We start from the raw sequence: 115343 nt of genomic DNA, 5'->3' as shown, positions 1-115343 counted from the left end.
TCAATGGCGCCCAGGGCCTGGAGGTCACCGACTTCATGCGGCTGTCTATCGCCGCCCAGGCCAGCCTGCCGATCCTGAACCTGACGCCCACGCTGTACGAGGGCTGGGACGAAATCATCGTGTATCCGGCCGGATTCCGCATCCCGCGCAAGCAGATGGACGAGGACGGCGTGATGCACGAATACCTGGAGGATGCCGCCGGCGAGGCCTGGGACGGCGGCCCGCTGGTGCTGTCCTGGGAGGACACGCAACTGTCCGAAGGCGGCTTCAACGTGGTGATCCACGAGTTCGCGCACAAGCTCGACCTGCAATCCGGCTTTGCCGACGGCATGCCGTCGCTGGCGGCGCACGGCGATCTCAAGCCGCGCGACTGGCGCCGCGTCCTGGACGACAGCCTGGACCGCTTCATCGCCGCGGTGGACGCGGTGGAGGCCGCCATTCCGCACGACGTGGATCCGGAAAGCGCCGAGGCCGACGCCTGGTACGGCCGCTTGCCGCTCGACCCTTACGCCGCCACCGACGAGGCCGAGTTCTTCGCCGTCAGTTCCGAGCACTTCTTCGTCGATCCCCACCCGATGGCCGAGGCGCTGCCGGAATGGTTCGGCCTGCTGCGCGCCTATTACCGCCAGGACCCCCTGGCGCGCTACGCATGAAACGGCTGCTGATCGTGTGGCACTCCCGCACCGGCGCGGCCCGCCAGATGGCCGAGGCCGCCGCCCGGGGCGCGGCCGCGGCGGCGGCGCTGCTGGAACAGCCGGACGAACTGGCGGTGACGCTGCGCCGCGCCGCGGATGCCGGGGTGGACGAGGTGCTAGCCAGCGACGGCTTGCTGTTCTGCGCGCCGGAGAACCTGGCCAGCCTGAGCGGCGAAATGAAGGCATTCTTCGACCGCTGCTACTACGGCGCGCTGGACCGCATCGCCGGCCGCCCCTACGCCTGCCTGGTCAGCGCCGGCAGCGATGGCGCCGGCGCGGCGCGCCAGGTGGAGCGCATCTGCACCGGCTGGCGCCTGCGGGCCGTGGCTCCGCCGCTGATCGTCAATCTGGGCGCACAGACGCCGCAACAGATCGCCGCCCCCAAGACCGTCGCGCCGGCCGAGCTGGCGCGCTGCGAAGAAGCCGGCGGCCTGCTCGCGGGCCTGCTGCTGACGGCGGGGTGACGCCACGCGAGGCGTCCAGGAATAAAAAAAGCCCTCCGGCCTGCCGGAGGGCTTTTCATCGTGCGTCCGCGCCGATCAGGCGATGGCGGCGGTGACGACGATCTCGACCTTGAAGTCGGGGTTGGCCAGGCGGGCCTCGACGGTGGCGCGCGGGGGCGAGTTGCCGTCGGCGACCCAGGCGTCCCAGGCCTTGTTCATGCCGTCGAATTCCTTCATGTTGGCCACGTAGATCTGGGCCATCAGGATCTTGGTCTTGTCGGTGCCGGCTTCGGCCAGCAGGCGATCGATGGTGGCGAGCACTTGCTCGGTCTGGCCGGTGATGTCCAGCGTGGAATCGTCCGGCACCTGGCCCGCCAGGTACGCGACGCCGTTGTAGACGGCCATGTCCGACAGGCGCTTGGCGACGTGGAAGCGCTTGATGCTGCTCATGAATATTCCCCTAATGACGAGTTGCGGGTTGAACAATGCGAAGAATGGCGAACTTTACCCTGCCCGGGCCGGGCCCCGCTAGGCGGGCGGCAGCTGGAACACCTGGCGCAGATAGGCCAGGTAGGCCGGATCGTCGCACATGGTCTTCTCGGGCGCGTCGGACACCTTGGCCACCGGCTGGCCGTTGCAGCGGACCATCTTCATGACGATCTGCAGCGGTTCGTGGCCCAGGTCGTTGGTCAGGTTGGTGCCGATGCCGAACGAGACCTTGCAGCGCCCGGCGAACTGGCGCGCCAGTTCGATGGCGCGCGGGAAGGTCAGCGAATCCGAGAACACCAGCGTCTTGGCGCGCGGGTCGACGCGGTTCTTGCGGTAGTGCTCGAGCAGCCGCTCGCCCCAGACGAAGGGATCGCCCGAGTCGTGCCGCGCGCCGTCGAACAGCTTGCAGAAATACATGTCGAAGTCGCGCAGGAAGGCGTCCATGCCATAGACGTCCGACAGCGCGATGCCGAGGTCGCCGCGGTATTCCTTGGCCCACACCTCCAGCGCGAACACCTGCGAATCGCGCAGCCGCGGACCCAGCGCCTGGCAGGCCTGCAGGTATTCGTGGCCCATGGTGCCCAGCGGCAGCACCTCGTGCTGCTTGGCCAGCAGCACGTTGCTGGTGCCGGCGAAGTGCGGACCCATCTGAGCCTTCATGGTCGAGACGATCTCTTCGTGCCAGACCTTGGAGAAACGGCGCCGGGTGCCGTATTCGGCCACGCGGAAATCGGCCAGCGCCGGGTCGTCCAGCACCAGGTGCATCTTGGATTGCAGGCGCTTGCGGCCCTCGGCCCAGTCCGGGTTCTTGCGCGTGTTGCGGAAGTAGACCTCGTTGACGATGGCCAGCACCGGGATCTCGAAGAGGATGGTGTGCAGCCAGGGGCCCTTGACCTCGATGCTGATCTCGCCCGGCCCCTCGCCCTCTTCGATGCTGATGCAGCGCTCGGGCAGATGGAACAGTTCGAGGAAATCGACGAAGTCGCTTTTGATGAAACGCAAGCCACCCAGATATTTAAGTTCGTCCTCGGTGAAGCGCAGCTGGCACAGCTGGTGCACTTCTTCGCGGATTTCATCCAGGTAGGGACGCAGGTTGACCCCGCGCGTGCGGCACTTGTAACGGTACTCGACCTGGGCAGCGGGAAACTGATGCAGCACCACCTGCATCATGCTGAATTTGTACAGGTCGGTGTCGAGCAGCGAGGTGATTATCATGATTACGCGTATCGTTTCGCGACACCATAGCACAGCGGGACCCCGCAATACCCCAATGCGCCACGATGTCAACACGGGTATTGGCGGCGGTTTGGCGCCGCATTGGGTAAAATCCGCCCAACAAGACACAAATGCCGCCTGCCCGGAGTTCCTGAGAATGACCCACGTAGTCACCGAAAACTGTATCAAGTGCAAGTACACCGATTGCGTCGACGTATGCCCGGTGGACTGTTTTCGTGAGGGTCCGAACTTCCTGGTGATCGACCCCGACGAGTGCATCGACTGTGCCGTGTGCATCCCCGAATGCCCGGCCAACGCCATCTACGCCGAGGAAGACGTGCCGCAGGACCAGCTCAACTTCATCGCCCTGAACGCCGAGCTCTCGCCCGAGTTCGCCAGCATCAGCCGCGCCAAGAAGCCGCTGCCCGACGCCGACGAATGGAACGGCAAGCAGGACAAGCTGCAATACCTGGAAAAATAATCCGCGAGCGCGGGGCCGCCCAGGCCTCGCGACGCGCGATGCCCCGATGACCGACGATTCCAAATACACGCGCCAGACCGTTACCCACGTCCATACCTGGGTGCCCGACAAGCTGTTCTCGGTGCGCGTCACGCGCGACGACGCGTATGCCTTCCAGCCGGGCCAGTTCGCCCGGGTCGGTCTGCCCGGCGCCGAGGATCCCGCCGGCCCGCCCACCCTGTGGCGCGCCTACTCGATGGTGTCGGCCCCGCACCAGCCCTGGCTGGAGTTCTATTCCATCGTGGTGCCCGAGGGCCTGTTCAGCCCGCGCATGGCGCGGCTGCAGCCGGGCGACGCGCTCTATGTCGAAAAAGCGCCCTACGGCTTCCTGACGCTGGAGCGCTTCGCGCCCGGCGGCGACCTCTGGCTGCTGGCCTCCGGCACCGGCCTGTCGGCCTACCTGTCGATCCTGCGCGATCCGGCCGTCTGGCGCGCCTATCGCCGCATCGTGCTGGTGCACGGCGTGCGCACCGCGGCGGAGCTGGCCTACCGCGAGGAAATCGAAGGCTGGCGCAATGATCCGTCCCTGAGCGAGCTGTTCGCGGCCGAACCGGACAAGCTGATCTACCTGCCCATCGCCACCCGAGAGGCGCTGCCCGGCATGCCGCAGGCGCGCCTGACCACCCTGATCGCCGACGGCGGACTGGAACGCCTGGCGGGCCTGCCGCTGGACCCGGAGCAAGCGAAGATCATGCTTTGCGGCAATCCGGACATGCTGGCCGATGCCCGCAAGTTGCTGGGCGAACGCGGCTTCAAGCCGGGCCGCCGCGGCATCCCCGGCAACCTCGCGGTGGAAAACTACTGGTGAGTCCCCGCCCCAGTCGGATCGGCCCCTGGCCCGTCCGGCCTAGGACGGAAATCCCCCTTTTTATGCCGCCGGCGCCCCTGGATTCCGCCCTAAACTGGTGCGCAAGGGATGACGGGTCGCATTTTCGCAACACAAAATCCGGTTTTCGGGCGCTTTCGTCAGACAAATTGGAAATACCGTTACTCCCCGGCGCAATAATCGGGGCACACGCACGACCCAGAAGGACTTCCCCAAATGCTGTACCAATTGCACGAAATGCAGCGCGCCTTCCTGACTCCGTTCGCTGCTTTCACGGATGCCGGTTCCCAGCTGTTCTCCAGCCCCTATAGCCCCCTCGCCTACACTCCGATCTCGCGCCAGATGGCCGCGGGATACGAGCTGATGACGCGCATCGGCAAGGAATACCAGAAACCCGCCTGGAACCTGCCGGCCACGGACATCAACGGCAAGTCGGTGCGGGTCACCGAATCGGTCGTGCTGGACAAGCCCTTCTGCCGCCTGGTGCACTTCCACCGCGACGTGCGCCAGACCCCGCAGGACGATCCCAAGGTGCTGCTGGTGGCGCCGCTGTCCGGCCACCACGCCACGCTGCTGCGCGACACCGTGCGCGCCCTGCTGCCCGGCCATGACGTCTACGTCACCGACTGGATCGACGCGCGCATGGTGCCGCTGTCGGCCGGCCCGTTCCACCTGAACGACTACGTGCGCTACGTGCAGGATTTCATCCGCCACCTGGGGCCGGACGTGCACGTGATCTCGGTCTGCCAGCCCACGGTGCCGGTGCTGGCCGCCGTGTCGCTGATGGCCTCGGCCAACGATCCCTGCCAGCCGCGCAGCATGGTCATGATGGGCGGCCCGATCGATCCGCGCCAGTCGCCCACGCAAGTGAACCGCCTGGCCACCACCAAGCCCTATTCGTGGTTCGAGAACCAGGTCATCCACCCGGTGCCGCCGCGCTATCCGGGGTCGGGCCGCAAGGTCTACCCGGGCTTCCTGCAGCACGCCGGCTTCATGGCCATGAATCCCGACCGCCACATGAAGTCGCACTACGACTTCTACCTGGACCTGCTGCGCGGCGACGACAGCGACGCCGAGGCCCACCGCCGCTTCTACGACGAATACAACGCCGTGCTGGACATGCCGGCCGAGTTTTACCTGGACACCATCCGCATGGTGTTCCAGGAATTCGCGCTGCCCAACGGCACCTGGGAAGTCGACGGCCAGCTGGTGCGCCCGGCCGACATCAAGAAGGTGGCGCTGTTCACCATCGAAGGCGAGCTGGACGACATTTCCGGCCAGGGCCAGACGCGCGCGGCCATCAAGCTGTGCAAGAACATCCCGGCCGACCGCAAGATGCACTACACCGCTCCTAACTGCGGCCACTACGGGATTTTCTCGGGCCGCCGCTGGCGCGAAATGATCTGTCCTAAAATCGCGGAATTCATCCGGCAGTCGGCCTAGGGCGATCCGTCCTTGCCGAACCGTAGTCCACGGGGCCTGAAGGGCCCCGTTTGTTTTAATGCCCGACGGGCATTGCCTGTTTTCCCGCCCGCGCGGCCACGCCCGGTTTCGCGCCCGCGCGGCGCCTTACGCTTTTCACTGTTCGCCATGTCCTGTCGTTCACTCGCCGACCGCGTCGACGCCCTGCTGCCCCAGACGCAATGCACCAAGTGCGGCTATGACGGCTGCCGGCCCTATGCCGACGCCATCGCCGCCGGCGATGCGCCCATCAACCGCTGCCCGCCGGGCGGCGACGAAGGCATCGCCGCGCTCGCCGCCCTGCTGCAGACGTCCGCGCTGCCGCTCGACCTGAGCCGCGGCGAGCCCGGCCCGCTGCTGGTGGCGCGCATCGACGAGGCGCACTGCATCGGCTGTACGCTGTGCATCCAGGCCTGCCCGGTCGACGCCATCGTCGGCGCCAACAAGCACATGCACACCGTGCTGGCCGACTGGTGCACCGGTTGCGACCTGTGCGTGGCGCCCTGTCCGGTGGACTGCATCCAGATGGTGCCCGCCGGCCGCGCCTGGAGCGCCGAGGACGCCGCCGCCGGCCGCCAGCGCCATCGCCGCCACCAGGCGCGCATGGAGCGCCTGGCCGCCGACAACGCGCGCCTGATGGCGCCCGAACCCGCGGCGGCGGCCACGCCCGCCGCCCCCGCCACCGACGACGCGCAGCAGGACGACCGCAAGCGCGCCGCCATCGAATCCGCGCTGGCCCGCGCCCGCGCCCGCCGCAACACCCCGCGCCCATGAACGCCGCCAAACGCCGAGAGATCTTCGCCCGCCTGCAGGCTGCCAATCCGCATCCGACCACCGAGCTCGAATACGACACGCCGTTCCAGCTGCTGATCGCGGTGCTGCTGTCGGCCCAGGCCACCGACAAGTCGGTCAACATCGCCACCCGCAAGTTCTTTCCCGCCTACGGCACGCCGCAGGCGCTGCTGGCGCTGGGCGAGGAAGGCCTGTCCGACTACATCAAGACCATCGGCCTGTATCGCACCAAGGCCAAGAACGCGATCGCCACCTGCCGCCTGCTGATCGAGCAGCACGGCGGCGAAGTGCCGCAGACGCGCGAGGCGCTGGAAGCACTGCCGGGCGTCGGCCGCAAGACCGCCAATGTGGTGCTGAACACCGCCTTCGGCCAGCCCACCATGGCGGTCGACACGCATATCTTCCGCGTCTCCAACCGCACCGGCATCGCGCCGGGCAAGAACGTGCTGGAAGTCGAGCTCAAGCTCGAGAAATTCGTGCCGCGCGAATATATGCAGGACGCGCACCACTGGCTGATTCTGCAGGGCCGCTACGTGTGCGTGGCGCGCAAACCGAAATGCCCGCAATGCGGTATTTCCGACCTGTGCGAATACAAGGACAAGACGCCGGCCTGAAGCGGCTGGCGCGCTGCGCGATATCCGCGCGGCAAGACATCGCGCATCGGCGAAAACCGGGTTTTCCCCGATGCGCGCGGCGATGACGAATTGATGACGATCAATACGAATTTGCTGCAATGCATTGCGAGGTCGCATCGGGTTTTCACCCAATGCCAATGCGAATTGTCCACGATCCGACAATTCACCTTTCCGCACCGCAAAACCTATGACAAACCCTCATGGAATTTTGATTCAGAGGTGCGCATACTCGCCGGCAACTCTTATAGAAAACCGTGGCGTTTCCATGATTTTCTTTACCCCGCGGGGGCTCAGCGCATAACGCCGGGCAGGGTCCATATAAATACAACGCCGGTGCAGCGGACATGGACGACACGATCCTGGAGACAAAAGGCCTCACCAAGGAATTCCGCGGTTTTGTCGCGGTCAATGGGGTCGATTTGCGTATCAAGCGGGGCGAGATTCATGCCTTGATCGGGCCGAACGGCGCGGGCAAGACGACATGCTTCAACCTGCTGACCAAGTTTCTCTCCCCCACCTCGGGGAGCATCAAGTTCAACGGCATCGACATCACCGGCGAGCGCCCGGCGCAGATCGCGCGGCGCGGCGTGATCCGTTCGTTCCAGATCTCGGCGGTGTTTCCTCACCTGACCGTGCTTGAGAACGTGCGCATCGGCCTGCAGCGCAAGACCGGGCTGTCGTTCCACTTCTGGCGCAGCGACAAGCGCCTGGCCGCGCTCGACGAGCCGGCCCGCGCGCTGCTGGAACAGGTCGACCTGGGCGCGTTCGCCGACGAGACCACCGTGAACCTGCCGTACGGCCGCAAGCGCGCGCTCGAGATCGCCACCACGCTGGCGATGGAGCCCGAGCTGATGCTGCTGGACGAGCCGACGCAGGGCATGGGCCACGAAGACGTGGACCGCGTCACGCAGCTGATCAAGCGCGTCAGCGCCGGCCGCACCATCCTGATGGTCGAACACAACATGAACGTCGTGTCCTCTATCGCCAACACCATCACCGTGCTCGCGCGCGGCGCCGTGCTGGCGGAGGGTTCCTACGCCGAAGTGTCCCGCCATCCCGCCGTGATGCAGGCCTACATGGGCACCACCGACGGCGAACTGCAAGGAGCACACGCATGAGCACCCCGGCACTGGAAATCTCGGGCCTGCAGGCCTGGTACGGGGAATCGCATATCCTGCATGGCGTGGATATGCGCGTGGGGCAAGGCGAGGTCGTCACGCTGCTGGGCCGCAACGGCGCCGGCCGCACCACCACGCTGCGCGCCATCCTCGGCCTGACCGGCTCGCGCAAGGGCTCGGTGCGCATCCATGGCACCGAGGCCATCGACCTGCCCACCTACAAGATCGCCCACCTGGGCGTGGGCTACTGCCCCGAGGAACGCGGCATCTTCGCCAGCCTGTCGTGCGAAGAGAACCTGCTGCTGCCCCCCGTGGTCGGCTCGCTCGGCGGCGGCATGTCGCTGGCCGAGATCTACGACATGTTCCCCAACCTGCTCGAACGCCGGCATTCGCCCGGCACGCGCCTGTCGGGCGGCGAGCAGCAGATGCTGGCGGTGGCGCGCATCCTGCGCACCGGCGCCAACCTGCTGCTGCTGGACGAAATCTCGGAGGGCCTTGCGCCCGTCATCGTGCAGGCGCTGGCCCGCATGATCACCGCGCTCAAGCAGCGCGGCTACACCATCGTCATGGTGGAACAGAATTTCCGCTTCGCCGCGCCGCTGGCCGATCGCTTCTACGTCATGGAGCATGGCCAGATCGTCGAGCACTTCGAAGCGTCGGAACTTTCAGAAAAACAGGACACGCTCAACGAACTGCTGGGCGTCTAAGACAACCTGTCACCCGCCGGTTTCCCGGCATCCCATATACCAAAGGGAAGAGGAGTCATCCCATGAAGCTGCACACCATCACTGCTGCACTGGCCATGGCGGGCCTGGGATTTGCCGGGGCACCCGCCCTGGCGCAAGGCATCTCCGACGATGTCATCCGCATCGGCTTCATCACCGACATGTCGGGCGTGTATTCCGACATCGACGGCAAGGCCGGCCTGGAAGCGATCCGCATGGCGATCGAGGACTTCGGCGGCAACGTCAACGGCAAGAAGATCGAAGTGCTGTCGGCCGACCACCAGAACAAGGCCGACGTGGCCTCGGCGCGCGCCCGTGAATGGTTCGACCAGCAGAAGGTCGATGTCATCATCGGCGGCACCAACTCGGCCACCAGCCTGGCGATGGCCGCCGTCGCGGCGGAAAAGAAGAAGCCCTTCATCGCCATCGGCGCGGGCGCTTCCGACCTGACCAACGCCCAATGTTCGCCCTACACCGTGCACTACGCCTACGACACCGTGGCGCTGGCGCGCGGCACCGGTTCGGCGGTGGTGAAGGACGGCGGCAAGAGCTGGTTCTTCCTGACGGCCGACTACGCCTTCGGCCACGCGCTCGAGCGCGACACGATGGCGGTGGTCAAGGCCGCCGGCGGCGAGGTCAAGGGCCAGGTGCGCGCACCGCTGGGCGCCTCCGACTTCTCCTCGTTCCTGCTGCAGGCGCAGTCGTCCAAGGCGCAGATCCTGGGCCTGGCCAACGCGGGCGGCGACACCATCAACTCGATCAAGGCCGCCAATGAATTCGGCGTCACCAAGACGATGAAGATGGCCGGCCTGCTGGTGTTCATCAACGACGTGCACTCGCTCGGCCTGGAAGCCACCCAGGGCATGTACCTGACCGATGGCTGGTACTGGGATCAATCCGACGCCTCGCGCGCCTGGGCCAAGAAGTTCGAGGCCAAGGTCGGCCGCAAGCCCTCCATGCTGCAGGCCGGTGACTACTCGTCGGTCACGTTCTACCTGAACGGCGTGAAGGCCACCGGCACCGACGACGCCGACACGCTCATGAAGTGGATGAAGTCGAACAAGATCAACGACTTCTTCACCCAGGGCGGCTACGTGCGCGAAGACGGCCGCATGATCCATGACATGTACCTGATGCAGGTGAAGACGCCGGCCGAATCGAAGGGCCCGTGGGACTACTACAAGGTCGTCGCCACGCTGCCGGGCGACGAGGTCTACACCAAGCTGTCCGAGTCGACCTGCAAGCTGGTCAAGAAGTAATTCCCGTCGATGCGACCCCTTGATGCGATCTGGCCCGCGCGGCCAGGTCGCATCTTGAATTTGCCCGCTTCCCTTCGTACGCGCAGGATTTTCACAAGATGACTGATATTTTCGGCATCCCCATACAGGCCTTGTTCGGCCAGTTGCTGCTGGGACTGGTCAACGGTTCGTTCTATGCCATGCTGTCGCTCGGCCTGGCGGTTATCTTCGGACTGCTGAACGTCATCAACTTCGCGCACGGCGCGCTTTACATGCTGGGCGCCTTCGTCGCCTGGATGGGGCTGTCGTACCTGGGGTTGAATTACTGGGTCATGCTGATCCTGGCGCCGCTGGTCGTCGGGCTGTTCGGCATCCTCATTGAAAAGTTGCTGCTCAAACACCTGTACAAGCTCGATCACCTCTACGGCCTGCTGCTGACCTTCGGGCTGACGCTGCTGATCGAAGGCCTGTTCCGCAGCTTCTACGGCGTGTCGGGCCAGCCCTATCCCACGCCCGAGGCGCTGCGCGGCGCCACCAACCTGGGCTTCATGGTGCTGCCGAACTACCGCGGCTGGGTGGTGGCGGCGTCGGTGGTGGTGTGCCTGGCGACCTGGTTCGTGATCGAGCGCACCCGCCTGGGCGCGCTGCTGCGCGCCGGCACCGAGAACCCGCGGCTGGTCGAGGCCTTCGGCGTCAACGTGCCACGCATGATCACGCTGACCTACGGCTTCGGCGTGGCGCTGGCCGGCTTTGCCGGCGTGCTGGCCGCGCCGGTGCTGCAGATCTCGCCGCTGATGGGCTCCAACCTCATCATCGTGGTGTTCGCGGTGGTCGTGATCGGCGGCATGGGGTCCATCATGGGCGCCATCGTCACCGGATTGGGCCTGGGCGTGATCGAGGGCCTGACCAAGGTGTTCTGGCCCGAGGCGTCCAGCACGGTCGTCTTCATCATCATGGCCATTGTCCTGTTGCTCCGCCCGGCCGGGCTGTTCGGAAAAGAGAAATGAATCGTCAATTCCTGGGCTATGCGGTCCTGGCCGTCGTGGTGGCCATTCTTCCCTTCGTCGGGGTGTATCCGATCTTCGCCATGAAGATCATGTGCTACGCCCTGTTCGCCTGCGCCTTCAACCTGCTGCTGGGCTTCACCGGCCTGCTGTCGTTCGGCCACGCCGCCTTCCTGGGCAGCGCCGCCTACGCGGCCGGCCATGCGCTCAAGGTGTGGGGCGTGCCGACCGAGATCGGCCTGCTGTTCGGCGTCGCGGTGGCCGCGCTGCTGGGCCTGGCGATGGGCGCGCTGGCGATCCGCCGCAGCGGTATCTACTTCGCCATGATCACGCTGGCGCTGGCGCAGATGGTGTTCTTCTTCTTCCTGCAGGCCAAGTTCACCGGCGGCGAAGACGGCCTGCAGAGCGTGCCGCGCGGCACGCTGCTGGGCATCATCGACCTGTCCAAGGACCTGAACCTGTACTACCTGGTGATGGGCGTGTTCATCATCGGCTACTTCATCATCTGGCGCACGGTGCATTCGCCGTTCGGCCAGGTGCTGCAGGCGCTGCGCGAGAACGAGCCGCGCGCGATATCGCTGGGCTATGACGTCGACCGTTTCAAGCTGCTGGCCTTCGTGCTGTCGGCCGCCATCGCCGGCCTGGCGGGCGCCACCAAGACGCTGGTGTTCGTGTCGGCCACGCTGTCGGACGCCACCTGGCAGATGTCGGGCCTGGTGATCCTGATGACGCTGATCGGCGGGCTCGGCACGCTGACCGGGCCGATCCTCGGCGCGTTCATCGTGGTGCTGCTCGAAAACAAGGTCGGCGACTTCGGCCAGATGATGGCCAGCCTGACCGGTGTCGACTGGTTCCTGCGCCTGGGCGAATCGGTCACCATCGTGATCGGCCTGATCTTCGTGATCTGCGTGCTGGCGTTCCGCCGCGGCATCGTGGGCGAGATCGGCGCGCTGATCGAGAAGCGGCGCGCGGCGCGCGCGTAATGCGCGCGGCCGCCGGCCGCATCGCCTGCCTGACCCTCGGGGCCGCTGAACGCGGCCCCGATTGCATGGGGCCTTTACAATGACCGGCACGCAATCAGAAAGGTGCTCCATCATGCGCATGAAGCCTTTGCTCGCGGGCGCCCTGGCGCTGTCCGCCGCCCTGCTCGCGCCGGCCGCGGCCCACGCCGCCAAGCCGGTCTGCGAAGTCGACCGCCCGGTCCGCTTCAGCGGCCTGAACTGGGAATCCAATCTGGTGCTGGCCGGCATCGAGCGCTACGTGATGGAGCACGGCTACGGCTGCAAGACCAGCGTCGAGATCGGCGAGACGCTGCCCATGCTGGCCGCGCTGCAGCGCGGCGATGTCGACGTCACGCCAGAAGTGTGGCCGGGGCAGATCGAAGTGGCCTGGAAGAAGGCGCTGGCCAGCGGCCGCGTGCAGGGCCTGGGCCATGTCTACGACGCCGGCGAAGGCTGGTACGTGCCGCGCTATACCGTGCAGCGCCATCCCGACCTGAAGTCGGCGGCGGACCTCGCGCGCTTCAAGCAGGTCTTCGCCGACCCCGAGGATCCGGGCCGCGGCCGCATCTACGGCTGCCCCGCGGGCTGGGCCTGCGGCACGCTGAACGACAACCTGCTGCGCGCGCTGGGCCTGGACCGCGACTACAGCCTGTTCGCGCCCGGTTCCGGCGCGGCGCAGAAGGCCGCCATCCTGTCGGCCTACAAGCGCAAGCGCGACATCGTCTTCTACTACTGGACGCCCACCGCGCTGGTCGGCGCGCTCGACCTGGTCAAGCTGGAACTGCCGGCCTTCGACCAGACCGCCTATACCTGCCTGACCGATCCCAAGTGCGCCAAACCGGTGGCCACCGAATTCAAGCCCAACCCCGTGGTCACCGGCGTCAACAGCGCCTTCGCCAAGGAGGCGCCGCAGCTGGCCGCGTTCCTGGCCAAGCTCACCATTCCTGGCGACGCCATCGACGCCACGCTGGGCTGGCTGGAGACCGAGGGCAAGGAGCCCGAGGAGGCGGCGCGCTACTTCCTCAAGCAATACGGCCCGGTCTGGCGGCAATGGATGCCGGCCGATGCGGCCGAACGGGTGCAGGCGGCGCTCGACAAGGAGTGAGACGGTCCGCGCCTCATGTATCCTGACGTTTCGGCGCCATTGTCGCGCCACCCGATACCCCCGAAGGAAACCCATCATGGACGCCTTGTTCTGGCACAACGGTCACTGGACCCCTGAAAACCCCAAACTGCTCGGCCCCGCCGATCACGCCTTCTGGATGGCCAGCATGGTCTTCGACGGCGCGCGCGCGTTCCGCGGCCTGACGCCCGACCTCGACCTGCACTGCCAGCGCGTGGTGCGCTCGGCCGAAAAGATGCTGATGAAGCCGCAGATCTCGTGGCAGGAAATCCAGTCGCTGTGCCTGCAGGCCGTGGCCAAGTTCCCCGAAGGCAGCGAGCTCTACATCAAGCCGATGTTCTTCTGCGCCGACGGCTTCCTGCTGCCCGACGCCGACAAGACCCAGTTCGTGCTGCACGTCTTCAAGGTGCCGATGCCGGGCGAACAGGGCTTTGCCGCCTGCTTCTCCAGCTTCGCGCGCTCGTGGCCCAACATGGCGCCGACCGACGCCAAGGCTTCGTGCCTGTACCCCAACGGCCAGCGCGCCATCCGCGAGGCGATGGACAAGGGCTTCGACAACGCCATCATGCTGGACGGCGCCGGCAACGTCGCCGAGTTCGCCTCCAGCAATCTGTGGATCGCCAAGGACGGCGTGGTCTCGACCCCGGTGGACAACGGCACCTTCCTGAACGGCATCACGCGCCGCCGCGTGCTGGCGCTGCTCAAGGCCGACGGCGTCGAGGTGCAGGAGCGCAGCCTGACGCGCGCCGACATCGAGGCCGCCGACGAAGTGTTCTCGTCCGGCAACTACGGCAAGGTGGTGCACGTGAACCGCGTCGAAGACCGCAAGCTGGAATATGGTCCGCTGGCGCGCCGCGCCCACAAGCTGTACATGGACTACGCCGAAAGCACCCGCAAGCAATAAGCCCACCGGCCGCGGCGCGGCGGACCGCGCCGCCCGCCCCGGGTGGCGCCGCATGACAAGGAAGATCCCGCATGCAATCCCGACGCGAGTTCCTGCGCGGCGGCGCCGCGATCGCCGGCGCCGGCAGCGCCCTGGCGCTGCTGCCCGCCTCCATCCGCCGCGCGCTGGCGATTCCCGCCAACCGCCGCAAGGGCACGATCGAAGACGTCGAGCACATCGTCATCTTCATGCAGGAAAACCGTTCGTTCGACCACTACTTCGGCGGCCTCGCCGGGGTGCGCGGCTTCGGCGACCGCTTTCCGATCCCGGCGCCCGCCAGTCCCGACTTCGAGCGCCGCACGGTCTGGGCGCAATACAACGGCCGTCCCGACGACGGCGCGCCGCGCAGCGTGCTGCCGTTCCGTCTCGACACCCGCGAGGCCTATGAGGCCATGCGCGTGGCCAGCACGCCGCACACCTGGTCCAACGCCCAGGACGCCTGGGATGCCGGCCGCATGGGCCAGTGGCCGGCCGCCAAGAAGAACCATTCAATGGCGTACTACACCGAAGCGGACATGCCGTTCCAGTACGCCATGGCGCGCGCCTTCACCGTGTGCGACGCCTATCACTGTTCGTTCACCGGCGGCACCAACACCAACCGCCTGTTCGTCTGGAGCGGCACCAACGACGGCCTGGGCCGCGGCCACGGCCCGGCGCTGGGCAACACCTACAACAAGCTGGGCGGCGGCGATCCGGCCGGCGCCTACACCTGGACCACCTATCCCGAGCGCCTGGAGCGCGCCGGCATCCGCTGGCGCATCTACCAGGACATGGCGGACAACTACTCGCTCAACCCGACCGCCGGCTTCAAGGCCTACCGCGACGCATTCCACGGCCTGCCCGGCTCGCTGGCCGCGCTCAAGGACAAGGCGCTGACCACCCGCGGCCTGGACCTGCTGCGCCAGGACGTGCTGGACGGCACGCTGCCGCAGGTGTCGTGGATGTGCGCCACCAAGGCCGGCTCCGAGCATCCCAGCCCCTCCAGCCCGGCGCAGGGCGCGGACTACACGGCAAAGGTGCTGGACGCGCTGACCGCCAATCCCGAGGTCTGGAGCAAGACCGTCCTGTTGCTGATGTTCGACGAAAACGACGGCTTCTTCGACCACATGCCGCCGCCCGCCCCGCCTTCGCGCGGCCGCGACGGCCAGTTGGCTGGCGCGTCGACGGTGGACACCGCCGGCGAATACCACGAGATCGTCACCGGCACCGAAAAGGACGATACGGCCGCCCACCTGCACGGCGTCTACGGCCTCGGCCCGCGCGTGCCGATGTACGTGCTGTCGCCCTGGACCAAGGGCGGCTGGGTCAACTCGGAAGTGTTCGACCACACCTCGGTGCTGCGCTTCGTCGAGCGCCGCTTCGGCGTCGCCGAACCCAACATCTCGCCGTGGCGCCGCGCGGTCTGCGGCGACCTGACCTCGATCTTCGATTTCGCCACGCCCGACGAGGCCAACCTGACGCGCGGCCTGCCGGCCACCGCCGCGCGCGCGGCGCAGGCCGCCGCCCTGCCCGGCACCATCACGCCGCCCGCGCCCGAGCGGCCCGCGCTGGCGCGTCAGCAGGCCGGCATCCGGCCGTCGCGGGCGCTGCCGTACGCGCTGTCGGCGCAGGCCCGCGCCGGCAAGGACAGCATCACGCTGCGCATGGACAACAGCGGCGCCGCCGGCGCCGTGCTGCATGTGTACGACCGCCTGCGCCTGGAGGACGGCCCGCGCCGCTACACCCTCGAGGCCGGCAGGCATCTGGAAGCCAGCTGGCCCGTGGCGGGCAACGACGGCCGCTACGATCTGTGGCTGCTCGGCCCCAATGGCTTTCATCGCCACGTCGCGGGCCGGCTGCACGCGGACACCGAGCCGCTGTCGGTCGAGGCCATCTGCGATCCCGCCGGGCCGACCTTGCGCCTGAAGCTGCACAACCCGGGCACGCTGCCGCGCGGCTTCCAGGTCGAAGCCAACGCCTACGGCTACGCCGGCCACCATGAACCGGCGCTGGAACCCGGCGTCGGCGCCACCCTGGCCTGGGACCTGGCCGCCAGCGGCGGCTGGTACGACTTCAGCGTGCGCGCCGACGACGCGCCCGGCTTCATCCGCCGTATGGCTGGACGCCTCGAGACCGGCGCCCCCTCCACCTCCGACCCCGCGATGGGCCAGGAACTGATTCTGCATTGGACGCTGCCGGCATGAAACCGCCCGCCCCTTACGAAAACGCCGTGACCTTCCAGTTCGGCGATTCGCCCGAACTGGCCGACGAACTGCTGGCATTGGTGCTGTCCGGCGCCAAGACCGCCACCTGCGGCGCGCTGCGCGACTTCGACGAGAAGGAACCGGTGCCCGAGCCGGGCCGGCGCGACGTGGTGCTGGACGGCCGCGGCCGTCCGGCCTGCGCCATCGAGACGCTCAGTATCGTGATCCAGCGCTTCGACGAGGTGGACGAAGCCTTCGCCCTGGCCGAGGGCGAAGGGCCCTACGACGTCTGGCGCGCCGAACACATCGCCTATTTCGACCGCAATGGCGGCTACGCGCCGGACCTGCTGCTGGTGTGCGAACGCTTCCGCGTGGTCGAAGTATTTGAACGCGAGGCGGACTGACGCGTCCGCCTCGCCTTGGGCATCAGGCCTCGGCCTGCTCCGCGCCCTTGCCCAGGCCGAGATAGCTCTCGATCACCTTGGGATCGCCGGCCAGCTCGCGCGCCGGGCCGTGCAGGATGACTTCGCCGGTTTCGAGCACGTAGCAGTAGTCGGCCACCTGCAGCGCCGCGCGCGCGTTCTGCTCCACCAGCAGGATCGCCACGCCGGTCTCGCGCAGGCGCGCGATGATGTGGAAGATCTCGCGCACGATGCGCGGCGCCAGGCCCAGGCTGGGCTCGTCCAGCATCAGCAGCGCCGGCTTGGCCATCAGCGCGCGGCCGACCGCCAGCATCTGGCGCTCGCCGCCCGACAGCGTGCCGGCCTGCTGGGCGCGGCGTTCGCGCAGGCGCGGGAACAGGTCGAAGACTTCGTTGAGCGTGTCGCGCCAGCCGCTTTCGCGGGCGCGGTAGCGGCGAAAACCGCCCAGCAGCAGGTTGTCTTCGACCGACATGCTGCCGAACAGCTCGCGCCGCTCGGGCACCAGCGACATGCCGGCGGCGACGCGGCGCTCGACCGGCCAGCTCGACACGTCGGTGCCGGCGTATTGCACCGTGCCGGCCGCGTGGCCGGTCTGGGGCAAGGCGCCCATCATGGCGTTCAGCATGGTGGACTTGCCGGCGCCGTTGGCGCCGATCACGGTGACGATGCTGCCGGCCGGGACCGTCAGCGTGGCGCCGGCCAGCGCACCGACCTTGCCGTAGCGGGCCGACAGGTTGCTGACTTCGAGAACGGGTTTGGACGTCGTCATTGCACGCCTCCCGCGGACACCGGCTTGGCCTGGTCGGCTTCGGGCAGGTCGTCGTCGATGCCGCCCAGGTAGGCTTCCAGCACCGCCGGGTTCTGTTGCACCTCGGCCGGCACGCCTTCGGCCAGCTTGGTGCCGAAATCCATCACCACCAGGTGGTTGGTCAGGCGCATCACAAAATCCATGTCGTGTTCCACCAGCAGAATGCTCATGCCCTCGGCGCGCAACTGTTCCAGCACGCGCGCCAGGTCCTGCTTTTCCTTGTAGCGCAGGCCGGCGGCCGGCTCGTCCAGCAACAGCAGCACCGGATCGCTGGCCAGGGCCCGCGCGATTTCCAGGATGCGTTGCTGGCCCAGCGCCAGATTGCCCGCCTGCTCGTAGAGATATTCGCCCAGGCCGACGCGCTTGATCTGCTCGGCGGCCTCGTGCAGCAGCTGCGCCTCGCGTGCGCGGTCGGTGTGCAGGGCGCCGGCCCACACGCCCACGTCGGAGCGCAGGTGCGCGCCCAGCGCGACGTTCTCCAGCACCGTCATGCCCGGCAGCAGCTGCACGTGCTGGAAGGTGCGGCCCACGCCCAGCTTGGCGATCTCGCGCGCCGAGCGGCTGTCGATGCGCTCGCTCATGAACGTGACCTGGCCGCGCGTCACCGGCAGCACGCCGCTGATCAGGTTGAAGGTGGTGCTCTTGCCGGCGCCGTTGGGGCCGATCAGGCCCATGATCTCGCCGGAGCGGACCTTGAAGCTGATGTCGTTGACGGCGACCAGGCCGCCGAATTCCTTGCGGATGGCGTCCACTTCCAGCACCACCTGCCCGGCCTGCGGCCGCGCGCGCAGCGGCAGCGCCGGCGCCGGCTTGGGCGGGGCCAGGTTGCGGCGCGAGCCGTCGGCGCCGGTGATGCTGCCCCACCAGCCCGCCAGGATCGGCCAGAGGCCGTTGCGGGCGTATTGCAGCATCAGGATCAGCAGCACGCCGAAGACGATCATCTCGAAGTTGGCGTTGGTGTCCAGCAGCTTGGGCAGCAGGTTCTGCAGCTGGTCCTTCAGCACCAGGATGACGCTGGAGCCGAGCAGCGCGCCCCAGACGTAGCCTGCGCCGCCGACCACGGCCATGAACAGGTACTCGATGCCGTAGTTGATGCCGAACGGGCTGGGGCTGACGGCGCGCTGCATGTGCGCGTAGAGCCAGCCCGAGACGCAGGCCAGCAGCGCGGCCCAGACGAAGATCACGACCTTGTAGGCGGCCGTGTTCACGCCCATCGACTCGGCCATGCCGGCGCCGCTCTTGAGCGCGCGGATGGCGCGGCCGGGACGCGAGTTCAGCAGGTTGCGGGTCGCCCACAGCGCCAGCAGCACGAACACCCAGATCAGGTAGTAGATGTGGCGGCCGCTGGCCAGCGACATGCCGAAGATGCTGATGGGCTCGATGCCGGCGATGCCGTCATGCTTGCCCAGCCAGTCGAGGTTGCCGAACAGGAAGTACAGCGACAGGCCCCAGGCGATGGTGCCCAGCGGCAGGTAGTGGCCCGACAGGCGCAGCGTGATCGCGCCCAGCAGGTACGCCACCACGGCGGTCAGGATCAGGCCGGCGGGCAGCGCCAGCCAGGGTGACACGTCGTATTGCGTGGTCAGGTAGGCGGTGGTGTACGCGCCCAGGCCGACGAACGCGGCCTGGCCGAACGAGGTCAGGCCGCCGACGCCGGTCAGCAGCACCAGCCCCAGCACCACCAGGCTGGCCAGCCCGATGTAGTTCAATTGCGTCACCCAGAACTCGGGCGTGACCGGCAGCAGCGGCAGCCCCGCCAGGACGACGATGAAGACGGCAAGCAGAATGCGGTTCATGGCGTTTATTCCTCTTCGTCCACGTGATGGGTGCTGAACGAACGCCAGACCAGAACCGGGATAATCAAGGTGAAGACGATCACTTCCTTGTAGGCGCTGGCCCAGAAGGACGAGAACGATTCCAGCACGCCCACCAGCAGCGAGCCGGCGGCCGCCACGGGGTAGCTGGCCAGGCCGCCGATGATGGCGCCGACGAAGCCTTTCAGGCCGATCAGGAAGCCCGTGTCGTAGTAGACCGTGGTGATGGGCGCGATCAGCATGCCGGACATGGCGCCGATGGCGGTGGCCAGCGTGAAGGTCAGGCTGCCCGACATGGTGGTGCTGATGCCCACCAGGCGAGCGCCGCGGCGGTTGACGGCGGTGGCGCGCAGCGCGCGGCCGTACAGCGTCTTGCCGAAGAACAGCCACAGCGCGATGATCAGCAGCGCGCAGGTCGCGACCACGAACAGGCTCTGCGCCGACCAGGTGGTGAAGCCCAGGTCGACCTGGCCGCTCACGAACGCGGGCGTGCGCCAGCCTTCGGCGCCGAAGAACACCAGGGCCAGGCCGGTCAGCGCGAAGTGCACCGCCACCGAGACAATCAGCAGCACCAGCACGGTGGCCTCGGCCAGCGGCTGGTAGACGATGCGATAGACCATCGGGCCCATCGGGATCACCAGCAGCAGCGTCAACAGCATGTTGAGCCACAGGGAATTGCCGGCGGCGGTATAGGTGACCGTCAGCCACAGCAGCGCGAGCGGCAGGACGAGACAGGTCACCAGGGCCTTGGGCAGGCCTGCCGCGCTGCGGGTCCGCAGCGCGCGCAGCAGTTCAAGCGCCAGGCACACGGCGCCCAGCAGCGGTAAGAGATAGGCGGTGCCGGGCACCTTGCCGTCCACCAGCATCGCGAGCGTCAGGGCGCCGAACGCCACAAACTCGCCCTGGGGAATGAAAATGACGCGCGTAACGGCGAACACCAGCACCAGCGCCATGCCCAGCAGGGCATAGATGGCGCCGTTGACGATACCGTCTTGCAGCAGAATCAGCGCAATTGAGGAATCCATCTAACAACCTTATTGATTCTTGGTGTTCCGACCCCGCCCGGAACACTGATACGACACACCGGCCGGAGAGGCCGGTGCGAAGCATTGCTCGGGCACCACAAGAGGCGCCCGTGGATCGGGCAATCCAGGGGGATTACAGGCCGGGCTGGTAGACCCACTTGCCGCCTTCCACCTTGACGATGACGCGCGAACGCTCGTCAAAGCCGGCGTGGTCGGTCGGCGACATGTTGAACACGCCTTGCGACGCGGGCAGGTCCTTGATGTTTTCCAGGGCGTCGCGCATGGCGGCGCGGAACTCCGGCGTGCCCGGCTTGGCGCCGGTCTTCAGGGCCACGGGCAGCGCGGCCACGACCAGCTGGCCGGCATCCCACATGTGGCCGCCGAAGGTGTTGGTCGAACCAGCGCCGTTGGCCTTCTCGTAGGTCTCGACGTAGGCCAGGGCCGACTTCTTGACCGGGTTGCTGTCGGGCAGCTGGGCCGCGACCAGCAGCGGGCCGGCCGGCAGGTACATGCCGTCGCAGTCCTTGCCGCAGACGCGCAGCACGTCGTTGTTGGCGGCGCCGTGGGTCTGGTAGATGGTGCCGCCGTAGTTGCGGGCCTTCAGTTCCTTTTGCGGCAGCGCGGACGGGGTGCCGGCGCCGGCGATCAGGATGGCGTCGGGCTTGGCGCCGATCAGCTTGAGCACCTGGCCGGTGACGCTGGTGTCGGTGCGGCTGTATTTCTCGATGGAGACGATCTCGATGCCCTTGGCCTTGGCGGCCTTCTGCATCACATCCAGCCAGCCGTCGCCGTAGGCGTCGGCAAAGCCGATGAAGCCCAGCGTCTTGACCTTGGACTTGGCCATGGCGTCGGCCAGCGCGCCGGCCATCAGGGCGTCGTTCTGCGGGGTCTTGAAGACCCAGCGGCGCTTGTCGTCCACGGGTTCGACGATCTTGGCGCTGGCGGCCACGCTGATCATCGGCACCTTGGCTTCGGCGGCCACGTCCACCATGGCCAGCGAGCCCGGCGTGACCGACGTGCCGATCAGCACGTCGACCTTGTCGTCGGACGCCAGCTTGCGCGAGTTCTTGACGGCTTGGGTCGTGTCGGTGGCGTCGTCCAGGACGATCCACTCGATCTTCTGGCCGGCCACTTCCTTGGGCAGCAGCGCGACGGTGTTGCGCTCGGGGATGCCCAGCGACGCGGCGGGGCCGGTGCTGGACACCGTCACACCCACCTTGACCTGGGCGCTGGCCAGCAGCGGCAGGGTCAGGGCAACGGCGGCGGCGGCCGCGGACAAGCCGAAGTGCTTGCGCATGTTTTGTCTCCTGTGGTGGCTCTTTTTTTGCCCCGGACGAGGCGGAAGCGAGCCTAGTTAAAGTTATACAGAAAAAAATATTATAGGGTTAAAACAGTATCAGATGACCTCGCGCAACTACGGTAAATCCCTGACGTGCTACAGAAACCACAACTCAGCAAACGCATTCGTTAATGGCGAACTTGTACTTGAAAGCCTCGCGGGCGTCAGTTGGGGGATTCCCTTGGACCACGACCGCCCGCGCGGCGTTCAGCGGCCGCGCATCGGCCACACCCGCTCGACCCGCGTCGCCACCCACGCCGCCAGGGCCGCCTTGATCAGATCGCCCGGCACGAACACCGCCACCGCCAGCGCGGCCTTGGCCAGCCCCATCTTGGTGACCGTCGCCAGCCAGGGCACGCCGAAGGCGTAGACCACGGCGATGCCGCCGATGACGCAGGCGATGGCGCAGCCCGCCAGCTGGCCGCCGAAGCCCGTCGCCCTGCCCGCCAGGCGCCGCGCCAGCCAGCCAGTCACGAACGCGCCCGCCACCAGCCCGACCAGGAAACCGCCGGTCGGCCCGAAGAACGCCCCCAGGCCGCCGCGCCCGCCCGGCAGCACCGGCAGGCCGATGGCCGCCAGCGCCAGGTACAGCAGGCAGGCCAGCGCGCCGCGCCCCGGCCCCAGCATGGCGCCGGCCAGCATGGCGCCCAGCGTCTGCAGCGTGATCGGCACGGGAATGCCCGGCAGCGGGATCGGCGGAATCAGGCTCAGCACCACGATCAGCGCGGCGAACAGCGCCACCAGCACAGTGTTGTTGGATTTCATTGCAATGCCCTTTCTATCTAGCGGGACGGGGGAATCAGGAAGGCAGTCGGAACGTCACAGGCTGCGGGCGTCGATGGCCTCGGCCACTTCCTGCGCCCGCTTCAGCGTCAGCACCACCAGCGGCACGATCAGCGCCACCGGGTTGGCGCCCAGCCCGCGGGCCGCCTGGGCCTCGCGGATCTCGTGGAAATTGCGCCATATCTCGGGCACGAAGCGCAAGGCCAGCGCCAACGCCAGCGAGACCTTGCCCGCGTCCAGCAGGCCGATGCGCTGCAGCGGCATCAGCACCCGCTCGCACACGGCGATCAGATCCGAGCTGCGGGTCGACAGCGTCACCGCCAGCGCCAGCCCGACCATCGCGGCGATGCGCAGGAGTACGGCCAGCGCCTCGCGCCAGCCCTGGAACCAGGCCGTGAACGCGCCGACGGCCAGCAACACCCAGACCAGGCCGCGCACCTGGCGCCAGACGCCGCCGGGCGTGGCGCCGGCGCACCACAGCAGCAGGCCGGCGACCGCGCAGGCGCCCGCCAGGAGGGCGGGATCGCGCACCAGGAACAGCCCGGCGCCGGCCGCGGCCAGCGCCAGCAGCTTCAGGCCGGCGGGCAGCCGGTGCAGCGGCGAGTCGCCAGGGATATATAAGGGCTCGATCACGCGCAGTGATTCCGGTACCAGCGCAGCGCGGCGGCCGGCTGGTCGTCGGCGGCAATGGCGCCGTCCTGGATCACCAGCACCCGCTCGAAGTCTTCCAGCAGCGCCAGGTCGTGGCTGACCACGATGGCGTCCTGCGGCATGGCGGCGATGGCGTCGCGCACCCGGTTGCGGTTGCGCAGGTCCAGCTGGGTGGTGGGTTCGTCGAACACCACCAGCCCCGGCCGCATCACCAGCACCGCCGCCAGCGCCACCAGCTGGCGCTCGCCGCCGGACAGGGTGTGGCTGGTGCGGTCCGCCAGGTGGGCCACGCCCAGGTCGGCCAGCGCGGCCTCGATGCGGGCCTCGCGTTGCGCGCGCTCGGGTTCCAGGTGTTTCAGGCCGAACGCCAGGTCCTCGCGCACGATCGGGAAGACGATCTGGTTCTCGGGGTTCTGGAACACGAAGCCGACCTGGCGGCGCACCGCCTTCAATTCATGCCGGGTATCCAGGCCGCCCACGCGCACGCTGCCGGAGGTCGGCAGCACCAGGCCGTTGACCAGCCGCGCCAGCGTGCTCTTGCCGGCGCCGTTGGGGCCGACGATGCCGACCCGGCGCCCGGCCAGCGCCACGCTCACCCCGCGCAACACTGTGGTCTGGGGCGTCGATACAATCGCCTGGTCAAACTCGATTAACATGGGGCGGGATTATGCCCGAACCATTTCGGGCATCGGGACTCCAAGAGCTGATATGGATAAAGTACGCAAAACCGACGCCGAATGGCGGGCCCAGCTGTCCCCGGAAGAATACGTCGTCACCCGCCAAAAGGGTACCGAACGCGCGTTCACCGGGCGCTACTGGAATACCTTCACCCCGGGCATCTACCGCTGCGTGGGCTGTGGCACGGCGCTATTCGCGTCGGACACCAAGTTCGACGCCGGCTGTGGCTGGCCCAGCTATTTCCAGGCGCTCGACCCGGAACTGGTGCGCGAGGAACGCGACACCACCCACGGCATGGTGCGCACCGAGGTGCTGTGCAACGTCTGTGACGCGCACCTGGGCCACGTCTTCCCGGACGGCCCCGAGCCCACCGGCCTGCGCTATTGCATCAACTCCCTGTCGATGACGTTCGAACCCATAGAAGAATGAAGAAGTTCCTGTTCGACCTCTTTCCGCTGTTCCTGTTCTTCCTGGCCTACCGGTTCACCGACATCTTCGTGGCCACCGGCGTGGCCATGGCGGCGGCGGTGCTGCAGATCGTCTGGCTCAAGGTCACCGGCCGGCCGACCGAAGCCATGCACTGGATCAACCTGACCGTGATCCTGGTGTTCGGCGGCGCCACCATCTGGCTGCACAGCGACGTCTTCATCAAATGGAAGCCCACGGTGCTGTACTGGCTGTTCGGCGGCGCGCTGGTGTTCGCCCGCCTGCTGTTCGGCCGCAACCTGATCCGCCGCCTGATGGAAAAGCAGATCCAGCTGCCGGACGCGGCCTGGGACAAGCTCAACCTGATCTGGGCCGGCTTCTTCCTGTTCGCTGGCGCCATCAATCTCTATGTGGCGTTTTCGGGGCACTTCACCGAATCCCAGTGGGTCAGCTTCAAGGCCTTCGGCCTGATGGGCCTGATGATCGTCTTCGTCATCGGCCAGTCGCTCTGGCTGGGCAAGCACATCCAGGCCGAGGACGGCCCGGGCGCGCCGCCCAAGCCCTGACACCCTGCTGCCGGGCGTGAACGCCCGGCTCCCTCCCCTCATGGCGCGCCCCGCGCGCCGGAACTTTACGATCGACGCCATGTCTGAGACCACCGACCGCATCGCCCTGATCCGCGAGCGCCTGGCCGTCCTGGAACCGGTTTCCCTGGACATCCTTGACGACTCGCATTTGCATGCCGGTCACGAAGGCAGTAAAAACGGCGCCGGCCATTATCGCGTGCATATCGTGGCATCCTGTTTTGCAGGACTGACCGCCGTGGCGCGACATCGGCTGGTGTATCATCATTTGCAAGATTTGATCCCCTATCCGATTCATGCGCTTGCGCTAGACGCCCAGGCTCCCAAATAGAAAGTAAAAGGATATTCATGAAACGCATCGTCATGCTGGCCGCCGCCTGCGTCATCGCCGTGCCCGCTTTTGCCCAGAACGTCGCCACCGTCAACGGCAAGGCCATTCCGCAGAAGAGCCTGGATCAATTCGTCAAGCTGCTGGTCAGCCAGGGCGCCACCGATTCGCCCCAGCTGCGTGAACAGGTCAAGCAGGAAATGATCAACCGCCAGGTCTTCGTGCAAGCCGCCGAATCCGGCGGCATCGCCAAGCAGGCCGACGTCCAGACGGAAATCGAACTGGCCCGCCAAGGCATCCTGGTCCGCGCCCTGATGGCCGACTACCTGGCCAAGCACCCGGTGTCGGACGCCAAGGTCACGGCCGAGTACGACAAGATCAAGAAAGAACAGGCCGGCAAGATGGAATACAAGGTCCGTCACATCCTGGTCGAAGACGAAAAGACCGCCAACGACCTGCTGGCCCAGCTGAAGAGCAACAAGGGCAAGTTCGACGACCTGGCCAAGAAGAACTCGAAGGACCCCGGCAGCGCCGAAAAGGGTGGCGACCTGGGTTGGGCTCCCCCGACCAACTACGTCCAGCCTTTCGCCCAGGCCGTGACCCAGCTCAAGAAGGGCCAACTGGTCGACAAGCCGGTCCAGACCCAGTTCGGCTGGCACATCATCATGGTCGACGACACCCGCCCGGTGGAATTCCCGCCGCTGGATCAGGTCCGTCCGCAACTGGAAGAAATGCTGCGCCAGCAAACCCTGGCCGACTACCAGAAGGAACTGCGCGAAAAGGCCAAGATCCAGTAAATCTGGCGTCTTCCCGCGAGAACCGCCCGCCCTGCGCGGGCGGTTTTTTTTTGTCCGCGCGAAACGCCGGGAGAAGATGACGACGGTCGCGCCGGCAAGAAAAACAGGCCGCGCGCCAGAAGGCGGGCGGCCTGTTCGACAGGGCCGGGCGACGGGCCGACGGCGCGGCCTCGACGCGATCAGGACAGGCCCAGCAGTTCCTTCAGTGCGTCCTCGTCCAGCACCGTGACGCCCAGTTCCTGGGCCTTGGTCAGCTTGCTGCCGGCGTCTTCGCCGGCCACCAGGTAGGCGGTCTTCTTGGACACCGAGCCGCTGACCTTGCCGCCCGCGGCCTGGATGCGCATGGAGGCTTCCTCGCGCGTCCAGTTGGGCAGCGTGCCGGTCAGCACGAAGGTCTTGCCGGCCAGCGTGGTGTCCTCGGGCACGGTCTCGGCCACCGGGTGCACGCCTTGCGCCTTGAGCTGGTCGATCACCTCGCGGTTGTGCTGCTCGGCGAAGAAACGGCGGATCGAGCCCGCCACCACCGGCCCCACGTCCGGCACCGAGGACAGCGCGTCCTCGTCGGCGTCCATGATGGCCTCGATGCTGCCGAAATGCCGGGCGACGTCGCGCGCCGTGGTCTCGCCCACGTGGCGGATGCCCAGCGCGAACAGCAGGCGTCCCAGCGCCGGGGCGCGCGCCTTGTCGATGGCCTCGACCAGATTGTCGGCCGATTTCTGGCCCATGCGGTCCAGCCCCACCAGCTCGAGCGGACGCAGGCTGAACAGGTCGGCCAGCGATTTGACGCGGCCGCTGTCCACCAGTTGCTCCACCAGCTTCTCGCCCAGGCCCTCGATGTCGAGCGCCTTGCGGCTGGCGGCGTGCCACAGCGTCTGCTTGCGCTGCGCGGCGCAGAACAGGCCACCGGTGCAGCGGGCGATGGTTTCGTCTTCCAGGCGCTCGATCGCCGAGCCGCAGACCGGACAGGCCTTGGGCATGACGAATTCACGCGCGTCGGCGGGACGCTGCTCGAGCACCGCGCCCACCACTTCGGGGATCACGTCGCCGGCGCGCCGCACGATGACCGTGTCGCCGATGCGCACATCCTTGCGGCGGATCTCGTCCTCGTTGTGCAGCGTGGCATTGGTGACGGTCACGCCGCCCACGAACACCGGCTTGAGCCGGGCCACCGGCGTGATCGCGCCGGTACGGCCGACCTGCACCTCGATGTCCAGCAGCGTGGTGGTGGCCTCTTCGGCCGGGAACTTGTGCGCCAGCGCGAAACGCGGCGCCCGCGCCACGAAGCCCAGCAGCTTCTGCGCCGGCAGCGAGTCCACCTTGTAGACCACGCCATCGATGTCGTAGGGCAATTCGGGGCGCAAGGCGCCGACCTTGGCGTAGAAGGCCATCAGGCCCTCGGCGCCGGTGGCGCGATGGTTGTGCTTGACGTTGACCGGCAGGCCCAGCGCGGCCAGCCAGTCGAGCATGGCGCCGTGCGATTTTTCGGGCAGGGTCGCGGCGGCGTCGGTCGCGCCGGCCGGCGCCTCGTCGAACAATCCGCTCTGGCTGCCCGGCAGGCCCTGCACTTCCCCCCACCCATAGGCGAAAAAGCGCAGCGGCCGCTTGGCGGTGATGCGCGGGTCGAGCTGGCGCAGGCTGCCGGCGGCGGCGTTGCGCGGATTGACGAAGACCTTCTCGCCACGCTTGGCCTGGGCGGCGTTGAGCTTCTCGAAATCGGCGCGGTTCATCAGCACTTCGCCGCGCACCTCCAGCACCTTGGGCGCCGGGCCGGTCAGCTGCAGCGGGATCGCCTTGATCGTGCGGATGTTGGACGTGACGTCCTCACCCGTCTGGCCATCGCCGCGAGTGGCGGCCTGGACCAGCCGGCCGTCTTCGTAGCGCAGGCTGATCGCCAGGCCGTCGAGCTTCAGTTCACAGAAATATTCGGCCTGCTGCGCCGGGCCCAGCAGGCCCGCGCCGCGCAGCGTGTCGGTGACGCGGCGGTCGAACGCCACCACGTCTTCCTCGTCGAAGGCGTTGCCCAGCGACAGCATCGGCACCGCATGGCGCACGCTGCCGAAGGCCGATACCGGCGCCGCCCCCACCCGCTGGGTCGGGGATTCCGGCGTGACCAGTTCAGGGTGGGCGGCTTCCAGATCCTGCAGCTCGCGCATCATCCGGTCGTACTCGGCATCCGAGATCGACGGGTCGTCGTAGACGTAATAGCGGACGTTGTGCTGCTCGATTTCCGCGCGCAGGCGCGCCGCGGTTTCCGCCGCGGGGGTCCCTCCGGCCTTGCTCATTATGCAAACACCCGCTGGGCGCGCTCGCTGCCGGCGGGCAGGCCAGCCTGCTCGAGCTGGCCGAACAGCACCTGCAACCGTTCGTCGATGACGCTTTCCGAGCCGTCGGCCAGGGGCTTGCCCTGGTCATCGACCAGATCGGCGCGCAGACGCGCGGCGAGCTCGCGGCCCACGTCGACCATGCGGCCGAAGGCGCGGCTGTCGGCGGGGCTGCAGGGCACGTCGAGCAACAGGTACAGGCGCTCGATGCCGCCCATGCCGGCGTCGAAGGCGGCGCCGTCGGCGCGCGCCAGGGTGAAACGGGCCACGCCGTTCTCGGCCGGCCAGGCCAGGCGGTTGCCGTCGGCGACGAAGCCGGCGTCGCGGGCGACGCTCAGGACCTCGGCGGCCGGCTGGGCGGCGCCCAGCAGCAGCGTCAGGCCGACCTGGGTGTCCAGCGCGGCGCAAGTGTCGTCCAGGCGCGCGGCCTGTTCCAGCACGGCCTGCTGGTCGGGGCCTTCGATGGTGGCGTCGAAGCGTTCGGCCATGTCCTGGGCGCGGGCCCAGGCCTGCGACCATTCGATGGCGGTCAGCGGGCCGCTGCGGTTGGCCAGCAGCACGGCCAGCTGCATCGAGGCATACGATTCGCCGGTGTGCACGCGCGCGCGGTGGCGGCGTTGATCGGTTTCGGCGAACACGCGCATGGGCTTGCGGCCCACCTGGCGCAGACTCTGCATGTAGGGCAGCAGGTCGGCGCCGCGCACCGGCTCGGCGAAGTTGATCTCGATGACCACCTCGCAGGCGGGATCGGGTTCCTCGGCGTCGTCGGCATCGCTGCCCGGATCGACCGGCTTGGGCTGCTCGGGGTGCGCCTTGGGCGCGTCGCCCATGCCCGGCTCGCGGCGCACGGGCGCGCCGCCCGCGGCGGCGGCCGTTGCGGCACCCGCGCCCAGCAGCGGATCCTGCTCGGAGGTGGGGAAATGGCTTTGCATCTTGCGGCGGACGCGGCGGTCCTGCCACCAGTTGAAGCCCAGCACCAGCAGTATCAGCAAGACGCCCAGGGCAATCAGCCCGATCTGCAAATCACTCATGTGTAAATCCCGCGCCATGAAGCCGGCGCCATTCTGAATATTGGTTTATGCCGCTTCGGAGGCCATCATCTGGACGGCCGAATCTATGTCTACCGCAACGATACGCGAAACCCCCTGCTCTTGCATGGTGACGCCGATCAGTTGCTTGGCCATCTGCATCGCGATCTTGTTGTGCGAGATGAACAGGAACTGGGTCTGCTCGCTCATGTTGGCGACCAGGTTGGCGTAGCGTTCGGTATTGGCGTCGTCCAGCGGCGCGTCCACCTCGTCCAGCAGGCAGAACGGCGCGGGGTTCAGCTTGAACAGCGCGAACACCAGCGCGGTGGCGGTCAGCGCCTTTTCACCGCCCGACAGCAGGTGGATGGTGCTGTTGCGCTTGCCCGGCGGCTGCGCCATGACCTGCACGCCGGCGTCGAGGATTTCCTCGCCGGTCATGGTCAGCTTGGCCTCGCCGCCGCCGAACAGCTTCGGGAACAGCTCGCCAAAGTGGCCGTTGACGACGTTGAAGGTCTCTTGCAGCAGGTCGCGGGTTTCGCGGTCGATCTTGCGGATCGCGTCTTCCAGGGTCTCGATGGCGGTCATCAGGTCCTGGTGCTGGTCGTCGAGGAAGCCCTTGCGCTCGCGCGAGGTGTTCAGTTCGTCCAGCGCGGCCAGGTTGACCGAGCCGAGCGATTCGATCTGGCGCGAGATGCGCGTGACTTCCGATTGCAGCCAGCTGGCGCGGCGCCATTCGTCGGGCTGGTTGGCCAGGTCCTGGGCCAGGGCCTCGCGGTCGACCTCGCGGGCGTTGAGCTGCTCGGTGAACTGCTCTTCGGCCAGGCGCGCGGCCTGTTCCTGCAACTGCAATTCGGTAATGCGGGCGCGGCGCGGCTCGAGCGTGCGCTCCTGCTGCATGCGGTCTTCGTCGGCGCCGCGCAGCAGGGCCGCCAGGTTTTCCATTTCCTGGCGCGCGCGCGACAGCGCCTCTTCGCGCTCGGCGCGCAATTCCAGGGCGTCCTGCAGGCCGGCCTGGGAGGCCGAGGCGTCCAGGTCGACCAGGTCGGCCAGCAACTGTTCGAGTTCGACCTCGCCGCGCTGGCTCTGGTCGGCCGCCAGCTGGCGGTTGCGCTGCAGGTCGGTGATGCGGACCTGGATGCCGCGCTCGGCGAATTCGGCTTCCTGGGCGGCGCGTTCGAGCTCGCGCAGGCGGGTGCGGGCGGCCTCGGCCTGGGCGGCCAGGGTCTCGCCGTCCATTTCCGCGTCGGCGAAGCGCGACTGGTGCTCGGCCAGTTCCTCGTCGAGCGCCTCGAAGCGGGCTTCGGCCTCTTCGCGGGTGGCGCGCAGGTCTTCTTCATGCGCCGAGATCTCTTCGAGGTCCTGGCGCAGGCGCGAGGCGTGCTGGCCGGACTGCTCGGCCTGCTGCTGCAGGCGCGAGTGCTCCAGCTGGATGTCGTGCACCCGGCGGGTGACTTCGGCGACCCGCTGGCGGGCCGGCGCGATGGCCTGGCTGACCTGCTGCCAGGCGACCTCGGCGCGGGCGACGGCGGCGCGGGCCTGGTCGGTGATGAGCTGCTGGGCCTTGATCTCGCGCTGCAGGTTTTCGATTTCCTGCTGGCGCGCCAGCAGGCCGGCCTGCTCGGAATCCGGGGCATAGAAGCGCACGCTGTGCGCATCGACCAGATGGCCCGCCTTGACCACGCAGGCGGCGCCGGCCGGCAGCGTGGCGCGGGTGGCCAGGGCCTGGGCCAGATCGGTGGCGGTGTAGATGCCGCCCAGCCAGTCATTGAGCAGCGTGCGCAGGTCCGGATCGGTGATGCGCAGCAGGCTGGCCAGCGGCGTCAGGCCGGCGGGCGCGGCCGGCGCGGGAGCCGCGGCCGGCAATTGATAGAAGGCCAGGCGGGCCGGCGGCGCGTCCTCGGAGAAGGCGCGGGCCCAATCCAGGCTGCGCACCTCGAGGGACGCCATGCGCTCGCGCAGGGCGGCTTCCAGGGCGGTCTCCCAGCCCGGTTCGATATGCAGTTTCTGCCACAGGCGCGACAACCCGGCCAGCTCGTGCTTGGCCAGCCACGGCTCCAGCGCGCCCTGTTTCTGCACGTCTTCCTGCAGCTTCACCAGCGCCGACAGGCGGGCTTCCAGGCGCGCCAGGTTCTGCGCGTCGGTCTGGGCGGCGGCCTGGGCGCGGCTGCGCTCGGCGTCGGCGTCGGGGATCTGGCCTTCGAGGGTGGCCAGCGCTTCCTGGGCCTCCTCGAGCTGGTCTTCGCCGGCGACGCGGTCGCCGGCCAGTTGCTCCAGGCGCACCGGATCGGGGCTGTGCAATTCGCGCAGTTCCTGCTGCAGGCGCTCGCGGCGCTGCTCCAGGGTCTGCATCTGGCGGTCGGCGTCGCGCTGGGTCTGCGCCACCAGGGCCAGGTTCTGCTCCACCCGCGCCAGCGAGGCGCGCATCTCGTCGCGGCCGGAAGCGGCCTCGCGCACGCGCTGCTCGACCGCCGGCAACGCCGCCTGGGCGTCCTCGGCGGCGGCGCGCGCCTCTTCGGTGCGGGCGGCGCCGGCGGCCAGGTCTTCCTCGGCCTGCGCGATCTGCTCGGTGCAGTGCTCGCGCTGGCTGGTCCATTCGGCGATCTGCTGCTGCAGCTGGTCGCGGCGGGCCTGCAGGCGATTGCGGGAATCCACCACGTGGCGGATTTCCGCCTCCAGGCGGCTGACCTGGGCGTTGGCCTCGTACAGGGCGCCCTGGGAGGTGTGAACCGCGTCGCTGGCGGCGTAGTGGGCCTGGCGCCGGGATTCGAGCGCGGCCTCGCCGGCCCGCAGGCCGGCGATGGCGGCTTCCAGCTCGTTCTGGGCCTGGGCCATTTCCTGGGACTTCCTGGCGCGCTCTTCGCGCGCGCCGGTTTCCTTCAGGAACCACAGCGCGTGCTGTTTCTTTTCGCCGTCGGCCTGCAGCTCGCGGTAGCGGGTGGCGACCTCGGCCTGGGCCTCCAGCTTTTCCAGCTGGCTGTTCAGTTCGCGCAGGATGTCTTCGACGCGGGTCAGGTTCTCGCGCGTGTCGGACAGGCGGTTTTCGGTCTCGCGGCGGCGCTCTTTGTAGCGCGACACGCCGGCGGCCTCTTCCAGGAACACCCGCAATTCCTCGGGGCGTGCCTCGATCAGGCGGTTGATCATGCCCTGGCCGATGATGGCGTAGCCGCGCGCGCCCAGGCCGGTGCCCAGGAAGATGTCATGGATGTCGCGGCGCCGGACCTGCTGGTTATTGACGAAATAGCTGCTGGTGCCGTCGCGCGTCAGCACGCGGCGCACCGCGATCTCGGCGTAGGTGCTCCATTGCCCGGCGGCGCGGCCCTCGCTGTTGTCGAACACCATTTCGACCGACGCGCGGGCCGCCGGCTTGCGGTTGCCCGAGCCGTTGAAGATGACGTCCTGCATGGACTCGCCGCGCAGCTCCGAGGCCTTGGCCTCGCCGAGCACCCAGCGCACCGCGTCGATGATGTTCGATTTGCCGCAGCCATTGGGACCCACCACGCCCACCAGCTGGCTGGGCACGGGAATCACGGTGGGATCGACGAAGGACTTGAAGCCGGCGAGTTTGAGCTGAGTAAGACGCACAGTACGATGACGACGGGGTGGGTTGAACGAAAGGCGTTAACGGACCTGCCGCACAGATTGCAAACCGGCCCGTGTAGGGCCGGCTTGCGTATGGGTCGTATGATACCGCAGGCAGTCTGTCCCCAAACGTGAGCAAAGGTCAAGCCGGGGACTGCCCGCCCCCTTGGCGGCCGCGCGACTGACCCACCGCAACCCGCGGGCAAACGCTGAATAGCCCTCCCCCCGTCACGGGCTATACTCGCTGACACTTTTTCGCAAGACGCATAATTTTCACGCAGACCGACCGGGCTCAGGTCAAAGTACGGGGACATTCTTGAAACGAGGTTTCTATCTGGTCATGGCCGCGCAGGCCTTCTCGTCATTGGCGGACAACGCGCTATTCATTGCCGCGATCGCCCTGATACAGGAACTGCACGGCCCCGACTGGCTGGCCCCGATCATGAAATGGTCCTTCGCGCTGGCCTACGTGGTGCTGGCGGCCTTCGTCGGCGCCATCGCCGACTCCTACCCCAAGGGCCGCGTGATGTTCTCGACCAACGCCCTGAAAGTGGCCGGCTGTCTGCTGATGTTCTCGTACGCCAGCATCGGCGTGGCGCCTGAATACCAGACCTACCTGGTCTGCGCCGCCTACGGCGTGGTGGGCATCGGCGCCGCCGCCTACTCCCCCGCCAAGTACGGCATCGTCACCGAAATGCTGCCCCCCAGCATGCTGGTCAAGGGCAACAGCTGGATCGAGGGCCTGACCGTCTTCTCCATCATCCTGGGCACGGTGCTCGGCGGCCTGCTGATCTCGACCACGGTCTCCACGGCGCTGCTGCAACATTCCTTCATCGGCAAGCTGGTGCACACCCCGGCCGAGGCGGCCATCCTGGTGATCGCCTTCGTCTACCTGCTGGCGGCGCTGTGCAACCTGCTGATCCCGCACACCCACGTGCGCTATCCGCCGCAGCAGAAGAACCCGATCAAGCTGATGGGCACCTTCCGGGGCTACGTCCGCGTTCTCTGGAAAGACAAGCTGGGCCAGATCTCGCTGGCCGTCACCACCCTGTTCTGGGGCGCCGGCGCCACGCTGCAGCTGATCGTCATCGAATGGGGCCGCAGCCACCTGGGCTACCAACTGGACAAGGCCTCCATGCTGATGGGCGTGGCCGCCCTGGGCACGGTGGTGGGTTCGATCCTGGCCGGCCGCATTCCGCTGCGCCGCGCGCTGTCGGTGCTGCCGGTGGGCGCGGCCATGGGCCTGGTGGTGCTGCTGATGCCGCTGGTCTACTCGCCCTGGAGCGTCTACCTGCTGCTGTTGCTGACCGGCGGGCTGGCGGGCTTTTTCGTGGTGCCGATGAACGCCCTGCTGCAGCATCGCGGCCACGTGCTGCTGTCGGCGGGCCACTCGATCGCGGTGCAGAACTTCAACGAGCAGCTCAACATCCTGCTGATGGTGGCCGTGTACACGCTGCTGCTGTGGCTGCAGCTGCCCATCAACGTCATCATCGTGATCTTCGGCACCGTCGTCGCCGTGCTGATGGTGGTGTTCATGCGCTGGAGCAAACGCAACCTGACGGACAACCCTGAACTGCACGACCAGATCGGCCAGGAAGGCCACGGCCACGCGCTCGACTCGCACTCGCATTCGCGCCAGTAAAAAGCCGGCCGCCGCCCGCGCGGCCCGCCCCGTCCCCCGGCAGCGCCCGGGGCCGACAACGCCCCGGCGGCGCTAGACCAGCCGGGCCGCCAGCTTCAGGTCCTGCCAGGCCCGCGCCTTCTCGGCCGGGCTGCGCAGCAGGTAGGCCGGGTGATAGCTCACGATCACCGGGATCTCGCGCCCCTCATCCGTTTTCATCTGGTGCACGCGGCCGCGCAGGCTGCCGATGGTGGCATCCGTGCCCAGCAGCGTCTGGGCGGCGAAGCGGCCCAGCACCAGGATGCGCTCGGGCTTGAGCAGCGCGATCTGGCGCATCAGGTAGGGGCTGCAGGCGGCGATTTCCTCGGGCTTGGGATTGCGGTTGCCCGGCGGACGGCACTTGATCACGTTGGCGATGAAGACGTCGCGCTCGCGGCTCATGCCGACGGCGGACAGCATGGCGTCCAGCAATTGCCCGGAGCGGCCGACAAAGGGCTGGCCCTGCCGGTCTTCCTGCTCGCCCGGGGCCTCGCCCACCACCAGCCAGCGCGTGGGCTGGCCGCCATGGCCGAACACCGCGTGGCGCCGGCCGCCGCACAGGCCACAGGCGGTGCAGGCCAGCACCTGTTCGCGCAATTCATCCAGATTGGCATTCTTGACCGCTTCGGCGACCGGAATGACCGCCGGAGCGGCCTCCTCGACCGCCGCCTTGGGCGCCGGCTTGGGAGGCGGGCCATTGCGCAGGCCCGGTCCCGGGCCGGCCGCCCGGGCAACGGGCGTCTGGACTTGCGGCTGCGCCGCCGCGGGCGGCGGCGCGGCAACGTCGCGCACCGGCGCAGCGGCAGCGCCGGCCGGCTCGACGACTGGGGAATCCGTTTTGGAAACAACGACTTGCGGCGCGGGCACGGCCACCGGCTGCGGCGCCGGCCGCAGCCACAGGCGTTCCATGCCCAGCTCGCGCAGCCACAGGCGCTGCAGCGGATTCACGCGCGGCGCGGGCGAGGCCGGCACGGTATTGGGCGCCGTCACGCCGACGCTCCCACGGACGCCGCGGCGACAGGCGCGTCCAGGCGCTTCTGCATCACCAGCGCATCCTCGCGCCCGCCCTTCTCGGCCGGGTAATAACCGCGCCGCAGGCCGATCTGCAGGTAGCCGCGGGCCTTGTAGAACTCGACGGCCGACACATTGGACGGACGCACTTCCAGCAGCACGCCCTCGAGACCGCGTTCGCGCGCCTGCTGCTCGCACCAGTCGAGCAGCACGCTGCCCAGCCCCTGCCGATGCAGGTCGCGGGCCACGGCAATCACCAGCAGGTGAGCCACGTCGGGGGCGAACATCAGGATGCAGAAGCCCGCCACCCGGCCCTCACGCCGCAGCGTCCAGGCGCCATAGCCGGCCGCCAGCGCGTCGGTGAAATTGCCGCGGGTCCAGGGAAAGGCCTGGACGTTGGCCTCCAGGGCCACGACCTCGTCCAGGTCCGAGTCGGTCAGCGGCTGCGGGCAGACCGGCGCCAGCGTCGACTGCGCCTTGGGATTGCCGCCCTCGCCGCGCAGGCGTTCGGCGGTGGTGAAGGCGACCTTGTCGCGCACGTACAGCGGCGCGGCCAGCTCCGGCGGCACGGTTTCCCCGCGCTGCCAGGCCTGGCTCGCCAGGCGCGCCACGCTGGCGGCCTCGGGCCGCCGCGCCTCGGCGGCGCGGCGCCAGCCCGCGGGAATGGTCATCTCGGCGGCGTAGGCGTCCCAGGCGTCACCCGCCAGCAGCGCCTGCAGCGGCCGCCCGGCGGCGCGCGACCAGGCCGGCAGGTGGTGCGCCGTCCAGGGCGCCACTTCGGCGGCCGCGATCAGCAGCGGCGCCTGCAGGGTGTCCCAGACGGGCTCGCCCGTCGGGCCGGCGCCCTGGCGGTAGACCGCCAGATAGACTTCGTTCATGCGGGCGTCCAGCGCCACCACGATGGCGTCGTCCGGCCCGCCGCCCGCCTGGGCGGCCACGGCCTGATGCGAGACCACCGGCAATACCGGGATGCCCAGGCCCATGGCCATGCCCTGGGCCACGCCGCAGGCCACGCGCAGCCCGGTGAAGCCGCCCGGCCCCTGGCCGAACGCCACCGCCTGCAGGGCGCCAGGCGCCAGGCCGGCCTCGGCCAGCAGTTCATTGGCCATCGGCAAGAGGCGTTCCGCGTGCTCCTGGGAGCCCTCGTGTTCGCGGACGGCGACCTCCAGCCGCCCGTCGGAGACGCGCAAAAGGGCCACGCCGCACCGCGACGAAGAGGTTTCCAGAGCCAGCAGGTTTAGTTCCATAGATGCAGATTGTACGAAATACCGGGGGATTCCCCCCGTATGTAAGGGGGATTTCAACCATGGTTCGCAATGTGTAATATCTTGTGAACGCCCACTAGCCGCTGGTTCTTGTCACTGTTACATTTCCGGCCATGAACACGCAAAACACCACCCCCACCCGAAAAATCCTCGTCGTCGACGATGATCCGCGCTTGCGCGATTTGCTGCGTCGGTATCTGTCCGAGCAGGGATTCAACGTTTTCGTTGCCGAAGACGCCAAAGAGATGGGCAAACTCTGGCAACGCGAGCACTTCGACCTGCTCGTGCTGGATCTGATGCTGCCCGGCGAAGATGGCCTGTCCATCTGCCGCCGGCTGCGCGGTGGCCACGACAATACTCCCATCATCATGCTGACGGCCAAGGCGGAAGAAATCGACCGCATCGTCGGCCTGGAGATGGGCGCGGACGACTACCTGTCCAAACCGTTCAATCCCCGTGAGCTGCTGGCCCGGATCAACGCGATCCTGCGCCGCCGCGGCACCGAGGAACATCCCGGCGCCCCCAGCCAGGAAAACGAATCCATCGCCTTCGGCCCCTACGTGCTGAACCTGTCGACCCGCACGCTCACGCGCAACGGCGAACAGGTGCCCATCACGACCGGCGAATTCTCGGTGCTCAAGGTGTTTGCCCGCCACCCGAAGATTCCGCTGTCGCGCGACAAGCTCATGGAACTGGCCCGCGGCCGCGAATACGAAGCCTTCGACCGCAGCCTCGACGTGCAGATCTCGCGCCTGCGCAAGCTGATCGAGCCGAATCCGTCCAAGCCCGTATTCATCCAGACCGTCTGGGGTCTCGGATACGTGTTTGTGCCGGACGGTGGTAGTTGATCGATACGCCCGCCCCGGGCAGGAGCGCAGCCTCGTGCCCCGCTTGCGCAAAACCTTCAGGAACCTGACTTCACGTCTGCGGCTTGGCTTGTTCGGCCGCACGTTCCTGCTGCTGGCCGCCTTGATGCTGGTCAGTCTTGGGGCGTGGCTACAAGTCTTCTTCAGCATGGAGCTGGGACCGCGCGCCAATCAGATGGCGCAGCGGGTGATCACGGCCGTCAATATCACGCGCACCGCGCTGATCTATTCCCATAACGGCGAACGCAGCAAGCTCCTGCTCGACCTGGCCACCAATGAAGGCATCCAGGTCTATCCGCGCGAGGTCACCGACTTCGCCGAAGCCCTTCCCGACGACGATTACTGGCAGCGCGTGGCGCAGCATATCCGCACGCGCTTCGGCCCGGAAACCCAGATCGCCTGGGGCGTGAACCAGGTGCCCGGGTTCTGGGTCAGCTTCCAGATCGAAAAGGATCTTTACTGGCTGGTGTTCGAGCGCGAGCAGATCGGGCTGACCGGCGGCATCGAATGGCTGGGATGGGGCGCCACGGCGCTACTGCTGTCCCTGGTGGGCGCGGCGGTCAGCGTCGGCTTCGTCAACCGGCCGCTGTCGCGGCTGGCGCGCGCGGCCCAGGTGCTGTCGCGCGGCGAGACCCCGGCGCCCCTGCCCGAGCAGGGCCCGCTGGAGATCCGCGACCTGAACGCCTCGTTCAACCGCATGGCCAAGGACTTGCGGCAGGCCGAGGCCGACCGCGAGCTGATGCTGGCGGGCATTTCCCATGACCTGCGAACGCCGCTGGCGCGCATGCGCCTGGAAATCGAACTGAGCGGCGTGTCGGAAGACGCGCGCCAGGCGATCGACGAGGACCTCGGCCAGATCGACCACAGCATCGGCCAGCTGATGGAGTACGCCCGTCCCGCCGGCACCCTGCCGCAACTGGCCACCGACATTTCCGCCGTGCTGGCCGAGCTGTACGAGCGCGAGCGCAGCCACACCTCGTCGCTGGGCGGCGAGCTGGACGCCACGCTCGAACCCGGCCTGCGCGCCCGCATCACCGCGCTGGACCTGAAGCGCATCGTCAGCAACCTGATCGAGAACGCGCGCCGCTATGGCCGCTCGACCGACGGCATGGCCCATCTGGTCATGACACTGCAAGCTGAGGGCGGCATGATCGTGATCGAGGTATCCGACCGCGGTCCCGGCATCGCCCCCGAGGACGTCGACCGCCTGTTGCGTCCCTTCTCGCGCGGCGAAGCCGCCCGCACCGGCGTCAGCGGCGCCGGCCTGGGCCTGGCGATCGTCGAACGCCTGCTCAAGCACGTCGGCGGCGCCCTGCGCATGCTGCCGCGCGAGGGCGGCGGACTGACCGCCCGCATAGAGTTGCCCAAAGCGAAGTTTAGGAATTATCAATTAGACAACGATAATCCATAGCGTAGAATTTATGGTTTGAGGCACCGCCTTAATTCCACCAACAACTACTGGGAGTAAACATGAAAACTGTTGGCGACAAACTCGAGCCCTTCAAGGTTACCGGCGTCAAGCCCGGCTTCAACCAGCACGAAGAAAACGGCGTCTCGGCTTTCGAAGACATCACCGAAAGCTCGTTCCCCGGCAAGTGGAAGGTGATCTACTTCTACCCGAAGGACTTCACGTTCGTGTGCCCGACCGAAATCGTCGGCTTCAACAAGCTGGCCAAGGATTTCGAAGACCGCGACGCCGTCCTGCTGGGTGGCTCGAGCGACAACGAATTCGTCAAGCTGGCCTGGCGCCGTGAGCACCCGGACCTGAACAAGCTGGGTCACTACCAGTTCGGCGACACCACCGGCGCCCTGATCGACCAGCTGGGCGTGCGTGAAAAGGGCGCTGGCGTTGCCCTGCGCGCCACCTTCATCGTCGACCCGGACAACACGATCCAGCACGTTTCGGTGAACAACCTGAACGTCGGCCGTAACCCGGAAGAAGTCCTGCGTCTGCTCGACGGTCTGCAGACCGACGAGCTGTGCCCGTGCAACCGTACGGTTGGCGGCGCCACGCTGTAATTTCCAGCCCGGCCGGGGACCTGTCCGCAGGTCCTTCGCCGGGCTTTAACTGCGCTAGATTATAGGTAAAAACTATGGAATTTCTGACGACCATTAAGGAACAGCTGCCGGATTGGGCCAAGGACATCCGCCTGAATCTGGACGCCGTGATCGCCCGCTCGACCCTGGCCCCGGAAGACGCCGTCGGCGCCGCCCTGTCGGCCGCCTACGCCGCGCGCAGCCCGGTGCTGGTCGAAGCCTTCAAGAGCGGCCTGTCGGAAGCCGACGCCAATGCCGCGCTGACCGCCTCGGCGCTGATGGGCATGAACAACACCTGGTACCCGTATGTCGAGATGACCGGCGACGCCCAGCTCAAGAGCCTGCCGGCCCAGCTGCGCATGAACGCCTACGCCACTCATGGCGGCGTCGACAAGAAGCGCTTCGAGCTGTTCGCGCTGGTGGCTTCGATCATCGGCAAGTGCCACTTCTGCGTCGCCTCGCACTACGAGAACCTGAAGAAGGACGGCCTGTCGACGGAACAGCTGCGCGATGCCGGCCGCATCGCCTCCGTGGTCAATGCCGCCGCCCTGGCGCTGGCCGCCCAGGGCAAGTAAGCCCCGGCTGACGAAAAAAAACCCGCCTGCGCGAGCAGGCGGGTTTTTTATTGGACGCGCGGCGCCGCGGCGCTTACTTGTCCTGGGCGGTCTTGACCTTCACCATCGGCAGGCCGTTGGCGACCCAGGCCTCGATCCCGCCGCGGTACCAGTAGGCCGGCCAGCCCAGCGTGCCGGCGCGCAGCGCGGCGTTGTAGGACGAGCGGTCGTTCATGCTGGCGCCCACGAACACCAGGGGAACGTTGTGTTCCTTTTCGGTGCCCGTCTTCTTGTGCAGCCAGCCGTCGAAGGCGTTCTGCATCTGGTCCGCGACGCTGCCGTCCGAGCCCGCGTCGATCAGCGGGAAGGCATCGGGCAGCGTCTCGTTCGAGCCGCTGGTGTCGATCACCAGCAGGTTCTTTTCGTTCTTGTACAGGGCCACCAGGTCGCGCGTCGTGATGACCTTGGCGCGCGGGTGGCTGCTCGGCGTCGGGCCCTTGTAGGGCGACGAGAACAGCAAGGTGGTCGGCGGCACGCCGAGGTCGCGCAGTTCGTCGAAGCCGCCGCTGGGCGCGGCGCCGCCGGATTGCTGACGCGGCTGTTGCTGCGGTTGCTGCTGCGGCTGTTGCTGTTGGGGCGCGGCCGCGCCGCCCTGCTTGGGTTCGCCGCCGACCGTGCCCATCTCGATGTCGGACACCATCACCGCGATATTCTCGATCAGCTCGTAGCACATGGTGATCGTGCCTTCGCGCGGGCTGTACCAGGCGTTGAGCTTGCCGCAATCCTTGAACACCACATTGACCGGCCGCGGCAGGACGTAGGTCTTGCCCAGTTCCTTGATGTTGTTGCCGATCGGCTGGGACAGGTTGATGGCGAACAGGTTGCCGACGCGGCGCGACGACGGCTCGAACACCACGTTGACCGGCGCGCCGGGCGCGTTGGCCGGCTGCTCGCCGTCCGGCGTCCAGGCGCCGACGCGGGTGTGGGGCGCCAGGATCCTGCGCCAGGCGCGGTTCTGCTTGGAGTACTCATCCGCGCAGCGCGCCTTGGTCCGGTCCTCGAAGCCGACCTGCTGGACCAGGGATTCGAACACGCCGGGGTTGCCGCCGTACATGATGCACAGCATGTTGCGGAAGCGCTTGAGGTCGCCGGTGTGCTCGTCCTGCCAGGGCGAGTTGCCCGCGCCCTTGGCTTCGGCCAGCTTGCCGCTGTAGTACCACTGCAGCGCGGCGTAGGTCGCGCCGCCGTTGACCATGGCGTTGGCTTCCTTGTCCTTGGACGGGTACATGGTCGGCTCGACGATCTGCAGCGCCGAATAGATGTCGACCGCGTCTTCCTCGGCGCCGGTCGACGGCAATTCGAGTTCGCCGATCAGGGCATGGCCGAACTCGTGCAGGAAGATGCTGCGCATGATACCGGCATAGACCGACACCATGCGCACGGTATCGCCACCGAAGGTCGGCAGCGGTCCGGAACCCGGCACGCCGCTGTTCGAGCCGGATTGCGGCTGTTGCTGGGGCGCGCGCGGCGGCTGCTGCTGGGGCGCCCCGCCCTGTTGCGGCGCGCCGCCGGCAGGCTTGTTGGAATTCAGGCTCGAATTGATGGTGAAGTCGGCGATCCCGAAGGTGCCGACGTCATACGCCATGATGCCCAGTTCGGAGCCCAGCGCCGGCTCGTCTTCGATGTCGCCGATCTTCTGGCCGTTGACGATGAAGCGCGCCGCGCCCGGGACTTCGACGACCTTGATGCGGTCGGAGCCGTCCAGCTTGGCCACGTTGGGCACGTTGGCGATATCGCGGCGCTTGTCGCCGTTCAGACAGAACAGGATGGTCTGCTTGGCGGCCGTGAGTTCGAGCAGGCAAAGGGCCTTGCGCGCGCGATTGTTCAGCACCAGGCCGATCGAGGCCTTGGGGTTGGTCGAGTTCAGGACCACGTTGACGTCGGTGATGCGGCCGCTTTCCGGCGCCTCGCCCACGTTGAGATACAGCGTCTGTTCGCTGCCGGCGGCCGCCCGGTTGCGCAAGGTGAACCAGCCATCCTCGACGCCCGCGGTCCAGCCCTGCAGCATCTGGGATCGGACAGCCCCGGAAAGCGGGCCGAGCTGCTGCTCGAATTCTGCATGTGCAGGCGAACCAAAGGCGACCAGGGCCAAAAACAAGGCAGCGCCACGTACATGCATTTCTAGTGTCCCTATTATCCAGACGTTAAGTAGCGGCAGAGTATTCCAGTTCAAATGCACCCGCAAGACGAAAGCAGGCGGCGTTTCCGGCGCCGACGGCCGAAATCACGCGCAATCCCGCCAAACCGCAGCAAGGGCGCGGCTCGCGGCTTTTTTTGCGTTTTGTTAATTTATTATGGACATGTATCCGCACGAATATCCGTGCGAATAAAACAACGCATGCGCGCAAAAACAATGGCGCGGAGAAATCCGCGCCATGCGTTCAAAAACGGGTTGGCCTGGCGGCAGTCAGGTCCGCGCCAGCAATGCCACCACGGTCGCCGCGATGCCTTCCTTGCGCCCCAGGTAACCCAGGCCTTCGTTGGTCTTGGCCTTGATGTTGACCTCGGTTTCGGCCAGGCCGGTGTCGGCCGCGATGTTCCTGACCATGGCCGGCGCATGCGGGCCGATCTTGGGCGCCTGCGCATGCAGGGTCGCGTCGATGTTCACCGGCGTCCAGCCGGCCTGGCGCACCCGCGCCATGGCCTCGCGCAAGAGCACGCGGCTGTCCGCGCCCTTGAAGGCCGGATCGGTGTCGGGGAAATGGCGGCCGATGTCGCCGAGGCCGGCCGCGCCCAGCAGGGCGTCGGTGATCGCGTGCAGCAGCACATCGGCGTCGGAATGACCCAGCAGGCCGTGGCTGTGGGGAATGGTCACGCCGCCGATGATCAGCGGCCGGCCCTCGACCAGCGCATGCACGTCAAAACCCTGTCCAACGCGGAAAGGAATACTCATAGCCATTTTTCCATCAGTTCGAAATCGTCCGGCCAGGTCACTTTGAAATTGCGCATCGCGCCGGGCACCAGCAGCGGCGCGTAGCCGGCGGCCTCGATCGCCGAGGCCTCGTCGGTCACCGCCACGCCGTTCACCGCGGCGGCCGTCAGCGCGTCGCGCAGGGCGCCGGCGCGGAACATCTGCGGCGTCTGCGCCAGCCACAGGCCGTTGCGGTCGAGCGTGCGCTCGACCCGCTCGTGGCCACCCTTGACGGTGTCGGCCACCGGCAGCGCCAGCAGGCCGCCGACCGGATCCGCCAGGCAGGCGTCGATCAGGCGCGCCAGCGCCGCGGCCGGCAGGCCGGGGCGGGCCGCGTCGTGCACCAGCACCCAGGTATCGTCGGAGACGCCGCTGTCGGCCAGCGCCCCCGCCACGGTATCGGCGCGGGTGGCGCCGCCGCAGGCGCGCCAGACGGTGCGGGGCAGGCCGGCCACGGCCTGGTCGACCCAGCCGTCGCCCGGCGTCACCGCCACCCGCACCTGCGACACGCGGTCGTCGGCGAGCAAAGCGGCCACCGCGTGGCGCAGCATGGGCTGTCCGGCCAACGGACGGTATTGTTTGGGCACGCTCTCGGCGCCGGGGCGGCTGGCGCGGGCGCCGACGCCGGCGGCGGGAACGATGGCAATGATTGAGTCAGACATGGTTCGGTGATTTTATAATCTTCCGCTTGATGCCTGCTCCCAGCCTGATGCCCGCTCCCACCTCCTCCGCCACGGCAGCGCCGCCCGTTCCCGCGACCGCCCCCACCCTTGCCGCGCTCAAAGCCGGCGCGCGCTATGCGCAGCCTCGCCCGCCGGGCTCCGGCGACGCCTGGCTGCTGGCCGACCTGGCCCGGCAGGCGGCCGCGCCGCTGGTGGTGCTGACCGCCGAGCCGCTCGAAGCCCAGCGCCTGGCCGAGGAAATCGCGCTGTTCGCGCCCGGCCTGCGCGTGCGCCAGCTGCCCGACTGGGAAACGCTGCCGTACGACGCCTTCTCGCCGCACCAGGATCTGATCTCCGAGCGCCTGCACACCCTGCATTCGCTGATGATGAAGACGGTGGACGTGCTGACGGTGCCGGTCACCACCGCGCTGTACCGGCTGGCGCCGCCCTCCTTCCTGGCGGCCTACACCTTCTCCTTCAAGCAGAAGGACAAGCTCAACGAGGCGGCGCTGCGCGCGCAGCTGACGCTGGCGAACTACAACCACGTCACCCAGGTCACCGCGCCCGGCGAGTTCTGTCTGCGCGGCGGCCTGATCGACCTGTTCCCGATGGGATCGGCGCTGCCCTACCGGCTGGACCTGTTCGATGACGAGATCGAGACCATCCGCAGCTTCGACGTCGACACCCAGCGCAGCCTGTATCCGGTGCGCGAGGTGCAGCTGCTGCCGGGCCGCGAGTTTCCGATGGACGAGGACTCGCGCAACCGCTTCCGCGCGCGCTTCCGCGAAGAGTTCGAAGGCGATCCCTCGCGCGCCCTGCCCTACAAGGACATCGGCAACGGCATCCCCTTCGCCGGGGTCGAGTACTACCTGCCGCTGTTCTTCGACGAAACCGCGACGCTGTTCGACTACCTGGCGGAAGGCACCATCACCGTCACCGTCGGCGACATCGACGACGCCATGATGCGTTTCAGCCAGGACACCGGCAGCCGCTACGGCTTCCTCAAGAGCGACCGCGAGCGCCCGGTGCTGCCGCCGTCCGCGCTGTTCCTGGACGAACAGGCGCTGTACGCCCGCCTGAAGGATTTCCGCCGCCTGGCGCTGGCCGCCGGCCAGCCGCACCCCGACTTTCGCGCCGCGCCCGACGTCAGCGTGGCGCGCCGCGCCGAGGACCCGATCGCCAAGCTGCGCACGCATGTCGGCAAGCCGCAAGGCCGCGTGCTGCTGTGCGCCGACTCGGCCGGCCGCCGCGAGACGCTGGTGCAGATGCTCAACGAGTTCGGCGTCACGCCCGACGCGCAGCCGGACAGCATCGAGGCTTTCCTGGCCTCCGACGCCCACTTCGGCATCGTCGCCGCGCCGCTGGCCACCGGCTTCGAACTGCCGCAGGCCAACCTGGCGTTCCTGACCGAGAACGACCTCTATCCGGGGCTGACCAGCACCGGCCGGCGCGGCAAGCGCGACCAGGAGCGCGCCAGCAACGTCGAAGCGATGGTGCGCGACCTGTCCGAACTGCGCGCCGGCGACCCCGTGGTGCACGCGCAGCACGGCATCGGCCGCTACCACGGCCTGGTCAACATGGACATGGGCGAAGGCGAGATGGAGTTCCTGCATCTCGAATACGCCAACGGCAGCACGCTGTATGTGCCGGTATCGCAACTGCACGTGATCGCCCGCTACAGCGGCGCCGATCCGGAAGCCGCGCCGCTGCACCAGCTGGGCTCTGGCCAGTGGGACAAGGCGCGCCGCAAGGCCGCCAGGCAGGTGCGCGACACCGCCGCCGAACTGCTGGCGCTGTATGCGCAGCGCGCCGCGCGCGAGGGCTTCGCCTTCAACCTGCCGCTCAACGACTACCAGGCCTTCGCCGAAGGCTTCGGCTTCGAGGAGACCGCCGACCAGGCCGCCGCCATCGAGGCCGTGATCGCCGACATGACCTCGGGCCGCCCGATGGACCGCCTGGTGTGCGGCGACGTCGGTTTCGGCAAGACCGAGGTGGCGCTGCGCGCCGCGTTCCTGGCCGTGGCCAACGGCAAGCAGGTCGCCCTGCTCTGCCCTACCACGCTGCTGGCCGAACAGCATGCGCAGACCTTCTCCGACCGCTTCGCCGACTGGCCGGTGCGGGTGGTGGAGCTGTCGCGCTTCCGCTCGGCCAAGGAAGTGTCCGCGGCCATCGAGGGCATCAACGACGGCCGCGTCGACATCGTCATCGGCACCCACAAGATCCTGTCCAAGGACGTGAAGTTCAAGCGCCTCGGGCTGGTCATCATCGACGAGGAACACCGCTTCGGCGTGCGCCAGAAGGAGGCGCTCAAGGCGCTGCGCGCCGAGGTCGACGTGCTGACGCTGACGGCCACGCCGATCCCGCGCACGCTCGGCATGTCGCTGGAAGGCATCCGCGATTTCTCGGTCATCGCCACGGCGCCGCAAAAGCGGCTGGCCATCAAGACCTTCGTGCGGCGCGAAGACGGCAGCACGCTGCGCGAAGCGCTGCTGCGCGAGCTCAAGCGCGGCGGCCAATGCTACTTCCTGCACAACGAGGTCGAGACCATCCACAACCGCCGCGCCCGCCTCGAAGAGCTGGTGCCCGAGGCCCGCATCGCGGTGGCCCACGGCCAGATGCCCGAGCGCGAGCTGGAACAGGTGATGAAGGGCTTCTACCAGCAGCGCTACAACGTGCTGCTGTGCACCACCATCATCGAGACCGGTATCGACGTGCCCAGCGCCAATACCATCGTGATCCACCGCGCCGACCGTTTCGGCCTGGCGCAGCTGCACCAGCTGCGCGGCCGCGTCGGCCGTTCGCACCACCAGGCCTACGCCTACCTGCTGACGCCGGGCGAGGACGCCATCACCAGCAACGCCAAGAAGCGGCTGGAGGCGATCCAGGCCATGGAGGAACTGGGCTCGGGCTTCTACCTGGCCATGCACGACCTGGAGATCCGCGGCACCGGCGAGGTGCTGGGCGACTCGCAGTCCGGCAACATCCAGGAAGTGGGCTTCTCGATGTACAACGAGATGCTGAACGAGGCGGTGCGCGCCCTGCGCGCCGGCGAGGAGCCGGACCTGGACGCGCCCTTCAACCTCGCCTGCGAGGTCAACCTGCATGCGCCGGCGCTGCTGCCGTCCGACTACTGCGCCGACGTGCACGCGCGCCTGAGCGTCTACAAGCGCCTGGCCCACGCCGCCGATGAAGACGACCTGATCCAGATCCAGGAAGAACTGATCGACCGCTTCGGCAAGCTGCCCGAAGCGGCGCAGACGCTGCTGACCACGCACCGCCTGCGCCTGGCCGCGCAACCGCTGGGCATCGTCAAGATCGACGCCAGCGAAACCCAGGCGCTGCTGCAGTTCGGCCCCAAGACCAGCGTCGATCCGGCGAAAATCATCGAGCTGGTGCAGCGACAACGCCACATCAAACTCGCCGGACAGGATAAATTGCGGGTTGAGATCAAGGCCGCGCAGATCCCGGCCCGCGCCGACGCCGTGCGCGCCGTGCTGCGCGCCTTGAAGTAACCCGCCCCGACCTTCGCATTTTTATGACTATCCATCACCTCGTCGTTCAATCCCCCGGCCTGACGGTCGAACACGCCGAACAGATCGCCGCCCTGGCGCAGGCGCAGGGCGTGGCCCGCATCAGCGCCACCGCGGCCCGCCTGCTCGACGTGCAGCACGATGACGCGACCCGCGCCCAGGTGGTGTCGTGGGCCGAGCGCCACGGCGTCGATACCGCCTTCGTGCCGGCCGGCCTGAAGCTGTCGCACTGCAAGGTGCTGGCGATGGACATGGACTCGACGCTCATCAACATCGAGTGCATCGACGAGATCGCCGGCGTGGCGGGCGTCAAGGACAAGGTCTCGGAGATCACCGAGGCGGCGATGCGCGGCGAGATCAAGGACTTCTCCGACAGCCTGCGCCGCCGCGTCGCGCTGCTCAAGGACGTGCCGGCCGAGGCCCTGGAGCAGGTCTACACCGAGAAGCTGCGCCTGAACCCGGGCGCCGAGCGCCTGATCACCACCGCCCAGGCGGCCGGCATCAAGGTGCTGCTGGTGTCGGGCGGCTTCACTTTCTTCACCGACCGCCTGCGCGAGCGCCTGCGGCTGGACAGCGCCCACGCCAATACGCTGGAGATCGACAACGGCGTGCTGACGGGCCGCGTGCTCGGCGACATCCTGGACGCCGACGCCAAGGCCGTGTACCTGCGCGAGTTCGCCCGCACCCATGGCGCGACCAAGGAACAGATCATCGCCATGGGCGATGGCGCCAACGACCTGAAGATGCTGGGCGCCGCCGGCTTCCCGGTGGCCTACCACGCCAAGCCGCTGGTGCGGCAGCAGACGCGCTACGCGCTGAACGTCTCTGGCCTGGACGGCGTGCTGAACTGGTTCGAAAGCTGATCGCGCCGCATCCGCCCAAGAAAAAAGCCACCGTCGAGGTGGCTTTTTCTTGGGCTGAACCCGCCCGGGAACCGCATGCGCGGCGCCCGGACTCGCGAATCAATAGCGCATGTTCACGCTCAGGATCGCCGAGCGGCCCGGCGCGATGTTGGCGTAGTGCGCCGGATAGGCCTTGTCGTAGTAGGTCTTGTCGAACAGGTTGAAGACGTTCAGCTGCACGTTCCAGTTCTTGTTGAAGCGGTAGCCGGCCATCGCGTCGAAGCGCCAGTACGACGGAATGTAGGTGGTGTTGGTGGTGTTGCCGTACTGCTTGCCCACGTAATAGGCGCCGCCGCCCAGCGTGAGGTCCGGCGTCACCGCGTAGGTCGACCACAGGCTGAAGCTGTTCTCGGGCGTGTTGGGGAAATCGTTGCCCTCGTCGGCGCCCGAACCGTCCTTGAGCTTGCTCTTCATGAACGTGTAGCCGCCGAACACCTGCCAGGCCGGCGTGATGCTGCCCGAGAAACCCAGCTCCAGGCCGTTCACTTCCTTCTTGCCGGCCATGGCGTAGTCGCCGGACGGCAGCGTGACGCGGGCGTTGGTGGTCTCGGTGCGGAACAGCGCGGCCGTCAGCGTCATGCGGCGGTCGAGCACATCCCACTTGGTGCCGATCTCGTAGGTCTTGTTCTTTTCCGGCGCCATGTCGGCCGCGTTCAGGCCGACGTTGCCGCGACCCGGCGTCAGGGCCAGGCTTTCGCTGCCTTCGCCCAGCGTGGCGTTGGACGGCGTCGACGAGGTCGCGTACGACACGTACACGCTGCCGTTGTCGGTCGGCTTGAACACCAGGCCCAGCTGGTAGTTCAGCAGCGTGTCGTCGCGCTTGATGACCTGGTAGTTGTTGGCCGGGGTATTGGTGAACTTGGTCTCGTAGCGGTCCAGGCGCAGGCCGCCGTTGACCAGCCATTGCGGCGACAGTTCAACGGTGTCGAAAGCGTAGATCGACTTGGTGATGGTGCGCGAGCGGGTCGGCTGGCCGAGGCGGTCGCCGTCCAGCGTGTTGACCCAGGGATCGTGCGGATCCGGGTCGTACAGGCTGGTGCAGTTGTAGTTCGATGCCGCGCCCAGTGCATTGCACGCGTTCGCCGGGCCCGAGCCCGAGCCGCGGTTGACCGCCAGCGTGTCCTTCTTGCCTTCTTCCTTGGACAGCTCGATGCCGACGTTGAAGCTGTGCTTGAGCGAGCCGGTCTCGAACTTGCCCGTCAGCTCGGTCTGGTTGGCCAGGCTGTCGACGCGGCTGGCGCGGGTGTTGGCGCGGCGCCAGACGCGGCCGTTGAGCACGTTGCCCTGGCTGTCGTCGGGCTGCGTCCAGACGTAGTCCTGGGTCGAGTAGGTGTAGCGCGTCATGTTGCGCAGGGTCAGGCGGTTCGAGAAATCGTGCTCGATGCCGATCGTGCCCATGTCGGACGTGGTCTTACGGTAGTCGCTGGACAGGCCGTAGAAGTTGTTGCGGTTGACGCTGGCCGGGCCGGTTTCCGTGACGCCCATGTAGCTGCCGTTGCGCTGCACCTTGGTGCTCGGGTAGGCGTACGGGATGCCGCTGTCGGGCAGGTCGTCCGACTGCATGTGGTAGTAGCTCAGCGTCACGCGGGTCGGCGTGTTGACGCCGAAGGTGATGGTGGGCGCCACGCCCCAGCGGCTGTTGTTGACCATGTCGCGGCCGGCCACATCGGCGTCATGGTACATGGCGTTCAGGCGGAAGGCGGTCTTCTCGCCCAGCAGCCAGTTGCTGTCGATCGTGCCGCGATAGTAGTTGTCGGTGCCGATGCCCAGGCTGGCCGCGGTGAAGTTCTCGGCCTTGGCCGTCTTGCTGATCAGGTTGATGCTGCCGCCGGCGCCGCCACGGCCGCCAAAGGCGCCGTCGGAGCCCTTGATGACCTCGATCTGCTCCAGGTTGAACACTTCGCGCGAGGTCGCGCCGATGTCGCGCATGCCGTCCACGTAGGTGCTGGCCTGGGCGTCGTAGCCGCGGATGATCGGACGGTCGCCGAGCGGATTGCCGCCCTCGCCCGCGCCGAACGTGATGCCGGGCGAGTTGCGCAGCGCTTCCGTCAGGGTGGAGGCGGCCTGGTTCTGGATCACTTCCTGCGGGATCACCTGCACCGATTTGGGCGTGTCCAGCAAGGGCGCGGTGAACTTGGTGGAGGCGGAATCCTTGACGTCGTACGGCACCAGCGTGTCGCCCTGCACCTGCACGGGCGATAACTGCGTCACGCCCTGGCCGCCCGATTGCGCCTGCGCGCCGGATGCCAGGAACAGCGCCGGGGTCGCCAGCACCGCGGCCAGCGATCCGCTGAGCGAGGTGACGGCAAAAGTGTCTTCGGATTTCAACGCTTTCTCCAGAATATGAATAACAACGATTCTTGTTTTTTTGAAGGTTGCGATTCTGGACGCCAAACCTGAAAGGTTCCTGAAAGAAAGGTGAATACCTCGTAAAGTCGGGAAAAAAACAACACAAGTTAAGTAAACATTCGCGATATATAACAACTCATAACGCGGGTATTCCCTGAATAAAAACTGAACCATTGCGCCGTGCCGCGTCGACAGCCTCCCGGCGTTCTCAAGGCTCGCCCGTCAACGTCCCCGCCCGCCGGCTCCATGAAAAAAAGGCCACCTCGAAAGGTGGCCTTCTTCATGCCGCGCGCCGATCAGTAGCGCACTTTCACCGACAGCAAGGCCGCCCGCCCCGTGCCGAGCGCGGCATGGTTGCTCGGCCTGGCCCGCGTGTAGAACGTCTCGTCGAACACGTTCAACACATTGAGCTGGACCGAGAGATTCGGGCTGAAGCGGTACTTGGCCATGGCGTCGAAGCGCCAGTACGACGGCACCCAGCGCGTCTTGGGCGCGCCGTGGGCATCGACATCCGTATTCGTGTTGCCGTAGACCTTGTCGACGTAATAGGCGCCCGCGCCCAGCGTCAGTTCAGGCAGCACCTTGTAGGAGGTCCAGAGGCTGAATGCGTTGCGCGGCGTGTTCGGCAGGTCCCGGCCCTCGGCGCCGATATCCTTGCGGCCGCCCCGGATCAGCTTGCTGTCCAGGAAGGTGTAGCCGCCATAGACGTTCCAGGCGGGCGTGATGGCGCCCGAGAAACCCAGTTCGATCCCGCGCACCCGGGTCTCGCCCGCCTGCTCGTACTCGTTCGGCATCACCTCGATGTTGGTGTGCTTGCGCGTGTCCTGGAACACCGCGCCCGAGAGCGTCAGGCGTTCGTCCAGCACCTGCCATTTGACGCCCGCCTCGACCGAGCGGCTCTGCTCCGGCGCCGCTGCCTCGTCCGAGCTCTTTCTCAGGATGTCCGACGCCGTGGCGCCCGCCACCGCGGACGGCGTCGACGACGTGCCATAGGAGGCGTAGAGCGTGCCTTCGGGCACCGGCTTGTAGGCCAGGCCCAGCTGATAGTTCAGCAGATTGTCGGTGCGGCGGTAGCCCTGCTCTTTCTTGTCGTGGCCGCTGGCGCGGTAGTTGTCCCAGCGCAGGCCGACGCTGGCCTGCCACTGCTCGTCGAACTTGAGCGTGTCGAAGCCGTACAGCGCCAGCGTGTCGGTGGCATAGGGCGCCGGCCAGCTGCGGACGGTGCGGCACGGATAGGACACGTTCGGATCGGGATGACGCAGCGAGGTCTGCGCCAGGTCGGCCGGGCATTTGGTGACGCCATCCGACGACAGGACCTGGTCGTTGTTGTAGGCCATGGTCTGCTCGACGCTGGTGTATTCGAAACCCAGGTCGAAGCCATGCTTGACGCCGCCCGACTCGAACTCGCCGCTCAGGTCGGTCTGGTTCGCGAAGGCCTTGGTGGTGTAGTACCTGCCATAGGCCGGCCGGTTCACGATCCCCGCGGGCAGGTTGGCGAGCGTGAGGTCGGGTTGGGTGGCCAGATAGTCGGCGGTCTCGTGGCCATATCGCACCACGCTGCGCAGCTTGAGCCTGTCGGAGAAATCATGCTGGAAATCGACCGTGGCCAGGTCATCGCGCGTCTTCATGAAATCGCGCCCGGCCAGGCCATAGAAGTTCTTGCGGCTGATGCCCAGGGTCTCCGTCACCGGCAGGCCCACTCGCGGGTCATAGGGGATGGAGTAATCCGGCATGCTGTCGTTCTGGTAGTGGTAGTAGCTGAGCGTGATACGGGTTGGCGTGCCCATGCCCAGCGCCAGCGACGGCGCCACGCCCCAGCGCTCGAAGTCCACCGCCTTGTCACGGCCCGGCACATCGCCCTTGTTGCCCATGACGTTCAGACGGAAGGCCGACTTCTCGCCCAGCCGCCAGTTGCTGTCGAGCGTGCCCCGGTAGTTACTGTCGGTGCCGATCTGGCCCGTGACCTCGATGGCGTCCTTGGCCTTGGGCGCCTTGCTGACCAGGTTGATGCTGCCGCCCGCGCCGCCGCGGCCGGCGTAGACTGAATCGGGCCCCTTGATGATCTCGACCTGTTCCAGGTTGAAGGTGTCGCGCGCCTGCATGCTGACGTCGCGCATGCCGTCCAGGAACAGGCTGCTGGCGGCGTTCTGGCCGCGGATGACGGGCAGGTCGCCGCCGGCGCGTCCGCCCTCGCCCGCGGCGAAGGTGATGCCCGGCGAGTTCTGCAGCACGTCCTGCAGCGAGGTCGCGGACTGGTCGGAGATGACCTGCTTGGGCACCACCTGCACCGAGCGCGGCGTATCCAGCAGCGGCGCGGTCATCTTGGACGACTGCACGCTGTCCGGCTGGTAGGGCGAGGCCTCGCCCTCCACCTGCACCGGCGCCAGCTGGGGAATGTGGCTGGCGCCCGCTTGCGCCATCGCATAGGGACTGGCGAACAGCGCCGGCACCGCCACGGCGGCGGCCAGCGACCCGGCCAGTGAATTCAGCGCGCATGCATCTTCGCGTTTCACGATCAAGCCCTCCAGGTTGTGAATGACAACCATTTCTGTTTATGAAAGGTTGCGATTCTGGACGGGAAAACCGATCGGGTTCAGTTCGACGAGGGAAATCGGACGCGGTAACGCGGAAATGCCGTGATTTGACGATATTTCGCCACGGAATCGGCAATCAGCGGATACACCGAGGCATCAAAGCAAAACGCCCCTTGCGGGGCGTTTCACAGGTACTGCTCGGCGCGGCCGGCTCAGGTCCGCAGCCGCGGGTGCCGCTTGAACAGATAGCGATACACGAAACCGGGATAAGCCAGCACCAGGTACAGGCTCAGCGTGATGGCGTAGAACTCCCAGGTCTGCGCGAAGCGGTTGCCCAGCACGGACTCGAACGTGAAGCCCAGGGCCCCCACGATCAGGTAGAACACCAGCACTTCGACCAGGCGCATCCAGAACGGCTTGACGGCATCCGCCCCGCCCCGCTTCCACGGCAGCACGGCGAACACGCGTTCCGTCAGGAAGGGCAGATTCGCGCTGACCAGGGCCAGCGCGATCAGGAGCCATACCGCCAGGGTCTGGTTCATGGCCCGGTCCGCTTACAGGCTGAGCGAGCTGCGGATGGCCTGCACGCACAGGGCCATCAGGCCGCCGGGCAACAGGCCCAGCACCAGGATCAGCAGGCCGTTGACCGACAGCACGCCGCGCTGGCCGCAGGTGGCCGACATCGGGGCGGCATCGGCCGCCGGCTCGTCGAAGTACACGACCTTGACCACGCGCAGGTAGTAGAACGCGCCGATCAGCGAGAACAGCACCGCGATCACGGCCAGCGTGACGTGACCGGCGCTGACCAGCGCCTGCAGCACCGCCAGCTTGGCGTAGAAGCCCACCAGCGGCGGGATGCCGGCCAGCGAGAACATCAGCAGCAGCACGATGGCGGCATGCCACGGGCTGCGACGGTTCAGGCCCTTCAGGTCGTCGATGTGCTCGCACTCGAAACCCTGGCGCGACAGCAGCAGCACGATGCCGAAGCTGGCCAGCGTGGTCAGCACGTAGGTCAGCATGTAGAACAGCGACGCGCCGTAGGCGGACGAGGCCAGTTCCGGCTTGCCGACCACCGAGCCCGACATCAGGCCCAGCAGCACGAAGCCCATGTGCGAGATGGTCGAGTAGGCCAGCATGCGCTTGAAGTTGGTCTGCGCGATGGCGGTCAGGTTGCCGATGGCCAGCGACAGCACCGCCAGGATCATCAGCATCGGCTGCCAGTCGGCCGCCAGGCCGTGCAGGCCGTCGACCAGCAGGCGCAGCGTGATGGCGAAGGCCGCCAGCTTGGGCGCGCCGCCCAGGATCAGCGTGACCGCGGTCGGCGAACCCTGGTAGACGTCCGGCACCCACATGTGGAACGGCACGGCGCCGAGCTTGAACGCCAGGCCCGAGACCAGGAACACGATACCGAACACCAGGGCCAGCTTCTCGGCCTTGCCGGCGGCGATGACCTTGGAGACTTCAGCCAGGTCGAGGTGACCGGTGGCGCCGTAGACCATCGACATGCCGTACAGCAGGAAGCCCGAGGCCAGCGCGCCCAGCACGAAGTACTTCATGGCGGCTTCGGTGGCGACGACGTTGTCGCGACGCAGCGCGATCAGCGCGTACAGCGCCAGCGACATCAGTTCCAGGCCCAGGTAGATCGAGATCAGGTTGCCCGACGAGATCATCACCATCTGGCCCAGCAGGGCGAACAGCGTCAGCACGTACAGTTCGCCGCCGCGCATCATGTCGCGCAGCTGGGCGTAGACGCGGCCGTAGACCAGCGTGACCGCCACCGCGATGTACGAGGCGATCTTGAGCAGGTGCGACAGTTCGTCGGTGACGTACAGGCCGTTGAAGGTCGAACCCGTGACGCCGTTCTTCCACTGCAGCACCGACACCACGGTCAGCACGCCCAGCGCAAGCATGGTCAGCAGGAACGTCGGCTTGCGCTCGGGGTGATTGCTGACCGCGTCGACGAGCAGGATAGCCAGGCCGAAAACCAGCAGGAGGATTTCCGGTGTCGCCAGGGCGAAATCGATTTGGGATTGCATCATTGTCTTGTCTTACAGTTTCGAGACGGCAACGTGTTGCAGCAGGGCCTCGACCGACACGTGCATCACGTCGGTGAAGGGCTTGGGATAGATCCCCATGTACAGCACGGCGATCGCCATCACGCCAAGAATCACGAATTCGCGGCGGTTGATATCGGTCAGTTCGCGGACGTGGTCGTTGGCGATGTCGCCCAGGACCACGCGCTTGACCATCCACAGCGAATACGAAGCGCCCAGGATCAGCGCGGTGGCCGCCAGCAGGCCGATCCAGAAGTTGTGCTCGACCGCGCCCATGATCACCATGAACTCGCCGACGAAACCGCTGGTGGCCGGCAGGCCGCTGTTGGCCATCGAGAACAGGATGAAGAACGTGGCGAAGCGCGGCATCACGTTGACCACGCCGCCGTAGTCGGCGATGCGGCGCGAGTGCATGCGGTCATAGAGCACGCCGATACACATGAACATGGCGCCCGAGACGAAGCCGTGGGAGATCATCTGCACGATGGCGCCTTCGACGCCGGCCGTGTTGAAGATGAAGAAACCCAGGGTGACGAAGCCCATGTGGGCGACCGACGAATAGGCCACCAGCTTTTTCATGTCGTCCTGCACGATCGCGACCAGGCCGATGTAGATCACGGCGATCAGCGACAGCGTGATCATCAGGCCGGCCAGGCTGTGCGAGGCGTCGGGCGCGATCGGCAGCGAGAAGCGCAGGAAGCCGTAGGCGCCCAGCTTCAGCATGATCGCGGCCAGCACGATGGAGCCGCCCGTGGGCGCCTCGACGTGGGCGTCCGGCAGCCAGGTGTGCACCGGCCACATCGGCACCTTGACGGCGAAGGCCGCCAGCAGCGCCACGAAGATCAGGATCTGCGGGGTGTAGCCCAGCTTGGTCTGCTGCCAGGTCAGGATGTCGAACGAACCGCCCGAGGCGTGCCACAGGTAGACGAACGCGACCAGCGTCAGCAGCGAGCCCATCAGGGTGTAGAGGAAGAACTTGAAGGCCGCGTAGACCCGGTTCGGTCCGCCCCAGACGCCGATGATGATGTACATCGGGATCAGCGTGGCTTCGAAGAACACGTAGAACAGCATGCCGTCCAGCGCGCAGAACACGCCGACCATCAGACCCGACAGGATCAGGAAGGCGGCCATGTACTGGGACACGCGGCTGGTGATGACTTCCCAGCCGGCCAGCACCACGATGATGGTGATGAACGCGGTCAGGAGCACGAACCACAGCGAAATGCCGTCGACGCCCAGGTGGTAGTTGACGTTGAAGGCTTCGATCCAGGAGGTCTTCTCGACGAACTGCATGGCAGCCGTCTTGGAGTCGAACCCGGTGTACAGCGGGATCGTGACGAGGAAGCCGGCGATCGAGCCGACCAGCGACAGGCCGCGCGTCAGACCGGGACGGTCGTCACGGCCCACCGCCAGCACCAGCAGGCCGAATACGATCGGGACAAAGATCGCAAGCGTGAGCCAGGGGAAAGTGTTGGATGCCATCTCGCTTGCCATCATTGGGGAATCAGCACAAAGAAAGTCACCAGCGCCATGATGCCGATGATCATCGCGAACGCGTAGTGATAGATGAAGCCGGACTGCAGGTGGCGGCTGATCGCCGACACCCAGCCCACCACGCGGGCGCTGCCGTTGATCAGGAAGCCGTCGATGATGCCGCGGTCGCCGGTCTGCCACAGGCCACGGCCCAGGCAGCGCAGGCCGCGGGCGATGATCTGCTCGTTGACCCAGTCGACGTAGTACTTGTTCTCAAGCACCTTGTTGACGGCCGACAGGCTCGACTTGATCGCGGCCGGGACCTTCGGGTTGATCAGGTAGCAGTACCAGGCGATGACCGCGCCGGCCACGACCAGCCAGAACGGCAGGGTCTGGAAGGCGTGCAGGCCGAAGGCGACCCAGCCGTGCCACTCTTCGTGCAGCTCGTGCATGGCGGGATGCTGCGGCAGCACCGTGATCACGCCGTTGAAGAACTTGCCGAACAGCATCGGATCCACCGCCCAGGCGCCGATCAGCACCGACGGGATCGCCAGCAGGATCAGCGGCAGGGTCACGACCCAGGGCGACTCGTGCGGCTTGCCGCCGTGGTGGCCGTGGCCATGGTCGTCGTGACCGTGGTCGTCATGGCCATGCGCGTCGTGGCCGTGGTCGTCATGGCCATGCGCGTCGTGGCCGTGGCCATGACCGTGGTCGCTGGTGTCGAAGCGTTCCTTGCCGTGGAAGACCAGGAAGTACACGCGGAACGAGTACAGCGAGGTCACGAACACGCCGATCAGCGTGGCGTAGTAGGCGAAGCTGGCGCCCCAGACGTGGGCGGCGCCGGCGGCCTCGATGATGTGTTCCTTCGAGTAGAAACCCGAGAAGAACGGCGTGCCGACCAGGGCCAGCGTGCCCAAGAGGAAGGTGATCCAGGTGATGGGCATGTACTTGCGCAGGCCGCCCATGTTGCGGATGTCCTGGTCGTGGTGCATGCCGATGATGACCGAGCCCGCGCCCAGGAACAGCAGCGCCTTGAAGAACGCGTGCGTCATCAGGTGGAAGATCGCCACCGAGTAGGCCGAGGCGCCCAGCGCGACGGTCATGTAGCCCAGCTGCGACAGCGTCGAATACGCCACCACGCGCTTGATATCGTTCTGGATGATGCCCAGGATGCCCAGGAACAGCGCGCCGATGGCGCCGATCACGATGATGAACGACAGCGCGGTGTCCGACAGCTCGAACAGCGGCGAGAAACGCGCGACCATGAAGATGCCGGCCGTCACCATGGTGGCGGCGTGGATCAGCGCGGAGATCGGGGTCGGGCCTTCCATCGAGTCGGGCAGCCAGGCGTGCAGGGGCACCTGCGCCGACTTGCCCATGGCGCCGATGAACAGGCAGATGCAGGCCACGGTCAGCAGCATCCAGTCCGAACCGGGCAGCGTCAGCTTGGACAGCTTGTCGGCCTGGGCGAACACTTCACCGTAGTGCATGGTGCCGGCGTAGGCGAACAGCAGGCCGATGCCGAGGACGAAACCGAAGTCGCCGACGCGGTTGATCAGGAACGCCTTCATGTTGGCGAAGATCGCGGTCGGGCGGGTGTACCAGAAACCGATCAGCAGGTACGAGACCAGGCCCACCGCTTCCCAGCCGAAGAACAGCTGCACCATGTTGTTCGACATCACCAGCATCAGCATGGAGAACGTGAACAGCGAGATGTACGAGAAGAAGCGCTGGTAGCCGGGATCGTCGGCCATGTAGCCGATGGTGTAGATGTGCACCATCAGCGACACCGAGGTCACCACGACCATCATCATGGCCGACAGCGGATCGATCAGGAAGCCGATTTCCAGCTTGGTCTGGCCGATCAGGCTCCAGGTGTAGACCGCGCCGTCGAAGCGCAGGCCGTTGAGCACGTCGCCCAGCACCACCACCGAACCGATGGCGGAGATGAGCACGCCCAGGATGGTGATGACGTGCGAGGCGCGGCGGCCGATCGGACGGCCCAGGAACCCGGTGCCGAAAAGGCCCGCGAGGATTGCTCCGGCCAGCGGCGCCAGCGCGATGAGCAGGTAGAGATTGGGTGAGCTAGACATTTTCTTCCAATACCCCGTCAGCCCTTCAGGCGATCGAGTTCGTCAACGTTGATCGTGTTCAGGTTGCGGAACAGCAGCACCAGAATGGCCAGACCGATCGCCGCCTCGGCGGCGGCCACGGTCAGGATGAAGAACACGAACACCTGGCCGGCGGTGTCGCCGAACCAGCTGGAGAACGCCACGAAGTTCATGTTGACGGCCAGGAGCACCAGCTCGATGGACATCAGCAGGATGATCAGGTTGCGGCGGTTCAGGAAGATGCCGAAGATCCCGATGGCGAACAGGATCGCCCCCAGGATCAGATAATGGGCCAGCGTCAGCGTCATTGTTTTTCTCCTTGGGGCGCGGCGGTACCGTTCTGGGCCTGGGCGCGCTCGCTCTGGGCGGGCATGCTCACCATGCGGAAACGGTCCTTCGAGCGCACGCGAACCGCGGCGACCGGGTCGTTGTACTTCACGTCGCGGCGGCGGCGCAGGGTCAGCGCGATGGCGGCGACCATGCCGACCAGCAGCAGCGCGGCGCCGACTTCGATGGCGTAGATGTAGTGCGTGTACATCGCTTCACCGAGCGCGCGGGCGTTGTTGTAGTCGCCGGCGACCGGGGCTTGCGGGCCCGAGCCGTACCAGGTCGAGCCCAGCACGAAGGCCATTTCCAGCACCATCACCAGGCCGATCACCAGGCCCAGCGGCAGGTAGGTCTTCATGCCTTGGCGCAGGGCATCCATGCGGATGTCCAGCATCATGACGACGAACAGGAACAGCACCATCACGGCGCCCACGTACACCAGCACCAGCAGCAGCGCGAGGAACTCGGCGCCCAGCAGCATCCACAGCATGGCCGCGTTGGCGAACGCCAGGATCAGGTGCAGGACGGCGGTGACCGGGCTGCGCGCGGTGATCACGCGGAACGCCGCGATCACCAGCACGGCGGCCAGTATGTAAAACAGGACAGTGGTAAAAGTCATGGATCAGGACCCTGGGCTCAACGGTAGGGAGCGTCTTCGGCCCGGCGGCGGGCGATTTCGGCTTCGTAGCGGTCGCCCACGGCGAGCAGCATGTCTTTGGTGAAATACAGGTCGCCGCGCTTTTCACCGTGGTATTCGTGGATGTGCGTTTCCACGATCGAGTCCACGGGGCAGCTTTCCTCACAGAAGCCGCAGAAAATGCACTTGGTCAGGTCGATGTCGTAGCGCGTGGTGCGGCGGGTGCCGTCGTCACGCTGGTCCGACTCGATGGTGATGGCCAGCGCGGGGCACACGGCTTCACACAGTTTGCACGCGATGCAGCGCTCTTCCCCGTTGGGGTAGCGACGCAGCGCGTGCAGGCCGCGGAAACGCGCCGAGGTCGGCGTCTTTTCCTGCGGGTAGCGCAAGGTGACCTTGCGCTTGAAGAAATACTTGCCCGTCAGGCGCATGCCCTTGAGCAGTTCGGCCAGCATCAAGCTGCCGAAGAAATCTTTGATCGCTTCCATATCCTGCCTCTGCCTGGCGGCTTAGCGCCAAATGTTCCAGGGCGTCTGCATCCAGATCGCCACAACGACCAGCCAAACGCCGGTCAGCGGGATGAAGATCTTCCAACCCAAACGCATGATCTGGTCGTAGCGGTAACGCGGGAACGACGCACGGAACCACACGAACAACGAAACCACGACGAACGTCTTGAGACCGAGCCAGATCCAGCCCGGGATCCAGGTCAGCGGCGCGATGTCGATCGGCGAAGCCCAGCCGCCCAGGAACATGATCGACGCCATGCACGACAGCAGGATCATGTTGGCGTATTCGCCCAGGAAGAACAGCGCGAAGGCCATGCCCGAGTATTCGACCATGTGGCCGGCCACGATTTCCGATTCGCCTTCCACCACGTCGAACGGGTGGCGGTTGGTTTCGGCCACGGCCGAGATCACGTAGATCACGAACAGCGGCAAGAGCGGCAGCCAGTTCCAGGACAGGAACGTCAGGCCCTTGTCGGCGAACCAGCCGCGGTTCTGCACATGCACGATCTCGGACATGTTCAGGCTGCCGGACACCAGCAGCACCGTCACCAGCACGAAGCCGATGGCCAGTTCATACGACAGCATCTGGGCCGAGGCGCGCAGCGCGCCCAGGAACGCGTACTTCGAGTTCGAGGCCCAGCCGGCGACGATCACGCCGTACACGCCGATCGACGTGATGGCCATGATGTACAGCAGGCCGGCGTTGACGTTGGCCAGGACCACGTCCGGGCCGAACGGCACCACCGCCCAGGCGGCCAGCGCCGGCATCAGCGTGACCACGGGGGCCACGATGAACAGCACCTTGTTGGCCTGGCTGGGGACCACGACTTCCTTGGTCAGCAGCTTGAACACGTCGGCGAACGGCTGCAGCAGCCCCTTGAAACCGACGCGGTTCGGACCCATGCGCACGTGCATGGCGCCGATCATCTTGCGCTCCCAGTACGTCAGGTAGGCGACGCACAGGATGATGGGCACGGCGATGACCACGATCTTGATGAGGGTCCAGAGGACCATCCAGACCGTCGGGCCCAGCAATGCCGTGCCGTGGCTTTCAAGAACATTGAGCCATTCCATCAGGCACGCTCCACGCTGAGTTGACCAAATGCGCCACCCAGGGCTGCGGTATTTTCAAAGGCTGCGGCGATGCGCACGGCGCGATCGGCCACGGCGTCATCCTGCACGGTTTCGAGCTCGACAGCGCCCTGCCCGCCCGTCACGCGCACCTTGACGCCGGCGGTCAGGCCGAGGCTGGTCAGCGTGTTGCCGTTCATGCGCGCGGCGGGCAGCTTCGAGGCCGGCGCGGCCTGCAGCGGCTCCGAGCGGCGCACCATGGCGTCGGTACGGTAGATCGGCACGTCGGCGACGCGTTCCAGGCCGGTCAGGGCCTGGCCCAGGCCCAGCGGCGCCTTGATGTCGTTGGACAGGCGGCCTTCGACGCCACCGGCCAGCGCGGTGTCGCGCACGGACTCGGAGGTTTCGTCATCGAAGCCGGCCAGGTGCAGGACGTTGCCCAGCACGCGCAGGACCTTCCAGGCCGGACGGGTCTGGCCGAACGGCGCGACCGTGCCCTTGAAGCTCTGGGCCAGGCCCTGGGCGTTGACGAACGTGCCCGAGGTTTCGGTGAACGGCGCCACCGGCAGCATGACGTCGGCCCATTCGGCGGCGGCCGAACGGTAAGGCGTCAGGGCCACGGCGAATTGCGCGCCGCGCAGCGCGGCGATGGCTTGCTGGCCGTTGTCGGCATCCAGCAGCGGCTCGGCGTGCAGCACCACGTAGGCCTTGAGCGGCTCGGCCAGCATGGCGGCGGCGTTCTTGCCGCCCTTGCCCGGGATGGCGCCGGCCAGGTAACCGCCGACGGTGTTGCCGCCGGAGGTCAGGAAGCCGAACTTGCCGCCGGCCAGGTCGGCCACGGCGCGGCCGTTGGCTGCCAGGGTCGAGGCCTGGGCGCTGGCCACGGCCAGGTTGCCCATCAGCACGGCGGTGTTGGAACCCGACGCCAGGCTGGCGGCGATGATCTTGGCGTTCTCGCCCGGGGTGACCGAGGCGAACTCGGCCGGCACCGCGGCTTCCTTGGCTTGCGCCAGGGCCACGGCCACTTCGGCCAGGGCGCGCGGCAGCTCGGACGGAGCCACGGTGAGGCGGCCGGCGACCGGCATCAAGGGATCGTCGGCGGCGCTGTCGACCATCAGGATCTGCGTGCCGCGCTTGGCGGCCTGGCGCAGGCGCTGGGCCATCAGCGGGTGATCCTTGCGCAGGAACGAGCCGACCACCAGGACGCGGTCCAGGTTGTCGAGTTCGGCGATCGGCATGCCCAGCCACGGCGCGCCGGTCAGGGCGGCGTCGAAGGCGGCATCGGTCTGGCGCAGACGGAAGTCGATGTTCTCGGAACCCAGCGCGCGGACCAGGCGGCCCAGCAGCGCGTATTCCTCGGTGGTGGCGTATTCGGACGCCAGGGCGCCGATCTGGCCGGCGCCGAAGCTGTCACGCACGCGCGACAGGCCTTGGGCCACGGCGGCCAGGGCGTCGGCCCAGGAGGCTTCCTGCCACTTGCCGTCGGCGCCCTTGATCATCGGGGCGGACAGGCGGTCTTCGCTGTTCAGGCCTTCGTACGAGAAGCGGTCGCGGTCGCTGATCCAGCATTCGTTGACGGCTTCGTCTTCGAACGGCACCACGCGCATGACGCGGTCGCCCTTGACCTGGACCACCAGGTTGGCGCCCAGGCTGTCGTGCGGGCTGACCGAACGGCGACGGGCCAGTTCCCAGGTGCGGGCGCTGTAGCGGAAGGGCTTGGAGGTCAGCGCGCCCACCGGACAGATGTCGATCATGTTGCCCGAGAGCTCGGACTCGATCGAGCGGCCCACGAACGAGGTGATCTCGGAGTGCTCGCCACGGCCCAGCATGCCCAGTTCCATGACGCCGGCGATTTCCTGGCCGAAGCGCACGCAGCGGGTGCAGTGGATGCAGCGGCTCATTTCCTCGGCGGAAACCAGCGGACCCAGGTCCTTGTGGAACACCACGCGCTTTTCTTCCTGGTAACGCGAGGAAGAGCCGCCGTAGCCCACGGCCAGGTCCTGCAGCTGGCATTCGCCGCCCTGATCGCAGATCGGGCAGTCGAGCGGGTGATTGATGAGCAAGAATTCCATCACCGACTTCTGAGCGGCGCGAGCCTTCTCGGAGCAGGTGTGCACGACCATGCCGTTCGTCACGGGGGTGGCGCAGGCGGGCAGCGCCTTGGGCGCCTTTTCCACTTCGACCAGGCACATGCGGCAGTTGGCCGCGATGGACAGTTTCTTGTGGTAGCAGAAATGCGGCACGTAAAGCCCGACTTTCTGGGCCGCATGCATCACCATGCTGCCCTCGGGCACTTCTACCGTATTGCCGTCGACGGTTAGTTCAACCATTGCTGTTCCTGAGACCTACAGATATTGCGGAACCACACACGACTTGTGCTCGATGTGGTGCGCGAATTCGTCGCGAAAATGCTTGAGGAAGCCACGCACGGGCATGGCGGCGGCGTCACCCAGGGCGCAGATGGTGCGGCCCATGATGTTGCCCGCCACGTTGTCCAGCATGTCCAGATCTTCCGGACGGCCGTGGCCGTTTTCGATGCGGTGCACCATGCGGTACAGCCAGCCGGTGCCTTCGCGGCACGGCGTGCACTGGCCGCAGCTTTCCTCGAAATAGAAATACGACAGGCGCAGCAGCGACTTGACCATGCAGCGCGTCTCGTCCATGACGATCACGGCGCCCGAACCCAGCATGGAACCCGCCTTGGCGATGGCGTCGTAGTCCATCGTGGTTTCCATCATGATGTCGGCCGGCAGCACCGGGGCGCTCGAGCCGCCGGGGATCACGGCCTTGAGCTTCTTGCCGCCGCGCATGCCGCCCGCCAGTTCCAGCAGGGTCGAGAACGGGGTGCCCAGCGGGATCTCGTAGTTGCCGGGACGCTCGACGTCGCCGGTGATCGAGAACAGCTTGGTGCCGCCGTTGTTGGGCTTGCCGACTTCGAGGTAGGCCTGGCCGCTGTTGCGGATGATCCAGGGCACCGCCGCGAAGGTTTCGGTGTTGTTGATCGTGGTGGGCTTGCCGTACAGGCCGAAGCTGGCCGGGAACGGCGGCTTGAAGCGCGGCTGGCCCTTCTTGCCTTCCAGCGATTCCAGCAGCGCGGTTTCCTCGCCACAGATGTAGGCGCCGTAGCCGTGGAATGCGTGCAGCTGGAAGTTGTATTCCGAACCCAGGATCTTGTCGCCCAGGAAGCCGGCGGCGCGCGCCTCTTCCAGGGCCTCTTCGAAGCGCTCGTAGACTTCGAAGATTTCACCGTGGATGTAGTTGTAGCCGACGCTGATGCCCATCGCGTAGGCGGCAATCGCCATGCCTTCGATCACGATGTGCGGATTGAAGCGCAGGATGTCGCGATCCTTGAACGTGCCGGGTTCGCCTTCGTCCGAGTTGCAGACGAGGTACTTCTGGCCCGGGAAGGCGCGCGGCATGAAGCTCCACTTCAGGCCGGTCGGGAAGCCCGCGCCGCCACGGCCGCGCAGGCCCGACGCCTTGACTTCGGCGATCACGTCTTCCGGCTTCATGCCGGTGGTGAGGATCTTGCGCAGGGCTTCGTAGCCGCCGCGCTTGACGTAGTCGGCCAGGCGCCAGTTGGCGCCGTCGACGTCGGCCATGATCTGCGGCTTGATGTGGCGGCCGTGCAGGCACATCGAATTGGACAGGTCGTTCAGCGGGTTGGGCTCCAGGCCCTGCGCGAACTGCTTGTAGATGTCCGGCGCGTTCATGCCGACTCTCCTTGCGCCTTGAGGGTCGCGACCAGCGCGTCCAGCTTCTCTTCGGTCATGCGCACGCACATATGCTTGTTGTTCACGATCAGCACGGGGGAATCGCCGCAGGCGCCCATGCACTCGCCCTCGACCAGGGTGAACTGGCCGTCGGCGGTGGTCTCGCGATAGTCCACGCCCAGCTTGCGCTTGAGGTAGTCGCCGGCACGTTCGCCGTCGCGCAAGGCACAGGGCAGGTTGGTGCAGACCGCGATCTTGGTCTTGCCGACGGGCTTGACGTCGAACATGTTGTAGAAGGTGGCGACTTCCTGCACCGCGATGGGCGGAACGCCGATGTAGTTGGCCACATCTTCGATGATGTCGGTAGCCAACCAGCCCTTCTCTTCTTGCGCGATCGCAAGAGAGGCCATGATGGCGGACTGCCGCTGGTCGGCCGGGAACTTGGCGAGTTCTCGGTCGATTTTCTGGTAGGCCTGTTCGGAAAGCAGCATAGTTTGAATCCGGGTTAAGCGGGCGTGCTCGTGACTGTCTCTGGGCGGATCAGCGATCGATCTCGCCGAAAACGATGTCCTGCGTACCAATGATGGTGACGGCGTCGGCGATCATGTGACCGCGCGACATTTCGTCCAGCGATTGCAGGTGGACGAAGCCGGGCGCCCGAATCTTCAGGCGGTACGGCTTGTTGGCGCCGTCCGACACCAGGTAGATGCCGAACTCGCCCTTCGGGTGTTCCACCGAGGCGAACGCTTCGCCCGGAGGCACGTGGAAACCTTCGGTGAAGAGCTTGAAGTGGTGAATCAGCTCTTCCATGTTGGTCTTCATGGCGGTGCGCTTGGGCGGGGCGATCTTGTGGTTCTCGATCATGACCGGGCCCGGGTTGTTGCGCAGCCATTCCACGCACTGGCGGATGATGCGGTTGCTCTCGCGCATTTCGGCGATGCGGACCAGGTAGCGGTCGTAGCAGTCGCCGTTGACGCCGACGGGGATGTCGAAATCGAGCAGGTCGTAGACTTCGTAGGGCTGCATCTTGCGCAGGTCCCAGGCCACGCCCGAGCCGCGCAGCATCGGGCCGGTGAAGCCCAGCGCCTTGGCGCGTTCGGGATCGACCACGCCGATGCCGACCAGACGCTGCTTCCAGATGCGGTTGTCGGTGAGCAGGGTTTCGTACTCGTCGACGCACGCGGGGAAGCGGTTGGTGAAGTCTTCGATGAAGTCCAGCAGCGAGCCCGAACGCGCGTCGTTCATGACGCGCATTTCCTTCTCGCCGCGGTATTTGCTGGTGTCGCCGTACTGCGGCATGGTGTCCGGCAGGTCGCGGTAGACGCCGCCCGGACGGTAGTAGGCCGCGTGCATGCGCGCGCCCGAGACCGCTTCGTAGCAGTCCATCAGGTCTTCGCGCTCACGGAAGGCGTACAGGAACACCGCCATGGCGCCCACGTCCAGCGCGTGCGAACCGAGCGACATCAGGTGGTTCAGGAGACGCGTGATCTCGTCGAACATCACGCGGATGTACTGCGCTCGCAGCGGGGCTTCGACGCCCAGCAACTTCTCGATGGCCATGACGTAGGCGTGCTCGTTGCACATCATGGACACGTAGTCCAGGCGGTCCATGTAGGGCAGCGCCTGGATGTAGGTCTTGTGCTCGGCCAGCTTTTCAGTGGCGCGGTGCAGCAGGCCGATGTGCGGGTCGGCGCGCTGGATGACTTCGCCGTCCAGCTCGAGCACCAGGCGCAGCACGCCGTGGGCGGCCGGGTGCTGCGGGCCGAAGTTGAGCGTGTAGTTCTTGATTTCTGCCATGATTCAACGTCCCAAGCCGTAGGTGTCTTCGCGCACCACGCGCGGCGTGATCTCGCGCGGGTCGATCGTGACGGGCTGGTAAATGACGCGCTTCTGTTCCGGGTCGTAGCGCATTTCGACGGTGCCGGAAAGCGGGAAGTCCTTGCGGAACGGGTGGCCGATGAAGCCGTAATCGGTCAGGATGCGGCGCAGGTCCGGGTGGCCTTCGAAGACGATGCCGTACAGGTCGAACGCCTCGCGTTCGAACCAGCCCACGGCCGGCCAGCATTCCATCAGCGACGCGACCATCGGGAACTCGTCGTCCGGCGCCCAGGTGCGCACGCGCAGGCGCCAGTTGTTCTCGACCGACAGCAGGTGCGCGACCACGGCGAAACGCGCGCGGTGCACCTTGGCGTTGGTTTCCTCGGGCAGCTGGCGCGTGCCGTTGCCCCAGGTCAGGTAATCGACGCCACAGAGGTCGATACAGATTTCGAAGCGCAGGCCGGCTTCGGTGCGCAGCTTGTTGCAGACGGAGAACCACTGCTCCGCGGGCACTTCGAGCGTCAGCTCGCCCAGCGCCTCGGTCAGCGCGATGTCCGCGCCGAGGGTGGTCTGCAAATTGTTTTTCAGGGTTTCGAGCCTGGTCATCATCTTGTACGCTTAGGTGAACCGATACGCTGTTTCGCGGGGTCCTGCGGCGGCGTTTGCGGCGGCCGCGGACCGGAGCGCAAACTCAGCGCGCAATCGTGTTGGTCAGACGGATCTTGTTCTGCATCTGCAGCAAGCCGTAGACCAGCGCCTCGGCCGTGGGCGGGCAGCCCGGCACGTAGACGTCTACCGGTACGATGCGATCGCAGCCGCGCACCACGGAATACGAGTAGTGGTAGTAACCGCCACCATTGGCACAGGAGCCCATGGAGACCACCCAACGCGGTTCGGGCATCTGGTCGTAGACCTTGCGCAGCGCCGGCGCCATCTTGTTGCACAGCGTGCCGGCGACGATCATCAGATCGGACTGGCGCGGGCTGGGGCGGAAGATGATGCCGAACTGGTCCAGGTCGTAGCGGGCCGCGCCCGCGTGCATCATCTCGACCGCGCAACAGGCCAGGCCGAAGGTCATGGGCCACATGGAGCCGGTTTTCGCCCAGTTAAGGAACTTGTCGGCGCTGGTTGTGATGAACCCTTGCTTGAGAATGCCGTCTATAGCCATATTCGTCTCTGATAGCGTGCGGTGATGAAATAACCCGGCGGGTTATTCCCAGTCCAGCGCGCCCTTTTTCCATTCGTAGATGAAGCCGACGGTCAACACGGCGAGGAAAACCATGACCGTCCAGAAGCCGACGAGCCCGACCGTACCTTGGGCGATGGCCCACGGGAACAGGAACGCGATTTCCAGGTCGAAAAGAATGAACAGAATCGCCACCAGGTAGTAGCGCACGTCAAACTTCATGCGCGCGTCTTCGAACGCTTCGAAGCCGCACTCATAGGGGGATAGCTTCTCGGCGTAGGGACGCCGCGGGCCAAGGAGGGAGCCGGCCGTCAGAAGCGCGAACCCGATAAGGGTGGCCACTACGATAAACAGCAGGACGGGGAAATACTGTTGCAGGTTCATTCAGGCGTCCGTCAAATGCGCAAACCTTAGGATTGTAGCATTCGCGCGGTTACTTCCGGCTGAACTCTGTAGCGTGAACAGCGGGTGAAAGACTGCATTTCTCCAGTGGAACAATCGCAGTATTCAAGGGGGGACACGCAAGCTTACCGCCACGCGCGCCGATATGTCGCGCCGGCAGGGCAAAACGCCCGCACAGCGGTCGCGAATTACCGTAAAAACAGACTGACCGCAAACAAAAAACCACCCCGAAGGGTGGTTTCATATGAGCGGGCCGAAGCCCGCTCATGCACTAAGAATCTAGGCAGGACTTACGCCCTGCTTTCGATTAGAAGCGGTGACGCAGGCCCACGCCAACAGCGGTCGCCTTGACGCCGTCGTTGAACGCGTAGTTCTTCGAGTACGAACCGTAGGCGTACAGGTTGGTACGCTTGGACAGGTCGTAGGTGTAGCCGGCCGAGAACACGTTCATCGTGGCATCGTCGCCAGTCAGCTTGTTGTTCGACGGGTCAACGCGCTGCCACGAACCGAACAGGCTCGAAGCGCCGCCGATCGGAGCCGACAGACCCAGCAGGTACGAGTTGGCCTTGAAGCCATCAGCGAACTGGTTGGTGCCGAAGCCGAGCTTGCGCGACGTACCGTCAACGGTAATCGAGCCCGAAGCGCCAGCCGGGTTGGACGTGGCGAACCAGCCGTCGGTGGTGCGAGCGTAGGCCAGGGCCAGCTTGACCACTTCGAAGTCATACGAACCGCCGATCATGTACGAACGGGGCGTCGCGTCGACTTCGCCTTGGGCTTGGTTGTGCGAAGCGTTCAGCTGGTCGTACGACAGAGCGACGTTCAGGGGGCCGTTGACGTAACGCAGGCCGGTCGTGATGGCGCGGACGTTGTCGGCGGTCTTGAAGCCAACGCGAGCCGGATCAGCCTTGGTCGAACCGTCAGCATTGCCGTCATCGGCGCTGAACGAGTAGCCAACGCCGAACTGGAAGCCGCTGAACGACGGGGTTTGGTACATGACCATGTTGTCGTAGCGTTGCGTGTTGGCAGCGCTCATGCCGGTACCGATGTTGGCGACGTTGAAGCCGGCGCCGAACGGATCGATCGAGCCGAAGTACTTCGACGCGATGTTGGTTTGGCGACCGAAGTCCAGTTGACCCCAGGCGTCGCTGGCCAGACCGACGGTGGCTTGACGGCCGAACAGACGGCCGTTTTGGCCCGACTTGCCGTTACCCGAGTCGAAACCCGATTCCAGTTGGAAAACAGCGCGCAGGCCGTCACCCAGATCTTCCGAGCCACGCAGACCCCAGCGCGAACCGTTCTGGACGCCGTTGATCATGCCGATCTTGCTGCCGTTCTTGGCATCGCCAGCACCGCTGATCTTGTTGTAGCCGATACCCGTGTCGATGATGCCGTACAGGGTGACAGACGTTTCTGCCTGGGCGACACCGGCGAAACCGGCGAGCAGGGCGGCAGCGAGCAGAGTCTTTTTCATTTAAGAAATCTCCGTTGATTTGAGTGACAAGAGCAGCAATCCAGCAAACCAGCCTGCCGCCCCCCTAACTCCGCGAAGGGAAGTTGACGCTATTGCATCAAAAATCAGGGGGGCTGGCTATGGTCGACACCAGAAAAGTGCAGGTTTGCGACAGCCCTGTTGGGATATTGCAACATCAGACCAATCTCACTAGGGCTAACCCTGCATTTTTCAAATCACCACGTATTCATGCGACTTTCAGCCCTGGCCCCAATAAACAACGAATCGCCACGATCTTTCTTTCAGACTCCTTCCGCACTCCCCGCAGGCCGGTTGGGCGCATTTTCGCGGCGACCGCCGGGGACGCTCGCCAAGCCGGCATCCGTCAGTTTCGATAACATTGTTATTTAAATAAACCGCCGATATTATTTCGGAACAATGCAATGGTCCTGATCCCCGCCCATGCCCACGCCCACCCAGCGCGCCGACCGCAATGAACGCCTGAGCGCCCTGCGCCGCCAGATGATCCTGGACGCCGCCCAGCGCGTCTTCGAGCGCGACGGCCTGGAAAAGACCACGCTGCGCGCCATCGCCAAGGAAGCCGGCTGCACCACGGGCGCGATCTACCCCTGGTTCGCGGGCAAGGAAGTCCTGTACGGCGCCCTGCTGGACGAATCGCTGCAGCGCCTGCACACCCACCTCTTGAGCGCCACGTCGGGCGGCAGCCCCGCGGCGGCGGCCCGCCAGGCGATCCAGGCGTTCTTCGGCTACTACGCCGAGCGTCCAACCGATTTCTCGCTGGGGCTGTACCTGTTCCAGGGGCTGGGGCCGCGCGGCCTGGGCCGCGACATGGACGAGCGGCTGAACCAGCGCCTGCGGCTGTGCGTCGACGTGCTGGGCCAGGCCCTGGCCCGGACCAAGTCCTGGCCGCCCGAGGCGGTGCAGGTCGAGCAGATGAACGTCTTTACCTATCTGATCGGGCTGTTGCTGCTGCTGCACACCCGCCGCCTGAAATCCCTGGGCCAGCAGGCCGATGTCCTGCTGGATCACTATTGCCTCGCGCTGGAACAACGATGACGCCCTCCCCCCTGCCCCGCGACGACGCCGATGCGTCGCTGATCAGCCTGGCCGACTTCCGGCTGCTGCTGGCCGAGCAGCATCCGTTTTCCCTGCTGTTGGGGATCGAGGTGGAGCGGATCGGCCGCGGCACCGCCCTGGCCGTCCTGCCCGCGCGCGACAGCCATCAGCGGCTCGGCGGCATCGTCGCCGGGCCGATGCTGATGGGGCTGGCCGACCTGGCGATGTACGCCGCGGTGGTCGGCGCCACGGGCCAGGCCCACGCGGTAACCGCCAGCCTGACCATCAATTTCCTGCGCAAGAGCCCGGCCGGCGCGATCCACGCCGACGCCCGGTTGCTGAAGGTCGGCCGCCTGTCCGCCGGCGAGGTCATCCTGACCGCCGCCGGCGCCGCTGAGCCGCTGGCGCACATCGTCAGCACCTGGTCGGTACCCAAATCATGAGCCTGCGCATCAGCATCGTCGGGATGGGCCACACCGGCACCCAGGCGGCGCGCCGCCTGCTGGCGGCCGAACCCGATATCGCCCTGACCGTCTACGACATCGATCCGGACCGTTGCGAGGACTTCCGCGGCAGCGCCACGCTGGCGACCTCGGCGCGCGAGGCGCTGGCGGAGTCCGACACCATCGTGCTGGCCCTGCCGCGCGAGCGCGAGATCGACCGCACGCTGGAACGGTTCAGCGATGGCGAGGTCAGCGCGCCGGTGGCCGGCAAGCTGATCGTGGATCTGGAGCCGCCGCCGCCCGAGCGCGCGCGGCGCCTGGACCAGGCCATCGCCAGCGCCGGCGGCCGTTATGCCTGCGCGCCGCTGCGGCCGGCGGGCGCGGGCGAGCCGGGCGCGCGGCTATTGAACGCCTTGATCGCGCCGCGCTGAACCCGCCAGGCCTTCGGTGGCCGCCACGCATAGCGACAGCCAGACGAAGGTGATGGCGAAGCCAGCCGCCACGTCGCTGGCGAAGTGCACCTGCAGCAGCACGCGGCTCAGGCCGATCGCCATCACCAGCCCCGCCGCCAGCGCCACGCCGGGCAGCCGCCAGGAAACCGGCGCCAGGCGCCAGGCCAGGTAGCAGGCCCCGCCGTACACCGCCATGGCGGCCGAGGCATGGCCGCTCGGAAAGCTCCAGCCCAGCGCGGTGGCGAATCCATGGTCATGCTCGGGCCGCACGCGCTCGAAACCCAGCTTGAGCATCCGGTTGAGCAGGCCGCCACCAGCGGTGGCCACCGCATAGAACGCCGCCAGCCGCCACTGCCGCCGCCACAGCAGCGCGGCGGTCGCCAGGACGGCGAGGACCGTGAGGAACATCCGGTCGCCGAGCGTGGTGAACCACGACAGCAGCCACAGCACGGAATCCCCCAGCGACATGCTGAGGGCGCCCGCCAGGGCGCTGTCGAACTCGACCACGACGCCGGGCCGGCTCACGGCCGCGGCCAGCGCCAGGAACGCCGCGGCCGACAACGCCACCGCCCCGGTCCAGCCGGCCATGCGCAGGGCCGGCGCGGCCCGTGCATGGGCGCGTGCCAGCGCCACCGCCATGGCGGCGGCGGCGAGCGGCAAGAGCGTGAACAGGAGCAACGCATGGGAGGCCACCCAGGCCGCATCGGCATCGATCATCGCGCCCCCTTCATGATGGCCCCGTCACTGCTAGCCGGCGACCAGGGTCTTGTCGACCGGCGCGAAGGCGTGGGTGGCGGCGGCATAGTCCCACCGCTCGACATGGCAGACCCGCGTGTCGCCGTCCGCTTCGCAGGTGATCACGTTGACCGAATTGGGAATGTTGCCGCGCACCCGGCGCGAGCACGTGGTGCCGGCCTGCACCACCCAGCCGGCCGCCACCGCCGGATTGGCGCTGGCGGGCAGGACATAGGGCAGGTGGATGTGGCCGCCCAGGATCAGGTCGACGCCGGCCTGGCCCCAGGCCGACAGCGCCCGTTCGCGGCCGATCAGCAGGTTGAATCGGTCGGATTCCACCTTGGCGCGCACCGGATGGTGCGCCACCACCACGCGCAACTGGCCCGGCCTGGCCTGGCGCAGGCGCTGCGCCACCCGCGCGATCTGCGCGTCGGAAATCTCGCCGTCCTTGCGCCGCCGGGGCCGCGTGGTGTTGACGCCGATGGCCAGCAGGCCCGGCGTCTCGTAGATCGGCTCCAGCACGGCGCCGAGCGCGCGCTTGTAGTTGCCGTAGGGATTGAGCGCGCGCGCGAAAAGATTGAACAGGGGGATGTCGTGGTTGCCCGGCACCGCCAGCACGGGCAGCGACAAGCGCTCGATGAACTTGCGGGCGGCGGCGAACTGGCCGCGCCGGGCGCGCTGGGTGATGTCGCCGCTGATCACCACCAAGTCCGGCGCCAGCGCGCGGGCCAGGTCCAGGGCGGCCTCGACCACCGGCTTGCGCTCGGTGCCGAAATGCGTGTCGGAGAATTGCAGGATGCGGGTCATGGGCGCGCTCCGTCCGGCGCATCGACCGGCACGACCAACGGCAGCGGCGTTTCGGACACCTTGAATTCCAGCGGGGCATCCATCCAGGAAATCTCTCCATCCATGGCGACCTTGACCCGGCGGCGTCCGCGGATGGACACCGCCAGGCGGTCAAAAGCAAAATTGACGACGTGTTCGGCATCGCCCAGGCGGCTGAACAGCCCGCGCAGCAACAGGCCATACAGCGCCAGCGTGCCGACCGGCCGGGTCGCCATGGCCACCAGGCGGTTGCGGTCCAGTTCGGTCGGGTCGATGCCGATGTGTTCCAGCTGCAGGCGGTTGTTGCCCACCACCAGCGTCGGCGCGCGCAGGTCGCGCACCCGGCCTTCGTATTCCAGGCGCAGGCCGAGCTGGCGCGGCGCGCGCAGCAGGGTCACCAGTCCGGACCACAACGCCACCAGGCGGCTGCGGCCGAAGCGCTGCTTGTAGGCTTCGCGATCTTCCAGCAACTGGGGATACAGGCCGAGGCTGGCGTTCACCAGGAACAGGCGGCCGTTGAGCAGGCCGACCTGCACCGGCCGCAGCTCGCCGCCGAGCAGGCCGCGCAGCGCCGCTTCGGTGTCCTGCGAAATGCCGTAGCGGCGGCCGAAGTAATTGAAGGTGCCTTGCGGCAGGATGCCGAAGGGCACGCCCTGCCCCAGCACCTGGCTGGCGACGGCGTTGAGGGTGCCGTCGCCGCCCGCGGCGACCACGATGCCGTCCGCCTGGCGCGCCTGCGCCACGGCGTCGCGGGCGGTGGCGGTCAGGCGCGACGGGTCGTCGACCGGCATCAACTGGTAGCGCCGGCCCGCTTCGTCGAGTACGCGGCGGATGATGTCCTGCAGCGCTTGCGCGTCGCCGCGCCCGGAGCCGGTGTTCAGGACGATGAAGAGAGGTTCGTGTCCCGTCAGGGGACGAGCCCCTGTCGCCGGGCTCTGCTGGATAGGCGTCATGGGCAAAAGATAGCCCATGCCGGCAAATCGTCGCAACCGTGCCGGCGCGCGCCTCGCGGGCGCGCCGGCACGCGGCTCACCGGCCGACCGCGTAAGCCTGCATCAGGCGCGGCGTGGCGGCCGCGTGCAGCAGGCCGTCGGCGTCGCGCGAGGCCGCGGTCAGGCGGCCGACCGACCATTGCGGCACCTCCTCGATCTGGTGGCCGCGGGCGCGCAGGGCGGCGATGGTCTCGGCGCCGAAGCCGCTTTCCACCGCCAGATGGCCCGGCTTGCGGTCGCGCGGGTAGAACGACGAGGGGAAGTGCATGGTGTGCGACATCGGCAGGTCGATGGCTTCCTGCAGGTTCAGGCCATGGTGCGCGTGACGCAGGAAGAACAGCAGCTGCCATTGCTCCTGCTGGTCGCCGCCCGGCGTGCCGAACGCCAGGTAGGGCCGGCCCTCGCGCAGCGCCAGCGACGGCGTCAGCGTGGTGCGCGGACGCTTGCCCGGCGCCAGCGTGCCCGGCAGGCCCTCTTCCAGCCAGAACATCTGGGCGCGGGTGTTCAGGCCGAAACCCAGTTCCGGGATCACCGGCGAGGACTGGAACCAGCCGCCCGACGGCGTGGCCGAGATCATGTTGCCCCAGCGGTCGATGACGTCCACGTGGGTGGTGTCGCCGCGCTTGACCGAGGCGCGCATGTCGGCCATCGTCGGCTCGTTGGTCGCGCTGCCGGGGGCCGAGACCTTGGACAGGCGCTGCAGCGTGTCCATCACCCGCGCCACCTGCGCCTCGAAACCGGGGATCTGGCCGGGCCGCAGGTCCTGCGAGGCCTGTTCGCCGATGAGGGCGCGGCGCGCGTCGTTGTACTCGTCGGACAGCAGCTGGGCCAGCGGCACGTCGACGAAGGCGGGATCGCCGTAGTAGGCCTCGCGGTCGGCGAAGGCCAGCTTCATGGCCTCGGTGACGCGGTGCACGAACTCGGCGCTGGTCGGGCCGACGCCGGCCAGGTCCATGTCCTTGAGCAGCGCCAGGGTCTGCAGGAACACCGGCCCCTGGCTCCAGGCGCCCGCCTTGGCCACGGTGTAGCCGTGGTAGTCATAGGTGGCGGGCTGGTCGTAGCTGGCGGACCAGCCGGCCAGGTCGTCGGCGGTGATCACGCCGCGATGGCGTTCGCCGCTTTCGTCCATGACCTCGTTGCCGCGCGCGAACTTGTCGATCGCCTCGGCGACGAAGCCACGGTAGAAGGCGTCGCGGGCCGCCTCGATCTGGCGTTCGCGGTCGCCGCCGGCCTGTTCGGCGGCCTGCAACACGCGGGTCCAGGTGGCGGCCAGCGCCGGGTTGCGGAACAGCTTGCGGGCCTCGGGCACGTTGCCGCCAGGCAGGTAGACCTGCGCGGTGGTGGGCCAGTGGGCCTGGAAGAAGTCCTTCAGGCCGGCGATGGTGTTGGAGATGCGCGGCATCAGCGCGTGGCCGTGCTCGGCGTAGTAGATGGCAGGTTCCAGCACGTCGCGCACGCGCATCGTGCCGTGGTCGCGCAGCAATTGCATCCAGGCGTCGAAGGCGCCGGGAATGACAGTGGCCAGCAGGCCGTTGCCGGGAATCAGCTTGAGGCCTTCGGCGCGGTAGCGCTCGAGCGTGGCGGCGGCCGGGGTGGTGCCCTGGCCACACAGCACTTCGACGCGGCCGGTGCGGGCCGAGTAGAACACCGCCGGCACTTCGCCGGCCGGGCCGACCAGGTGGGGCTCGACCACCTGCAGCACGAAGGCCGAGGCGACACAGGCGTCGAATGCGTTGCCGCCGCGCTCCAGCAGCGACATGCCGGCCGAGCTGGCCAGCCAATGGGTGGAGGTCACGACACCGAAGGTGCCGAGGATTTCCGGGCGAGTCGTAAACATGTTGCGATCCTGTTGCGGACGGCGCGCAGGCCGGTGGCCGCAAGATAAGTAAAAACGGGACCCGCAACCGGGTCCCGCGTCTGGCTTGATGCCTACTTCCTGGCGAGGCTGACGCCCTTCAGGCGGATCAGGCCATCGGGATACGGCACGAAGCCTTCCAGCTTCTTCTGCGTGCCGAAGGTCCACGGCAGGTAGAACAGGTAGACGATGGGACGCTGGTCCTGCATCACCGACAGCACCTTGTCGTACATGGCGCGGCGCTTGGCGGTGTCCGGCTCGGCGCGGGCGTCGTTGAGCAGCTTGTCGGCCTCGGGGTCGCAGAACTTGCCGTCGTTCAGGTTGCCCTTGCAGCTGAGGTACTGGTGGATGTTGCCGCTGGGATCGACCCGGCCCGACCAGCCGCTCTGGCCCACCTCGAAGTCACCGCGCGCCAGCGACGATTGCAGCGAGGCGAACTCGACGGGACGCAGGGTGATGTCGAAACCGGCCTCCGCGCCCATGGCCTGCACCAGCTCGAAGACCTGCTGCATGGTGGTGTTGTTGCCGAAGGTGATCTCGAACTTGACGCGGTCGAAGCCCGCTTCCTTGAGCAGGGCCTGGGCCTTCTTGGGATCGCGGCCGGCGTGCTCGAACGACTTGTTGTAGGCGAAGCTGGCCGGCGGGAACGGCTGGTAGGCCGGCTGGTACTGGCCTTCGCCGATGACCTGGTTGAGCACGTCGCGGTCGATGGCGAGGTCGAGCGCCTGGCGCACGCGCTTGTCCTTGGCCAGCGGATTGTTGGCGCGCGCGCCGTTGCCCAGGTTGACCGAGATCGACTGGAAGCCCAGGCCGGTGACCGGGGCCAGGCGCAGGTTGGCGTCGTCCTTGACCGCCTTGGCGTCGCTGGGCGCCACGCGCTCAATGATGTCGAGGTCGCCGGCGCGCAGGTTGTTCAGGCGCACGGTGTTGTCGGGGATCGGCGTAAAGACGACACGGTCGAAGTGATAGTTGGCGGCGTCCCAATACTTGGGAAATTTCTCAAGCACGATGCGGTCGTTCTGCACCCGTTCCTTGAACTGGTACGGGCCGGAGCACACCGGCTTGCCGCCGGGATCCTTGTCGAACGAGGCGGGCGAGATCATCATGCCGGCGCGGTCGGACAGCTGCGACAGCAGCGAGGCGTCGGGCTCGGACAGGTGCAGCACCACGGTGCTGGCGTCGGGCGCGTCGACGCTGGCCACGGTGGCCAGTTCGCTCTTGCGGTTGCTGTCGGGCAGCGTGCGGGCGCGATCCAGGTTGGCCTTGACCGCGGCGGCGTCGATCGGCGTGCCGTCATGGAACACGGCGTCGGTGCGCAGCTTGAAGGTCAGCGTCTTGTTGTCCGGGCTGGTGCTCCAGGACTGGGCCAGCTGCGGCACGAACTTCAGGTCCGGCGTGATGTCGACCAGCTTGTCGCACAGCGAAGCGAACACGATGCGGCCGACGAAGGTGCGGGCGCGGGTCGGATCGAGCACGTCCGGGTCGTCCTGCAGGCCGACCCGCAGGGTCGATTGGGCGTGGGCCAGCCCGCTGGCCAGCATTCCCGCCATGGCCATGGCGAGGCAAAGTTTACGCATGAATGATCTCCGTCGATTCAGGCGGCCTGCTTCCCCGCGCGCCGGGCGGCGCGCCGCCTGGCAGTGAGGGAACAGACCCCGAGCCGTGCTGCATCGCCGGGCCCATCCCCCCGTTGCGCACGTTCTTGTTTGGATTCTGCGCCAGGCGCGGCACGATTGTATAGAGCGGCGGCTGTCAGCGACCCAAACGCCCCCGCGGCGACCGCCTTGCGGACAGGTCGCCCGCGCGCCGTTGCGCGGCGGGCCCGACGCGCGGTCTCAAGGCAGGCGGCAAGGCGCCGAGAAGTCGACCGCCGCCAGCACGGCTTCGCGCAGCTTGCCGACCAGCGGCCGGGTGTCGTCGCGGCGGTACTGGAAGGAATACGGCAAGGCCGCCGGCGCCGGGTCGCACGCCAGCACCCGCAGGCTGCCCTCGTCCTGCAGCGCCCGCGCCCAATGGCTGGGCAGCAGCCCCACGCCGGTGCCCTCGATCAGCAGGCCGGCGATGGCGCCCCAGTTGTTGCAGCAGAGCCGTTCGCCGGCCACGTCGCGTCCGGCCAGCCAGTCGTCGACGATGCGGGTGGTGCCCGCGCCCGCCGGCAGGGTCACCAGCGGCAGCCGCGCCAGCAGGTCGGGCGCCATGCGGGTCGCGCCCGCCAGCGCGGCCGGCGCCGCGGCCCAGGCGAACGCGGCTTCGCCGATCGGCGTGGAAGCGATGTTGGGGCGCGAGGAGCGCCCGGCGATGACGGCGAAGTCCAGCTCGCCGTCGGCCACCCGCTGCTCCAGCACCTGGCCGATATCCACATAGGGCTCCAGCACCAGGTCGGGATAGGCGGCGCGCACCACGCCGATCAGGCGCGGCAGCCAGGTCAGCGCGGTCAGCTCGCCCACGCCGAAACGGCAGCGGCCGCGCAGGCCCGGCGTCTCGGCCAGCGAGGCGCGGATCCGGTCGGCGGCGGCCAGCAGCTCGCGCGCCTGCGGCAGCAGCCGCTGGCCGGCGTCGGTCAGGACCGCCTTGTGGCCGCTGCGGTCGAACAGCGGCTGGCCCAGCGCGTCCTCGAGTTCGGCGATGCGCTTGGACAGCGACGACACCGACAGGTGCAGCCGCTCGGCCGCCACGGCGAAACTGGCGCAGGTGGCGGCCCAATAGAAGGCTTCGAGTTGCTTGAGGGTCATGCCCGGATTGTAGGGGCGCGCGGATCCCCCCGGCGCGGCATGGCCACGCGGACGGCCATGGCGGCGGCGTCCGCGTCGACGGGGTCAGGCGGCCTGCGGCAAGCGCAGTTGCGGCGACAGGCGCAGCGTGTCGATGGCGGCGCGGAGCATGCGCTCGACGCGCGGCCAGATATCGCCCTTGAGGCGATCGGACCAGCAGATCGTGCCGAACACGCCCTCGACCAGGGAGTGCAGGTAGACATTGGACAGGCGCACGTCGAGCGCGGGCGGCAGGTCCTCGCGGCTGACGGCGGCGCGCAGCAGCTTTTCGGACGTGCGCAGCGCGTGGCGCTCCCACAGGTCGCGGCGGCGCAGCAGCGGCGCGTTCTCGTCGCTGCGCTCGCATTTCAGGTAGAGGATTTCCAGCACGCGCTGCACCGAGCCCTCCTCGGCGTAGATCTGCACGTACTGGCGCATCGAGGCATAGAGCGCTTCCAGCGCCTCGCCATCGGTCGACACGCGGGTCAGCGACACCGCTTCCCCCAGGGCCCGGTCGCACATGGCGATGCAGACGTCGATCTTGTTCTTGTAGTGGCCGTAGACGGCGCCCCGGGACACGCCCGCGAAATCGGCGATATCGCTCATGGTGGTGCTGGCCACGCCCCTGGACAGGAACACGTGCTCGGCGGCGTCCAGGATGCGGTCGCGGGTGCGTTGGGATTCTTCTTTCGTCTTGCGGGCCATACAGGGATCTCCTTGAGAAACAGGGGTTGAGGGAACGGGAACGGGCGATATGAAAACGGCGGCCCGTCTTGCGGGGGCCGCCGGCTGCGCACTGTAAAGAAGTATGCAGACGCCAGCATACTTTCGAACAAAACAATTAATCAAGCATGATGGATTAAATGATAGACTGCCGACCCCACAGGGAAAACCCGCGACTTTCCCTCTCTCGCCCGCAACGGGCGCCTCACAATAATTTTTAAAAAATGACGCACCGAGTTCCCCTCAGAACGCTCGCATTCGCATCCGTACTGGTTCTCGTTTCCGCATGCTCGAAGCAGGAAACCCCCGAAGCCGCCAAGGCCCCCGCCGAAGTCGGCGTCATCGTGGCCAAGGCCACCCCCACCGCCGTCGCCAGCGAACTGCCCGGCCGGCTGGAGCCCTATCGCGAAGCCGAGGTCCGCGCCCGCGTGGCCGGCATCGTGACCCGCCGCCTGTATGAGGAAGGCCAGGAAGTGACGCGCGGCACGCCGCTGTTCCAGATCGACCCGGCGCCGCTGCAGGCCGCCTACGATTCGGAGGCCGCCTCGCTGGCGCGCGCCCAGGCCAACCTGTCGGCCGCCGCCGACAAGCTGCGCCGCTACGCCGACCTGGTGTCGGACCGCGCCATCAGCGAACGCGACCACGCCGAAAGCGTGGCCGAGGAGCGCCAGGCCCGCGCCGACGTGGCGCTGGCCAAGGCCAACCTGCAAAGCGCCAGGCTGCGGCTGGAATACGCCCGCGTCACCTCGCCGATCGACGGCCGCGCGCGCCGCGCGCTGGTCACCGAGGGCGCGCTGGTGGGCGAAGGCCAGGCCACGCCGCTGACGGTGGTGCAGCAGCTCGACCCGATCTACGTCAACTTCTCGCAGCCCGCGGCCGAGGTCATGCAGCTGCAGAAGCAGATCCGCGCCGGCGCCCTGCAGGGCGTCGCGCCCGACAAGATGCGGGTGCGCCTGCTGTTGCCGGACGGTTCCGAGTACGGCCAGGGCGGCACGCTGTCGTTCGCCGACCTGGCGGTCGATCCCGGCACCGACAACGTGACCATGCGCGCGCTGTTCGACAACCCGGGACGCGAACTGCTGCCGGGCATGTACGTGCGAGTGCGGCTGGAGCAGGCGGTCAACCGCGACACCTACCTGGTGCCGCGCAACGCCCTGCTGCGCAACGCCGACGGCGCGCACCTGCTGGTGGCCGGCGATGACGGCGAACTGCGCCGCGTGCCGGTGGCGGCGCACCGGCTGCTGGGCCCGAACTGGGTCGTCACCGAGGGGCTGGCGGGCGGCGAACGCGTGGTGGTGGAAAACGCCGCGCAGCTGGCCCCGGGCCAGAAAATCAAACCGGTCGAGCGGGCCGCGCCGAGCGCGCCCGCGGCGACCGCGGGAAATAACGAAAAAAGGTAAACCGCCATGGCGCGTTTCTTTATCGATCGCCCCGTTTTCGCGTGGGTGATCTCGCTGCTCATCGCGCTGGTCGGCCTGTTGTCGATCCGCGCGCTGCCGGTGGCGCAGTATCCGGACATCGCTCCGCCCGTCGTCAACATCGGCGCCAGCTATCCCGGCGCTTCGGCCAAGGTGGTCGAGGAAGCCGTCACCGCCATCATCGAACGCGAGATGAACGGCGCCCCGGGCCTGATGTACACCTCGTCCAGCAGCGATTCGACCGGCTGGGCCAGCATCAACCTGACCTTCAAGCAGGGCACCAACCCCGACATCGCGGCGGTGGAAGTGCAGAACCGGCTGAAGGCGGTCGAGCCGCGCCTGCCCGAATCGGTGCGGCGCGACGGCGTGCGGGTGGAAAAGGCGGCCGACAACATCCAGCTGGTGGTGTCGCTGAAGTCCGACGGCAGCCTGGACGACATGCAGCTGGGCGAACTGGCCGCCTCCAACGTGCTGCAGGCGCTGCGGCGGGTCGAGGGCGTGGGCAAGGTGCAGCTGTTCGGCGCGGAAGCGGCGATGCGCATCTGGCCGGACCCGGTCAAGCTCACCGCCCTGTCGCTGACGCCGGGCGACATCGTCTCGGCCTTGCGCAGCCACAACGCGCGCGTCACCATCGGCGAACTGGGCAACCAGGCCGTGCCGAAGGACGCGCCGCTGAACGCCAGCATCGTGGCCGGCGAGTCGCTGCACACGCCGGAGCAGTTCGCCAACATCCCACTGCGGGCGCTGCCGGGCGGCGCCACGCTGCGCCTGAAGGACGTGGCGCGGGTGGAGCTGGGCGGCACCGACTACATGTACCTGTCGCGCGTCAACGGCCTGACCGGCACCGGCCTGGGCATCAAGCTGGCGCCCGGCTCGAACGCGGTCGAGACCACCCGCCGCATCCGCGAGACCATGCGCGAGCTGGCGCAGTACTTCCCGCCGGGCGTGAGCTGGGACATTCCGTATGAAACGTCCACCTTCGTCGAGATCTCGATCAAGAAGGTGCTGATGACGCTGCTGGAGGCGGTGGCGCTGGTGTTCTGCGTGATGTACCTGTTCATGCAGAACCTGCGCGCCACGCTGATCCCGACGCTGGTGGTGCCGGTGGCGCTGCTGGGCACGCTGGGGGTGATGCTGGGACTGGGCTATTCGATCAACGTGCTGACGATGTTCGGCATGGTGCTGGCCATCGGCATTCTGGTGGACGACGCCATCGTGGTGGTCGAGAACGTCGAGCGCATCATGGCCGAGGAAGGCCTGTCGCCGCATGACGCCACGGTCAAGGCCATGGGCCAGATCAGCGGCGCCATCGTCGGCATCACGGTGGTGCTGGTGTCGGTGTTCGTGCCGATGGCGTTCTTCGACGGCGCGGTGGGCAACATCTACCGCCAGTTCGCCGTGACGCTGGCGGTGTCGATCGCCTTCTCGGCCTTCCTGGCGCTGTCGCTGACGCCGGCGCTGTGCGCCAGCCTGCTCAAGCCGATCCCGGCGGGCCACCACGAGAAGCGCGGCTTCTTCGGCTGGTTCAACCGCGCCTTCGCGCGCCTGACCACGCGCTATACGGCGCGCGTGGCCGGCGTGCTGGCGCGGCCGGTGCGCTTCGGGCTGGCCTACGCGCTGGTGATCGGCGTGGCGGCGCTGCTGTTCGCGCGCCTGCCGTCGTCGTTCCTGCCGGACGAGGACCAGGGCAGCTTCATGGCCATGGTGATCCTGCCGCAGGGGTCGCCGCAGGCCGAGACCATGGCGGTGGTCAAGGACGTCGAGCGCTACATGATGGAGCACGAGCCGGTGCAGTACGTGTACTCGGTCAACGGCTTCAGCCAGTACGGCAGCGGGCCGAACTCCGCCATGTTCTTCGTCACGCTCAAGGACTGGCAGGAGCGGCGCGACGCTTCGCTGCACGTCGATGCGGTGGTCAAGCGCATCAACAAGGCATTCGCGGATCGCAAGAACCTGATGGTGTTCGCGCTCAACTCGCCGCCGCTGCCGGACCTGGGCTCGACCTCGGGCTTCGACTTCCGGCTGCAGGACCGCGGCGGCCTGGGTTATGAAGCCCTGACGCAGGCGCGCCAGAAGCTGCTGGCCAAGGCGGCCGAGCATCCCGCGCTGACGGACGTGGTGTTCGCCGGCCAGGAAGAGGCGCCGCAGTTGCAATTGCGCGTCGACCGCGACAAGGCGCAGGCCATGGGCGTGCCGATCGACGAGATCAACACCGCGCTGGCGGTGATGTATGGCTCGGAGTACATCGGCGACTTCATGCTCAACGGCCAGGTGCGGCGCGTGACGGTGCAGGCCGACGGCAAGCGCCGCGTGGACGTGGACGACATCTCGCGCCTGCACGTGCGCAACCTGCAGGGCCAGATGGTGCCCCTGTCGGCGTTCGCCACGCTGAAATGGTCGATGGGCCCGCCGCAGCTGAACCGCTACAACGGCTTCCCGTCGTTCACCATCAACGGCTCGGCGGCGCCGGGCCACAGCAGCGGCGAGGCCATGCGCGCCATGGAAACGCTGGCGGCCGAGCTGCCGCGCGGCATCGGCTTCGACTGGTCGGGCCAGTCGTACGAAGAGCGGCTGTCCGGCAACCAGGCGCCGGTGCTGTTCGCGCTGTCGGTGCTGATCGTGTTCCTGGCGCTGGCGGCGCTGTATGAAAGCTGGTCGATTCCGCTGGCCGTGATCCTGGTGGTGCCGCTGGGCGTGATCGGCGCGCTGCTGGGCGTGACGGTGCGCGGCATGCCCAACGACATCTACTTCAAGGTCGGCCTGATCGCCACCATCGGCCTGTCGGCCAAGAACGCGATCCTGATCGTCGAGGTGGCCAAGGACCTGGTGCGTGATGGCCAGGGCATCCTGTCGGCCACGCTGGAGGCGGCGCGGCTGCGGCTGCGGCCGATCGTAATGACCTCGCTGGCGTTCGGCGTGGGCGTGCTGCCGCTGGCGCTGGCCAGCGGCGCCGCCTCGGGCGCGCAGGCCGCCATCGGCACCGGCGTGTTGGGCGGGATCATCACCGCGACCGTGCTGGCGGTGTTCCTGGTGCCGCTGTTCTTTCTCATCGTGGGGCGCATGGTCGGCATGCGCGCCCGCCCCGCGCGCCCCGAGGGCCGCGAATCGCTGGAGACGACGCCATGAAACCCGTGGCAATGACCCTGCTGGCGCTGGCCCTGTCCGGCTGCTCGCTGGCGCCGACTCATGAGCGCCCCGCGGCGCCGGTGCCGGCGCAATACGACACGCCGGCGCAGCCCGGCCAGGCGGCCGCGCCGCAGGAATGGCGCGCCTATTTCAACGACCCGGCGCTGCAGGCCTGGATCACGGCCGCGCTGGCCAACAACCGCGACCTGCGGGTGGCGGCATTGCGCATCGAAGAGGCGCGCGCGCTGTACGGCGTGCAGCACTCGGAACGCCTGCCGTCGATCGACGCCCGCGGCGAATTCAGCCGCGGCCGCGCCACCGAGCCGGGCCAGCCGCGCATGCCGGTGGCCAACCGCTACCGCGCCGCGGTCGGCATCACCGCGTTCGAGCTGGATTTCTTCGGCCGGGTGCGGAGCCTGTCGGATGCGGCGTTGGCGCGCTACCTGGCGAGCGAAGAGGCGCACCGCGCCGCGACGCTGGCGCTGGTGGCGGAAACCGCCACCGCCTACTTCAACCAGCGTTCGCTGGCCGAGCAGTTGCGCCTGACCGACAGCACCCTGGCGCTGCGCGAGGCCTCGCTCAAGCTGACCCAGCGCCGTTATGACGTCGGGCTGGAGACCGCCATCGGCCTGCGCACCGCGCAGATGCTGGTGGAAAGCTCGCGCGCCACGCGCGCCGAGCTGACCCGCGAGGCCAGCCTGGCGCGGCATGCGCTGGGCCTGCTGGCGGGCGACTTCACCCTGCCGGTCGGCGTCGATGCGACGCCGCTCGAAAGCCAGGCGCTGACGCCGCTGGCGGCTGGCCTGCCGTCCGAGCTGCTGACGCGCCGCCCCGACCTGCGCCAGGCGGAACAGGCGCTGCGCGCGGCCAACGCCGACATCGGCGCGGCGCGCGCGGCGTTCTTCCCGTCGGTGCAGCTGACCACGGACATCGGCACCACCGCCGACCGCTTCTCTGACCTGTTCAGCGGCGGCACCGGCGGCTGGAGCTTCGCGCCGCGCCTGACGCTGCCGATCTTCAACGCCGGCCGCAACCGCGCCAACCTGTCGCTGGCCGAGACCCGCAAGCACATCGCGGTGGCGCAGTACGAGGGCAGCATCCAGGCGGCGTTCCGCGACGTGGCCGACGCCCTGTCGGCGCGCGACGCGCTGCGCGACCAGATCGAGGCCCAGCGCAAGGTGCGCGACGCCGACCGCGAGCGCCAGCGGCTGGCCGAGCGGCGCTATGCGCGCGGGGTGGCGAACTACCTGGAGATGCTGGAGGCCCAGCGCAGCCTGTTCGAGTCGGAGCAGGAATACATCCGGCTGCAGCAGCGCCGGCTGGTCAATGCGGTGGATCTGTACAAGGCCCTGGGCGGCTGGGACGACGGCGCATCGCCAGCGTCCTGACGCCACCGGGCCATTGGGCGGTGATGCGGGACGCGCCGCCCTGGCGGGTCAGGCGCGCGCGCTGACGCGGTAGGCGCAGCGGCGCGCGCCCAGCAGGATGTGCTCTTCGCGCTCGACCCGCACGCCCTCGCCCAGCACCTGCCGGAACAGTTCCAGCTCGCTGCGGCAAAAGCCCATACAGGCCTGGGCCGCCGCACAGATGGGGCAGTGGTTCTCGATGAACAGGAAGTCGTCGCCGTCGCGGCGCATCTCGGCCATGTAACCCTCGGCCGAGCGCACCCGCGCCAGGCATTCGAGCCGCTGCGGCAGATCGCGGGCGCCTTCCAGCGCCTGCCGGTAGGTGGCCAACATGGCGGCCTCGCGCACCGAGATCAGCTTGTCCACGCCATCGTCGCCGAACACCTGGCGCACGGCGTTGATCATCTGCACCGTCATGTCGGCGTGCGTGTCGGGGAAGCGCCGGTTGCCGGCATCGGTCAGGAACCAGATCTGCGTGGGCCGGCCGCGCCCGGCGCTGCGGCTTTCCGAATCCACCAGGCCGTCCGCGTGCAGGCGCGCCATCTGCTGGCGCACCGCCTCGGCCGTGACGTCGAGCGCCTTGGCGATGACCGCGACCGACTGCGGGCCGCGCGTCTTGAGCGTCATGAGCACGCGGTCCGCCGGCTGGTGCGGTTGCCAGGAAATGGGATGGGACAGGCTGTCGTCGGACATGGAAAGTGGGAAAGGCGCCAAGCCCCTATGGTGCCACGGATTGAGCCTCCCAGCCGCCGCCCAGCGCCTTGTAGAGGGCGACCAGGCTGGTATAGGAAGCCGTTTCGGCCTGCGCCACCGCATCCTGCGCCCGCAGTTGCGTGCGCTGCGCGTCCAGCACCGTCAGGTACGGCGCGCTGCCTTCACGGTAGCGCAGGCGCGCCAGCTCCGCCGCGCGGCCGCTGTGGCCGGCCGCCTGCGCCAGGTTGCCGAGCCGCTGCTGGGTCTGGCCGTACTGCGTCAGCGCCCCCTCCAGTTCCTCGACCGCCTGCAGCACGGTCTGCTCATAGCGCGCCACCTCGCCCTGCGAACGCGCCTGGGCGGCGCGCTTGCGGGCCAGCGCGGTCGGCAGGTGGAAGGCCGGCCAGTTGACGCCGGGCGCCACGCTGAAGGCGCGGCTGGAGGCGCTGCCGAAATCGGCCCCGCGCAAGGCCACGAAGCCGAGGAAACCGCCCAGGTCGATGCGGGGATACAGCTCGGCGGTGGCCACGCCCACGTCGGCATTGGCCGCCGCCATGTTGCGCTCGGCCGCCCGGATGTCGGGACGGCGCGACAGCAAGGCGCCGACGTCGCCGATCGGCAGGCGCGCCGCCAGCGGCGGCTGCGGCGTGGCCGCGTCCAGTTCGCCCAGTTCCACCGGGCGCAGGCCGGCCAGCACCGCCAGGCGGTACAGCGCCAGGCGCCGGGCGGTTTCCTGCAGCGGCACGCTGGCCTGCACGGTTTCGAGTTCGGCGCGGGCGCTGGCCAGGTCGCCCTCGTCGCCGCGGCCGGCCGACACCATGGCCTGGATCACGCGCAGGCTGTCGCGCTGGCTGTCCAGGTTGGCGCGCGCCACCGCCAGGCGTTGCTCGGCGCCGCGCAGCTCGAAGTAGTTGCGCGCCACCTCGGCCACCACCACGATGCGGGCCTGCGCCAGGTCGGCGGCCTGGGCTTCGCTACGCGCCGCCGCGCCCTCGGCCGCGCGGCGCAGGCGGCCGAACAGGTCGATCTCCCAGGTGGCGTCGAAGCCGGCGCGATAACTCTTGGCCAGGTTGCGCTCGCCCGCCACGCCGGGATTGGCCTGCGACAGGCTGCGCTCGAAGCGGCCTCCCAGCGTCACGGTGGGGAACTGGTCGAGTTCCTTCTCGTCCAGCACCGCGCGCGACTCGGCCAGGCGGGCCTGGGCGATACGGATGTCATGGTTGCGTTGCAGCGCCAGCGTGATCAGCCGGTCCAGTTGCGGGTCCTGCAGCTGCTTCCACCAGTCCTGCTGCAGCCGGTCGGTGGAGAACAGCGCCTGCTCGGGGCTGGCCAGCGCCACCGGCGCGGCCTGGGGTTTCTGGTAGTCGGGGCCCACGGCGCAGCCGGCGGTGGCCAGCGCGGCCAGCAGCACCGTGGCGCCGCGGCGCAGACGTTTGGAGAGGTCGGGATGTTTCATGAGATTCCTCAATGCGTGGCGGCCGGCTGCGACGTCGCGAGCGGCGGCGCGTCCTCGGCCTGCGCCTGCGCCAGTTCGCGGGCGCGCGGCGTGTCGTTGGCGGCGCGGTGATCGCGCGCCAGCACGGTGTAGACGGTGGGCAGCACGAACAGCGTGAAGAGCGTGCCGACCAGCATGCCGACCACGATCACCAGCCCCAGGCTGTAACGGCTGTGGGCGCCGGCGCCGCTGGCGAACAGCAGCGGAATCAGGCCCACCACCATGGCGGCGGTGGTCATCAGGATGGGGCGCAGGCGGATGCGGGCGGCGTGTTCCATCGCGCTGCGCCGGTCCAGGCCGTGGCTGACCTGCATCTCGTTGGCGAACTCCACCATCAGGATGCCGTGCTTGCTGATCAGCCCGATCAGCGTCACCAGCCCGATCTGGGTGTAGATGTTGATGGTCGCCATGCCCAGCGCCAGCGGGATCAGCGCGCCGCAGATCGACAGCGGCACGCTCACCAGGATGATGAACGGGTCGCGCAGGCTTTCGTACTGCGCCGCCAGCACCAGGTAGATGACGATGATGGCGAAGATGAAGGTGATCATCAGCGCCGAGCCTTCCTGGCTGAACTGGCGCGCGTCCGATTGCCAGTCATAGCTGAAGCCGGCCGGCAGCTGCTGCGCCTGGCGCGTCAGGAACTGCACCGCGTCGCCCATGGTCACGCCCGGCATCGGGATGGCCTGGAAGGTGGCGGCGTTGAGCTGGTTGAACTGGGTCAGCTTGTTGGGCTCGACGCCCATCGACACCGACACGATGTTCGACAGCGGCACCTGCGCGCCGCTGGCGCTCTTGACGTAGTACCGCGCCAGCGATTCGGGCGAGATGCGCTGCTCGCGCAGGCTCTGCGGGATCACGTCGTACGAGCGGCCATCCATGCCGAAGCGGTTGATGTAGTTCTCGCCCACCAGCACCGCCAGTGTGTCCCCCACCGCCTTCATGGTGACGCCCAGGCTGTTGGCCTTGGCGCGGTCCACCTTCAGCTGCACCACCGGGTTGTTGTAGTCCAGGTCGCTGTCGACCACCATGAAGAGGCCGCTGGCGCGCGCCGCCTGCTTCAGGTTTTCCATGGCCTCGTAGACCACCGGGTAGTCGGCCGCGCTCATGATGACCATCTGCACCGGCAGGCCGCCGGTCGAGCCGGGCAGCGGCGGCAGCTGGAAGGCGAAGATGTTGCTGCCCTCGATCTGGTTGACCATCGACTGCATGTCGGCCTGGATCTGGTCGGCCGAGCGCTTGCGCTCGTGCCAGTCGACGAAGTCGACGCCGCCGATGCTGTTGGACACGCCGTCCGAGCCGTTGATCAGCCAGCGGCCCTTCTGTTCGGGCAGCGTCGCCATCACGTCGTCCCACTTCTTGCCGAATTTCTCGACGTAGTCGATGTTGGCGTGCTGCGGCGACTTGATCGCGGTGAGCACGGTGGACTGGTCCTCGACCGGCGCCAGCTCGCGCTGGGCGGCGTTGTACAGGAACGGCAGGCTGGCCATCACCGCCACCGCCAGCAGGCCGGTGACCCAGCGATGGTGCAGCGACACATCCAGCAGCCGGCCGTAGGCCTCGCCCAGGCGGCCGAAGAAATGCTCGGCGCGGCGCGCCATCCAGCCTTCGGACACCTGGCTGTTGAGCAGGAACGAACTCATCACCGGCGACAGCGTCAGCGCGATCACGCCCGACACCACCACCGCCCCCGCCAGCGTGAAGGCGAATTCCTTGAACAGCGAACCGGTCAGCCCGCCCATCAGCCCGATCGGCGCGTACACCGCAGCCAGCGTGATGGTCATGGCGATCACCGGGCCGGCCACTTCGCGCGCGCCGATCAGGGCCGCGCGCACCGGCGACTTGCCTTCCTCGATATGGCGGTGCACGTTCTCGACCACCACGATGGCGTCGTCCACCACCAGGCCGATGGCCAGCACCATGGCCAGCAGCGTCAGCAGGTTCACGCTGAAGCCGAACAGCGCCATGATGGCCGCGCCGCCCAGCATCGACAGCGGAATGGTGACCACCGGGATCAGCACCGCGCGCAGCGAGCCCAGGCACAGGAAAATCACCGCCACCACGATGACGATGGCTTCCATCAGCGTGTGCACCACGCCGTCGATCGAGGCGCTGATGAAGCGCGCCAGCTCGAACGGCACTTGCACGCTGGTGCCGGGCGGCAGGTTCTGCTTGATGTTGGGCAGCAGTTCGTTCAGGCGCTTGACGATCACCAGCGGGTTGCCGACCGGCGTGGCGTTCAGGCCGAAATACACGGCCGGCTCGCCATCCATCAGGCCGCTGGAGTCGGTCGAGGCCGCGCCCAGTTCAACCGTGGCCACGTCACCCAGGCGCACGATGGCGTCGCCCTCGCGCTTGATGACCATGTCGCGGAACTCGGCCACGTTGACCAGGTCGGTGTTGACCTTGATGTTGGACACCACGTACAGGCCCTTGGCCTGGCCGGGCGCCGCCTGCACGTTGTTCTGGCGCAGGGCCTCGGCCAGTTCGCCGGCCGAGATGCCGCGCGCGGCCAGCCGGTCGGGGTCGAGCCAGACGCGCATCGCCAGCTTCTGGCCGCCATACAGCTCCACGCTGGCCACGCCGTCGATGGACGACAGCTGCGGCTGCACCACGCGCGACAGGTAGTCGGTCAGCGCCGGCAGCGACATGGTGGAACTGGAGAACCCCACGTAGGCCACGGCGGTGGCCTCGCCGGCGGACTTGACCAACACCGGGTCGTAGGCGTCCTGCGGCAGGCGGTATTTGACTTCGTTGACCTTGGCCATGACCTCGGTCATGGCCTTGTTGGAATCGGCATTGAGCTTCATGCGCACCGTGATCACGCTGCGCCCCTGGGTCGAGGACGACGACAGGTAGTCGATGCCCTCGACGGTGGCGACGGATTGCGCGATCGGCTGGGTGACGAAGCCCTGCATCAGGTCGGGCGAGGCGCCCGGGTACTGCGTGGTGATGGTGATGGTGGTGCTTTCGGTCAGCGGGTACTGGCGGATCGGCAGGCCGCTCAGGGCGCGCAGCCCGAGCAACAGCAGCAGCGTGCTGACCACCAGCGCCAGCACCGGCCGGCGGACGAACAGATCGGTGAACTTCATGATCGGCTCCGCGGGTTCAGCGGGCTTGCGCCACGGATTGCGGCGCGGCGTCCAGCGCCACGGTGTCCTGGGCGCTGATCTCGACGGGTGCGCCGTTGTGCAGGCGCAGCTGGCCCGAGGTCACCACGCGGTCGCCCGGCTTGAGGCCCTTGGTCACCACCACCCGGCCGCGCACGCGCTCGGCGGTCTGCACGTAGGCCTGGGTCACGGTCGGCGGCGCCGACGCCTCGCCGCCCTTGGGCGGCGTCACCACGTAGACCGAGTCGCCATAGGCGCTGTAGCTGATGGCGGTTTCTGGCACGGTCAGCACGCCGGGCCGCGGCGGCAGCACCACCTGGCCATGGGCGAACATGCCGGCCGCGAGCGCGCCGTCGGCGTTGGCCAGCGTGGCCTGCACCCGCACGGTGCGCGAGCCCGGGTCGACCTGCGGTTCGATGGTGGTGACGGTGCCGTCGAAGACCCGGCCGGCGTGGGCGTCGACCGTCACGGTCACCGGCTGGCCGGCGCGCAGCGCGCCCAGCGCCTGCTCGGGCAGCGTGATGTTGGCGTAGACGCTGGCCGCGTCGGTCAGCGACACCAGCGGATCGCCGGCGCGGGCGAACTGGCCCAGGTTGACCCGGCGCACGCCGAGCACGCCGTCGAACGGGGCCTTGATGCGCTTCTGCTCGATCAGGGCCTGGATCCGCTTGATCTCGCCGGCGGCCTGGTCGTAGTCGGCCTGGGCCTGGTCCAGCTGCTCGCGCGTGGCCGCCTGCTGCGGCACCAGGCGGCGGGTGCGTTCCAGCAGCGCCCGGGCGTTCCTGGCCTGGGCCTGCAGCCGCGCCAGTTCGCCCTGCTCGGGCGCGTCGTTCAGCTGCACCAGCAGCTGCCCGGCGCGCACCCGCTCGCCGGGGGTGAACAGGATCTGCGCCACCCGGCCGTCGACTTCGGCCGGCACCAGCACCTGCCGGGTCGCCTCGAGCGAGGCGATGCCCGACAGCGCCGCCGGGAAATCCGCCTGCAACACGGGCGCCACCGCCACCTTGGCCGGCGCCATGGCCCAGCCGCCATTGTGCGACGCGCCGCCGAATTTCCAGTACAGCCCGCCCCCCGCCACTACCGCCAGGGCCAGCACCCCGGCCGCCCATGCGCCTGATTTCGCCTTCATGACTCTCTCACTATTTATCAAAGGAATGGCTTGGATAATCCTTGAAAAATCGGACGAAGTCAAAAAACCTAAAGTAATGTTTAGGATTGAGAAAACCTATCGGCGGGAAATGGCCAAAAAAAACGCCGGCGAAGGCCGGCGGTTTGCGGGGAAACAGGCTTGCGCCCAGGGCGCAACGCCAGGGCTACGTGCGCACCATGTGCAGGTAGTGGCGGTGGCGTTCGTACTGGTCGAGGATGTCGCCGATGACGGCGTCGCGGCTCCAGCCCATGATGTCGTAGTCCTGTCCGCCCTCGCGCAGGTGGACCTCGGCGCGGAAGTACTTGCGCTCTTCCTCGTCGGCGGCCTCTTCGGGCGTCAGGCTGGGCCGCACGAAGGCCTGCGGCCGCACCGAATAGAAGAAGTCCAGGTGTTCGCCGTGGTTCACCTCCAGCACCACCCCGCCCTCGCCGTCGCTTTCCTTGACCGCGACGGCGTAGCCCTGCTTGCGCAGTTCATCGGCCACGTCCTCCAGCGCCGGGGTCACCACGTCCGCGATGAAGCGCAGCACGTGGGCGCGGCGCGGCATCATGACCATGTTGCGCAGCCGCCGCTCCCACGACTGGCCACCGCGCGCGGGGCGCGACAGCGTCAGCGACTGGTAGCGGATGCCGCGCTTGGTGGCGTCGAGCCTGAGCGCCTTGAACAGCCCCCACAACGACAGCAGCAGGATGATCGAGAACGGCAGCGCGCTGGCGATGGTGGCCGTCTGCAACGCCGTCAGGCCGTCGGCCAGCAGCAGCGCGATGGCCACCGCGCCCATCGACAGCGACCAGAAGATGCGCTGCCACACCGGCGTGCGGTCGGCGCCGCCCGAGGCCAGCAGGTCCACCACCAGCGCGCCCGAGTCGGCCGAGGTGACGAAGAACACCGCCACCATCGCGATGGCGAAGATCGAGATCACGCTGCTCCAGGGCAGCAGCTCGAAGAACGCGAACAGCGCCAGCGAATTGTCTTGTTTGACCGTATCGGCGAACCCCTTGATGCCGTCGACCAGAATGAAGTGGATGGCGGTATCGCCGAACACCGTCATCCAGAACAGCGTGAAGCCGGCCGGCACCAGCAGCACGCCGCTGACGAATTCGCGAATGGTGCGGCCGCGCGAGATGCGGGCGATGAACAGGCCCACGAACGGCGACCAGGCGATCCACCAGCCCCAGTAGAACAGGGTCCAGCCGCCGATCCAGTCGGTCGGCTCGTAGGCGTACAGGTTGAAGGTCTTGTTGACGATGTCCGACAGGTAGGCGCCGGTGTTCTGCACGAAGGTCTGCAGCAGGAACACGGTGGGGCCGGCCACCAGCACGAACAGCAGCAGGATCACCGCCAGCACCATGTTGGCCTCGGACAGGATGCGGATGCCCTTGTCCAGGCCGCTGGCCACCGACAGCGTGGCCAGCCCGCAGGTGATGACGATCAGGATGATCTGCGGCATCACGCCCACGGGAATGCCGAACAGGTGGTTCAGGCCGCTGTTCATCTGCGCCACGCCCAGTCCCAGCGAGGTCGCCACGCCCAGCACGGTGCCGATGATGGCGAACACGTCGACCGCGTGGCCGATGGGGCCGTGGATGCGGTTGCCGATCAGCGGGTACAGGGCCGAGCGCAGGGTCAGCGGCAGGCCATGGCGGAAGCTGAAGAATGCCAGCGTCAGCGCCACCACCGCGTAGATGGCCCAGGCGTGCAGGCCCCAATGGAAGAAGGTGATCTTCATGGATTCGCGCGCGGCGGCCGCGGTGGCGCCCTCGCCCACCGGCGGCGACATGAAGTGCATGACCGGCTCGGCCACGCCGAAGAACATCAGGCCGATGCCCATGCCCGCCGAGAACAGCATGGCGAACCAGGTGAAGTTGCGGTAGTCGGGCTCGCTGTGATCGGGCCCCAGCTTGATGTCGCCATAGCGGCTGATGGCCAGGAACGCCACCGACAGCAGGATGATGGCGACCACCAGGATGTAGAACCAGCTGGCGTTGCCCAGGATCCAGGCCTGGATCGATTCGAACAGATTCTGCGCGGTCCTGGGCGCCGTGATGGCAAAGCCGACCAGCAGCAGCGTGAACAGCGCCGCCGAATAGAAGACCGGGCGGTTGATGGTGGATGGTCGGGTTTCTGAAGACATGCTGCCGCTCCTTTCGCCCGAGGGATGCCAAAGGCTGCGGCGCTGGCCCCCTCAGTCCAGCCGGCGCGCCGCCGTTATTACTATCATGCCGCCGCTGGCCGTGACAATGCCCGCGTGGCATGGCCGCACCGCGCCCGGCATCCGGGCCCGGGCCGGCCGCGCGGGTCGCCGTCGGGCCGGGCGGCCCTAGCCGGGGTCGCGTTCGCCGAATACCACGCGGCGGAAGAACCCCGCCAGCACCGATTCGGTGGTCTCGGCGCTGACGTTCTGCGGGTCGAAGGCGAAGCTGAATTGCATGCCGTCGGACAGCGCCAGCAGGCCGATGGCCAGCTCGCGCGCGGGCAGCGGCAGGGGCGTGCCGACGCGCTCGGAGAACTGGCGGATGTATTCGGTGGTGGCTTCGCGCAGCTCGCCCATACAGGCGATGAAGCCGACGCGGAATTCGGGATCGCGGGCGGCCTGCAGCTTGGCTTCCATCCACAGCAGGAAGCACTCGTTGTCGCGGAAATGGTTGCTGTAGTAGTGCAGCACGCTGTCTTCCATCTGCTGGCGGGTCTCGCCGGCCTCGAAGATGGCGCGCATGTCGCTCATCACGTTTTCATGGTCGCGCTTGAGCAGCTGCAGGAACAGTTCGGACTTGCTGGCGAAATTGGAATAGAAGGCGCCGCGGGTATAGCCGGCCAGCTCGGCGATGTCCTCGACGCTGGCGGCGACGAAACCCTTGGTCAGGAAGATCGATTGCGCGGCATCGAGCAGACGCTGGCGCGTCTGGTCGCGGCTTTGCTCTCGGGTAAGGCGGACTTTTGACATGGGGCGATTCTATCATCTGGAACGATTTCAGATTCACACTTGTATTTGAATACATACCCGAATTAGAATCCATCCCGTATCGGATTGCCAGGGTGCCGCGCGCCGGCCTGCAAGGGCCTGCCGCCTCGCGTCCCGTTTCCCCCTCCTGCCCGCGTCGCGAGGTGTTTCGTGAATTCTTCAGGTTCTTGCGCGCCCGTCGCCGCGCGCAATCCCGCCGCCCATGCCGCGGCGCTCTCCCATCCTGTCCTGCGCCGCCCCTGGCCCGCGCTCGCCCTGGCGCTGACGCTGGCGCTGGCCGGCTGCGGCAGCAAGGAGGCCGAGCCGCCGCCGCCGCGTCCGGTGGTGGCCATGCCGGCCAAGGCCGATTCGGCGCTGCCGGCCTGGACCCTGCCCGGCGAAGTGCAGGCGCGCTACAGCACGCCGCTGTCGTTCCGGGTGGGCGGCAAGATCATCGAACGCAAGGTCCGGCTGGGCGACACGGTCAAGCCGGGCCAGGTGGTCGCCAGGCTCGACCCCGCCGACGCCACCAAGAACGCCGCCGCCGCCCGCGCCCAGCTGTCGGCCGCCCAGCACCAGCTGGACTACGCCAAGCAGCAGCTGGACCGCGACCGCGCCCAGTCCAGGGAAAACCTGATCGCCGCCAACCAGCTCGAACAGACCCGCAACGCCTACGCCTCGGCGCTGGCGCAGCGCGACCAGGCGGCGCAGCAGGCGGCCCTGTCGGCCGACCAGCTCAACTACACCACCCTGGCCGCTGACCACGCCGGCGTCATCACCGCCGAGCAGGCCGACACCGGCCAGAACGTGGCGGCGGGCCAGGCGGTCTACAACCTGGCCTGGGCAGGCGACGTCGACGCCCTGTGCGATGTGCCCGAAAGCGTGCTGGCGGGCCTGGCCATCGGCCAGCGCGCCACCGTCACGCTGGCGCCGCTGCCCGGCCAGACCTTCAGCGCCGTACTGCGCGAGATCGCCCCGGCGGCCGATCCGCAGAGCCGCACCTACCGCGCCAAGCTGACGCTGGAGTCGCCCTCGCCCGAGGTGCGCCTGGGCATGACCGCCAACATCAGCTTCGACAACCGCCAGGCCAACGGCGCCACCACCTACACGGTGCCGGCGACCGCGCTGTTCCATGACAACGGCGAGCCGGCGGTCTGGATCGTCAAGCCGCAGGAAGACACGCTGGAACTGCGTCGCGTGCAGGTGCTGCGCTACGACGCCCGCAGCGTCACCCTGACGCAGGGCGTGCAGGCCGGCGAGCGCGTGGTCTGGCAAGGCGTGCACGCCGTGTCGGCCGGCGAGAAGGTCCGCGCGGTGCCGCCGCTGCACCCCGAGGACTTCGCATCATGAGCGCGCCGGTTCCCGAGAATCAGAACGCCGCGCACCGCCACGAGGAAGGCAAGTTCAACCTGTCGGCCTGGGCGCTGCGGCACCAGCCGCTGGTGATCTTCCTGATCACGCTGGTGACGCTGTTCGGCGTGCTGTCGTATTCGCGCCTGGCGCAGTCCGAAGACCCGCCCTTCACGTTCCGCGTGATGGTCATCAAGACCCTGTGGCCCGGCGCCACCTCGCAGCAGGTGCAGGAGCAGGTCACCGACCGCATCGCCAAGAAATTGCAGGAAACACCATCCACGGACTTCCTGCGCAGCTACTCGCGTCCCGGCGAATCGCTGATCTTCTTCACCATGAAGGACTCGGCGCCGGCCAGCGAGGTGGCCAACGAGTGGTACCAGGTGCGCAAGAAGGTCGGCGACATCGGCGCGACGCTGCCGCAGGGCGTGCAGGGGCCGTTCTTCAATGACGAGTTCGGCGACGTCTACACCAACATCTACACCCTGGCGGGCGACGGCTTCTCGCCGGCGCAATTGCGCGACTACGCCGACAGCCTGCGCACCGTGCTGCTGCGCGTGCCGGGCGTGGCCAAGGTCGATTACTTCGGCGAGCAGCCCGAGCACGTCTATATCGAGATCAGCAACACGCAGCTGACGCGGCTGGGCGTGTCGCCGCAGCAGATCGCCGAGGCCATCAACAGCCAGAACGCGGTCGCCAGCGCCGGCACCCTGACCACGGCCGACGACCGCGTGTTCGTGCGTCCCAGCGGCCAGTTCCAGGACACCCGGGCGCTGGCCGAGACGCTGATCCGCGTCAACGGCAAGTCGATCCGGCTGGGCGACATCGCCACCATCCACCGCGGCTATGACGATCCCCCGGCCGAGCAGATGCGCACGCGCGGCGAGCCGGTGCTGGGCATCGGCATCACCATGCAGCCCGGCCAGGACGTGGTGCACCTGGGCAAGGCCCTGGACGCCAAGTTCGGCGAACTCAAGGCGCGGCTGCCCGCCGGCCTTACGCTGACCGAGGTGTCGAGCATGCCCAAGGCGGTGTCGTTCTCGGTGGACGAGTTCCTGCGCTCGGTGGCCGAGGCCGTGGCCATCGTGCTGATCGTCAGCCTGGTGTCGCTGGGCCTGCGCACCGGCATGGTGGTGGTGATCTCGATTCCGGTGGTGCTGGCGGTGACCGCGCTGTTCATGGACATGTTCGGCATCGGCCTGCACAAGGTCTCGCTGGGCACGCTGGTGCTGGCGCTGGGCCTGCTGGTGGACGACGCCATCATCGCGGTCGAGATGATGGCGGTGAAGCTGGAACAGGGCTGGAGCCGCGCGCGCGCCGCCGCCTTCGCCTACACCAGCACCGCCTTCCCGATGCTGACCGGCACGCTGGTGACGGTGGCCGGCTTCCTGCCGATCGCGCTGGCCAAGTCCAGCACCGGCGAATACACCCGTTCGATCTTCCAGGTGTCGGCGATCGCGCTGATCACCTCGTGGTTCGCCGCGGTGGTGCTGATCCCGCTGCTGGGTTATCGCATGCTGCCCGAGCGCAAGCGCGAGGCGCACCTGCCCGATGACCACGAGCACGACATCTACAACACCCGCTTCTACCAGCGCCTGCGCGGCTGGGTGGCGTGGTGCGTGGACCGCCGCTGGCGCGTGCTGCTGGCGACCGTGGCGCTGTTCGTGGTGTCGATGGTCGGCTTCGGCCTGGTGCCGCAGCAGTTCTTCCCCAGCTCGGACCGCACCGAGCTGCTGGTGGACGTGCGGCTGCAGGAAGGCGCCTCGTTCGCCGCCACGCTGCGCCAGGTCGAGCGGCTTGAAAAAGTGCTGGACGGCCGGCCCGAGATCGCCCATTCGGTGAGCTTCGTCGGCACCGGCGCGCCGCGCTTCTACCTGCCGCTGGACCAGCAGCTGGCCACGCCCAACTTCGCGCAGATCGTCATCACCGCCAACTCGGTGGAAGACCGCGAAAAACTGGCGCACTGGCTCGAACCGGTGCTGCACGAGCAGTTCCCGGCGATCCGCAGCCGCCTGTCGCGGCTGGAGAACGGCCCGCCGGTGGGCTTCCAGGTGCAGTTCCGCGTCAGCGGCGACAAGATCCCCGAGGTGCGCCAGGTGGCCGAGAAGGTGGCCGCCGAAGTGCGCGCCGACAGCCGCTCGGTCAACGTGCAGTTCGACTGGGACGAGCCGTCCGAGCGCTCGGTGCGCTTCGACATCGACCAGCAGAAGGCGCGCGAAGTGGGCGTAAGCTCGAACGACATCTCCAGCTTCCTGGCGATGACGCTGTCGGGCTACACCGTGACGCAGTACCGCGAACGCGACAAGCTGATCAACGTCAGCCTGCGCGCCCCCGACAGCGAACGCGTCGACCCGGGCCGCCTGGCCACGCTGGCCATGCCCACGCCCAACGGCCCGGTGCCGCTGGGCAGCCTGGGCCACGTGCGCTACGGCCTGGAGTACGGCGTGATCTGGGAACGCGACCGCCAGCCCACCATCACCGTGCAGGCCGACGTCAAGGCCGGCGCGCAGGGCATCGACGTCACCCACGCCATCGACAGGAAGCTGGACGCGCTGCGCGCCGAACTGCCCGTCGGCTACCGCATCGAGGTCGGCGGTCCGGTCGAGGAAAGCGCCAAGGGCCAGTCGTCCATCAATGCGCAGATGCCGATCATGATCGTGGCGGTGCTGACGCTGCTGATGGTGCAGCTGCAAAGCTTCGCCCGCGTGCTGATGGTGGTGCTGACCGCGCCGCTCGGCCTGATCGGCGTGGTGGCCGCGCTGCTGCTGTTCGGCAAGCCGTTCGGCTTTGTCGCCATGCTGGGCGTGATCGCGATGTTCGGCATCATCATGCGCAACTCGGTGATTCTGGTCGACCAGATCGAACAGGACATCAGCGCCGGCCACAAGCGCGTCGACGCCATCGTCGGCGCCACGGTGCGGCGCTTCCGTCCCATCACGCTGACCGCGGCGGCCGCGGTGCTGGCGCTGATCCCGCTGCTGCGCAGCAACTTCTTCGGCCCCATGGCCACCGCGCTGATGGGCGGCATCACCAGCGCCACGGTGCTGACGCTGTTCTTCCTGCCCGCGCTGTACGCGGCCTGGTTCCGCGTGCGCCACGACGAGCGCGAGGAGCCCGAAGGCGTGCCGCCCGGCGCCCACGCCGGCGACAACGTAGAACGAGGAGCCTGACGATGTCCCTCCGTCTCCCGACCCCGGCCTGGCGCCTGGCCACCCTGCCGCTGCTGCTGGCGCTGGGCGCCTGCGCCTTCGCCCCCGACAGCAAGCCGCCGGCCATGGCGCAGCCCGCGCAATACGGCGTCGAGGCGCTGCCCGCCGCCGGCGCGCCGGCGCAGGGCGTGGCGCAGCGTTATGCGCGCGACGCCGGCCCGGTGCCCGAATGGTGGAAACGCTTCGGCTCCGAGGCGCTCAACGCCATGGTGGAAGAAGGCCTGGCCAACAGCCCCGACCTGGCCGCCGCCGAGCGCAACCTGGCCGGCGCCCGCGAGCAATTGCGCGGGCAGGTCAATTCTTCGTTGATGCCTACGGTCGACGCTGGCGGCGACGTCACGCGCAAGCGCGCGCTGACCATGCCGAACCTGCCGGAACCCACCGCGCTCTACAACGTCTTCACCGGCCAGATCCAGGCCAAGTACGACCTGGACCTGTTCGGCGCGGCGCGCTTCGAGAACGTGTCGCGCGCGGCGCACGTCGAGCAGCAGGCGTTCCAGCTGGAATCGGCGCGCCGTTCGCTGGCCGGCAACATCGTCACCGGCGCCATCACCTCGGCCTCGCTGGCCGAGCGCGTGGCGCTGACCGAAAAGCAGGTGGTGCTGGCGCGCCAGGTGGCGCGCGACACGCAGCGCCGCTACGAACTGGGCTCGGCCTCGCAGAACGACGCGCTGCAGGCCGACCAGGACGCCGCCACGCTGGAGGCCTCGCTGCCGGGCCTGCGCGCGCAGTGGCAGACCACCCGCCACGCGCTGGCGGTGCTGATGGGCCGCAGCCCCGACCAGGCGCCGCCAGACCTGGCCTTCGCCATGATCGCCGTGCCCGGCGAAGTGCCGGTGCTGGTGCCGTCCGAACTGCTGGCGGCGCGGCCCGACATCCACATCGCCGAGGCCGTCCTGCGCGCGGCGGCGGCCGACGTCGGCGTGGCCACGGCGCAGCTGTTCCCCAGCCTGTCGCTGTCGGCATCGATGGGCAAGGGCGGCTTCAGCTGGCCGGCGGCGCTGTCGGGCGCGGGCTCGATCTGGGCGGTGGGCGCGTCGCTGACGCAGCCGATCTTCCATGGCGGCGCGCTGCTAGCCGAGCGCAGCGCCGCCAAGGACCGCTATGAAGCGGCGGTGCTGCAATACAAGCAGACCGTGCTGACCGCCTTCCGCGACGTGGCCGACACGCTGGCGCAGCTGGATGCGGATGGGCAGGCGCTGGCGTCGGCCGAGGCCTCGCGCCGGTCGGCGGAGCAGTCGCACCGCAACACCGCCAACCGCGTGCGCCTGGGCGCGCTGGCGCCCTACACCGCGTACGCCAGCGAACAGCATTACGTCGCGGCGCGGGTGCGGGAAGTGGAATACGCCAATGCCCGCCTGACCGAGACGGCGGCGCTGTTCCAGGCCATGGGCTCGCCAGTGCGCGCGCCGCAGGCGCCGGCGCAACCGGCCACCGGCGGCAATACGGGCGAACCGCCGGCGCCTCAGCAGCAGCAGCAGCAGCAGCAGCAGCAGCAGCAGTAACCCGCGCCGCTCGATCCGAGCGGCCCACAGGCCCCCGACGCCTACGGCGCGGGGGCCTGTTCCTTGATGCGGGACGCCAGCGCCAGGGATTCGATGCGCCGCGCCGCCGCCTGCAGCAGCGCCGTGGTCTTGTCCTGCGCAATGGTGTTGAGCCGGGTCGCCAGGAAGGTCACGGTCAGCGCGCCGAAGATGCGCCGGTCTTCCTGAAACACCGGCACCGCGATGCCGGCGCGTTCCGGCGAAATCTCGCCCACCCCCAGATACGCCCCACGCACCCGGATCTCGTCCAGGTGGCGGATGAACTCGGCCTGCGTCGGCCCCAGGCCCGCGGCCTCGACCTCGGCGGCGTGCCCTTCGTAGAGTCTGCGCTGGTCCTTGCGCGGCAGGAACGCGATGATGGTCTTGGCGGTGGCGCCGCGGAACAGCGGGTGGGCGCGGCCGCGGCCGTGCGGGATGCCGAGCGCGTCGGGCCCGCGTTCGTGGTGGATGTTGAGGATCCGCAGGCCGTGGATGACGCTGAGCAGCACGTCGCCGCCGACCTGGTCCACCACCTCGCGCATGATCGGCCGGGCCACGCCCAGCACCGGATCGCCGTCGATGATGAGATGGTCCAGCTCGATGATGCGCGGCCCCAGCTTGTAGCCGCCGCCCGTCATGCGCAGCAGGTAGCCCAGGTCCGACAGGTCGCGGATGTAGCGGTAGCCGGTCGGCGCCGAGTAGGACAGCTTGGAGATGATCTCTTCGGCCGTCAGCACCGGCGTGGCCAGGCTGAAGAGGTCGAGGATCGCGAGGGCGCGCTTCAGGGTGGACATGGAATCGGCGGACGGTGGGCGAGGCGGAACCGGCGCAGCGTATCACAGCGATCCCGGCGCGCCCCTGCGCCATAACCCTCCGCTATCGCTTCTCACCCAACGCTCTGCTTCTCGCTATCGTCTTCGCTATTTTTATCATTTATAGAGAAAAACTAATTGGTGAAGATTGTTTTTTATCGAATAATGATACTGAAGCAGCAGGCCAGCGGACAGCGAAAAGTCCGCGGCCCGCCTCGCCCGGCATGCACATCCAAGGGGAAATCGCATGAAGCAGTCCAGCAGCAGGCCCGGCGGCATCAGCCGCCGGCAATTCATGGCGGCGTCGGCCGCCTCGTTGGCGGGCGCCGCGCTCGCCCGCCCCGGCCTGGCCCGCGCGGCCGGCTACCCGTCGGAACACCCGATCCAGTTCATCGTGCCGTTCCCGGCGGGCGGCGGCACCGACCTGGTGGCGCGGCCGCTGGCCCAGGGCATCGGCGAAGCGCTCAAGCAGAGCGTGGTGGTGATCAACAAGGGCGGCGCGGCCGGCATCATCGGCACCCAGCAGGCGGCGCGTTCGGCGCCCGACGGCTACACCGTCGCGCTCGGCTCCACCGGCACCCACACCGTGAACCAGAGCCTGTACGAGAACATCGCCTACGACCCCATCAAGGACTTCGAGCCGGTCTCGATGGTCTGCTACTACAACAACGTGCTGGTGGTGCATCCGTCGTTTCCGGCCAAGACCCTGCAGGAGTTCGTCGCCCTCATCAAGGCCAACCCCGGCAAGTACTTCTACGGCATCACGCAGAACGGCAGCTCGGCGCACCTGGCGATGGAACTGCTCAAGGCCACGGCCGGCCTCGACCTGCCCGGCGTGCCCTACAAGGGCGCGGCGGCGGCGGTCAACGATTTCCTGGGCGGCCAGTTCCCGGTGCTGATGGACGTGGTGATCAACCAGCAGCAATTCATCCAGGGCGGCAAATCACGGCCGCTGGCGGTGACGTCCGCCGCGCGCTCGCCCGCCCTGCCCGACGTGCCGACGGTGGCCGAGTCCGGCTATCCGGGCTATCAGGCGATCGGCTGGAACGGCGTGTTCGTGCCCGCCGGCACGCCACCGGCCATCGTCCAGACGCTCAACGGCGCGGTGCAGAGCGCGCTCAAGCAACCCGCCCTGGCGCAGCTGACGCAGAACGGGCTGGAACTGCACGGCGGCACGCCCGAAGAACTGCGCCGTTTCGTCGCCACCGAAAGCGAGAAATGGCGCACCCTGATCAAGAACGCCAATATCAAGGCCACCTGATGCAAGCCATTCCCTATGGCGTCCCGCTGGACGCCGCCGCCAATCCCTGGCTGGCGCTCAACCATGAACTACGCGCCGAGGGACGGCGCGCGCCATCAGCCCCGCCGGTGCGCGCCGTGGTGTGCGTGACCGTTCACGTCGACGGCCCCGCCGTCGAGGTCGGCCGCAAGCAGTTCCCCGGCGCCGGCATCCATACCGCCGGCCGCTACGCCATCCGCCGCGGCGTGCCGCGCCACCTGGAGATCCTGGCGCGCCACGCCATGCCGGCGACCTTCTTCGCCTGCGGCTACGACGTCGAGCATTACCCGGACACCTTCCGCGCCATCCTGGCCGCCGGCCACGAGATCGCGGCGCATGGCTACCTGCACGAAGCCTGGGACCTGGGCGAGGACGAACCCGCGCTGCTGGAAAAGACCCACACCCTGATCCAGCGGCAGCTGGGCGTGACGCCGGTGGGCTGGTGTTCGCCGTCGGGCCGCAAGAGCCACCGCACCCTGCCCACGCTGCGCCGGCTCGGCTATTGCTACGACGCCAGCGAAAAGGACCGTGACCGCCCCTACCTGCCGGCCGAGGGCGGCGATGGCTTCGTCATGCTGCCCAACAACACGGTGTCGCTGGACGACTATCCGTTCTATTTCACCGGCCACAGCCTGGCCGCCGAGGCCTGCGACAACTGGATCGAGGAATTCGAGGCGCTGCGCCAGGCCGAGGGCTACATCCACCTGACGGTGCACCCCAAGGCCGCCGGCGGTTCCGGCACGCCGGCCCGCGCCGCCGCCATGGACCGCTTCCTGGCCTACGTCGGCGCCCAGCCGGACGTGCACTGCATGACGCTGGCCGCGCTGGCCCGCCACTGCCTGGCCCACCCCGCCGCCTGGAGAACCGCATGACGGCCCCCAAGACCGTACTGGTCACCCTCAACGTGCAGGGCATCGGCCCCGAAGCCGCCGCCCGCCCGGAACACGAACTGCACGGCCGCGACGGCCACGGCCGCTACACCTATGGCGGCGGCCTGGCGCGGGTGCTGGACATGCTGCGGCGCCAGGAAATCCGCGCCACCCTGTTCTGGCCCGCCTTCGAGGCCGAGCGCTGCCGCGACCTGCTGGAACGAAGCCTGCGCGACGGCCACGAAGCCGCCTCGCAGGGCAACGCCTTCGAAGACCTGGCCACGCTGGGCGAGCGCGAGGCCGAGGTGCTGCAACGCGGCCGCGACCGCCTGGCGGCGCTGACCGGCCAGGCGCCGCAGGGCTTTCGCTGGACCGGCGGCGGCTTCAGCGCGCGCACCCTGCCCTTGCTGCGCGAGCTGGGCTACCGCTACGACAGCAGCGCCATCGACGACGACGCGCCCTACGCGCTGGACGCCGACGGCGCCCCCGGCATGATCGAACTGCCCTGGAGCGAGGGCCTGTGCGACGCCAGCCATTTCGGCCGCCGTGTGACCCAGGACCGCGCCTATGCGCACCTGGCCGAACAGGGCGACGCGCTGCTGGCGGCCGAGGGCTACGCCTGCCTGACGCTGCACCCGCGCGCGGACAACGGCGTGGGACGCGCCGCCCGGCTGCAGATGATCGAGCGGCTGCTCGACCGGCTGCGCGCCGCCGGCGCCGGCTTTGCCCGCTGCGACGACCTGGCGCGCGAACACGCGGCCGGCGCCTGACCGATGCGCCGCCGCCCAGCCGGCGCGGCCTGTCCGCCGGCCTGGCGGCGGGAGCCGGCGGACGCGGCGGCGCCCCTCCCAGACCGCTGCCGCGGGTCTTTCGCGGGTCCTGGCGGACCGTTATCCCCGGGCAAACCCTGGGTAATATTGGCGCCAAAATAAGCTAATATTTTTGCAACATTCCCTCCTCTCCCCCGACCTCACGGCGCCTTGCGCCGCTATCCGTCCATGACCCAGATCACCCAATTCCCGTTCGTATCGGTCTCCGGTACCCCCGAGGCCCGCGGCCGCGCCTACGGCCAGCAGGCCGCCGACCGCGTGCGCAAGAGCGCCGCCATGTACGGCCAGACGCTGGTCGACCTGGGCTACGACGCCATGGCGCGCACCCGCCTGATCGAAAGCTTCGCCCGCGAGATCGAGAACTTCGCGCCGCATTACCTCGAGGAAATGCGCGGCATCGCCGCCGGCGCCAACGTGCCCTTCGAAGACATCGTGATGGTCAACGCCCGCACCGAAGTCATCGCCAAGGCCCGCGCCGAAAAGAAGAAGGCCGCCGAGCTCGAACCGGGCGACGGCTGCACCGGCGCCCTGATCCTGCCGACCCGCTCGGCCAACGGCCGCCTGATCCACGGCCAGAACTGGGACTGGCGCGCCGAGTGCGCCGAGACCGCCATCGTGCTGCGCGTGCGCAACGACAACGGCCCGGACATCCTGACCTTCGTCGAGGCCGGCGGCCTGGCCCGCAGCGGCCTGAACAGCGCCGGCGTGTCGATCACCGCCAACTACCTGGAGTCCGACCGCGACTTCCGCCAGCTCGGCGTGCCGCTGTCGCTGATCCGCCGCAAGGTGCTGGAGCAGGAACACTTCGCGCTGGCCATCAAGGCCGTCAGCACCACCCAGAAGTCGTGCTCGAACAACATCATGATCGGCATGGCCGCCGGCTTCGGCGTCGATTACGAGTGCACCACCGATGAAGCCTTCCCGATCTACCCGGGCGCCGACGACCTGATCGTGCACGCCAACCACTGGGTCAGCGAAGTCGCCCTGGGCAAGCTGCGCGACACCGGCCGCGCCAGCACCCCGGAAAGCGCCTACCGCGACTGGCGCGTGCGCCGCCTGCTGAACGAGAAGGACAAGCTGACCCGCGAAGACCTCAAGCGCGCGCTGTTCGACGACTTCGGCACGCCCTACTCGGTCTGCCGCCCGCCGCGCCCCGGCAGCCACGACAACCTGTCGGCCACCGTCGCCATGGTCGTCATGGAACCGGCCGCCGGCCTGATGGAAGTGGCGCCGCTGCCGGCGCTGAACCGCACCTTCACCCGTTACAGCCTGGACGCCGAGCCCGAGCTGCTGGCCGCGGCCTGAGCTTTCCCGGTCCCCTGACCGCTGGCGGCGGCCGGATCCCCCGGCCGCCCGCGCAACCCCTGGAAACGCATCCATGAAAACAAAACTCCTGACTACCGCGGTTGCCCTGGCGTTGGGCACGCTGGCCGGCTCCGCCCTGGCCCAGGCGCCGGCCCCGCTGCGCATCTCGTTCACCGCCGACATCCGCTCGACCGAGCCCGGCGTCAACCGCGACAGCAACAGCGACGCGGTGGTGCTGCACATCGTCGAGGGCCTGGTGGCCTACGGCGAGGACGCCGAAGTGCGCCCGCTGCTGGCCGAGTCCATCGACATCAGCCCCGACGGCAAGACCTACACCTTCAAGCTGCGCCAGGGCGTCAAGTTCCACAACGGCGCGCCGCTGACCTCGGCCGACGTGCTCTGGACCTGGCAGCACTACACCGCCGCCAACTCCGGCTGGCGCTGCGCCAGCGAATTCGATGGCCGCGGCACCGTCAAGGTCACCGGCGTCGAGGCGCCCGACGCCCAGACCGTGGTCTACCACCTGGAAAAACCCAGCAGCCTGTTCCTGGCCTCGCTGGCGCGCGCCGACTGTGGCGGCACGGGCATCCTGCAGAAGGCCTCGGTCAAGGCCGACGGCAGCTGGGACAAGCCCATCGGCACCGGCCCCTTCGCCTTCGCCGAATGGAAGCGCGGCGAATACGTGCGCCTGACCAAGTTCGCCGACTACGCCAACCGCGACGGCAAGCGCGACGGCTACACCGGCTCCAAGCGCCCCCTGGTCGATGAAGTGCGCTTCGTCATCGTGCCCGACGACTCCACCGCCAAGGCCGCCCTGCAACGCGGCAACATCGACATCATCGAGGACGTCTCCAACAACGACGTGCCGGTGCTGCAAGGCACCCCCAACGTCAAGGTCGCCTACGCGCCCGTCATGAGCATGACCGCGCTGCTGCTGCAGACCAAGGACCCGCTGCTGTCCAACCCCAAGATCCGCCAGGCCCTGGCCCACGCCATCGACTACGACCAGCTGGCCGCCGCCGTCACCGAAGGCCTGGCCAAGCCCAACAACTCCATCGTCCCGCTGGTCTCGCCGTACAACGACGCGACCCAGAAGGAAGGCTGGAAATACGACCCCGCGCTGTCCCAGAAGCTGCTCAAGGAAGCCGGCTACAAGGGCCAGGAGCTGGAGCTGATCACGACCAAGCGCTACCCGCAGTCGTACAACTCCGCCGTCATCATCCAGGCCATGCTGCAGGCCGTCGGCATCAACGCCAAGCTGTCCGTGTCCGAATGGGCCACCCAGCTCGACCGCTACAACGCCGGCACCTACCAGATGATGACCTTCCCGTACTCCGCCCGCCTGGACGCGGCGCTGAACTACGAAATGGTCACCGGCGACAAGGCCAAGCAGCCGCGCAAGGTCTGGGACAACCCCGACGCCCAGAAACTCCTGGACGCCGCCTCGGTCGACACCGACCACGCCAAGCGCCAGGCCTCCTTCGACCAGCTGCACAAGCTGTTCCTGGCCGACGTCCCCAGCATCCCGCTCTACAACGGCCTGGACATCGGCGCCTTCCGCACCGACATCAAGGGCTACACCCCCTGGGCCGTAAAGAAGCCGCGCGCCTGGGAAGTGGAACGCGTGGCGAAGTAAATCCAGCGCACCGCACCAAACGAAGAGGCCGCGAAAGCGGCCTCTTTGCATTGCGACACCCGAAAAAATAAAACCGCCCCGGCAACCGTCAAGTTTCAACGGTCGAGTCCGGGGCGGCGTTGGCCTGCCGTGCGCGGGGCGTGTAGATGCGCCCGAGGGAATCCGTAGGTAGCCGAAGGCGTACGAGGATGACAACGGGGCAGTCCGGAGCGAACGCTCCGGACCGCAATCGTAGCCCCGCGCACGGCAGGCCAACGCCGCCCCGGACGGCCCCCAAAAAAACAACCGTCCGCCAAAAACCTACTAACTACTTACTTGCCAACGATCTTAGTCTCCCAAGCCCGCGGCTTCCCCTCCCAAACCGAAAACCCCTCAACCCGCTTATTCGTAGCCCAGGCATCCGCCCCGTTATAAAGCACCAACATCGGCGTCTGCTCCAGCATCAACGTATGCAGCTGGTCAAACAGCTTCTGCCGCTTCGCCGGATCCGACTCCAGGAAGCTCTCGTCGATCAGCTTCTGCGCCTCGGGATCATCCCAGACCTTGCGCGGCTGCTTGGTCTTGTCGCCCGCGAACTGCTCGAAGCTCAGCGCCGGATCGATCCGCGACGAGAACGTGAACGAACTGATCTGGTACTTGCCCGTGTTGTAGCGGTCCAGCTGCGTGGCCCATTCCAGCACCTCGATCTTGGCATTGATGCCCACCGCCTGCATCATCGCCTGCGCGATCACCGCCACCTGATAGCTCGGCACGTGCGCCCGCTTGTTGGCGTAGATGACGATCGGCTCGCCCTTGTAGCCCGCTTCCTTGAGCAGCTGCTGCGCGCGCGCCGGATCGTACTTGTAGGTGCGCTTCTCGGTCTCCTGGTAGTAGGCCGACCCCGCGTACACCGCCGAGTTGTTCAACTGGCCCAGGCCTTCGGAGGCCGCCGCCACCACCTGCGGAATGTCCAGCGCCGCCGCGATCGCCTGGCGCAGCTTGACGTTCTTGAGCACCGGATCCTGCGTCTGGAACAGCAGCGTGTGCTTGGTGGCGTCGTGCGGGCTCATCACCGACACGGTCTTGCTCTTCTTGAGCTCGGCCACGTCCGTGATGGTGATCTGGCTGGCGTCGATCGCGCCCGACACCAGGCCGGCCTTGGCGGTCGACGGGTCCGGCACCACCAGGAACTTGACCTCGTCGGCCAGCGGGCGCTTGGCGCCGACGTAGCCGTCCGGCTTGTCGCCGGCGCTGGGCGAGACGTAGTCCTTGAACGCGGTCAGCAGCACGTACTCGCCGCGCTTCCACTCCTTGAACTGGTACGGGCCGGTGCCGACCGGTTCCTTCCAGGAGCCATCGGCGTTGACCGAATCCTTGCTCAGGATCGCGGTCATGCCGCAGTCGGTGCGGGCCAGCGAATCGAGGAACACGGCCGACTTGCGGTCGATCTTCATGATGACGGTCTGCGCATCGGGCGCGGTCACGTCCGTGACCTTCAGGCCATTGCGGCCGTCGAAGTCGCTGCGGCAGCGCCAGTCCGTCTTCGCGTCCATGTAGCGCTGCCAGCTCCAGATCACGTCGGCCGAGGTCAGCGTGGCGCCGTTGTGGAACTTGACGCCGTCGCGCAGCTTGAAGGTATAGGTCAGTCCGTCTTCGGACAGGTCGACCGATTTGGCCAGCAACGGCGCCACCGTGCCGTTCTCCCGGTAGCCGACCAGGCCTTCCACCATGTTCAGCACCACGCCGTCGGTGGTGTTATCGCGGTTGACGCCCGGATTGGTCGAGCGAATGTCGGCCGGCTGGGCGATGGTCAGGGTGGCGGCCTGGGCCGCGCCTGCGGCGGCCAGGGCCAGGCTGAGCGCGAGCGCTCGGGAAACAGGAAGGTGGTGCATTGCGGAAATTCCCCCGGGGGCATGCGACGCCGGATTCATGACTATATTGGCGCCAAAATAGCTGCCCATTATGCAGGCTAATGGCCGATGCGGTATCCGGGGTATCCCTGAAAGCGGCCCCGAAATGACCGCGGCGGCCTCCTTTTCAGGAAGGCCGCCGCGAAAACCGGGCCGTCGCGCCCGCGCCGGGTCAGGAAATGTCCTGGCCGACGTGCTGGGCGATGATCTTCTGCAGGCGCTTGACGTCGCGCGCCTCGAGCGCCTCGACCATGTCGAAGTGCTCGCGCGCCGAGATCTCGATGCGCGAACGCGTGACCCATTCCTTGGCCGGCGCCGCCGGTCCGCGCGCGCGCGTTTCCTGGATCAGGGCCGCTAGTTCGCGGTTCGAGCACATGTCGTACATGCCGGCGTGGAACGCCAGGTTGACCTCGTACTGCTCCAGCAGCGTGCCGTCCTGCAGCAGCTTGGAGAAACGCTCGGCCAGCGTGCGCAGGGCGCGCACCTTGGCCGCCGTGACGTTGGGCATCAGGTCGGCCGCGGCGCCGGTTTCCAGCAGCACGCGGATGTCGCGGATCTGCACATGCTGGTCCGGGTCCATCGTGTAGACGTGGTAACCCCGGTTGGGGATGTGCGCGATCAGCCGCTTGGCGGTCAATTGGTCGAGCGCGCGCCGCACGTCCAGACGCTTGGCGCCGTAACGTTCCTGCAAATCGATCTGTTTCAGCCACGCGCCGGGGCCGTATACCCCCGACTGAATATCCAGGGCAATACGGTCAACCAGGCCCGGCTGTGTCGCCGCCGCTTTCGGCATGGACCACTCCCGTGAATCAAATCCAAACCGCGTATTTTATGCATAAGTCCGCGCCGGGACGGCAAGCCCCGGCCGGCGCGGACCCGTCCCCTCAGGCCGTGGCCGGCGACGGCTCCTGCTGGTCCAGCCGCCAGCGCAGGCGCACGCCCCCGGTTTCGGTCGATTCCAGCGCGGGAATCGCCGACAGCAGGCTGCGGGTGTATTCCTCGCGCGGCTGGTCGAACACCGTGTCGCGCGTGCCCTGCTCGACGATGCCGCCGTCGCGCATCACCACCACCCGGTCTGCCACCTGTTCCACCACGCCCAGGTCGTGGCTGATGAACAGGCAGGAGAAGCCGTGGCGTTCCTGCAGGTCGGCGAACAGGTCCAGCACCTGCGCCCGCACCGTCACGTCCAGCGCCGACACCGGTTCATCGGCGATGACGAAGGACGGCCGCCGCACCACCGCGCGGGCGATGGCCACGCGCTGGCGCTGGCCGCCGGACAGTTCGTGCGGAAAGCGCTTGGCGTATTCCGAGCCCAGGCCGACTTCGGCCAGCACTTCGTCCACGCGGCGGCGCTTGTCGGCGGCCGGCATGTCGACCAGCATGCGCAGGCCCTCGCCCACCAGCTCGCCGATGGTCATGCGCGGGTCGAGCGACGAATACGGGTCCTGGAACACCATCTGGCAGTTCAGGCGGTAGTCGCGCCATGCCGGCGAACGGCGGCTGACCGGCTGGTTGCGGAACAGGATCTGGCCCGAAGTCGGCGACAGCAGGCCGGCGATGGCGCGGCCCAGCGTGGTCTTGCCGGAACCCGAGCCGCCCACCACCGCCACCACTTCGCGCGGCTTGACGTGCAGGTCGATGCCATTGAGCGCGCGCTTGGCGCCGGTGCGCGAGAACAGGCGCTGGTGGCCGGCGTAGTCGACCACCAGGTTCCTGACCTCGACGATCGGCGCTTCCTGGATCGGCGGACGCGCCGGCAGGCGGCGCGGCATCGCGTCCAGCAGCTTGCGGGTGTAGGGATGCTGCGGCCGTTCGAGGATGCCGGCGGTGGTGCCGGTCTCCAGCACCTTGCCGTGCTGCATCACCACCATGCGTTCGGTATAGCGCGCCACCATCGGCAGGTCGTGGCTGATCATCAGCACGGCCGTGTTGTGCTCGCGCGTCAGGTCGACCATCAGTTCCAGCACGTCGCGCTGCACCACCGCGTCGAGCGCGGTGGTGGGCTCGTCGGCGATCAGCAGCGCCGGCTCCAGCAGCATCACCGAGGCCAGCATCATGCGCTGGCGCATGCCGCCCGAGAACTCGTGCGGCCAGGCCTCGACGGCGGCCTTCGGGTCGCGGATGCCGACGCGGCGCAGCATCTCCAGGATGCGTTCGCGGCGCTGCGCCGTCGACAGGTCGCGGCGATGCAGCTTGAGCCCTTCGTCCAGCTGGCGCCCGATGGACATGGACGGGTTGAGCGAGGTCATGGGTTCCTGGAACACCATGCCGATGCGCGCGCCGCGCAGCTTGCGCAGCGCGGCCGGGCTGGCCTGGGTGACTTCCACGCCCTCGAAGCGGATCGAGCCGCCGGCCACCACCAGCGGCGGCGGCGTCAGGCCCATGATGGCGCGCGCCGCCTGGGTCTTGCCGCTGCCGGACTCGCCGACGATGCCGACCATTTCGCCCGGCGCCACCTCGAAGGACACGCCGCCGACGATTTCGCGGCCGCCACGGCCGACGGTCAGGGACAGATTCGATACGGTAACCAGTGCGCTCATTGCACGCCCCTCATGCGGGGATCGAAGCGGTCTCGCACCGCGTCGCCCAGCAGGTTGATCCCGAGCAGCGCGAGCGCGATGGCCAGGCCGGGAAGAATGGAAAGATAGGAGGCCTGCGCCATGAACGGACGGGCGGCGGCCAGCATGTTGCCCCAGGTCGGCGCGGGAGGCGGCACGCCCAGGCCCAGGAAGGACAGCGCGCTTTCCGCCAGGATCACCCAGCCGAACATCGAGGTCGCCAGCACGGTCAACGGCGCGACGCAATTGGGCAGCACGTGGCGCACCATGGTGTAGAGCTCGGAGTTGCCCAGCACGCGCGAGGATTCGATGAACTCCTTCTCGCGCAGCGACAGCACCGTGCCACGCACGATACGGGTCACCGACGGCGTGTAGGCCAGGCCCAGCGCCAGGATGATGCCGTACTTGTTGGCGCCGACCACCGCCAGCAGGCCCAGCGCCAGCAGCAGGCCGGGGAAGGCCAGCAGGGCGTTGTTGAAGGCCATGATGATGCGGTCGGTCCAGCCGCGCACGAAGCCGGTCAGGGTGCCGATGATGGTGCCGGCGACGATGGCGAAACCCACCGTCAGCAGGCTGATCCAGACGCTGCTGGAAGCGCCGGCCAGCAGGCGCGACAGCTCGTCGCGGCCGAACTCGTCGGTGCCCAGCAGGAATTCGCCGCCCGGCGGCTTCAGGCGCGCCACGAAGTTGATCTTGAGCGGGTCGTGCGGCGTCCAGAAGGCGCCCATGATCGCCGCGACGATCATCGCCGCCACGATCACGCCGCCTATCAGCGCGTTAGCTGCAATTCGCTTTTTCATTCGGCGGTCACTCTCGGGTCAAAGATGGGATAGCAGAGGTCGATCAGCAGGTTGACGATCACGTAGATCACGCCGACGAACAGCAGGCAGCCCTGGATCACGGGATAGTCGCGGGCGAAGATCGAATCCACCAGCAGCCGGCCCAGGCCGGGAATGGTGAACACGGTTTCGACCACGGCGATGCCGCCGAGCAGGTTGCCCAGCACCAGGCCGATCAGCGTCCAGGTGGGGCCGAAGGCGTTGCGGAAGGCGTGGCGCATCAGCACCGCGGATTCCGACAGGCCCTTGGCGCGGGCGTGGGTGATGTAGTCCAGGCGCAGCACTTCCAGGGTGCTGGCGCGCGCCATGCGCATCAGCACGCCGATCTCGTGCAGGAACAGCGTCAGGATCGGCATGGCCAGGTACAGCAGGCCGGCCTTCCAGTCTTCGCCGATGGACACGTAGCCCACCACCGGCAGCCATTGCAGCTTCAGGCCGAAGAAGATCAGCAGCAGCAGGCCGAGCCAGAACGTGGGGATGGACACCAGCAGCGTGGCGGTGCCGACCAGGATCAGGTCGGGCGCCTTGTTCTGCTTCCAGGCGGCGATCATGCCGGCGGGCACGGCCACCAGCGCGGCGAACAGCACGGCCACCAGCACCACGCGGCCGCTGATCAGGAAGCGGTCCCACACCAGCGGCAGCACGGGCTGGCCGGTGTTGATGGACGAACCCAGGTCGCCATGCAGCATGTTGCCGAACCAGATGCCGAACTGGGTGGGCCAGGTCTGGTCCAGCCCCAGGCGCGCGCGCAGGTCGGCCAGCGCCGCCGGCGTGGCCAGGTCGCCCAGCAGCAGTTGCGCGGGATCGCCCGGAATCAGGCGGATCATGACGAACACCGCCACTGCCACGATCAGCAGTGTCGGAATGGCCATGACGATACGGGATAGCGCGAAACGCAGCATGGCCCTCTCCTATCGCGGCAGACAGGCGCTTGCGCGCCCGCCGCCGATCTTGTTTTTGATGTTATTCATTTCGCAGTTTGCGCAGTTCGGCGGCCAGGAAGTCCTGCACCTGGCCGACGCACTTGAGACCGTCGTGCGGCACGTTCTCGACCACGTCCAGCACGGCCTTGACGCCGGCCGCCTCGAACGAGCGGCGCAACGACTCCAGGCGTTCCGGGCGGGTGGCGCCGGCGGCGTTGGCGCCGGGCATGAAGAACTTGCCGCCTTCGCGGTGGGTGATTTCCCAGGTCTCCAGGTCGGCCTTGCCGACGATCATGTGCACCGCGACCTGGCGCAGGGCCTCGATGTCGACGGCCTTGCCGAAGCGGGCTTCGGCGCCGCGCACGCCGACCCACCAGTCCTGGCTGGGGTCGAGCAGCGTGACCGAGCCGGGCGCGCCGATCGAGGCGGCCCACAGGGTTTCCGGGTGCAGCAGGGTGTAGCGGTTGACGAACTGGCCGCCGCCCGAATAGCCGAACAGGGCGAAGCGGGTGAAGTCGCGGCCGAATTTCTCGCCGACTTCGGCGACCATGCCCTGCAGGATGTGGTCGTAGCGGATGTCGCCTTCGATCAGCTGCTTGAAGCCGTCGCGGTTGCCGTCGCCGAGCGGGCTGACGGGGAACAGCGGGCACAGCACGATGCAGTCGTTCCAGCGGGCGAATTCGGCGAAGGCGTCGCGGTATTCGACGAAGGCGCGGCCGGTGCCGTGCATGATGACGACCAGCTCCATGGGGTGCTTGGCCTGGTCGATATGCGGGGGGACGTACATGCAGTACGAGAAGCGCGGGTCGATGCGCGAGGCGAAGACGGTGCTGTGGCCAAGGTCGTACATGGCGCGGGCGCGGGCGGCGTCGGGGGCCAGGGTGGGTGCTGCGGTGGACTGCATGATTTCCTCGATTCCCGGGGAGTGTGGAAGGCCGGGGGGTGTTGCTGGCGGGGGATGTTTGACTAAATTGGCGCCAATTTTAGGAACAGGGGAAGGTTGGGGCAACCGGGGGGAATCCCTAACCGGTGATTGTGGCGGGGGGG

General features: G+C 67.7%; 96 protein-coding genes (1 of these 96 running past the window's edge). 41 read left to right on the top strand and 55 right to left on the bottom strand.

Going from position 1 to position 115343, the window contains the following annotated elements; translation table 11 throughout:
* Both AOZ53_RS02985 and AOZ53_RS02980 read left to right on the top strand, forming a co-directional pair.
* Positions 1-653, top strand: the 3' portion of a protein-coding gene (locus AOZ53_RS02985) for a M90 family metallopeptidase (RefSeq protein ID WP_054474953.1). The gene continues 181 nt to the left of window position 1, outside the view; only the last 653 of its 834 coding nucleotides appear in the window; its start codon lies beyond the left edge, outside the window; it ends in the stop codon at positions 651-653.
* Complete coding sequence (locus AOZ53_RS02980; protein ID WP_054486806.1) at positions 650-1159, top strand: flavodoxin family protein; 510 nt, start codon at positions 650-652, stop codon at positions 1157-1159. The genes AOZ53_RS02985 and AOZ53_RS02980 overlap by 4 nt, the downstream gene beginning before the upstream one ends.
* 75 nt (positions 1160-1234) lie before the next feature.
* On the opposite strand, the gene AOZ53_RS02975 is transcribed toward AOZ53_RS02980, so the two are convergent.
* Positions 1235-1588 (bottom strand): RidA family protein, encoded by a 354-nt coding sequence (locus tag AOZ53_RS02975; RefSeq protein WP_054429610.1) that lies wholly within the window; start codon positions 1586-1588, stop codon positions 1235-1237.
* A 78-nt stretch (positions 1589-1666) separates the two neighbouring features.
* A complete protein-coding gene (gene pncB / locus AOZ53_RS02970) occupies positions 1667-2842 on the bottom strand; it encodes a nicotinate phosphoribosyltransferase (RefSeq protein ID WP_054429611.1) in 1176 nt (391 codons plus the stop codon).
* Between the two features lie 157 nt (positions 2843-2999).
* Here pncB and fdxA point away from each other — a divergent pair, with 157 nt between their 5' ends.
* The 14 genes from fdxA to AOZ53_RS02900 all read left to right on the top strand — a co-directional run bounded on the left by fdxA (position 3000) and on the right by AOZ53_RS02900 (position 16815).
* Positions 3000-3323 (top strand): ferredoxin FdxA, encoded by a 324-nt coding sequence (gene fdxA / locus AOZ53_RS02965; RefSeq protein WP_006389264.1) that lies wholly within the window; start codon positions 3000-3002, stop codon positions 3321-3323.
* Between the two features lie 46 nt (positions 3324-3369).
* Positions 3370-4170, top strand: coding sequence for a ferredoxin--NADP reductase (locus AOZ53_RS02960; protein ID WP_054429612.1), 801 nt, complete (start codon positions 3370-3372; stop codon positions 4168-4170).
* A gap of 234 nt (positions 4171-4404) precedes the next feature.
* A complete protein-coding gene (locus tag AOZ53_RS02955; protein WP_054429613.1) occupies positions 4405-5631 on the top strand; it encodes a polyhydroxyalkanoate depolymerase in 1227 nt (408 codons plus the stop codon).
* 147 nt (positions 5632-5778) lie between these two features.
* On the top strand, positions 5779-6423 hold the full coding sequence (gene rsxB, locus AOZ53_RS02950) for an electron transport complex subunit RsxB (RefSeq protein ID WP_054429614.1): 645 nt from the start codon (positions 5779-5781) through the stop codon (positions 6421-6423).
* Positions 6420-7055 carry an endonuclease III gene (gene nth / locus AOZ53_RS02945; protein ID WP_054429615.1) on the top strand — a complete coding sequence of 212 codons (636 nt, stop codon included), beginning with the start codon at positions 6420-6422 and terminating at the stop codon, positions 7053-7055. The genes rsxB and nth overlap by 4 nt, the downstream gene beginning before the upstream one ends.
* 365 nt (positions 7056-7420) lie before the next feature.
* Positions 7421-8194 (top strand): ABC transporter ATP-binding protein, encoded by a 774-nt coding sequence (locus AOZ53_RS02940; RefSeq protein WP_054429616.1) that lies wholly within the window; start codon positions 7421-7423, stop codon positions 8192-8194.
* Positions 8191-8901: an ABC transporter ATP-binding protein gene (locus tag AOZ53_RS02935; RefSeq protein ID WP_006393448.1), complete on the top strand. Its 711-nt coding sequence runs from the start codon at positions 8191-8193 to the stop codon at positions 8899-8901. The genes AOZ53_RS02940 and AOZ53_RS02935 overlap by 4 nt, the downstream gene beginning before the upstream one ends.
* 62 nt (positions 8902-8963) lie before the next feature.
* Positions 8964-10178: an ABC transporter substrate-binding protein gene (locus AOZ53_RS02930; protein ID WP_054429617.1), complete on the top strand. Its 1215-nt coding sequence runs from the start codon at positions 8964-8966 to the stop codon at positions 10176-10178.
* Between the two features lie 98 nt (positions 10179-10276).
* Positions 10277-11164 carry a branched-chain amino acid ABC transporter permease gene (locus tag AOZ53_RS02925; protein ID WP_006393446.1) on the top strand — a complete coding sequence of 296 codons (888 nt, stop codon included), beginning with the start codon at positions 10277-10279 and terminating at the stop codon, positions 11162-11164.
* Positions 11161-12144, top strand: a complete 984-nt coding sequence (locus tag AOZ53_RS02920; protein ID WP_006389255.1) for a branched-chain amino acid ABC transporter permease — start codon at positions 11161-11163, stop codon at positions 12142-12144. The genes AOZ53_RS02925 and AOZ53_RS02920 overlap by 4 nt, the downstream gene beginning before the upstream one ends.
* A 112-nt stretch (positions 12145-12256) precedes the next feature.
* On the top strand, positions 12257-13267 hold the full coding sequence (locus AOZ53_RS02915; RefSeq protein WP_054474951.1) for an ABC transporter substrate-binding protein: 1011 nt from the start codon (positions 12257-12259) through the stop codon (positions 13265-13267).
* Between the two features lie 76 nt (positions 13268-13343).
* Positions 13344-14189, top strand: coding sequence for a branched-chain amino acid aminotransferase (locus AOZ53_RS02910; protein ID WP_054429619.1), 846 nt, complete (start codon positions 13344-13346; stop codon positions 14187-14189).
* Between the two features lie 71 nt (positions 14190-14260).
* On the top strand, positions 14261-16411 hold the full coding sequence (locus AOZ53_RS02905) for a phosphocholine-specific phospholipase C (protein ID WP_054486804.1): 2151 nt from the start codon (positions 14261-14263) through the stop codon (positions 16409-16411).
* The gene (locus AOZ53_RS02900) at positions 16408-16815 is read left to right on the top strand and encodes an ASCH domain-containing protein (protein WP_054429621.1); all 408 of its coding nucleotides are present in this window, start codon (positions 16408-16410) and stop codon (positions 16813-16815) included. The genes AOZ53_RS02905 and AOZ53_RS02900 overlap by 4 nt, the downstream gene beginning before the upstream one ends.
* 22 nt (positions 16816-16837) lie before the next feature.
* On the opposite strand, the gene AOZ53_RS02895 is transcribed toward AOZ53_RS02900, so the two are convergent.
* The 7 genes from AOZ53_RS02895 to AOZ53_RS02865 form a co-directional block, all read right to left on the bottom strand.
* Positions 16838-17602, bottom strand: a complete 765-nt coding sequence (locus AOZ53_RS02895) for an ABC transporter ATP-binding protein (RefSeq protein ID WP_054486802.1) — start codon at positions 17600-17602, stop codon at positions 16838-16840.
* Entirely contained in the window at positions 17599-19437 is a 1839-nt protein-coding gene (locus AOZ53_RS02890) for a branched-chain amino acid ABC transporter ATP-binding protein/permease (RefSeq protein WP_054486800.1), read from the bottom strand. The genes AOZ53_RS02895 and AOZ53_RS02890 overlap by 4 nt, the downstream gene beginning before the upstream one ends.
* 5 nt (positions 19438-19442) lie before the next feature.
* Entirely contained in the window at positions 19443-20480 is a 1038-nt protein-coding gene (locus tag AOZ53_RS02885; RefSeq protein ID WP_054429625.1) for a branched-chain amino acid ABC transporter permease, read from the bottom strand.
* Between the two features lie 133 nt (positions 20481-20613).
* On the bottom strand, positions 20614-21777 hold the full coding sequence (locus tag AOZ53_RS02880; protein WP_054429627.1) for an ABC transporter substrate-binding protein: 1164 nt from the start codon (positions 21775-21777) through the stop codon (positions 20614-20616).
* A 249-nt stretch (positions 21778-22026) separates the two neighbouring features.
* Positions 22027-22584, bottom strand: a complete 558-nt coding sequence (locus AOZ53_RS02875; RefSeq protein WP_054429628.1) for a biotin transporter BioY — start codon at positions 22582-22584, stop codon at positions 22027-22029.
* Positions 22585-22638: 54 nt separating this feature from the next.
* Positions 22639-23235: an energy-coupling factor transporter transmembrane component T family protein gene (locus AOZ53_RS02870; RefSeq protein WP_054474946.1), complete on the bottom strand. Its 597-nt coding sequence runs from the start codon at positions 23233-23235 to the stop codon at positions 22639-22641.
* The gene (locus AOZ53_RS02865; protein ID WP_054474945.1) at positions 23232-23909 is read right to left on the bottom strand and encodes an energy-coupling factor ABC transporter ATP-binding protein; all 678 of its coding nucleotides are present in this window, start codon (positions 23907-23909) and stop codon (positions 23232-23234) included. The genes AOZ53_RS02870 and AOZ53_RS02865 overlap by 4 nt, the downstream gene beginning before the upstream one ends.
* 52 nt (positions 23910-23961) lie before the next feature.
* On the opposite strand from AOZ53_RS02865, the gene msrB reads away from it, so the two are divergent.
* From msrB to AOZ53_RS02845, 4 genes are all read left to right on the top strand, one after another.
* A complete protein-coding gene (msrB, locus tag AOZ53_RS02860; protein WP_054429633.1) occupies positions 23962-24360 on the top strand; it encodes a peptide-methionine (R)-S-oxide reductase MsrB in 399 nt (132 codons plus the stop codon).
* A complete protein-coding gene (locus AOZ53_RS02855; RefSeq protein ID WP_054429635.1) occupies positions 24357-24923 on the top strand; it encodes a septation protein A in 567 nt (188 codons plus the stop codon). The genes msrB and AOZ53_RS02855 overlap by 4 nt, the downstream gene beginning before the upstream one ends.
* Before the next feature lie 79 nt (positions 24924-25002).
* Positions 25003-25272, top strand: coding sequence for a BolA family protein (locus AOZ53_RS02850; protein ID WP_054460648.1), 270 nt, complete (start codon positions 25003-25005; stop codon positions 25270-25272).
* A gap of 17 nt (positions 25273-25289) precedes the next feature.
* Positions 25290-26066, top strand: a complete 777-nt coding sequence (locus AOZ53_RS02845; RefSeq protein ID WP_006393432.1) for a peptidylprolyl isomerase — start codon at positions 25290-25292, stop codon at positions 26064-26066.
* Between the two features lie 179 nt (positions 26067-26245).
* On the opposite strand, the gene ligA is transcribed toward AOZ53_RS02845, so the two are convergent.
* Genes ligA through smc form a run of 3 tightly spaced genes read right to left on the bottom strand, consistent with a single transcriptional unit; the run spans position 26246 to position 32997 of the window.
* Positions 26246-28348: an NAD-dependent DNA ligase LigA gene (gene ligA / locus AOZ53_RS02840; protein ID WP_054486798.1), complete on the bottom strand. Its 2103-nt coding sequence runs from the start codon at positions 28346-28348 to the stop codon at positions 26246-26248.
* The gene (locus AOZ53_RS02835; RefSeq protein ID WP_054486796.1) at positions 28348-29418 is read right to left on the bottom strand and encodes a cell division protein ZipA C-terminal FtsZ-binding domain-containing protein; all 1071 of its coding nucleotides are present in this window, start codon (positions 29416-29418) and stop codon (positions 28348-28350) included. The genes ligA and AOZ53_RS02835 overlap by 1 nt, the downstream gene beginning before the upstream one ends.
* 45 nt (positions 29419-29463) lie before the next feature.
* Positions 29464-32997: a chromosome segregation protein SMC gene (gene smc / locus AOZ53_RS02830; RefSeq protein ID WP_054486794.1), complete on the bottom strand. Its 3534-nt coding sequence runs from the start codon at positions 32995-32997 to the stop codon at positions 29464-29466.
* Between the two features lie 313 nt (positions 32998-33310).
* Here smc and lplT point away from each other — a divergent pair, with 313 nt between their 5' ends.
* Positions 33311-34636, top strand: a complete 1326-nt coding sequence (gene lplT / locus AOZ53_RS02825) for a lysophospholipid transporter LplT (RefSeq protein ID WP_054474941.1) — start codon at positions 33311-33313, stop codon at positions 34634-34636.
* A gap of 72 nt (positions 34637-34708) precedes the next feature.
* Here lplT and AOZ53_RS02820 read toward each other — a convergent pair whose 3' ends face one another.
* Both AOZ53_RS02820 and tsaB read right to left on the bottom strand, forming a co-directional pair.
* Positions 34709-35644, bottom strand: a complete 936-nt coding sequence (locus AOZ53_RS02820) for a uracil-DNA glycosylase (protein ID WP_082385486.1) — start codon at positions 35642-35644, stop codon at positions 34709-34711.
* Positions 35641-36912, bottom strand: coding sequence for a tRNA (adenosine(37)-N6)-threonylcarbamoyltransferase complex dimerization subunit type 1 TsaB (tsaB, locus tag AOZ53_RS02815; protein ID WP_054486793.1), 1272 nt, complete (start codon positions 36910-36912; stop codon positions 35641-35643). Before tsaB ends, AOZ53_RS02820 begins: the two co-directional genes overlap by 4 nt.
* A 131-nt stretch (positions 36913-37043) precedes the next feature.
* Between tsaB and ompR the strand changes: the two genes are divergently transcribed.
* The 4 genes from ompR (at position 37044) to AOZ53_RS02795 (ending at position 40408) form a co-directional block, all read left to right on the top strand.
* Positions 37044-37778 carry a response regulator transcription factor RisA gene (gene ompR, locus AOZ53_RS02810; RefSeq protein WP_003813882.1) on the top strand — a complete coding sequence of 245 codons (735 nt, stop codon included), beginning with the start codon at positions 37044-37046 and terminating at the stop codon, positions 37776-37778.
* Between the two features lie 34 nt (positions 37779-37812).
* Positions 37813-39207 (top strand): sensor histidine kinase RisS, encoded by a 1395-nt coding sequence (locus tag AOZ53_RS02805; RefSeq protein ID WP_006389232.1) that lies wholly within the window; start codon positions 37813-37815, stop codon positions 39205-39207.
* A 59-nt stretch (positions 39208-39266) separates the two neighbouring features.
* Positions 39267-39815 (top strand): peroxiredoxin, encoded by a 549-nt coding sequence (locus tag AOZ53_RS02800; RefSeq protein ID WP_006389231.1) that lies wholly within the window; start codon positions 39267-39269, stop codon positions 39813-39815.
* Positions 39816-39889: 74 nt separating this feature from the next.
* Positions 39890-40408: a carboxymuconolactone decarboxylase family protein gene (locus tag AOZ53_RS02795; RefSeq protein ID WP_025137075.1), complete on the top strand. Its 519-nt coding sequence runs from the start codon at positions 39890-39892 to the stop codon at positions 40406-40408.
* A gap of 73 nt (positions 40409-40481) precedes the next feature.
* Here the strand turns inward: AOZ53_RS02795 and AOZ53_RS02790 are convergent, their stop codons facing one another.
* The 3 genes from AOZ53_RS02790 to ispD form a co-directional block, all read right to left on the bottom strand.
* Positions 40482-42455 carry a DUF4344 domain-containing metallopeptidase gene (locus AOZ53_RS02790; RefSeq protein ID WP_082385484.1) on the bottom strand — a complete coding sequence of 658 codons (1974 nt, stop codon included), beginning with the start codon at positions 42453-42455 and terminating at the stop codon, positions 40482-40484.
* 399 nt (positions 42456-42854) lie between these two features.
* Positions 42855-43340 carry a 2-C-methyl-D-erythritol 2,4-cyclodiphosphate synthase gene (gene ispF / locus AOZ53_RS02785; RefSeq protein ID WP_054474938.1) on the bottom strand — a complete coding sequence of 162 codons (486 nt, stop codon included), beginning with the start codon at positions 43338-43340 and terminating at the stop codon, positions 42855-42857.
* The gene (gene ispD / locus AOZ53_RS02780; RefSeq protein WP_054429643.1) at positions 43337-44020 is read right to left on the bottom strand and encodes a 2-C-methyl-D-erythritol 4-phosphate cytidylyltransferase; all 684 of its coding nucleotides are present in this window, start codon (positions 44018-44020) and stop codon (positions 43337-43339) included. Before ispD ends, ispF begins: the two co-directional genes overlap by 4 nt.
* A 29-nt stretch (positions 44021-44049) precedes the next feature.
* Here ispD and mfd point away from each other — a divergent pair, with 29 nt between their 5' ends.
* Both mfd and serB read left to right on the top strand, forming a co-directional pair.
* Positions 44050-47532 carry a transcription-repair coupling factor gene (gene mfd / locus AOZ53_RS02775; protein WP_082385495.1) on the top strand — a complete coding sequence of 1161 codons (3483 nt, stop codon included), beginning with the start codon at positions 44050-44052 and terminating at the stop codon, positions 47530-47532.
* 23 nt (positions 47533-47555) lie between these two features.
* Positions 47556-48413 (top strand): phosphoserine phosphatase SerB, encoded by an 858-nt coding sequence (gene serB / locus AOZ53_RS02770; RefSeq protein ID WP_054429644.1) that lies wholly within the window; start codon positions 47556-47558, stop codon positions 48411-48413.
* A gap of 99 nt (positions 48414-48512) precedes the next feature.
* Here the strand turns inward: serB and AOZ53_RS02765 are convergent, their stop codons facing one another.
* The 18 genes from AOZ53_RS02765 to AOZ53_RS02680 form a co-directional block, all read right to left on the bottom strand.
* A complete protein-coding gene (locus AOZ53_RS02765) occupies positions 48513-50780 on the bottom strand; it encodes a TonB-dependent receptor (RefSeq protein ID WP_054486788.1) in 2268 nt (755 codons plus the stop codon).
* Positions 50781-51097: 317 nt separating this feature from the next.
* Positions 51098-53347 carry a TonB-dependent receptor gene (locus AOZ53_RS02760; RefSeq protein WP_054486786.1) on the bottom strand — a complete coding sequence of 750 codons (2250 nt, stop codon included), beginning with the start codon at positions 53345-53347 and terminating at the stop codon, positions 51098-51100.
* Positions 53348-53547: 200 nt separating this feature from the next.
* Positions 53548-53877 (bottom strand): DUF2818 family protein, encoded by a 330-nt coding sequence (locus AOZ53_RS02755; RefSeq protein WP_006393413.1) that lies wholly within the window; start codon positions 53875-53877, stop codon positions 53548-53550.
* Between the two features lie 12 nt (positions 53878-53889).
* A complete protein-coding gene (gene nuoN / locus AOZ53_RS02750) occupies positions 53890-55374 on the bottom strand; it encodes an NADH-quinone oxidoreductase subunit NuoN (protein WP_054429647.1) in 1485 nt (494 codons plus the stop codon).
* A gap of 9 nt (positions 55375-55383) precedes the next feature.
* Positions 55384-56886 (bottom strand): NADH-quinone oxidoreductase subunit M, encoded by a 1503-nt coding sequence (locus AOZ53_RS02745; RefSeq protein WP_054429648.1) that lies wholly within the window; start codon positions 56884-56886, stop codon positions 55384-55386.
* On the bottom strand, positions 56883-58955 hold the full coding sequence (gene nuoL / locus AOZ53_RS02740; RefSeq protein WP_054486784.1) for an NADH-quinone oxidoreductase subunit L: 2073 nt from the start codon (positions 58953-58955) through the stop codon (positions 56883-56885). Before nuoL ends, AOZ53_RS02745 begins: the two co-directional genes overlap by 4 nt.
* Before the next feature lie 17 nt (positions 58956-58972).
* Positions 58973-59281 (bottom strand): NADH-quinone oxidoreductase subunit NuoK, encoded by a 309-nt coding sequence (gene nuoK, locus AOZ53_RS02735; RefSeq protein WP_006217969.1) that lies wholly within the window; start codon positions 59279-59281, stop codon positions 58973-58975.
* Positions 59278-59919: an NADH-quinone oxidoreductase subunit J gene (locus tag AOZ53_RS02730; protein ID WP_054429649.1), complete on the bottom strand. Its 642-nt coding sequence runs from the start codon at positions 59917-59919 to the stop codon at positions 59278-59280. The genes nuoK and AOZ53_RS02730 overlap by 4 nt, the downstream gene beginning before the upstream one ends.
* Positions 59920-59936: 17 nt before the next feature.
* Positions 59937-60425 (bottom strand): NADH-quinone oxidoreductase subunit NuoI, encoded by a 489-nt coding sequence (gene nuoI, locus AOZ53_RS02725; RefSeq protein ID WP_006389216.1) that lies wholly within the window; start codon positions 60423-60425, stop codon positions 59937-59939.
* A 21-nt stretch (positions 60426-60446) separates the two neighbouring features.
* Entirely contained in the window at positions 60447-61520 is a 1074-nt protein-coding gene (nuoH, locus tag AOZ53_RS02720; protein WP_054429650.1) for an NADH-quinone oxidoreductase subunit NuoH, read from the bottom strand.
* Positions 61520-63847 (bottom strand): NADH-quinone oxidoreductase subunit NuoG, encoded by a 2328-nt coding sequence (nuoG, locus tag AOZ53_RS02715; RefSeq protein ID WP_054429651.1) that lies wholly within the window; start codon positions 63845-63847, stop codon positions 61520-61522. The genes nuoH and nuoG overlap by 1 nt, the downstream gene beginning before the upstream one ends.
* A gap of 15 nt (positions 63848-63862) precedes the next feature.
* Positions 63863-65230 carry an NADH-quinone oxidoreductase subunit NuoF gene (nuoF, locus tag AOZ53_RS02710; protein WP_054429652.1) on the bottom strand — a complete coding sequence of 456 codons (1368 nt, stop codon included), beginning with the start codon at positions 65228-65230 and terminating at the stop codon, positions 63863-63865.
* Positions 65227-65721, bottom strand: a complete 495-nt coding sequence (gene nuoE, locus AOZ53_RS02705; RefSeq protein WP_006393404.1) for an NADH-quinone oxidoreductase subunit NuoE — start codon at positions 65719-65721, stop codon at positions 65227-65229. The genes nuoF and nuoE overlap by 4 nt, the downstream gene beginning before the upstream one ends.
* A 49-nt stretch (positions 65722-65770) precedes the next feature.
* A complete protein-coding gene (locus AOZ53_RS02700; protein ID WP_054429653.1) occupies positions 65771-67027 on the bottom strand; it encodes an NADH-quinone oxidoreductase subunit D in 1257 nt (418 codons plus the stop codon).
* Positions 67028-67030: 3 nt separating this feature from the next.
* Entirely contained in the window at positions 67031-67657 is a 627-nt protein-coding gene (locus tag AOZ53_RS02695; RefSeq protein ID WP_049072038.1) for an NADH-quinone oxidoreductase subunit C, read from the bottom strand.
* An 82-nt stretch (positions 67658-67739) separates the two neighbouring features.
* A complete protein-coding gene (locus AOZ53_RS02690) occupies positions 67740-68216 on the bottom strand; it encodes a NuoB/complex I 20 kDa subunit family protein (protein WP_006217960.1) in 477 nt (158 codons plus the stop codon).
* Between the two features lie 42 nt (positions 68217-68258).
* Positions 68259-68618, bottom strand: a complete 360-nt coding sequence (locus tag AOZ53_RS02685) for an NADH-quinone oxidoreductase subunit A (RefSeq protein ID WP_006217959.1) — start codon at positions 68616-68618, stop codon at positions 68259-68261.
* 325 nt (positions 68619-68943) lie between these two features.
* On the bottom strand, positions 68944-70107 hold the full coding sequence (locus AOZ53_RS02680; RefSeq protein WP_054429654.1) for a porin: 1164 nt from the start codon (positions 70105-70107) through the stop codon (positions 68944-68946).
* A gap of 441 nt (positions 70108-70548) precedes the next feature.
* Between AOZ53_RS02680 and AOZ53_RS02675 the strand changes: the two genes are divergently transcribed.
* Genes AOZ53_RS02675 through AOZ53_RS02665 form a run of 3 tightly spaced genes read left to right on the top strand, consistent with a single transcriptional unit; the run spans position 70549 to position 72037 of the window.
* Entirely contained in the window at positions 70549-71163 is a 615-nt protein-coding gene (locus AOZ53_RS02675; RefSeq protein WP_054486782.1) for a TetR/AcrR family transcriptional regulator, read from the top strand.
* Positions 71160-71606 (top strand): PaaI family thioesterase, encoded by a 447-nt coding sequence (locus tag AOZ53_RS02670; RefSeq protein ID WP_054429656.1) that lies wholly within the window; start codon positions 71160-71162, stop codon positions 71604-71606. Before AOZ53_RS02675 ends, AOZ53_RS02670 begins: the two co-directional genes overlap by 4 nt.
* Complete coding sequence (locus tag AOZ53_RS02665; protein WP_054429657.1) at positions 71603-72037, top strand: NAD(P)-binding domain-containing protein; 435 nt, start codon at positions 71603-71605, stop codon at positions 72035-72037. Before AOZ53_RS02670 ends, AOZ53_RS02665 begins: the two co-directional genes overlap by 4 nt.
* Here the strand turns inward: AOZ53_RS02665 and AOZ53_RS02660 are convergent.
* The 7 genes from AOZ53_RS02660 to axyZ form a co-directional block, all read right to left on the bottom strand.
* On the bottom strand, positions 72008-72775 hold the full coding sequence (locus AOZ53_RS02660; protein WP_054486780.1) for a phosphatase PAP2 family protein: 768 nt from the start codon (positions 72773-72775) through the stop codon (positions 72008-72010). The genes AOZ53_RS02665 and AOZ53_RS02660 overlap by 30 nt on opposite strands.
* Positions 72776-72805: 30 nt before the next feature.
* Positions 72806-73600: a metallophosphoesterase family protein gene (locus AOZ53_RS02655; RefSeq protein WP_054429659.1), complete on the bottom strand. Its 795-nt coding sequence runs from the start codon at positions 73598-73600 to the stop codon at positions 72806-72808.
* On the bottom strand, positions 73597-74571 hold the full coding sequence (locus AOZ53_RS02650; RefSeq protein ID WP_054429660.1) for a diacylglycerol/lipid kinase family protein: 975 nt from the start codon (positions 74569-74571) through the stop codon (positions 73597-73599). Before AOZ53_RS02650 ends, AOZ53_RS02655 begins: the two co-directional genes overlap by 4 nt.
* Before the next feature lie 76 nt (positions 74572-74647).
* Positions 74648-76447, bottom strand: coding sequence for a gamma-glutamyltransferase family protein (locus AOZ53_RS02645; RefSeq protein ID WP_054429661.1), 1800 nt, complete (start codon positions 76445-76447; stop codon positions 74648-74650).
* 92 nt (positions 76448-76539) lie between these two features.
* Entirely contained in the window at positions 76540-78042 is a 1503-nt protein-coding gene (locus tag AOZ53_RS02640; protein WP_054429662.1) for an ABC transporter substrate-binding protein, read from the bottom strand.
* Positions 78043-78300: 258 nt separating this feature from the next.
* The gene (locus tag AOZ53_RS02635) at positions 78301-79197 is read right to left on the bottom strand and encodes a LysR family transcriptional regulator (protein ID WP_054486778.1); all 897 of its coding nucleotides are present in this window, start codon (positions 79195-79197) and stop codon (positions 78301-78303) included.
* Between the two features lie 84 nt (positions 79198-79281).
* Positions 79282-79920: a multidrug efflux transcriptional repressor AxyZ gene (axyZ, locus tag AOZ53_RS02630; protein WP_054429664.1), complete on the bottom strand. Its 639-nt coding sequence runs from the start codon at positions 79918-79920 to the stop codon at positions 79282-79284.
* Between the two features lie 242 nt (positions 79921-80162).
* On the opposite strand from axyZ, the gene axyX reads away from it, so the two are divergent.
* The 3 genes from axyX to oprZ are packed head-to-tail and all read left to right on the top strand — an operon-like array spanning position 80163 to position 85870.
* A complete protein-coding gene (gene axyX, locus AOZ53_RS02625) occupies positions 80163-81338 on the top strand; it encodes a multidrug efflux RND transporter periplasmic adaptor subunit AxyX (RefSeq protein WP_054486776.1) in 1176 nt (391 codons plus the stop codon).
* Between the two features lie 6 nt (positions 81339-81344).
* A complete protein-coding gene (gene axyY, locus AOZ53_RS02620) occupies positions 81345-84482 on the top strand; it encodes a multidrug efflux RND transporter permease subunit AxyY (protein ID WP_054486774.1) in 3138 nt (1045 codons plus the stop codon).
* Positions 84479-85870, top strand: a complete 1392-nt coding sequence (gene oprZ, locus AOZ53_RS02615; protein WP_054486772.1) for a multidrug efflux RND transporter outer membrane subunit OprZ — start codon at positions 84479-84481, stop codon at positions 85868-85870. Before axyY ends, oprZ begins: the two co-directional genes overlap by 4 nt.
* A gap of 48 nt (positions 85871-85918) precedes the next feature.
* Here the strand turns inward: oprZ and AOZ53_RS02610 are convergent, their stop codons facing one another.
* The 6 genes from AOZ53_RS02610 to AOZ53_RS02585 form a co-directional block, all read right to left on the bottom strand.
* Complete coding sequence (locus AOZ53_RS02610; RefSeq protein ID WP_054486771.1) at positions 85919-86581, bottom strand: helix-turn-helix transcriptional regulator; 663 nt, start codon at positions 86579-86581, stop codon at positions 85919-85921.
* A gap of 25 nt (positions 86582-86606) precedes the next feature.
* Positions 86607-88037 carry an efflux transporter outer membrane subunit gene (locus AOZ53_RS02605; RefSeq protein WP_054486768.1) on the bottom strand — a complete coding sequence of 477 codons (1431 nt, stop codon included), beginning with the start codon at positions 88035-88037 and terminating at the stop codon, positions 86607-86609.
* Between the two features lie 8 nt (positions 88038-88045).
* Positions 88046-91165 (bottom strand): MexW/MexI family multidrug efflux RND transporter permease subunit, encoded by a 3120-nt coding sequence (locus AOZ53_RS02600; RefSeq protein WP_054486765.1) that lies wholly within the window; start codon positions 91163-91165, stop codon positions 88046-88048.
* 16 nt (positions 91166-91181) lie between these two features.
* On the bottom strand, positions 91182-92312 hold the full coding sequence (locus AOZ53_RS02595) for an efflux RND transporter periplasmic adaptor subunit (RefSeq protein WP_054486763.1): 1131 nt from the start codon (positions 92310-92312) through the stop codon (positions 91182-91184).
* Between the two features lie 184 nt (positions 92313-92496).
* Positions 92497-94467 (bottom strand): BCCT family transporter, encoded by a 1971-nt coding sequence (locus AOZ53_RS02590; RefSeq protein ID WP_054429672.1) that lies wholly within the window; start codon positions 94465-94467, stop codon positions 92497-92499.
* A gap of 186 nt (positions 94468-94653) precedes the next feature.
* Positions 94654-95277: a TetR/AcrR family transcriptional regulator gene (locus AOZ53_RS02585; RefSeq protein ID WP_054429673.1), complete on the bottom strand. Its 624-nt coding sequence runs from the start codon at positions 95275-95277 to the stop codon at positions 94654-94656.
* Positions 95278-95445: 168 nt separating this feature from the next.
* Here AOZ53_RS02585 and AOZ53_RS02580 point away from each other — a divergent pair, with 168 nt between their 5' ends.
* The 3 genes from AOZ53_RS02580 to AOZ53_RS02570 are packed head-to-tail and all read left to right on the top strand — an operon-like array spanning position 95446 to position 101338.
* Positions 95446-96624, top strand: coding sequence for an efflux RND transporter periplasmic adaptor subunit (locus tag AOZ53_RS02580; RefSeq protein WP_369816778.1), 1179 nt, complete (start codon positions 95446-95448; stop codon positions 96622-96624).
* On the top strand, positions 96621-99794 hold the full coding sequence (locus AOZ53_RS02575; RefSeq protein WP_054486761.1) for an efflux RND transporter permease subunit: 3174 nt from the start codon (positions 96621-96623) through the stop codon (positions 99792-99794). Before AOZ53_RS02580 ends, AOZ53_RS02575 begins: the two co-directional genes overlap by 4 nt.
* 2 nt (positions 99795-99796) lie before the next feature.
* Positions 99797-101338, top strand: a complete 1542-nt coding sequence (locus tag AOZ53_RS02570; protein ID WP_054486759.1) for an efflux transporter outer membrane subunit — start codon at positions 99797-99799, stop codon at positions 101336-101338.
* Between the two features lie 41 nt (positions 101339-101379).
* Here AOZ53_RS02570 and AOZ53_RS02565 read toward each other — a convergent pair whose 3' ends face one another.
* On the bottom strand, positions 101380-102150 hold the full coding sequence (locus AOZ53_RS02565; protein ID WP_054429676.1) for an IclR family transcriptional regulator: 771 nt from the start codon (positions 102148-102150) through the stop codon (positions 101380-101382).
* 265 nt (positions 102151-102415) lie between these two features.
* Here AOZ53_RS02565 and AOZ53_RS02560 point away from each other — a divergent pair, with 265 nt between their 5' ends.
* The 5 genes from AOZ53_RS02560 (at position 102416) to AOZ53_RS02540 (ending at position 108087) form a co-directional block, all read left to right on the top strand.
* Positions 102416-103429, top strand: a complete 1014-nt coding sequence (locus AOZ53_RS02560) for a Bug family tripartite tricarboxylate transporter substrate binding protein (RefSeq protein ID WP_054429677.1) — start codon at positions 102416-102418, stop codon at positions 103427-103429.
* Entirely contained in the window at positions 103429-104319 is an 891-nt protein-coding gene (locus tag AOZ53_RS02555) for a polysaccharide deacetylase family protein (protein ID WP_054486757.1), read from the top strand. Before AOZ53_RS02560 ends, AOZ53_RS02555 begins: the two co-directional genes overlap by 1 nt.
* Complete coding sequence (locus tag AOZ53_RS02550) at positions 104316-105086, top strand: polysaccharide deacetylase family protein (RefSeq protein ID WP_054429679.1); 771 nt, start codon at positions 104316-104318, stop codon at positions 105084-105086. Before AOZ53_RS02555 ends, AOZ53_RS02550 begins: the two co-directional genes overlap by 4 nt.
* A gap of 228 nt (positions 105087-105314) precedes the next feature.
* Positions 105315-106451, top strand: a complete 1137-nt coding sequence (locus tag AOZ53_RS02545) for a C45 family autoproteolytic acyltransferase/hydolase (RefSeq protein ID WP_006393373.1) — start codon at positions 105315-105317, stop codon at positions 106449-106451.
* A 73-nt stretch (positions 106452-106524) separates the two neighbouring features.
* Positions 106525-108087: an ABC transporter substrate-binding protein gene (locus AOZ53_RS02540; RefSeq protein ID WP_054429680.1), complete on the top strand. Its 1563-nt coding sequence runs from the start codon at positions 106525-106527 to the stop codon at positions 108085-108087.
* A gap of 311 nt (positions 108088-108398) precedes the next feature.
* Here AOZ53_RS02540 and AOZ53_RS02535 read toward each other — a convergent pair whose 3' ends face one another.
* The 6 genes from AOZ53_RS02535 to AOZ53_RS02510 all read right to left on the bottom strand — a co-directional run bounded on the left by AOZ53_RS02535 (position 108399) and on the right by AOZ53_RS02510 (position 115200).
* Positions 108399-109958: an ABC transporter substrate-binding protein gene (locus AOZ53_RS02535; protein ID WP_054433390.1), complete on the bottom strand. Its 1560-nt coding sequence runs from the start codon at positions 109956-109958 to the stop codon at positions 108399-108401.
* Between the two features lie 190 nt (positions 109959-110148).
* Complete coding sequence (locus tag AOZ53_RS02530) at positions 110149-110769, bottom strand: GntR family transcriptional regulator (RefSeq protein ID WP_054433391.1); 621 nt, start codon at positions 110767-110769, stop codon at positions 110149-110151.
* A 91-nt stretch (positions 110770-110860) separates the two neighbouring features.
* Positions 110861-112516: an ABC transporter ATP-binding protein gene (locus AOZ53_RS02525; RefSeq protein WP_054486755.1), complete on the bottom strand. Its 1656-nt coding sequence runs from the start codon at positions 112514-112516 to the stop codon at positions 110861-110863.
* On the bottom strand, positions 112513-113334 hold the full coding sequence (locus AOZ53_RS02520; RefSeq protein WP_054433393.1) for an ABC transporter permease: 822 nt from the start codon (positions 113332-113334) through the stop codon (positions 112513-112515). The genes AOZ53_RS02525 and AOZ53_RS02520 overlap by 4 nt, the downstream gene beginning before the upstream one ends.
* A complete protein-coding gene (locus tag AOZ53_RS02515) occupies positions 113331-114275 on the bottom strand; it encodes an ABC transporter permease (protein ID WP_006393367.1) in 945 nt (314 codons plus the stop codon). The genes AOZ53_RS02520 and AOZ53_RS02515 overlap by 4 nt, the downstream gene beginning before the upstream one ends.
* A gap of 61 nt (positions 114276-114336) precedes the next feature.
* A complete protein-coding gene (locus tag AOZ53_RS02510; protein WP_054486753.1) occupies positions 114337-115200 on the bottom strand; it encodes an alpha/beta hydrolase family protein in 864 nt (287 codons plus the stop codon).
* Between the last annotated feature and the right edge of the window lie 143 nt (positions 115201-115343).

This window comes from Achromobacter sp. 2789STDY5608621, assembly GCF_001299375.1.
In the GTDB taxonomy this organism is placed as follows: domain Bacteria; phylum Pseudomonadota; class Gammaproteobacteria; order Burkholderiales; family Burkholderiaceae_B; genus Achromobacter; species Achromobacter insuavis.
Note: the sequence above shows the minus strand (reverse complement) of the source record. Positions and strands in the feature narration are given on the sequence as shown.

Coding starts and splice junctions, on each gene's coding strand:
- AOZ53_RS02980 (WP_054486806.1), top strand. CDS start 650: ATGAAACGGCTGCTGATCGTGTGGCACTCCCGCACCGGCGCGGCCCGC.
- AOZ53_RS02975 (WP_054429610.1), bottom strand. CDS start 1,588: ATGAGCAGCATCAAGCGCTTCCACGTCGCCAAGCGCCTGTCGGACATG.
- pncB (WP_054429611.1), bottom strand. CDS start 2,842: ATGATAATCACCTCGCTGCTCGACACCGACCTGTACAAATTCAGCATG.
- fdxA (WP_006389264.1), top strand. CDS start 3,000: ATGACCCACGTAGTCACCGAAAACTGTATCAAGTGCAAGTACACCGAT.
- AOZ53_RS02960 (WP_054429612.1), top strand. CDS start 3,370: ATGACCGACGATTCCAAATACACGCGCCAGACCGTTACCCACGTCCAT.
- AOZ53_RS02955 (WP_054429613.1), top strand. CDS start 4,405: ATGCTGTACCAATTGCACGAAATGCAGCGCGCCTTCCTGACTCCGTTC.
- rsxB (WP_054429614.1), top strand. CDS start 5,779: ATGTCCTGTCGTTCACTCGCCGACCGCGTCGACGCCCTGCTGCCCCAG.
- nth (WP_054429615.1), top strand. CDS start 6,420: ATGAACGCCGCCAAACGCCGAGAGATCTTCGCCCGCCTGCAGGCTGCC.
- AOZ53_RS02940 (WP_054429616.1), top strand. CDS start 7,421: ATGGACGACACGATCCTGGAGACAAAAGGCCTCACCAAGGAATTCCGC.
- AOZ53_RS02935 (WP_006393448.1), top strand. CDS start 8,191: ATGAGCACCCCGGCACTGGAAATCTCGGGCCTGCAGGCCTGGTACGGG.
- AOZ53_RS02930 (WP_054429617.1), top strand. CDS start 8,964: ATGAAGCTGCACACCATCACTGCTGCACTGGCCATGGCGGGCCTGGGA.
- AOZ53_RS02925 (WP_006393446.1), top strand. CDS start 10,277: ATGACTGATATTTTCGGCATCCCCATACAGGCCTTGTTCGGCCAGTTG.
- AOZ53_RS02920 (WP_006389255.1), top strand. CDS start 11,161: ATGAATCGTCAATTCCTGGGCTATGCGGTCCTGGCCGTCGTGGTGGCC.
- AOZ53_RS02915 (WP_054474951.1), top strand. CDS start 12,257: ATGCGCATGAAGCCTTTGCTCGCGGGCGCCCTGGCGCTGTCCGCCGCC.
- AOZ53_RS02910 (WP_054429619.1), top strand. CDS start 13,344: ATGGACGCCTTGTTCTGGCACAACGGTCACTGGACCCCTGAAAACCCC.
- AOZ53_RS02905 (WP_054486804.1), top strand. CDS start 14,261: ATGCAATCCCGACGCGAGTTCCTGCGCGGCGGCGCCGCGATCGCCGGC.
- AOZ53_RS02900 (WP_054429621.1), top strand. CDS start 16,408: ATGAAACCGCCCGCCCCTTACGAAAACGCCGTGACCTTCCAGTTCGGC.
- AOZ53_RS02895 (WP_054486802.1), bottom strand. CDS start 17,602: ATGACGACGTCCAAACCCGTTCTCGAAGTCAGCAACCTGTCGGCCCGC.
- AOZ53_RS02890 (WP_054486800.1), bottom strand. CDS start 19,437: ATGAACCGCATTCTGCTTGCCGTCTTCATCGTCGTCCTGGCGGGGCTG.
- AOZ53_RS02885 (WP_054429625.1), bottom strand. CDS start 20,480: ATGGATTCCTCAATTGCGCTGATTCTGCTGCAAGACGGTATCGTCAAC.
- AOZ53_RS02880 (WP_054429627.1), bottom strand. CDS start 21,777: ATGCGCAAGCACTTCGGCTTGTCCGCGGCCGCCGCCGCCGTTGCCCTG.
- AOZ53_RS02875 (WP_054429628.1), bottom strand. CDS start 22,584: ATGAAATCCAACAACACTGTGCTGGTGGCGCTGTTCGCCGCGCTGATC.
- AOZ53_RS02865 (WP_054474945.1), bottom strand. CDS start 23,909: ATGTTAATCGAGTTTGACCAGGCGATTGTATCGACGCCCCAGACCACA.
- msrB (WP_054429633.1), top strand. CDS start 23,962: ATGGATAAAGTACGCAAAACCGACGCCGAATGGCGGGCCCAGCTGTCC.
- AOZ53_RS02855 (WP_054429635.1), top strand. CDS start 24,357: ATGAAGAAGTTCCTGTTCGACCTCTTTCCGCTGTTCCTGTTCTTCCTG.
- AOZ53_RS02850 (WP_054460648.1), top strand. CDS start 25,003: ATGTCTGAGACCACCGACCGCATCGCCCTGATCCGCGAGCGCCTGGCC.
- AOZ53_RS02845 (WP_006393432.1), top strand. CDS start 25,290: ATGAAACGCATCGTCATGCTGGCCGCCGCCTGCGTCATCGCCGTGCCC.
- ligA (WP_054486798.1), bottom strand. CDS start 28,348: ATGAGCAAGGCCGGAGGGACCCCCGCGGCGGAAACCGCGGCGCGCCTG.
- AOZ53_RS02835 (WP_054486796.1), bottom strand. CDS start 29,418: ATGAGTGATTTGCAGATCGGGCTGATTGCCCTGGGCGTCTTGCTGATA.
- tsaB (WP_054486793.1), bottom strand. CDS start 36,912: ATGGAACTAAACCTGCTGGCTCTGGAAACCTCTTCGTCGCGGTGCGGC.
- ompR (WP_003813882.1), top strand. CDS start 37,044: ATGAACACGCAAAACACCACCCCCACCCGAAAAATCCTCGTCGTCGAC.
- AOZ53_RS02800 (WP_006389231.1), top strand. CDS start 39,267: ATGAAAACTGTTGGCGACAAACTCGAGCCCTTCAAGGTTACCGGCGTC.
- AOZ53_RS02795 (WP_025137075.1), top strand. CDS start 39,890: ATGGAATTTCTGACGACCATTAAGGAACAGCTGCCGGATTGGGCCAAG.
- AOZ53_RS02790 (WP_082385484.1), bottom strand. CDS start 42,455: ATGCTGCAGGGCTGGACCGCGGGCGTCGAGGATGGCTGGTTCACCTTG.
- ispF (WP_054474938.1), bottom strand. CDS start 43,340: ATGAGTATTCCTTTCCGCGTTGGACAGGGTTTTGACGTGCATGCGCTG.
- ispD (WP_054429643.1), bottom strand. CDS start 44,020: ATGTCTGACTCAATCATTGCCATCGTTCCCGCCGCCGGCGTCGGCGCC.
- mfd (WP_082385495.1), top strand. CDS start 44,050: ATGCCTGCTCCCAGCCTGATGCCCGCTCCCACCTCCTCCGCCACGGCA.
- serB (WP_054429644.1), top strand. CDS start 47,556: ATGACTATCCATCACCTCGTCGTTCAATCCCCCGGCCTGACGGTCGAA.
- AOZ53_RS02760 (WP_054486786.1), bottom strand. CDS start 53,347: ATGGTTGTCATTCACAACCTGGAGGGCTTGATCGTGAAACGCGAAGAT.
- AOZ53_RS02755 (WP_006393413.1), bottom strand. CDS start 53,877: ATGAACCAGACCCTGGCGGTATGGCTCCTGATCGCGCTGGCCCTGGTC.
- nuoN (WP_054429647.1), bottom strand. CDS start 55,374: ATGATGCAATCCCAAATCGATTTCGCCCTGGCGACACCGGAAATCCTC.
- AOZ53_RS02745 (WP_054429648.1), bottom strand. CDS start 56,886: ATGATGGCAAGCGAGATGGCATCCAACACTTTCCCCTGGCTCACGCTT.
- nuoL (WP_054486784.1), bottom strand. CDS start 58,955: ATGTCTAGCTCACCCAATCTCTACCTGCTCATCGCGCTGGCGCCGCTG.
- nuoK (WP_006217969.1), bottom strand. CDS start 59,281: ATGACGCTGACGCTGGCCCATTATCTGATCCTGGGGGCGATCCTGTTC.
- AOZ53_RS02730 (WP_054429649.1), bottom strand. CDS start 59,919: ATGACTTTTACCACTGTCCTGTTTTACATACTGGCCGCCGTGCTGGTG.
- nuoI (WP_006389216.1), bottom strand. CDS start 60,425: ATGGAAGCGATCAAAGATTTCTTCGGCAGCTTGATGCTGGCCGAACTG.
- nuoH (WP_054429650.1), bottom strand. CDS start 61,520: ATGGAATGGCTCAATGTTCTTGAAAGCCACGGCACGGCATTGCTGGGC.
- nuoG (WP_054429651.1), bottom strand. CDS start 63,847: ATGGTTGAACTAACCGTCGACGGCAATACGGTAGAAGTGCCCGAGGGC.
- nuoF (WP_054429652.1), bottom strand. CDS start 65,230: ATGAACGCGCCGGACATCTACAAGCAGTTCGCGCAGGGCCTGGAGCCC.
- nuoE (WP_006393404.1), bottom strand. CDS start 65,721: ATGCTGCTTTCCGAACAGGCCTACCAGAAAATCGACCGAGAACTCGCC.
- AOZ53_RS02700 (WP_054429653.1), bottom strand. CDS start 67,027: ATGGCAGAAATCAAGAACTACACGCTCAACTTCGGCCCGCAGCACCCG.
- AOZ53_RS02695 (WP_049072038.1), bottom strand. CDS start 67,657: ATGATGACCAGGCTCGAAACCCTGAAAAACAATTTGCAGACCACCCTC.
- AOZ53_RS02690 (WP_006217960.1), bottom strand. CDS start 68,216: ATGGCTATAGACGGCATTCTCAAGCAAGGGTTCATCACAACCAGCGCC.
- AOZ53_RS02685 (WP_006217959.1), bottom strand. CDS start 68,618: ATGAACCTGCAACAGTATTTCCCCGTCCTGCTGTTTATCGTAGTGGCC.
- AOZ53_RS02680 (WP_054429654.1), bottom strand. CDS start 70,107: ATGAAAAAGACTCTGCTCGCTGCCGCCCTGCTCGCCGGTTTCGCCGGT.
- AOZ53_RS02675 (WP_054486782.1), top strand. CDS start 70,549: ATGCCCACGCCCACCCAGCGCGCCGACCGCAATGAACGCCTGAGCGCC.
- AOZ53_RS02670 (WP_054429656.1), top strand. CDS start 71,160: ATGACGCCCTCCCCCCTGCCCCGCGACGACGCCGATGCGTCGCTGATC.
- AOZ53_RS02665 (WP_054429657.1), top strand. CDS start 71,603: ATGAGCCTGCGCATCAGCATCGTCGGGATGGGCCACACCGGCACCCAG.
- AOZ53_RS02660 (WP_054486780.1), bottom strand. CDS start 72,775: ATGATCGATGCCGATGCGGCCTGGGTGGCCTCCCATGCGTTGCTCCTG.
- AOZ53_RS02655 (WP_054429659.1), bottom strand. CDS start 73,600: ATGACCCGCATCCTGCAATTCTCCGACACGCATTTCGGCACCGAGCGC.
- AOZ53_RS02650 (WP_054429660.1), bottom strand. CDS start 74,571: ATGACGCCTATCCAGCAGAGCCCGGCGACAGGGGCTCGTCCCCTGACG.
- AOZ53_RS02645 (WP_054429661.1), bottom strand. CDS start 76,447: ATGTTTACGACTCGCCCGGAAATCCTCGGCACCTTCGGTGTCGTGACC.
- AOZ53_RS02640 (WP_054429662.1), bottom strand. CDS start 78,042: ATGCGTAAACTTTGCCTCGCCATGGCCATGGCGGGAATGCTGGCCAGC.
- AOZ53_RS02635 (WP_054486778.1), bottom strand. CDS start 79,197: ATGACCCTCAAGCAACTCGAAGCCTTCTATTGGGCCGCCACCTGCGCC.
- axyZ (WP_054429664.1), bottom strand. CDS start 79,920: ATGGCCCGCAAGACGAAAGAAGAATCCCAACGCACCCGCGACCGCATC.
- axyX (WP_054486776.1), top strand. CDS start 80,163: ATGACGCACCGAGTTCCCCTCAGAACGCTCGCATTCGCATCCGTACTG.
- axyY (WP_054486774.1), top strand. CDS start 81,345: ATGGCGCGTTTCTTTATCGATCGCCCCGTTTTCGCGTGGGTGATCTCG.
- oprZ (WP_054486772.1), top strand. CDS start 84,479: ATGAAACCCGTGGCAATGACCCTGCTGGCGCTGGCCCTGTCCGGCTGC.
- AOZ53_RS02610 (WP_054486771.1), bottom strand. CDS start 86,581: ATGTCCGACGACAGCCTGTCCCATCCCATTTCCTGGCAACCGCACCAG.
- AOZ53_RS02605 (WP_054486768.1), bottom strand. CDS start 88,037: ATGAAACATCCCGACCTCTCCAAACGTCTGCGCCGCGGCGCCACGGTG.
- AOZ53_RS02600 (WP_054486765.1), bottom strand. CDS start 91,165: ATGAAGTTCACCGATCTGTTCGTCCGCCGGCCGGTGCTGGCGCTGGTG.
- AOZ53_RS02595 (WP_054486763.1), bottom strand. CDS start 92,312: ATGAAGGCGAAATCAGGCGCATGGGCGGCCGGGGTGCTGGCCCTGGCG.
- AOZ53_RS02590 (WP_054429672.1), bottom strand. CDS start 94,467: ATGTCTTCAGAAACCCGACCATCCACCATCAACCGCCCGGTCTTCTAT.
- AOZ53_RS02585 (WP_054429673.1), bottom strand. CDS start 95,277: ATGTCAAAAGTCCGCCTTACCCGAGAGCAAAGCCGCGACCAGACGCGC.
- AOZ53_RS02575 (WP_054486761.1), top strand. CDS start 96,621: ATGAGCGCGCCGGTTCCCGAGAATCAGAACGCCGCGCACCGCCACGAG.
- AOZ53_RS02570 (WP_054486759.1), top strand. CDS start 99,797: ATGTCCCTCCGTCTCCCGACCCCGGCCTGGCGCCTGGCCACCCTGCCG.
- AOZ53_RS02565 (WP_054429676.1), bottom strand. CDS start 102,150: ATGTCCACCCTGAAGCGCGCCCTCGCGATCCTCGACCTCTTCAGCCTG.
- AOZ53_RS02560 (WP_054429677.1), top strand. CDS start 102,416: ATGAAGCAGTCCAGCAGCAGGCCCGGCGGCATCAGCCGCCGGCAATTC.
- AOZ53_RS02555 (WP_054486757.1), top strand. CDS start 103,429: ATGCAAGCCATTCCCTATGGCGTCCCGCTGGACGCCGCCGCCAATCCC.
- AOZ53_RS02550 (WP_054429679.1), top strand. CDS start 104,316: ATGACGGCCCCCAAGACCGTACTGGTCACCCTCAACGTGCAGGGCATC.
- AOZ53_RS02545 (WP_006393373.1), top strand. CDS start 105,315: ATGACCCAGATCACCCAATTCCCGTTCGTATCGGTCTCCGGTACCCCC.
- AOZ53_RS02540 (WP_054429680.1), top strand. CDS start 106,525: ATGAAAACAAAACTCCTGACTACCGCGGTTGCCCTGGCGTTGGGCACG.
- AOZ53_RS02535 (WP_054433390.1), bottom strand. CDS start 109,958: ATGCACCACCTTCCTGTTTCCCGAGCGCTCGCGCTCAGCCTGGCCCTG.
- AOZ53_RS02530 (WP_054433391.1), bottom strand. CDS start 110,769: ATGCCGAAAGCGGCGGCGACACAGCCGGGCCTGGTTGACCGTATTGCC.
- AOZ53_RS02525 (WP_054486755.1), bottom strand. CDS start 112,516: ATGAGCGCACTGGTTACCGTATCGAATCTGTCCCTGACCGTCGGCCGT.
- AOZ53_RS02520 (WP_054433393.1), bottom strand. CDS start 113,334: ATGAAAAAGCGAATTGCAGCTAACGCGCTGATAGGCGGCGTGATCGTG.
- AOZ53_RS02515 (WP_006393367.1), bottom strand. CDS start 114,275: ATGCTGCGTTTCGCGCTATCCCGTATCGTCATGGCCATTCCGACACTG.
- AOZ53_RS02510 (WP_054486753.1), bottom strand. CDS start 115,200: ATGCAGTCCACCGCAGCACCCACCCTGGCCCCCGACGCCGCCCGCGCC.